105 protein-coding genes, 1 tRNA gene, 5 pseudogenes and 1 other annotated feature (2 of these 112 only partly in view) are annotated in these 115,343 nt (G+C 36.6%); of the genes and pseudogenes, 25 read left to right on the top strand and 86 right to left on the bottom strand.

The genetic code is table 11. The features are described from left to right. Positions 1-32 carry the end of a 2,3,4,5-tetrahydropyridine-2,6-dicarboxylate N-acetyltransferase gene (gene dapD, locus TTE_RS03970; RefSeq protein WP_009609870.1) on the top strand. It extends 694 nt beyond the left edge of the window, so the window shows 32 of its 726 coding nt (coding positions 695-726); its start codon lies off the left edge, out of view; it ends in the stop codon at positions 30-32. Between the two features lie 40 nt (positions 33-72). On the opposite strand, the gene TTE_RS03965 is transcribed toward dapD, so the two are convergent. The 3 genes from TTE_RS03965 to TTE_RS03955 form a co-directional block, all read right to left on the bottom strand. Continuing rightward, entirely contained in the window at positions 73-723 is a 651-nt protein-coding gene (locus TTE_RS03965) for a single-stranded DNA-binding protein (protein ID WP_009609849.1), read from the bottom strand. A gap of 50 nt (positions 724-773) precedes the next feature. After that, the gene (locus TTE_RS03960) at positions 774-1,301 is read right to left on the bottom strand and encodes a hypothetical protein (RefSeq protein ID WP_011025221.1); all 528 of its coding nucleotides are present in this window, start codon (positions 1,299-1,301) and stop codon (positions 774-776) included. An 87-nt stretch (positions 1,302-1,388) separates the two neighbouring features. After that, positions 1,389-1,982, bottom strand: a complete 594-nt coding sequence (locus TTE_RS03955; RefSeq protein ID WP_011025220.1) for a cell wall hydrolase — start codon at positions 1,980-1,982, stop codon at positions 1,389-1,391. A 297-nt stretch (positions 1,983-2,279) separates the two neighbouring features. Here TTE_RS03955 and TTE_RS03950 point away from each other — a divergent pair, with 297 nt between their 5' ends. Then, entirely contained in the window at positions 2,280-2,513 is a 234-nt protein-coding gene (locus tag TTE_RS03950; protein WP_011025219.1) for a YibE/F family protein, read from the top strand. A gap of 74 nt (positions 2,514-2,587) precedes the next feature. Here the strand turns inward: TTE_RS03950 and TTE_RS03945 are convergent, their stop codons facing one another. Beyond that, positions 2,588-3,904 (bottom strand): sigma 54-interacting transcriptional regulator, encoded by a 1,317-nt coding sequence (locus TTE_RS03945; RefSeq protein ID WP_011025218.1) that lies wholly within the window; start codon positions 3,902-3,904, stop codon positions 2,588-2,590. A 341-nt stretch (positions 3,905-4,245) separates the two neighbouring features. Here TTE_RS03945 and TTE_RS03940 point away from each other — a divergent pair, with 341 nt between their 5' ends. The 4 genes and pseudogenes from TTE_RS03940 (at position 4,246) to pdxT (ending at position 8,149) form a co-directional block, all read left to right on the top strand. Then, on the top strand, positions 4,246-5,931 hold the full coding sequence (locus TTE_RS03940) for a S8 family serine peptidase (RefSeq protein WP_011025217.1): 1,686 nt from the start codon (positions 4,246-4,248) through the stop codon (positions 5,929-5,931). Between the two features lie 282 nt (positions 5,932-6,213). Beyond that, positions 6,214-6,336 (top strand): annotated as a pseudogene (locus TTE_RS14175) (IS5/IS1182 family transposase); the annotation flags it as partial. A 363-nt stretch (positions 6,337-6,699) separates the two neighbouring features. Next, positions 6,700-7,578 (top strand): pyridoxal 5'-phosphate synthase lyase subunit PdxS, encoded by an 879-nt coding sequence (gene pdxS / locus TTE_RS03935; protein WP_011025216.1) that lies wholly within the window; start codon positions 6,700-6,702, stop codon positions 7,576-7,578. Between the two features lies 1 nt (position 7,579). After that, positions 7,580-8,149 carry a pyridoxal 5'-phosphate synthase glutaminase subunit PdxT gene (gene pdxT / locus TTE_RS03930; protein WP_011025215.1) on the top strand — a complete coding sequence of 190 codons (570 nt, stop codon included), beginning with the start codon at positions 7,580-7,582 and terminating at the stop codon, positions 8,147-8,149. 403 nt (positions 8,150-8,552) lie between these two features. Here pdxT and TTE_RS03925 read toward each other — a convergent pair whose 3' ends face one another. Continuing rightward, positions 8,553-10,652: a glutamine synthetase III gene (locus TTE_RS03925; RefSeq protein WP_041587122.1), complete on the bottom strand. Its 2,100-nt coding sequence runs from the start codon at positions 10,650-10,652 to the stop codon at positions 8,553-8,555. Between the two features lie 490 nt (positions 10,653-11,142). On the opposite strand from TTE_RS03925, the gene TTE_RS03920 reads away from it, so the two are divergent. The 4 genes from TTE_RS03920 to asnB all read left to right on the top strand — a co-directional run bounded on the left by TTE_RS03920 (position 11,143) and on the right by asnB (position 16,695). Beyond that, a complete protein-coding gene (locus tag TTE_RS03920) occupies positions 11,143-12,267 on the top strand; it encodes a class II glutamine amidotransferase (RefSeq protein WP_011025213.1) in 1,125 nt (374 codons plus the stop codon). Further along, positions 12,264-13,769 carry a glutamate synthase-related protein gene (locus TTE_RS03915; RefSeq protein WP_011025212.1) on the top strand — a complete coding sequence of 502 codons (1,506 nt, stop codon included), beginning with the start codon at positions 12,264-12,266 and terminating at the stop codon, positions 13,767-13,769. The genes TTE_RS03920 and TTE_RS03915 overlap by 4 nt, the downstream gene beginning before the upstream one ends. Positions 13,770-13,780: 11 nt before the next feature. Then, entirely contained in the window at positions 13,781-14,509 is a 729-nt protein-coding gene (locus TTE_RS03910) for a hypothetical protein (protein ID WP_011025211.1), read from the top strand. Between the two features lie 344 nt (positions 14,510-14,853). Beyond that, the gene (asnB, locus tag TTE_RS03905; RefSeq protein ID WP_011025210.1) at positions 14,854-16,695 is read left to right on the top strand and encodes an asparagine synthase (glutamine-hydrolyzing); all 1,842 of its coding nucleotides are present in this window, start codon (positions 14,854-14,856) and stop codon (positions 16,693-16,695) included. A 222-nt stretch (positions 16,696-16,917) separates the two neighbouring features. On the opposite strand, the gene carB is transcribed toward asnB, so the two are convergent. Together carB and carA are read right to left on the bottom strand one after the other, a co-directional pair. Further along, on the bottom strand, positions 16,918-20,136 hold the full coding sequence (carB, locus tag TTE_RS03900) for a carbamoyl-phosphate synthase (glutamine-hydrolyzing) large subunit (RefSeq protein ID WP_011025209.1): 3,219 nt from the start codon (positions 20,134-20,136) through the stop codon (positions 16,918-16,920). Further along, positions 20,123-21,193: a glutamine-hydrolyzing carbamoyl-phosphate synthase small subunit gene (gene carA, locus TTE_RS03895; protein ID WP_011025208.1), complete on the bottom strand. Its 1,071-nt coding sequence runs from the start codon at positions 21,191-21,193 to the stop codon at positions 20,123-20,125. Before carA ends, carB begins: the two co-directional genes overlap by 14 nt. A gap of 705 nt (positions 21,194-21,898) precedes the next feature. On the opposite strand from carA, the pseudogene TTE_RS13745 reads away from it, so the two are divergent. Next, positions 21,899-22,036: pseudogene (locus TTE_RS13745) on the top strand (transposase); the annotation flags it as partial. Between the two features lie 41 nt (positions 22,037-22,077). Here the strand turns inward: TTE_RS13745 and hydF are convergent. The 19 genes and pseudogenes from hydF to TTE_RS03805 form a co-directional block, all read right to left on the bottom strand. After that, on the bottom strand, positions 22,078-23,289 hold the full coding sequence (gene hydF / locus TTE_RS03890; protein ID WP_041587293.1) for a [FeFe] hydrogenase H-cluster maturation GTPase HydF: 1,212 nt from the start codon (positions 23,287-23,289) through the stop codon (positions 22,078-22,080). A 24-nt stretch (positions 23,290-23,313) separates the two neighbouring features. Beyond that, positions 23,314-24,699 carry an aspartate ammonia-lyase gene (locus TTE_RS03885; protein WP_009610167.1) on the bottom strand — a complete coding sequence of 462 codons (1,386 nt, stop codon included), beginning with the start codon at positions 24,697-24,699 and terminating at the stop codon, positions 23,314-23,316. A 75-nt stretch (positions 24,700-24,774) separates the two neighbouring features. Continuing rightward, positions 24,775-26,172: an amidophosphoribosyltransferase gene (gene purF / locus TTE_RS03880; RefSeq protein ID WP_011025206.1), complete on the bottom strand. Its 1,398-nt coding sequence runs from the start codon at positions 26,170-26,172 to the stop codon at positions 24,775-24,777. Continuing rightward, complete coding sequence (gene purL / locus TTE_RS03875; RefSeq protein ID WP_011025205.1) at positions 26,151-28,352, bottom strand: phosphoribosylformylglycinamidine synthase subunit PurL; 2,202 nt, start codon at positions 28,350-28,352, stop codon at positions 26,151-26,153. Before purL ends, purF begins: the two co-directional genes overlap by 22 nt. 2 nt (positions 28,353-28,354) lie before the next feature. Beyond that, the gene (gene purQ / locus TTE_RS03870) at positions 28,355-29,029 is read right to left on the bottom strand and encodes a phosphoribosylformylglycinamidine synthase subunit PurQ (RefSeq protein WP_011025204.1); all 675 of its coding nucleotides are present in this window, start codon (positions 29,027-29,029) and stop codon (positions 28,355-28,357) included. A gap of 2 nt (positions 29,030-29,031) precedes the next feature. Further along, positions 29,032-29,280: a phosphoribosylformylglycinamidine synthase subunit PurS gene (purS, locus tag TTE_RS03865; RefSeq protein WP_011025203.1), complete on the bottom strand. Its 249-nt coding sequence runs from the start codon at positions 29,278-29,280 to the stop codon at positions 29,032-29,034. A gap of 1 nt (position 29,281) precedes the next feature. Further along, positions 29,282-29,462 (bottom strand): annotated as a pseudogene (locus TTE_RS13445) (phosphoribosylaminoimidazolesuccinocarboxamide synthase); the annotation flags it as partial. Positions 29,463-29,740: 278 nt separating this feature from the next. Further along, positions 29,741-32,086: a glycoside hydrolase family 65 protein gene (locus TTE_RS03860; RefSeq protein ID WP_011025201.1), complete on the bottom strand. Its 2,346-nt coding sequence runs from the start codon at positions 32,084-32,086 to the stop codon at positions 29,741-29,743. Between the two features lie 76 nt (positions 32,087-32,162). Beyond that, positions 32,163-33,410 (bottom strand): ABC transporter substrate-binding protein, encoded by a 1,248-nt coding sequence (locus TTE_RS03855; protein ID WP_041587121.1) that lies wholly within the window; start codon positions 33,408-33,410, stop codon positions 32,163-32,165. A 70-nt stretch (positions 33,411-33,480) separates the two neighbouring features. Beyond that, positions 33,481-34,311: a carbohydrate ABC transporter permease gene (locus TTE_RS03850; RefSeq protein WP_011025199.1), complete on the bottom strand. Its 831-nt coding sequence runs from the start codon at positions 34,309-34,311 to the stop codon at positions 33,481-33,483. Further along, positions 34,308-35,168, bottom strand: a complete 861-nt coding sequence (locus TTE_RS03845) for a carbohydrate ABC transporter permease (protein ID WP_011025198.1) — start codon at positions 35,166-35,168, stop codon at positions 34,308-34,310. Before TTE_RS03845 ends, TTE_RS03850 begins: the two co-directional genes overlap by 4 nt. Positions 35,169-35,248: 80 nt before the next feature. Beyond that, a complete protein-coding gene (locus TTE_RS03840; protein WP_011025197.1) occupies positions 35,249-36,262 on the bottom strand; it encodes a LacI family DNA-binding transcriptional regulator in 1,014 nt (337 codons plus the stop codon). Positions 36,263-36,376: 114 nt separating this feature from the next. Next, on the bottom strand, positions 36,377-37,027 hold the full coding sequence (pgmB, locus tag TTE_RS03835; protein ID WP_011025196.1) for a beta-phosphoglucomutase: 651 nt from the start codon (positions 37,025-37,027) through the stop codon (positions 36,377-36,379). A 19-nt stretch (positions 37,028-37,046) separates the two neighbouring features. Continuing rightward, positions 37,047-37,826 carry a carbohydrate ABC transporter permease gene (locus TTE_RS03830; protein WP_407636725.1) on the bottom strand — a complete coding sequence of 260 codons (780 nt, stop codon included), beginning with the start codon at positions 37,824-37,826 and terminating at the stop codon, positions 37,047-37,049. A 43-nt stretch (positions 37,827-37,869) separates the two neighbouring features. After that, complete coding sequence (locus tag TTE_RS03825; RefSeq protein WP_009610160.1) at positions 37,870-38,790, bottom strand: carbohydrate ABC transporter permease; 921 nt, start codon at positions 38,788-38,790, stop codon at positions 37,870-37,872. Between the two features lie 52 nt (positions 38,791-38,842). Next, positions 38,843-40,096, bottom strand: coding sequence for an ABC transporter substrate-binding protein (locus TTE_RS03820; protein ID WP_011025194.1), 1,254 nt, complete (start codon positions 40,094-40,096; stop codon positions 38,843-38,845). A gap of 137 nt (positions 40,097-40,233) precedes the next feature. Next, complete coding sequence (locus tag TTE_RS03815; protein WP_011025193.1) at positions 40,234-42,549, bottom strand: glycoside hydrolase family 65 protein; 2,316 nt, start codon at positions 42,547-42,549, stop codon at positions 40,234-40,236. Between the two features lie 60 nt (positions 42,550-42,609). After that, positions 42,610-43,620: a LacI family DNA-binding transcriptional regulator gene (locus tag TTE_RS03810; RefSeq protein ID WP_011025192.1), complete on the bottom strand. Its 1,011-nt coding sequence runs from the start codon at positions 43,618-43,620 to the stop codon at positions 42,610-42,612. A 59-nt stretch (positions 43,621-43,679) separates the two neighbouring features. Further along, positions 43,680-44,369, bottom strand: coding sequence for a 4Fe-4S double cluster binding domain-containing protein (locus tag TTE_RS03805; RefSeq protein WP_011025191.1), 690 nt, complete (start codon positions 44,367-44,369; stop codon positions 43,680-43,682). A 131-nt stretch (positions 44,370-44,500) separates the two neighbouring features. Here TTE_RS03805 and TTE_RS03800 point away from each other — a divergent pair, with 131 nt between their 5' ends. Together TTE_RS03800 and TTE_RS03795 are read left to right on the top strand one after the other, a co-directional pair. Next, positions 44,501-44,806: an alpha/beta-type small acid-soluble spore protein gene (locus TTE_RS03800; protein WP_011025190.1), complete on the top strand. Its 306-nt coding sequence runs from the start codon at positions 44,501-44,503 to the stop codon at positions 44,804-44,806. A 94-nt stretch (positions 44,807-44,900) separates the two neighbouring features. Next, positions 44,901-45,416: a DUF4364 family protein gene (locus tag TTE_RS03795; RefSeq protein WP_011025189.1), complete on the top strand. Its 516-nt coding sequence runs from the start codon at positions 44,901-44,903 to the stop codon at positions 45,414-45,416. Here the strand turns inward: TTE_RS03795 and TTE_RS03790 are convergent. The 5 genes from TTE_RS03790 to TTE_RS13440 form a co-directional block, all read right to left on the bottom strand. Then, positions 45,403-46,320: a YncE family protein gene (locus tag TTE_RS03790; RefSeq protein WP_041587120.1), complete on the bottom strand. Its 918-nt coding sequence runs from the start codon at positions 46,318-46,320 to the stop codon at positions 45,403-45,405. The genes TTE_RS03795 and TTE_RS03790 overlap by 14 nt on opposite strands. 64 nt (positions 46,321-46,384) lie before the next feature. Then, positions 46,385-47,170 carry an ABC transporter permease gene (locus tag TTE_RS03785; protein ID WP_011025187.1) on the bottom strand — a complete coding sequence of 262 codons (786 nt, stop codon included), beginning with the start codon at positions 47,168-47,170 and terminating at the stop codon, positions 46,385-46,387. Next, positions 47,167-48,132, bottom strand: coding sequence for an ABC transporter ATP-binding protein (locus TTE_RS03780; RefSeq protein WP_011025186.1), 966 nt, complete (start codon positions 48,130-48,132; stop codon positions 47,167-47,169). Before TTE_RS03780 ends, TTE_RS03785 begins: the two co-directional genes overlap by 4 nt. A 536-nt stretch (positions 48,133-48,668) precedes the next feature. Beyond that, entirely contained in the window at positions 48,669-49,208 is a 540-nt protein-coding gene (locus tag TTE_RS03775) for an MFS transporter (protein ID WP_011025184.1), read from the bottom strand. 1 nt (position 49,209) lies between these two features. Next, positions 49,210-49,569, bottom strand: a complete 360-nt coding sequence (locus TTE_RS13440; protein WP_011025183.1) for an SPASM domain-containing protein — start codon at positions 49,567-49,569, stop codon at positions 49,210-49,212. 92 nt (positions 49,570-49,661) lie between these two features. Between TTE_RS13440 and TTE_RS14170 the strand changes: the two are divergent. Further along, positions 49,662-49,861: pseudogene (locus tag TTE_RS14170) on the top strand (hypothetical protein); the annotation flags it as partial. 337 nt (positions 49,862-50,198) lie between these two features. Here TTE_RS14170 and TTE_RS03765 read toward each other — a convergent pair. The 9 genes and pseudogenes from TTE_RS03765 to TTE_RS03730 all read right to left on the bottom strand — a co-directional run bounded on the left by TTE_RS03765 (position 50,199) and on the right by TTE_RS03730 (position 59,991). After that, entirely contained in the window at positions 50,199-51,485 is a 1,287-nt protein-coding gene (locus tag TTE_RS03765) for a tetratricopeptide repeat protein (RefSeq protein ID WP_011025181.1), read from the bottom strand. Positions 51,486-51,595: 110 nt separating this feature from the next. After that, a pseudogene (locus TTE_RS13735) lies at positions 51,596-51,878 on the bottom strand (Mu transposase domain-containing protein); the annotation flags it as partial. 374 nt (positions 51,879-52,252) lie between these two features. Continuing rightward, a tRNA-Pro gene (locus tag TTE_RS03760) sits at positions 52,253-52,327 on the bottom strand. Positions 52,328-52,732: 405 nt separating this feature from the next. After that, a complete protein-coding gene (locus TTE_RS03755; RefSeq protein WP_011025179.1) occupies positions 52,733-52,963 on the bottom strand; it encodes a hypothetical protein in 231 nt (76 codons plus the stop codon). Between the two features lie 48 nt (positions 52,964-53,011). After that, entirely contained in the window at positions 53,012-54,298 is a 1,287-nt protein-coding gene (locus TTE_RS03750; protein WP_041587119.1) for a bifunctional folylpolyglutamate synthase/dihydrofolate synthase, read from the bottom strand. A gap of 23 nt (positions 54,299-54,321) precedes the next feature. Beyond that, positions 54,322-54,867, bottom strand: coding sequence for a GNAT family N-acetyltransferase (locus tag TTE_RS03745; protein WP_011025177.1), 546 nt, complete (start codon positions 54,865-54,867; stop codon positions 54,322-54,324). A 19-nt stretch (positions 54,868-54,886) separates the two neighbouring features. Then, on the bottom strand, positions 54,887-57,526 hold the full coding sequence (locus tag TTE_RS03740) for a valine--tRNA ligase (RefSeq protein WP_011025176.1): 2,640 nt from the start codon (positions 57,524-57,526) through the stop codon (positions 54,887-54,889). 58 nt (positions 57,527-57,584) lie between these two features. Next, positions 57,585-57,788 (bottom strand) — a binding site (T-box leader). 54 nt (positions 57,789-57,842) lie between these two features. Further along, complete coding sequence (locus TTE_RS03735) at positions 57,843-58,373, bottom strand: CDP-alcohol phosphatidyltransferase family protein (protein WP_011025175.1); 531 nt, start codon at positions 58,371-58,373, stop codon at positions 57,843-57,845. 76 nt (positions 58,374-58,449) lie between these two features. Further along, entirely contained in the window at positions 58,450-59,991 is a 1,542-nt protein-coding gene (locus tag TTE_RS03730) for a coenzyme F420-0:L-glutamate ligase (RefSeq protein ID WP_011025174.1), read from the bottom strand. Positions 59,992-60,160: 169 nt separating this feature from the next. Here TTE_RS03730 and TTE_RS03725 point away from each other — a divergent pair, with 169 nt between their 5' ends. Further along, positions 60,161-60,583 carry a bifunctional nuclease family protein gene (locus tag TTE_RS03725; protein WP_011025173.1) on the top strand — a complete coding sequence of 141 codons (423 nt, stop codon included), beginning with the start codon at positions 60,161-60,163 and terminating at the stop codon, positions 60,581-60,583. Positions 60,584-60,711: 128 nt separating this feature from the next. Next, the gene (locus TTE_RS03720; RefSeq protein WP_011025172.1) at positions 60,712-61,260 is read left to right on the top strand and encodes a biotin transporter BioY; all 549 of its coding nucleotides are present in this window, start codon (positions 60,712-60,714) and stop codon (positions 61,258-61,260) included. A 10-nt stretch (positions 61,261-61,270) separates the two neighbouring features. On the opposite strand, the gene TTE_RS03715 is transcribed toward TTE_RS03720, so the two are convergent. Both TTE_RS03715 and TTE_RS03710 read right to left on the bottom strand, forming a co-directional pair. After that, on the bottom strand, positions 61,271-61,792 hold the full coding sequence (locus TTE_RS03715; RefSeq protein WP_011025171.1) for a DUF2680 domain-containing protein: 522 nt from the start codon (positions 61,790-61,792) through the stop codon (positions 61,271-61,273). A gap of 156 nt (positions 61,793-61,948) precedes the next feature. Then, positions 61,949-62,842 (bottom strand): YckD family protein, encoded by an 894-nt coding sequence (locus TTE_RS03710; RefSeq protein ID WP_011025170.1) that lies wholly within the window; start codon positions 62,840-62,842, stop codon positions 61,949-61,951. A gap of 160 nt (positions 62,843-63,002) precedes the next feature. Here TTE_RS03710 and TTE_RS03705 point away from each other — a divergent pair, with 160 nt between their 5' ends. Together TTE_RS03705 and TTE_RS03700 are read left to right on the top strand one after the other, a co-directional pair. After that, complete coding sequence (locus tag TTE_RS03705; protein WP_031314269.1) at positions 63,003-63,674, top strand: response regulator transcription factor; 672 nt, start codon at positions 63,003-63,005, stop codon at positions 63,672-63,674. Position 63,675: 1 nt separating this feature from the next. After that, a complete protein-coding gene (locus tag TTE_RS03700) occupies positions 63,676-65,022 on the top strand; it encodes a sensor histidine kinase (RefSeq protein ID WP_011025168.1) in 1,347 nt (448 codons plus the stop codon). A gap of 8 nt (positions 65,023-65,030) precedes the next feature. Here TTE_RS03700 and TTE_RS14470 read toward each other — a convergent pair whose 3' ends face one another. The 17 genes from TTE_RS14470 to TTE_RS03615 form a co-directional block, all read right to left on the bottom strand. Next, positions 65,031-65,441, bottom strand: coding sequence for a LarC family nickel insertion protein (locus TTE_RS14470; RefSeq protein WP_259082151.1), 411 nt, complete (start codon positions 65,439-65,441; stop codon positions 65,031-65,033). A gap of 26 nt (positions 65,442-65,467) precedes the next feature. Next, entirely contained in the window at positions 65,468-66,205 is a 738-nt protein-coding gene (larC, locus tag TTE_RS14465; protein ID WP_041587117.1) for a nickel pincer cofactor biosynthesis protein LarC, read from the bottom strand. After that, positions 66,202-66,963: a nickel pincer cofactor biosynthesis protein LarB gene (larB, locus tag TTE_RS03685; protein WP_011025167.1), complete on the bottom strand. Its 762-nt coding sequence runs from the start codon at positions 66,961-66,963 to the stop codon at positions 66,202-66,204. The genes larC and larB overlap by 4 nt, the downstream gene beginning before the upstream one ends. Beyond that, entirely contained in the window at positions 66,956-67,780 is an 825-nt protein-coding gene (larE, locus tag TTE_RS03680; protein WP_050724072.1) for an ATP-dependent sacrificial sulfur transferase LarE, read from the bottom strand. Before larE ends, larB begins: the two co-directional genes overlap by 8 nt. Before the next feature lie 86 nt (positions 67,781-67,866). Then, positions 67,867-68,916 carry a bifunctional ADP-heptose synthase gene (locus tag TTE_RS03675; protein ID WP_011025165.1) on the bottom strand — a complete coding sequence of 350 codons (1,050 nt, stop codon included), beginning with the start codon at positions 68,914-68,916 and terminating at the stop codon, positions 67,867-67,869. Then, positions 68,909-69,919, bottom strand: a complete 1,011-nt coding sequence (locus TTE_RS03670; RefSeq protein ID WP_011025164.1) for a hypothetical protein — start codon at positions 69,917-69,919, stop codon at positions 68,909-68,911. Before TTE_RS03670 ends, TTE_RS03675 begins: the two co-directional genes overlap by 8 nt. 55 nt (positions 69,920-69,974) lie before the next feature. Continuing rightward, entirely contained in the window at positions 69,975-70,781 is an 807-nt protein-coding gene (locus TTE_RS03665) for an HAD family hydrolase (RefSeq protein WP_050724071.1), read from the bottom strand. 80 nt (positions 70,782-70,861) lie between these two features. Continuing rightward, entirely contained in the window at positions 70,862-71,881 is a 1,020-nt protein-coding gene (locus tag TTE_RS03660) for an ABC transporter substrate-binding protein (protein ID WP_011025162.1), read from the bottom strand. A gap of 98 nt (positions 71,882-71,979) precedes the next feature. Then, the gene (locus tag TTE_RS03655; RefSeq protein WP_011025161.1) at positions 71,980-72,954 is read right to left on the bottom strand and encodes an ABC transporter permease; all 975 of its coding nucleotides are present in this window, start codon (positions 72,952-72,954) and stop codon (positions 71,980-71,982) included. Between the two features lies 1 nt (position 72,955). Continuing rightward, a complete protein-coding gene (locus TTE_RS03650; protein ID WP_011025160.1) occupies positions 72,956-74,461 on the bottom strand; it encodes a sugar ABC transporter ATP-binding protein in 1,506 nt (501 codons plus the stop codon). Positions 74,462-74,507: 46 nt separating this feature from the next. Further along, a complete protein-coding gene (locus TTE_RS03645) occupies positions 74,508-75,158 on the bottom strand; it encodes a D-sedoheptulose-7-phosphate isomerase (protein WP_011025159.1) in 651 nt (216 codons plus the stop codon). Between the two features lie 8 nt (positions 75,159-75,166). Continuing rightward, positions 75,167-76,177 carry an ROK family protein gene (locus TTE_RS03640; RefSeq protein ID WP_011025158.1) on the bottom strand — a complete coding sequence of 337 codons (1,011 nt, stop codon included), beginning with the start codon at positions 76,175-76,177 and terminating at the stop codon, positions 75,167-75,169. A 52-nt stretch (positions 76,178-76,229) separates the two neighbouring features. Further along, a complete protein-coding gene (locus tag TTE_RS03635; RefSeq protein WP_011025157.1) occupies positions 76,230-77,261 on the bottom strand; it encodes a LacI family DNA-binding transcriptional regulator in 1,032 nt (343 codons plus the stop codon). A gap of 300 nt (positions 77,262-77,561) precedes the next feature. After that, complete coding sequence (locus TTE_RS03630; RefSeq protein WP_011025156.1) at positions 77,562-79,571, bottom strand: methyl-accepting chemotaxis protein; 2,010 nt, start codon at positions 79,569-79,571, stop codon at positions 77,562-77,564. 68 nt (positions 79,572-79,639) lie between these two features. Beyond that, entirely contained in the window at positions 79,640-80,149 is a 510-nt protein-coding gene (gene pgsA, locus TTE_RS03625) for a CDP-diacylglycerol--glycerol-3-phosphate 3-phosphatidyltransferase (RefSeq protein ID WP_041587115.1), read from the bottom strand. 46 nt (positions 80,150-80,195) lie between these two features. Next, the gene (locus TTE_RS03620; RefSeq protein ID WP_011025154.1) at positions 80,196-80,687 is read right to left on the bottom strand and encodes a hypothetical protein; all 492 of its coding nucleotides are present in this window, start codon (positions 80,685-80,687) and stop codon (positions 80,196-80,198) included. A 152-nt stretch (positions 80,688-80,839) separates the two neighbouring features. Continuing rightward, positions 80,840-81,532, bottom strand: a complete 693-nt coding sequence (locus tag TTE_RS03615) for a Yip1 family protein (protein ID WP_011025153.1) — start codon at positions 81,530-81,532, stop codon at positions 80,840-80,842. A 146-nt stretch (positions 81,533-81,678) separates the two neighbouring features. Between TTE_RS03615 and TTE_RS03610 the strand changes: the two genes are divergently transcribed. Then, complete coding sequence (locus TTE_RS03610; protein WP_011025152.1) at positions 81,679-82,545, top strand: phosphatase PAP2 family protein; 867 nt, start codon at positions 81,679-81,681, stop codon at positions 82,543-82,545. A gap of 29 nt (positions 82,546-82,574) precedes the next feature. Here TTE_RS03610 and TTE_RS03605 read toward each other — a convergent pair whose 3' ends face one another. The 4 genes from TTE_RS03605 to TTE_RS03590 form a co-directional block, all read right to left on the bottom strand. Further along, positions 82,575-83,060, bottom strand: coding sequence for a ribonuclease H-like YkuK family protein (locus TTE_RS03605; RefSeq protein ID WP_011025151.1), 486 nt, complete (start codon positions 83,058-83,060; stop codon positions 82,575-82,577). A 191-nt stretch (positions 83,061-83,251) separates the two neighbouring features. Next, positions 83,252-83,590, bottom strand: a complete 339-nt coding sequence (locus tag TTE_RS03600; RefSeq protein WP_011025150.1) for a HepT-like ribonuclease domain-containing protein — start codon at positions 83,588-83,590, stop codon at positions 83,252-83,254. Then, entirely contained in the window at positions 83,587-83,877 is a 291-nt protein-coding gene (locus TTE_RS03595; RefSeq protein ID WP_011025149.1) for a nucleotidyltransferase family protein, read from the bottom strand. The genes TTE_RS03600 and TTE_RS03595 overlap by 4 nt, the downstream gene beginning before the upstream one ends. 53 nt (positions 83,878-83,930) lie before the next feature. Then, complete coding sequence (locus TTE_RS03590; protein ID WP_011025148.1) at positions 83,931-84,740, bottom strand: lipid II flippase Amj family protein; 810 nt, start codon at positions 84,738-84,740, stop codon at positions 83,931-83,933. Positions 84,741-84,859: 119 nt separating this feature from the next. On the opposite strand from TTE_RS03590, the gene TTE_RS03585 reads away from it, so the two are divergent. Both TTE_RS03585 and ndk read left to right on the top strand, forming a co-directional pair. After that, the gene (locus tag TTE_RS03585; protein ID WP_011025147.1) at positions 84,860-86,254 is read left to right on the top strand and encodes an MFS transporter; all 1,395 of its coding nucleotides are present in this window, start codon (positions 84,860-84,862) and stop codon (positions 86,252-86,254) included. 5 nt (positions 86,255-86,259) lie between these two features. Beyond that, positions 86,260-86,670 (top strand): nucleoside-diphosphate kinase, encoded by a 411-nt coding sequence (gene ndk / locus TTE_RS03580; RefSeq protein ID WP_041587114.1) that lies wholly within the window; start codon positions 86,260-86,262, stop codon positions 86,668-86,670. 46 nt (positions 86,671-86,716) lie between these two features. Here ndk and TTE_RS03575 read toward each other — a convergent pair whose 3' ends face one another. From TTE_RS03575 to TTE_RS03545, 7 genes are all read right to left on the bottom strand, one after another. Beyond that, positions 86,717-89,389 carry a calcium-translocating P-type ATPase, SERCA-type gene (locus TTE_RS03575; RefSeq protein ID WP_011025145.1) on the bottom strand — a complete coding sequence of 891 codons (2,673 nt, stop codon included), beginning with the start codon at positions 89,387-89,389 and terminating at the stop codon, positions 86,717-86,719. Between the two features lie 69 nt (positions 89,390-89,458). Then, the gene (locus tag TTE_RS03570; RefSeq protein WP_009611115.1) at positions 89,459-90,121 is read right to left on the bottom strand and encodes a DUF2225 domain-containing protein; all 663 of its coding nucleotides are present in this window, start codon (positions 90,119-90,121) and stop codon (positions 89,459-89,461) included. Positions 90,122-90,282: 161 nt separating this feature from the next. Next, positions 90,283-91,686 (bottom strand): ISLre2-like element ISTte3 family transposase, encoded by a 1,404-nt coding sequence (locus tag TTE_RS03565; RefSeq protein WP_011024560.1) that lies wholly within the window; start codon positions 91,684-91,686, stop codon positions 90,283-90,285. An 83-nt stretch (positions 91,687-91,769) separates the two neighbouring features. Continuing rightward, entirely contained in the window at positions 91,770-92,822 is a 1,053-nt protein-coding gene (locus TTE_RS03560) for a YkvI family membrane protein (protein ID WP_011025143.1), read from the bottom strand. Positions 92,823-93,096: 274 nt separating this feature from the next. Then, a complete protein-coding gene (locus tag TTE_RS03555; protein ID WP_011025142.1) occupies positions 93,097-94,533 on the bottom strand; it encodes an IS200/IS605 family accessory protein TnpB-related protein in 1,437 nt (478 codons plus the stop codon). Beyond that, complete coding sequence (locus TTE_RS03550; protein ID WP_011025141.1) at positions 94,514-95,104, bottom strand: IS607 family transposase; 591 nt, start codon at positions 95,102-95,104, stop codon at positions 94,514-94,516. The genes TTE_RS03555 and TTE_RS03550 overlap by 20 nt, the downstream gene beginning before the upstream one ends. A 44-nt stretch (positions 95,105-95,148) precedes the next feature. Next, on the bottom strand, positions 95,149-96,030 hold the full coding sequence (locus tag TTE_RS03545) for a YveK family protein (RefSeq protein WP_011025140.1): 882 nt from the start codon (positions 96,028-96,030) through the stop codon (positions 95,149-95,151). Positions 96,031-96,207: 177 nt separating this feature from the next. Between TTE_RS03545 and TTE_RS03540 the strand changes: the two genes are divergently transcribed. Then, positions 96,208-96,483, top strand: coding sequence for a hypothetical protein (locus TTE_RS03540; protein ID WP_011025139.1), 276 nt, complete (start codon positions 96,208-96,210; stop codon positions 96,481-96,483). 163 nt (positions 96,484-96,646) lie between these two features. Here the strand turns inward: TTE_RS03540 and TTE_RS03535 are convergent, their stop codons facing one another. After that, positions 96,647-97,690, bottom strand: a complete 1,044-nt coding sequence (locus TTE_RS03535; RefSeq protein WP_011025138.1) for an IS30 family transposase — start codon at positions 97,688-97,690, stop codon at positions 96,647-96,649. A 118-nt stretch (positions 97,691-97,808) separates the two neighbouring features. Here TTE_RS03535 and TTE_RS03530 point away from each other — a divergent pair, with 118 nt between their 5' ends. Next, positions 97,809-98,471: an LCP family protein gene (locus TTE_RS03530; protein ID WP_011025137.1), complete on the top strand. Its 663-nt coding sequence runs from the start codon at positions 97,809-97,811 to the stop codon at positions 98,469-98,471. 10 nt (positions 98,472-98,481) lie between these two features. Here TTE_RS03530 and TTE_RS03525 read toward each other — a convergent pair whose 3' ends face one another. From TTE_RS03525 to loaP, 6 genes are read right to left on the bottom strand one after another with little or no spacing between them, the layout of a single operon-like run. Then, a complete protein-coding gene (locus tag TTE_RS03525) occupies positions 98,482-99,264 on the bottom strand; it encodes a tyrosine-protein phosphatase (protein WP_226990158.1) in 783 nt (260 codons plus the stop codon). Beyond that, positions 99,261-99,971 carry a CpsD/CapB family tyrosine-protein kinase gene (locus tag TTE_RS03520; protein ID WP_011025135.1) on the bottom strand — a complete coding sequence of 237 codons (711 nt, stop codon included), beginning with the start codon at positions 99,969-99,971 and terminating at the stop codon, positions 99,261-99,263. Before TTE_RS03520 ends, TTE_RS03525 begins: the two co-directional genes overlap by 4 nt. Before the next feature lie 13 nt (positions 99,972-99,984). Continuing rightward, positions 99,985-100,668: a YveK family protein gene (locus TTE_RS03515; protein WP_011025134.1), complete on the bottom strand. Its 684-nt coding sequence runs from the start codon at positions 100,666-100,668 to the stop codon at positions 99,985-99,987. A 34-nt stretch (positions 100,669-100,702) separates the two neighbouring features. Beyond that, on the bottom strand, positions 100,703-101,611 hold the full coding sequence (gene galU, locus TTE_RS03510; protein ID WP_011025133.1) for a UTP--glucose-1-phosphate uridylyltransferase GalU: 909 nt from the start codon (positions 101,609-101,611) through the stop codon (positions 100,703-100,705). Positions 101,612-101,629: 18 nt separating this feature from the next. After that, complete coding sequence (glmM, locus tag TTE_RS03505) at positions 101,630-102,997, bottom strand: phosphoglucosamine mutase (protein ID WP_011025132.1); 1,368 nt, start codon at positions 102,995-102,997, stop codon at positions 101,630-101,632. 30 nt (positions 102,998-103,027) lie between these two features. Further along, the gene (gene loaP / locus TTE_RS03500) at positions 103,028-103,543 is read right to left on the bottom strand and encodes an antiterminator LoaP (protein WP_011025131.1); all 516 of its coding nucleotides are present in this window, start codon (positions 103,541-103,543) and stop codon (positions 103,028-103,030) included. Between the two features lie 150 nt (positions 103,544-103,693). On the opposite strand from loaP, the gene TTE_RS03495 reads away from it, so the two are divergent. Both TTE_RS03495 and TTE_RS03490 read left to right on the top strand, forming a co-directional pair. Continuing rightward, positions 103,694-104,569, top strand: coding sequence for a PhzF family phenazine biosynthesis protein (locus TTE_RS03495; protein ID WP_011025130.1), 876 nt, complete (start codon positions 103,694-103,696; stop codon positions 104,567-104,569). A 262-nt stretch (positions 104,570-104,831) separates the two neighbouring features. Further along, positions 104,832-106,211: an amino acid permease gene (locus TTE_RS03490; RefSeq protein WP_011025129.1), complete on the top strand. Its 1,380-nt coding sequence runs from the start codon at positions 104,832-104,834 to the stop codon at positions 106,209-106,211. Positions 106,212-106,231: 20 nt separating this feature from the next. Here TTE_RS03490 and TTE_RS03485 read toward each other — a convergent pair whose 3' ends face one another. The 9 genes in view from TTE_RS03485 to TTE_RS03445 are tightly spaced (at most 37 nt apart) and all read right to left on the bottom strand, a layout consistent with a single transcriptional unit that may run on beyond the window. Beyond that, positions 106,232-107,041 carry an OAM dimerization domain-containing protein gene (locus TTE_RS03485; protein WP_011025128.1) on the bottom strand — a complete coding sequence of 270 codons (810 nt, stop codon included), beginning with the start codon at positions 107,039-107,041 and terminating at the stop codon, positions 106,232-106,234. Continuing rightward, complete coding sequence (locus tag TTE_RS03480; protein ID WP_011025127.1) at positions 107,038-108,600, bottom strand: lysine 5,6-aminomutase subunit alpha; 1,563 nt, start codon at positions 108,598-108,600, stop codon at positions 107,038-107,040. Before TTE_RS03480 ends, TTE_RS03485 begins: the two co-directional genes overlap by 4 nt. Continuing rightward, positions 108,581-110,083 carry a MutS-related protein gene (locus TTE_RS03475; protein WP_011025126.1) on the bottom strand — a complete coding sequence of 501 codons (1,503 nt, stop codon included), beginning with the start codon at positions 110,081-110,083 and terminating at the stop codon, positions 108,581-108,583. Before TTE_RS03475 ends, TTE_RS03480 begins: the two co-directional genes overlap by 20 nt. Then, on the bottom strand, positions 110,073-111,098 hold the full coding sequence (locus tag TTE_RS03470; RefSeq protein WP_011025125.1) for a hypothetical protein: 1,026 nt from the start codon (positions 111,096-111,098) through the stop codon (positions 110,073-110,075). Before TTE_RS03470 ends, TTE_RS03475 begins: the two co-directional genes overlap by 11 nt. After that, a complete protein-coding gene (gene ablA, locus TTE_RS03465) occupies positions 111,088-112,341 on the bottom strand; it encodes a lysine 2,3-aminomutase (RefSeq protein ID WP_009610471.1) in 1,254 nt (417 codons plus the stop codon). Before ablA ends, TTE_RS03470 begins: the two co-directional genes overlap by 11 nt. A gap of 37 nt (positions 112,342-112,378) precedes the next feature. Then, the gene (locus TTE_RS03460; protein ID WP_011025124.1) at positions 112,379-113,419 is read right to left on the bottom strand and encodes a hypothetical protein; all 1,041 of its coding nucleotides are present in this window, start codon (positions 113,417-113,419) and stop codon (positions 112,379-112,381) included. 27 nt (positions 113,420-113,446) lie between these two features. Beyond that, positions 113,447-114,112: a CoA transferase subunit B gene (locus TTE_RS03455; RefSeq protein WP_011025123.1), complete on the bottom strand. Its 666-nt coding sequence runs from the start codon at positions 114,110-114,112 to the stop codon at positions 113,447-113,449. Then, positions 114,102-114,767, bottom strand: coding sequence for a CoA transferase subunit A (locus TTE_RS03450; RefSeq protein ID WP_009610465.1), 666 nt, complete (start codon positions 114,765-114,767; stop codon positions 114,102-114,104). Before TTE_RS03450 ends, TTE_RS03455 begins: the two co-directional genes overlap by 11 nt. Further along, on the bottom strand, positions 114,764-115,343 hold the 3' portion of the coding sequence (locus TTE_RS03445; protein ID WP_011025122.1) for a 3-keto-5-aminohexanoate cleavage protein. Its footprint extends 248 nt past the window's final position; only the last 580 of its 828 coding nucleotides appear in the window; its start codon lies beyond the right edge, outside the window; its stop codon occupies positions 114,764-114,766. The genes TTE_RS03450 and TTE_RS03445 overlap by 4 nt, the downstream gene beginning before the upstream one ends.

The following is a 115,343-nucleotide window of genomic DNA, read 5'->3' as shown; positions in this document are numbered from 1 at the left end:
AAACAAAATTAATGGAAGACTTAAGAGGTTAAAACAAAACACCCGAGTTTTCGGGTGTTTTTTCTGACCTTTTTATTCTGTTTTTTGCAATTCTTTTTCCACTACCTCCATGCGGGTTATAGATACTTCATAAGCAACTTTTGTCACCACTTCGTCTCCCAACTTTTTCTGATATTCTCTGCTCTGCACTCTCCCCCACAACCTTATGCGGTCTCCCACCTCAAGTTTTTCAGAAAACCTAGCATTTCTACCCCACGCAATTACAGGTATGTAATCAGATTTGTTATAAGGCCTGTTTACAGCAATCAATAAATCAGTTATCTCTCTTCCTAAAGGCGTAGTCCTGTACACTGGCTTTTTACATATGAATCCATCCAAAAAAATTTCATTAGGGTTTTTTACAACTTCCTCCTCCGGGACAACAGAGATGTCGCGGGCAAACACAGTGAGAATGAGCTTGTTTTTCCCCTCTTCTGGAGATTTTCTGTTGTAAGACCTCAATTGCCCTTCAATCTTCACCCTTGTCCCCACTTCCAAGTTCATTCCCTCGAAGAGCCGGTTAGAGATAGTTATCGGAAGGTAGTCTTTCGTTTCGCTCAACCTTGGTACCTCTAAAATAAAATTAAAAAATTTTTCTCCGTAAAGTTCATGACTGAATTCAAGGGGTGTAAAAACCTTTCCAACCAGCGTGACGGTATTGTTTTCTAAAAAATTACCTGCCATCCGTTCACTCTCCCCTTCCCCTTATGTGTCCTTTTAAAAATATATTAACCCTACACCCCGATTATGACAGGCGATTCAAAAAATTTTTCTCTTCCTTCTAATAACGTCAACAATGTAACCGCAAACAATGAGTTATATATATTATACTGTTCCGACGTTTTTATTTCAACAGGTATTTCCATAGGCTCAATTAACTGGCCCTTCAAATTATTAAACGCTCTCTGCACACAGTAATTAAACCTGTATCCCCCTTCTTCATAGGAAATAGATGAAGCAGTAGCTGTGCATTTCGGGTTTAACCCAGCTGTAATCAAAGTAAAACTAAAACCCATATCAAAAAGCAAATTTACATCCTTTACATCCCCATTAGCTATTATAACATTTGGAGGAAGAGTATTGATATAATTTTTTAATAAATTCACATGTTTTTCATCAAAAACATCGTAAATCACCAATACATCACAAGGCAAGCTGTAATTCACCTCTTCTACTGAAATACCACGCCCCTTAAAAAAATCCTCCAGAAATTTTTTTAAAGCAATTGCTTTTTTACTTCCAAACACAAAAATCTTTTTCATAAAAATTCACCTCTTGTGTACTTCTAATCCTTATTTTCCTACAAAATCAATGAATTTATTATAAAAAAGCGAGATAGGAAATTACTCCTATCTCGCAAACCAGTGATGACCTATTACTGTAGTAACAGGCCTTGTCCATATCCACCAGGAGGTAGAAGTCGCTGGGTTGAAAAAATACAAAGCTCCTCCTGTTGGGTCCCAACCGGCTAAAGCAGCATCAGCCGCTTTAAAAGCTTCCAGGTCGGGCTCGTGGTTGAAAAATTCTCCATTTAGCACAGATTCAAAAGCATAAGGCTGGTAAATAACTCCTGCTACTGTATTGGGGAAAATTCCGCTTTTTACTCTATTCAAAATCACTGCTCCAACTGCTACCTTCCCTTCAAAACTCTCTCCTCTAGCCTCAGCATATATCATCTTAGCAATTAAATACCTGTCCACCAAGTAATTGTAGTGATCGCTGTCCTCTTTTATAGGAACTAAAAGTTTTTCCCCTGGATATATCAAATTATCCCACTTATTATTTGCCTGCCTTATGCTGTCCAAATCGCTTCCATACCATGTTGCAATCAAATACAGGGATTCTCCCCTTGATACCACGTGCACCTTCGTATAAGCATAAGCCTGAGAGACTACTCCAAAAGCCATCACAAAAGCAAGTATTACTGCTACAACTTTTTTCATAGCCTTCTTCCTCCTTTCTATTGTTGTTTTTCAACAATAGCAGGAGTCAAATTCGTTTACAATTATAGCTCCTTCCTCCTTTCAAGACAACTCTCGTATTTTCTCATTATCCCCAATTAAAGGCTATTATCCTCTGTTATGATATACTATGCTTATATATTCTCATATATACTCATTTATTGAACATTTCCATAAATGTAAAAATATTGATTTAAATTTTGTTGACACTCTTTTAAACAAAATGCTATAATTGTCTCTCATAACCTTTATCAAAAAGAAAGCGAGGTAGCAGGTTTCATGAAAATTTTAAAATACATAGCAATATCCCTCATTCTTCTGTTTTTTCTCACTTCAACTGCATATGCAAAGCAAGAAATGGATACAGCCATAGTTCTAAGCGCAATACCCTTGCTTTTGCTCTTTATGGCTTATCAAACTTCTCTAAGAGAAATAATAAATTTGGACATAATAGCAACTGAAATAGTGCGCTCATTAGCAGCAAGCACGGGATTAGTTGCTGTATACCTCTAACTGCCCTCGCTGCAGGAATTTTAGTAAAAAGGGATAAAAAAACAAAAAGTAAAAGCTTGCTATAAAAGAAGCAGCTATACATCATCTAAGAAGTTACTAACGTAATCAATTATTTTATCTCTAATTGTTTTTTCTTCATAGCCCTTTGATTTTAATTCATGATATTTCCCGGCTATAAACTCGTATAAATCGTATCTGTCAATGCTCCTTTTCCCAAAAGGAGTTATGATAAAAAATTCATCAAACGTTTCTGTATTAATAATTTCTTTTTTATAATATTTGGAAGGCAATAAAGCAGAATCTAATTTTATAAATTTTCTGTTAATCTGAAAATTAGCTAGAAAAGCCTTGGAACAGATGAGCTGTATGAGAGACTTCAACTCCCCAATGTTACCTTCATACTTAAAGAGAGAAAGTAAAGCAAGTAGATGGGAAGAAATAATAATATCCACACCTAATCTCTTGGATTCTTCCCTTAAGAGATAAACAATTATTTCCATCTTCTCTTCGACCGGTCTTTCATCAAATGAAGGAAGTTGAATTATAACAGGTATTCTTCTTATAAAAGTCCTCAAGAGTATCGAATCAATTTTTTCTGTAGTAGCTGCAATAATCATTACATTTACCTTTCTTTCCTCTGTGTCTCCCAGCCTTTTATACATTCCTTTATCTATAAGATAAAAAAGCATTTCTTGACCTTCCGGAGGAAGGCGATGAACCTCATCTAAAAATAGTATCCCATTATTCGCTTTTTCTACCAAACCTATTCTTTCAACAAAAGCTCCTGTATAAGCACCTTTTGCATGACCAAACAGGTGAGAAAGGAGAAGCTGAGGATTGTGGTAATAATCTGCACAGTTTAAAACCTCAAAAGACCCTTTCAATCCTTTTCGACGCCCAAACTTATACATACTTTCCGCCAAATAAGTTTTGCCCGAACCGGGTGGTCCAATAATGAGAGTATGTAATCCGTTAGGCGGATAAACTACCGCGGCTTTTGCCTGCTCTATTTGTTCCTTCAAACTACCGTTATATCCAATGATATTATCAAAACCAAAAGCTTCAACTCCTACCTCTTTAATTTCACTCACAACATTTATCAATTCACTAAAGTTGATTTCATATTTAATTCTTTTCCCAAAAGCTTGAATAAAAATTTCTTTTTCAACGTAATAGACCGGTTTAGAAACTATTTTAATAATTTTTTCTTCTCTTACAAGTTCATTCAAAATAGCTGATACATTAGAACGCGCGAGGTTAAGGATTCTTGCTATCTCATTTGTAGTAGCAGCACCGCTTTTACTTAAAACGAAATCTTCCAATTTGAAGTTTTTACTTTTTTCTACCACAACTTTGTAAACCTTATCCTTATTGCACATACTTATCACCATTTTCACTGCTATACATTCTTTTCCTTCCATATATTTATTATTTAGATATAGACCCAAATTTTCCTTCATTGTCATAAAAAGATTTTTTCAACATAATTCGTCAAAATTTTACATATGGTCACATGTAGGCAAAAAATTCAGGGCTCAGTGTATAAAAATCTGTATAAAAAAATAGACATTTAAAAAATTTCGCTCAGTTTTACTTATACACAATGAACTGGCATAAAAATTGCTTCTCTCTTTTTATAAAAGATATTTTTGAAGGGGGTGATAATCATTAAGTGAAAAATTTTCTTCAATAGAACAAGAGTAAACTTATTTTTAAGGAGGTATGAAGAAAAATGAAAAAACATCAGTTAGCAAAAATTTTACTTTCTCTAGCGCTAATTATAAGTCTAATTTCGCTAAACGAAATACTAGTACAAGCTCAACCTAACCAAATAAACCTGCCTATAGATTCTCCTTCTAAAATTTACCCTTCTTTACCTCAAAAAATTTCAATGCAAGATTCCAATAAAAATAAAATTTTTGACGACTTAGAGCAAAGACTGCTTAATAAACCAGATAGCGAAGAATTCCCTGTTATAATAACCTTTAACAAACCCGTAAGTGATGCAGATATATTCACTATCGCAAAAAACATCGGAAAATTTAATATAAAACATAGATATAAAATTATACCCTCAATTGCTGCCAATCTAACTAAAAGTCAAATTAATGTATTATCTAAATTAGAAATAGTAAAGCAAATTGAGTACGATGAGCCTGTATATGCTACTTTAGATACCGCAACAAAGTGGTTTGGAATCACAAAAGCACGGAGTGATTTTGGAGTCACAGGAAAAAATATAACAATAGCAATTATTGACACAGGTATAGACGGAAATCACGTTGACCTCTCAGGTGGAAAAATAATAGGATGGAAAGACTTTATCAACAACAAAACTACACCATACGACGACAATGGCCATGGAACTCACGTAGCAAGTATTGCTGCAGGTACAGGTGCTGGAAACAGTTTTTACAAAGGCGTTGCTCCTGATGCTTTGTTGGTAGGAATAAAAGTTTTAGATGCAAATGGAAGCGGCAGCATGAGCACTGTAACTGCAGGAATTGACTGGGCTGTTCAAAATAAAGATGTATACGGAATCAAAGTTATAAATTTAAGCCTCGGCACTTCTACAAGTTCTGATGGAACTGACTCTACCTCATTAGCAGTGAATAGAGCAGTAGATAGCGGTATTGTAGTAGTTGTAGCAGCAGGAAACTCTGGCCCTGCAAAATACACCATAGGGTCCCCTGGTGCTGCGGAAAAAGCCATAACAGTCGCAGCAATGGCAGATGTAGGTGAACTTGGCTTTAACCTTGCAAGCTTTTCCAGCCGCGGTCCTACTGCTGACGGAAGAATAAAACCTGACATTGCGGCCCCAGGATATAATATAACTGCCGCAAAGGCGAATTCTGTAAATGGATATGTAACATACAGCGGTACAAGCATGGCAACACCTTTTGTAGCAGGAACTGTTGCTCTTATGCTTAACGCTAATCCAAATCTCACTCCAAATGATGCAAAAAATATAATAATGTCTACTGCAAAAAGCTGGGGGCCTCCAAGCAAAAACGTTGACTATGGTGCAGGAAGATTGGATGGCTATGAAGCTATAAGGGTAGCAGGTAATTTTAGAGGAAATAATATTGATGTACCAAATCATTATTATATTTCAGGTTATCTGCCCGGTTCTCGTTACAGTGATACTTGGACTTTTAACGCAACAAATACAAGTTATCCAATCGCAATAACATTAATAATTCCTGACTGGGCAAATTACAATCCCGATTTTGATATATACCTCTATGATCCAAGCGGCACACTTATCAAAAGCTCTACAGGGACTCAAAGGCAAGAAACAATAACAATACTTCCTTCACAAACTGGTACCTACTATGTTAAAGTTTATTCATATAGAGGTAGTGGCAATTATTTCTTTGATTTAAGCGCTGGAGGTAGTGAACCTGTAAAATATTAAGTAGTAATACCTCTTAAAATAACCCAACCCTGTTGAGCAAGGAATCCCTTGCTCAACAGGGTTAATTAGGACTGAACCATCAAGATACCTTTACTAACTTTTATGCAGGATTTCCTCCCCTCCTTATCTGTTGAATTATTATATATACACCATAAAATACTTATAAAGAGGAAATCCCACGTGTATTAACTTAAATTACTCTTAAATATACCTGAGATCCTTACTCCTCAATCTAAAAATTGATTTCTATTTTTCTATGTTTGAAAATCTTGATTTATCTTCAATATTATTGTTGATGCCACCGCCGGCCTACCTATCGCTGAAACTACCACCCCCGCTAATGTCCCTGATTTTGAAATCGTTTTGTCTCTCTTTAAAAAAACTAATAAGTGGTTTAACCTAAAATCGGCTTAATTTTTCCTTAGATCAGTTCATGCTATTTTTTAGCATTTGCCTTCTACAGAATATTTATGCTCTTTTTTAGCACCTCTTTTCCCTTTCTTTGTCTTTTCCATTCAGCCGAAGTTTTTGATAGTTGTATATTACACATCATACATATCTGGTTTTTGTTTCTGATAGTTTTACTTAATTTTGCATATCCCCTATATTGCTAATGATACTCCATTTGTCTCTCCAATTTCTTCTTTTAATATCACATCTTTAATTTTTTGTATCTATAATGTTCTGATTGACTTGTTATGATTTAAGAGATACAATTGATATTAGGATACATACAAATACCAACACAATTTAAGGAGGAGGAAAACAATGAATGAAAGGTATGAGCTAAATAAAAATTTAGCCCAAATGTTAAAAGGTGGCGTTATCATGGATGTGACAACACCAGAAGAGGCAATTATTGCAGAGAAAGCAGGCGCTGTCGCTGTCATGGCACTTGAAAGAGTTCCAGCCGATATTAGGGCAAGGGGCGGAGTCGCAAGAATGTCAGACCCTAAAATAATAAAAGAGATAAAGGCAGCAGTATCAATCCCTGTTATGGCGAAAGTTAGAATTGGGCATTTTGTGGAAGCACAGATTTTAGAGGCACTTGGGATAGATTTTATTGATGAAAGTGAAGTTTTAACACCTGCAGATGAGATGTACCATATAAACAAATGGGATTTTAAAGTGCCTTTTGTATGTGGTGCAAAAAACCTTGGAGAGGCTTTAAGGCGCATAGCAGAAGGAGCTTCAATGATAAGAACAAAAGGTGAAGCAGGTACTGGAAATGTAGTAGAAGCTGTAAGGCATATGAGGATGATAAATGCCGAAATAAAAAGGCTTACAACTTTGGGAGAAGAGGAGCTTATGGCTGCTGCAAAAGAACTTCAGGCACCCTATGACCTTGTAAAATATGTTGCACAACATGGAAAACTTCCAGTTGTAAATTTCGCAGCAGGAGGCATTGCTACACCGGCAGACGCGGCACTCATGATGCAGCTTGGTGCAGATGGTGTTTTTGTTGGTTCAGGAATATTTAAATCGCAAAACCCTGAAAAAATGGCAGCTGCTATAGTAAAAGCTGTAACATATTACGACAAACCAGAAATATTGGCAGAAGTTTCAGAAGGATTGGGAGAAGCGATGACCGGCATAGACATAAGGCAACTAGAAGAAAAAGATTTATACGCGACAAGGGGATGGTAATTTGCGGGTAGGAGTTTTGGGAGTTCAAGGTTCTGTTAAGGAACATATGGATAAATTAAAGCTTATAAAAGGAATTGAAGCAGTAGAGGCAAAAGATAAAGATACTCTTTTAACTCTCGATGCCCTAATTATTCCAGGTGGTGAAAGTACTGCAATAGGGAAAATACTTGTAGATTTTGGGCTTAAAGATGCCATTTTAAAGTTAAATGAAAGGAAAGTTCCTATATGGGGTACTTGTGCAGGCATGATACTTATGGCAAAACATATAGTTAATGATGAAAGGAGACACCTTGGAATAATGGATATTACTGTTAGACGGAATGCTTACGGAAGTCAGATTAACAGTTTCAAGACACGACTTATAATACCAGCAATATCTGAAAATGAGATAGAAGCGGTGTTTATAAGAGCACCATATATAGAGAGTGTAGGGGATGGTGTTAGGATACTTGCAAAATATGAGGGTAAAATTGTTGCAGCACAGCAGGACAATTTACTTGCTACAGCATTTCATCCAGAACTTACAGATGATTTAAGCTTTTATAGATATTTTTTAAGGCTTAACTCTTAAGCCTTTTTATTTTATAGCTATGGCGGACTTTCACCGCTTAAGCTTTAGCCCATGCCGTGCGCACATAAAAATGAGGCACTTACTTAAGTGCCTCAACAGACTGTTGACAAACTTAAAAAAGTGGCATTTTGTGTGTAAATGCGACTTGTTACAAAGCGGTAACAAAACTTAGCGAGCTTGAGGAGCGAAGGCGGGGCGAGCGAAGCGAGCGGCCACGTTGAGCCGTAAGGCGAATTGGCCGGAACCCCGCCTGAGCCCTCAAGCGAGCTTTTAGTTTTGTCGCTTTGTAACTCCGGAGCATTAACACAAAATGCCACTTAAAGATAGAGACTTTGTCAACAAACTGATGAGGCACTTACTTAAGTGCCTCAAATTCACTATTTTACGGGTTAAGTTAATTTTATCAAATATTAAATAACATGTCAGCATACGTTGGAAGTGGCCATAATTCTGCATCTACGATGGTTTCAAGTTTATCTCCAATTTCTCTTAAAATGCCCATTTTTGTAAATACTACATCTCGGTAATAGCAAGCCTTGCTATAAGAATCACTATTCATATTTGAAGCTTCATTAACTGCATTTTCAAGTTCAGATATGTTTTTCTTAAATTCACTCATTAGTGAAGAAACTTCTGCTAATAATTCAGTTTGGGCGCTTATATCAACATTCAGCCCTGTTGCTCTAACAGAATTTATTGATTCTGCAATTTTTGTAGCGAAATTTACTACTGCCGGCAGTATTTGTCGCTTTGCTATATCCAACATTGTCAATGCCTCAATATTAATTGTTTTTATATAATTTTCGAGTAAAACCTCATAACGTGATTCAAGTTCACGTTTGCTCAATACACCGTGTTTTTCCATCAGCTTGACATTCTTTTCTTTGATTAAGGCAGGAATAGCTTCAACAGTTGACCGGATATTTGGAAGCCCTCTTTTCTCCGCCTCTTTTACCCATTCTTCTGAATACCCATTTCCATTAAATATAATTCTCTTGTGTTTCTTTACAATTTCCTGAAGCAATAGTTGTACTTCTTCATTAAAATCACTAGCTTTTTCTAGTCTATCTGCAATTTCAGATAGACTTTCAGCAACAATAGTATTTAAGATAAAAGTAGCAATTGCAATTGACGAAGAAGAGCCAACCATTCTAAATTCAAATTTATTTCCTGTAAATGCAAAGGGAGATGTTCTATTTCTATCTGTAGAATCCTTCGGTAACGCAGGAAGAGTAGATACCCCTACTTTCAGTACACCACCCACTTTGGAAGTGGTTGCACCACCATTTTCAATTTGTTCAAGAATGTCTGTAAGCTGTTCACCAAGGAAGATTGATACAATTGCAGGCGGTGCTTCATTCGCACCAAGACGGTGGTCATTGCCTGGTGTTGCAGCTGCTACTCTGACCAAATCAGCATATTCATCGATAGCTTTGATTATAGCACATAAGAATACTAAAAATTGTGCATTTTCGTGAGGTGTATGCCCTGGATCTAGAAGATTTTGGCCATCATCAGTGCTCATCGACCAGTTAATGTGTTTACCAGAACCATTGATTCCTGCAAAAGGTTTTTCATGCAAAAGGCACACAAGTCCATGTCTTAAAGCAACTTTTTTCATTAATTCCATTGTTAATTGATTATGATCTGACGCAATATTAGCTGTATTGTATACAGTAGCAAGTTCATACTGACCAGGAGCAACTTCATTATGTTTAGTTTTGGCAGGAACCCCTAATTTCCACAGTTCTTCATCCAAATCTTTCATAAATGCTGATATTCTTTCTTTGATAGAAGCAAAATAATGATCTTCCATTTCCTGACCCTTTGGTGATCGAGCCCCAAACAATGTTCTTCCCGTAAGTATAAGATCTTTACGTTTGTCATACATCTTTTTATCAATTAAAAAATATTCCTGTTCAGGTCCTACAGTAGGAATGACCTTTTTTGCTGTAGTATTACCAAATAATCTTAACACTCGAAGAGCTTGCTTTGATAAAGCTTCCATAGAGCGCAATAAAGGTATTTTTAAATCTAGAGCTTCGCCAGTATACGAACAAAAAGCAGTAGGAATATATAGCGTATTATCCATGATAAAAGCGGGCGATGTACAATCCCATGCTGTATATCCTCTTGCTTCAAAAGTAGTCCTTAACCCACCTGATGGAAATGAAGAAGCATCAGGCTCACCTTTAATCAATTCTTTTCCTGAAAACTCAGTTATTACTTTGCCATCTTGAGTAGGAGAAATAAAAGAATTGCGTTTTTCCGCAGTGATTCCAGTTAATGGTTGGAACCAATGTGCAAAATGAGTTGCTCCTTTCTCAATTGCCCAGTCTTTCATTGCATTTGCCACAACTTCAGCAACTGCTGGTTCTAGTGGAATTCCTTCATCAATTGTTTTCCTTAAAGCTTTGTAAGTTGCCTTTGGAAGACGCTCTCTCATAACTGAATCATTAAAAACATTTGAACCAAAAATCTCACTTAAAGTATGTTGCATCATATAACCTCCTTTTATGTTTTATATACATCAATACATTAATACGTTAATTCGGTAAAGTTAAAAACCACAAACTCCCACATTTTCTTCCTTTTTTACCTTTTTATTCATCATCTCCTCAATTTTTATATGAGTAAAAATATCATATTTTTTTGATATCGTCAATTAATTTTTTGTGAAATTTTTTTTAACATTTTATTAACGTTTTTATTGAAAATCTGTAATATTCTTTATTTTTATTGTTAATGTTCATTTTAAAATTTCACCAAAAAGTAGAAACTATTAAAAACTGTGTCAAAAATAATTTATGAAATTTTATATTGCCCATATTGCAAAATTAAAAAAATGTATTATAATTAACATTAACACTTTTATTTAGTATTCATGAGACTATTACTACAAATCGAGGACAATTTTAATCGGGAAACATTTTCGATTGATGCAACTTTCAAAAAAAATATTGCATATAAAAATTTTTTAAGGGGGTTATAAAATGTTGAAGGAAGGTTATGTAAGAATACCTTCGGGATGTGCTATAAGTGGCATAATTGATCGTACTGGTCGTCTATTCTCTGGGCAATCTATAGCAGATTCCATTGCGACAATGCATGATAGATCAAATGGTCTTGGAGGTGGTTTTGCTGCATATGGCATTTATCCCGATTTCAAAGATTATTTTGCATTTCATGTGTTTTATGATGATTTGATAGCTAAACAGGAAACAGAAAATATTTTGAAAGCAAATTATATAGTGGCTTTAGAAGAAAAAATACCAACACGAAAAACAGCGCATATTAAAAATGCACCATTAATTTACAGATATTTTGCTATACCAAGGCCAGAGAGACTGAAATTATCAGAACTGGATGAAAATGAATTTACAATTAAATTTGTATTTAATATAAATAGTAATATACCAGGCGCATATGTTTTTTCTAGCGGGAAAAACATGGGAGTATTTAAAGCGGTAGGTTATCCAGAAGATGTTGCAAATTTCTACAAATTGGAATCTTATAAAGGGTATATGTGGTTGGCCCATGGTAGATTTCCAACGAATACACCAGGATGGTGGGGTGGTGCACATCCTTTTAATCTATTAAATATCTCTGTTGTTCACAATGGCGAGCTTTCTTCGTACGATACTAATCGCAAATATTTAGAAGAATTTGGATATATTTGTACCTTGCAAACTGATACAGAAGTTGCGGTATATATTTTCGATCTTTTATTAAGAAAACATGGCTTACCAATAGAACTTGCATGCAAAGTAGTTGCATCGCCTTTGTGGAAGCAGGTTGACAGAATGTCACCAAAAGAAAAAATTTTATACACTAACCTGAAAATAATTTATAGGAGAGCTCTTTTAAATGGTCCATTTTCAATGATAATAGCATATGAAGACGGCTTTATAGCAATAAACGATAGGATTAAACTAAGACCACTTACTGCTGCAAAAAAAGGCGATATGATATATGTAGCCAGCGAAGAGGCAGCAATAAGGCAAGTATGCAAAAATCCTGAAAGCGTATGGATGCCTAGAGGTGGAGAACCTGTTATAGCTGAGCTCATACGTGAGAATGAAAAAGAAATGTATTCTACAAAGGAGGTTACTGCATGAGTTTAAGCTACCTTACTCCAGAATTTAAAGTACTTAGAGATTACGATAAATGTATTAACTGTAAGGTTTGTATGAGAGAGTGTTCCTTTGAAGTTCACAGTTATGATGAACATCTAGATAAGATGGTTTCAAATGATATGAATTGTGTAAATTGTCAAAGATGTGTCGTATTGTGTCCAACACAAGCTCTTACAATTATTAAACATCCTCAAACATTTAAAGAACATGCTAATTGGACTTACGATGCTATAAGAGATATATACAGACAGGCAGAAACGGGTGGAGTTCTTCTGTCATCCATGGGAAATGATAGGCCTTATCCTGTATATTGGGATAAAATGGTTATAAATGCAAGTCAGGTTACAAACCCGTCTATAGACCCGTTAAGAGAACCTATAGAGTTAAGGGTATATTTAGGTAGAAAGCCTGATAGGATAGAAATAGACGAAAACCTCAATGTTAAAACAAAAATGCCTCCTCAACTCAAACTTGAGACACCAATAATGTTTTCAGCAATGTCTTATGGTTCAATAAGTTATAATGCTCACGCAGCTTTAGCAAGAGCTGCTGAAGAGCTTGGGATATTTTATAATAGTGGTGAAGGGGGGCTTCATAAGGACTTCCGCAAATATGGCAAAAATACAATTGTACAGGTAGCATCAGGTCGTTTTGGTGTTGATAGAGAATACCTCAATATTGCGGCGGCTATTGAAATAAAAATTGGTCAAGGTGCAAAGCCTGGGATAGGTGGTCATCTACCCGGTGAAAAGGTGAGTGAAGACATCTCGGCTACAAGGATGATACCACCTGGAAGTGATGCTATATCTCCTGCACCGCATCATGATATCTATTCAATTGAAGACCTTGCACAATTAATATATGCATTGAAGGAAGCTACCGATTATCAAAAACCTGTTGGTGTTAAAATTGCAGCAGTCAATAATGTAGCGGCAATAGCTTCGGGGATAGCAAGAGCTGGAGCAGATTATATAGCAATAGACGGATTTAGAGGCGGTACAGGGGCTGCACCAAAGAGAATAAGGGATAACGTAGGAATTCCAATTGAATTTGCAATAGCTGCTGTAGATGCAAGACTTCGCTCCGAAGGTATAAGACATACAATATCTTTAGTTGCAGCAGGTAGTATTAGAAACAGTGCAGACATAGTCAAAGCAATAGCTCTTGGTGCAGATGCTGTTTACATTGGAACAGCCGCTTTGATTGCTCTGGGATGTCACATGTGCCAAAAATGCTATACTGGAAAATGCAACTGGGGAATTGCTACACAAGATCCTAACCTTGCAAAAAGATTAAACCCAGAAATCGGATATAAACGTCTTGTTAACCTTGTACAAGCATGGAGTCATGAAATAAAAGAAATGCTTGGCGGAATGGGTATAAATGATATTGAAAGTCTTAAAGGCAATAGGTTAATGCTTCGTGGGATAGGAATGACACAAAAAGAACTTGATATACTTGGCATTCTTGCTGCCGGCGAATAGGAGGTGGTATAGTGAAAACCATAAATGCGTCAGGAATTCACTATAGAGCCCTTAATGAAATAATTAAAGAACTAGTTCGTTCAGGTGAAGACATAATTAATTTAAAGAACGTTAATGGACAGCGATATATAGGAGTTAATTTATCTGGGATTACTAAAATAAACATCGAGGGTACACCTGGAAATGATATGGCAGCCTTTATGGATGGACTTACAATAGAAGTTTTTGGTAACGGACAGGATGCAATAGGAAATACAATGAACGATGGAAATATTATTATACATGGACATGCAGGTGACGTCATTGGTTACGGGATGAGGGGTGGATCTATCTATATAAAAGATAGTGTTGGCTATAGAGTTGGCATACACATGAAAGAATACAAAGATAAAGTTCCTGTAATAGTCATTGGAGGAAATGCAGGAGATTTCTTGGGTGAATATATGGCAGGGGGATGCATAATTGTACTGAACTTAAAAAATGATGAAGATATAGTTGGAGAGTACTGTGGTACGGGTATGCATGGAGGAGTTATATATTTGAGAGGAGATGTAGAAGATTATAAACTTGGAAAAGAAGTTATTAAAGAAGAGATAGATGACAGGGATTACGTGTTTATACAAAAGTACGTTGAAAATTTTTGTCAATATTTTGATTATGATTTTCAAAAGATTATGGATCATTCTTTTGTCAAATTGTATCCGATAGGCAAAAGACCTTATGGAAATATGTATGCATAAAATGTTAGAAGAAAGTATTATTCTGTTATGTCCTCAAAAACTATATCTTTATCTTTCAAAAATTTTGTGATATAATTATATCGCACTTATTCTGATGCCTCCTTTTGTTGGGTTGTTTTAACCACTTCTATTATAGCAGGCATTCAGAATAAGTGCTCTATTTTTTATGTGAGGATTTTCATCCACCCCAATATTTAATATAGAACTTTTTTGCAACTTGAAAACTTTTCATTCCTGATTGTGCTTGTTTAAGCATGGGTGGTTCGTTAGAAAATTATAACATGTATCAATGGCAAAAAAGGAGAATATATTTAGTTATAGATTCAAATTTTAGGAGGATTTTTATGTGTGGAATAGCGGGCTGGGTTAACTTTAATATGGACTTATCACTCCAAAATGAAGTAATCGAAAAAATGACAGACACTCTTAAAAAAAGAGGACCTGACGGTTCTGGGGTATGGCTATCAAAGCATTGTGTTTTGGGTCACCGCCGTTTAATTGTTATAGATCCACAAGGCGGAATTCAACCAATGATAAAAAAATACGGTGAAAAAAATTTTGTCATCATCCACAATGGAGAACTCTACAATATGGATGAATTAAAAAACGAACTCATATCCTTGGGATATACTTTTAATACCCGTTCAGATACTGAAATTATCTTGACATCTTATATAGAATGGGGTCCTTTATGTGTTAAAAAATTTAATGGAATATTTGCTTTTGCAATATGGGATGAAGTACAAAATAGGCTTTTTATTGCCAGGGACCATCTCGGAATAAAGCCACTATTTTATACCATTAAAAACGGATCTTTGATATTTGGTTCAGAGATCAAAGCAATATTAGCACATCCTCATGTAAAACCAGAGATAGACTCACAAGGTCTTGCAGAAATATTTGTAATGGGACCTTCAAGAACTCCCGGATGTGGTGTCTTTAAAGACATTAAAGAATTAAAAGCCGGACATTACCTCATATTTACCAAAAATGGAGTAAACATAAGCAAATACTGGTCATTACAAAGTCTTCCCCATGAAGATAGCCTTGAGAAAACGGCGGAAAAAATAAGGTATCTCCTTAAAGACTCATCAGTAAGACAACTTGTTTCAGACGTACCTTTATGTTCATTGCTCTCAGGTGGACTTGATTCAACTGCTGTATCTTTCTTCGCAAATGAAGAATTAAAACAAAAAGGTCATAAACTTATAACATATTCTGTAGATTATGTAGGTAATGATAAATATTTTACGCCAAACGAATTTCAACCAAACTCTGACGCAGACTGGGTAAAATTTGTTGCAAATAAACTTGACACAGACCATAACTATGTATTTATAGACAATGAAGAACTCGCACATGCTCTAAAGCCAGCCTTATACGCTCGAGACCTTCCTGGTATGGCAGATATAGACTCATCTTTATATCTATTTTTAAAAGAAGTAAAAAAAGGAGCAACAGTCGCCCTATCAGGAGAAGGTGCTGATGAAGTTTTTGGAGGTTATCCCTGGTTTAGAAATAAGGAATCAATCAGAAGTCACACATTCCCATGGACAAGAATGGTTAATGAACGCATGAAATTGCTTCTGCCAGAAGTTGTTAATTACATAAGGCCTTTAGAATATCTAAATGATAGATATAACGAAGCTTTAAATGAAGTGCCAAAGCTTAATGGAGAAGACCCCTATAATGCTCGAATGAGGGAAATGTTTTACCTTAACATAACAAGATTTATGCCTATGCTTCTTGACAGAATGGATAGAATGAGTATGGCAGTAGGCTTAGAAGCAAGAGTACCTTTTTTAGATTACAGACTTGTAGAATATGTATGGAACATACCGTGGGAAATGAAAAATTTAAACAACAGAGAAAAAGGAATACTTAGGTATGCTCTAAAAGGTTACATCCCAGACGAAGTAATTGAAAGAAAAAAGAGTCCCTACCCTAAAACACACAATCCTGTATTTAAAAACATCGTTAAAAAATGGCTAAAACAAATAATTAACGACAGTACATCCCCACTTTTGCAACTTGTAGATAAAAAAGCAATTGCAGAACTTATAGAAACAGATGCAAAAGCCTATGACCCTGCCTGGTTTTCACAGCTTATGGGTTCCCCACAGCTTTTCGCTTACCTCGTACAAATAAATATGTGGTTGAAAGATTATAAAATTTCTATAGTGTAAATAATATACTAAACAGAAGGATTTTTCTACCGTTTAAACTGATAACAACCCCACTTTTATATATAGAAAACGTGGGGGTTGACCTTATATTTGGATGTATTTGTAATCTGATGAATAAATATTGAACTTGACACCTTTAAGCCAGGGGATGATTCCTGAGGTGTCAAGTCCTCTTTAAATAAGTAAGCACTACTTTTTCACCTTAATACTTTTAAACACTCCTTACAAAACTAAATTTTTGACATTATCTTTTTGTATTTCTTGATATTCGTTCATAGATAAAACGGACAAGCCGTTCACATTTACCTTTGACACAGCATTTAATGCCGCTTTTATAGTATCTATAGATGTAAAAAGAGGAATTCTATATTCTACCGCTGTTCTTCTTAGTTTAAATCCTGCATTATCAGGTTTTTTCCCTTTTGTTGGTGTATTCACTACAGCATCAAAATATCCATTCTTCAGCAATTTTATTGCATGATCAAGAGACATAATATTTGCATGAATCCCCATCAAACTGAAATACTTTCCAGTCCTGTAGGTTGCATATATTTCATACCCCAAGCTCTGCAATTTTTCTACTAAAGATACTGCTTCTTGAAAATCTCTTTCCGCTATTGAAAGAAGGATTTTCCCTTTTTTAGGTATTTTAAGACCTGCTCCTTCTAAAGCTTTGTAAAGTGCTCCTTCATAGCTTAAATCTATACCCATTATTTCTCCAGTTGATTTCATTTCAGGACTTAGTGAAACTTCAACATCTGTCAATTTCTCCATAGAAAACACGGGAGCTTTTACAACCGTATATGGGGTCTGCGGCCATAAACCGCCTTTATAGCCTAACTCTTTTAGCTTTTTGCCTAAGGCCACTTCTACTGCCAGTTTCACCATAGGTACACCTGTTGCTTTGCTCATAATAGGTACCGTACGCGAAGCTCTGGGATTTACTTCTAACACATATACAGTGCCTTCTTTTACTGCAAATTGAATATTTATAAGTCCTTTTACGTTTAAAGCTTTTGAAATCTTTTCTGTGTATTCGATAATAGTGTTTATCTCCCGTTCAGTCAAATTTCTTGCAGGATATATTGAGAAACTATCTCCTGAATGCACCCCGGTTCTTTCTATATGTTCCATTATTCCAGGTATTAATACACATTCGCCATCTGATACTGCGTCAACTTCTACTTCTCTTCCATCTATATACTTATCTATTAAAACAGGTTTGCCTGGAGATACTTCTGTCGCATGTTTCACATAGTCAATCAGTTCTTGGAGTGTGTTAACTTTTTCCATAGACTGACCACCTATAACATACGATGGCCTTACAAGAAGTGGAAATCCAAGCTTTAAGGCTATATCTTTTGCATCTTCTACTGTTAATGCATATCCTCCTTTAGGTTGATTGATATTTAATTCTTTTAAAAGTTTTGAGAATTTTTCTCTGTCCTCACTTATGTCAATACTTTTAAAAGAGGTTCCTAATATTTTCACTTCGTTTTTGACTAGCTCTTCTGTAAGATTAATCGCCGTCTGTCCACCAAACATTACCATTACACCCAGTGGTTTTTCCTTTTCATAGATGTTTAAAACATCCTCCAATGTAATAGGCTCAAAATACAATCTGTCTCCCGTGTCAAAGTCCGTGCTGACAGTTTCAGGATTGTTGTTTATTATGATAGATTTAATCCCAGTTTCTTTCAAAGCCCATAAAGCTTTCACAGAACAATAATCAAATTCAATCCCCTGACCAATTCTTATAGGACCAGAACCTATTACAATTACCTTTGGTATATCATGGGTCTCAACTTCGTCTTCCTCACAATAAGTTGAATATATATATTGTGTAATTGATTCAAACTCTGCTGCACAGGTATCTACCATTTTATAAGAAGGATATATACCATATTTTTTCCTCAATGTTCTCACATCTTCTTCTTTAATTCCCTTTATCGTTGCAATCTCTCTATCTGAAAAGCCCATTCTCTTTGCTTTTTTAAGAATTTCTTTACTTAGCTCATTTTCTTCTATTTCCTTTTCCATATTTACAATATTTGAAAGCTTATTCAAAAACCATTTGTCTATTTTTGTAACGTCGTTAATATAATCAATGTCTATATTGCGACGAAGAGCTTCTGCTATATAAAACAGCCTCATATCATTAGGCACTGAAATGTCCTCCAGTATTTCTTTTGTTCCCATGCCTCTTACACTATCTAACCTAAGACCATAAGCTTTTATCTCTAGTGACCTTACAGCCTTCAAAAGGGAGGCTTCAAAAGACCTTTCTATTGCCATTACTTCTCCTGTTGCCTTCATCTGTGTACCTATTCTTCTATCAGTAGTATAAAATTTGTCAAAAGGCCACCTCGGTATTTTTGTCACAACATAGTCCAATGCAGGTTCAAAAAATGCGGTTGTTTTCCCCGTGACAGGATTTTTTATTTCATCAAGCCTAAGTCCTATCGCAATTTTTGCAGCAATTTTTGCAATAGGATATCCTGTCGCTTTTGATGCCAGTGCACTTGAACGACTAACCCTTGGGTTTACTTCTATAACATAGTATTTGTGGCTTTGGGGATCTAAAGCAAATTGGATATTACATCCACCTTCAATTTTTAAAGCCCTGATTATTTTAATGCTTGCACTTCTTAACATTTGATACTCGTAATCTGACAAAGTCTGCGCTGGCGCTACGACTATACTGTCTCCTGTATGAACTCCTACAGGATCAAAATTTTCCATGCTACAGATGGTAATACAATTATCAGCAGCATCTCTCATTACTTCAAACTCTATTTCTTTCCATCCATACAGAGATTTTTCAACAAGTACTTCTCCAACCATACTCTTTTTAAGACCTAAGTCCACAATCGATATAAGTTCTTCGTCATTGTGAGCTATACCGCCACCTGTACCCCCAAGAGTATATGCAGGCCTTATTATCAAAGGATAACCGTAATTTTTAGCAAATTTAAGTGCATCCTCTACATTTGTGACTGTGACACTTTCAGCAACTGGCTCCCCTATTTCCTGCATTTTTCTTTTAAAAAGTTCTCTATCTTCTGCAGTTTTTATTGACTCAACAGAAGTGCCTAAAAGTTTTACATTGTACTTATCCAAAATTCCTGCTTCTTTGAGTTTAACAGCAAGGTTAAGCCCTGTCTGTCCTCCTAAGGTAGCAAGAATTCCATCGGGCCTTTCTTTTGCTATTATTTTTTCAACTACTTCTACAGTAGGATTTTCAATATAAACAATATCTGCTATATCAGTATCAGTCATTATAGTAGCTGGATTGTTATTTACAAGTACTACTTGTACTCCTTCTTCCTTTAAAGATTTGCAGGCTTGGGTTCCTGAATAATCAAACTCCGCTGCTTGCCCTATTATAATCGGACCCGAACCTATTACCAGAACCTTACTAATATCCTTATACTTCGGCAAAATAAAACCTCCTTTTGTAAACCATGACTATATCCATAAATTTATCAAAAATATCTGTTGAATCACGAGGACCAGGACATGCCTCAGGATGATACTGTACAGAAAAAACTGGCAGAAACTTATGCATAATGCCTTCTACTGTTCCATCGTTTAAGTTTATGTGGGTTACAGTTATCTTGTCTTTATCTATTGACTCCTCTTCAACAGCGTATCCGTGGTTTTGAGAAGTTATATAGTCTTTATTTGTCAGCAAATCTTTAACAGGTTGATTTGCACCTCTGTGGCCAAATTTCATCTTTACTGTATTGCATCCAAGAGCAAGGGCTATTATTTGATGCCCTAAGCATATCCCCAGCACAGGTTTCATACCTATAAAGTGTTTAGTAAGTTCTATTGCATCAACTGCATCTTTAGGGTCTCCTGGTCCATTTGAAAGAAATATTGCATCGGGATTTATTTGCATAACATCATCATAACTTGCATTGTAAGGAAACACATAAATGTCAAATCCAACTGAATTTAGCATTTTTAAAATGCCCTTTTTTGTACCAAGGTCAATAAAAGCAAGTTTTGGACCAATACCTGCTATACGATACGGCTTTTTCGTAGAAACTTCTTCCAAAAGATTTGTCTGGTCAAATTCTATATTGTCCTCAGGATTATAAGTTATAATTCCTCTCATAGTTCCATTTTCTCTAAGCTTTTTTGTCAAAGCCCTTGTATCAATTCCCGATAATACTGGTATGTTGTGGTTATCAAGATAGCTCAAAAGCGACTCCTCACTTTGGAAATTGCTAGGCTTATCGCAATATTCCCGTACCACAAATCCCCTTATATGAGGCTTTTCTGATTGAAAGTCGTATTTGTTAATACCGTAATTCCCTATTAAAGGGTATGTCATGACAACTATTTGGCCTGCATAGGAAGGATCTGTTATGGCTTCTTGATAGCCTGTCATCCCTGTGGTAAAAACAACCTCTCCATATCCTTTTTTGTTTTTGCTTATTAACTCACCTTCAAATATACTTCCATCCTCAAGTTTCAAATAGCCTTTCATACTAACACACCTCTTCACAAAGTATATCCCACAGTATTATTCTCGCTGTATTTATAAAGTTTCTAAATTTTCCTACATTTATTTGCAGTTCTTTTATTAAAGTTCTATGCATATCGTTTCATAAATATATATGCAACTTTTTTTATAATTATACATTCAAGGGTAAAAAAATAATTCTCTTGAGTCGTTAATCTAGTCTATCGTTCTGATTTAACTTTTATTTATTCCAGTTAATCTAGCTAATATTATACCATCTCAAAAAAATTTTTCAAGAGTGTTTCATAAAAAGTAGCCCTAGGTAAACCCATATTCTCCACCAAAATTATCTCTTATAAGTCAGTAAAAAGAGTTTGCTTTTCTGACTTTTTCTTGAAATTCCCCAAGAAAGAACGTTCTGAATAAGAATACATGGAATAAAATTATTAATTTAGATTCTTTTTACTTTTCATATGTGTTTTCCTATTCATCTTTTTCCCATTATAAGGTTTAAAGAAATTCTATCTTTTTACTTGAACTTTTATAATAAATTCTTCTTTTGTTTTATACCGTTCGTCATAAATTTCCAACAAATACTTATTGTCTGTTCTATGTGAATCCTCTAATTATTCCTAGCAGTAAGTTTAATTACTATGTCTATAATATTATACATAAAGTAGAATATACACTCAGTTCGTTTACAACAAGTTAAGTCTATATAACTGTGGAAAAAGGCTTCACACTACAAATATGTTAGAGCGCCTGAATGAAGAAGTTTGTTGTCGTGAAAGAGTTATAAGAATATTCCCGAGTCGAAAACCTGGCATTCATCTAATAGGCGTATTGTTAATGAAACAAGATAATAGAAATTGAACTTTTAATTTGTTTGCTACCTGCTCAATTCAAGTTTAATATTTAAACTCAATTCCAAAAGGCTTTAGTGCCCTTGGCAGGACGCCATGCACATACGCAATCATAATCCCATAGTTTGTAATTGGTACGCCATAGCTCTTTGCAAGCTCTATTCTATAAAGCATTTCACGTCTTGTTATCATGCACCCCCCACAGTGAACAATAAGGGCATATTTTGAAAGGTCTTTCTTATAGCCATAACCCGATACCCATTCAAAGTTTATATCAAAACCTGCAATTTGTCTAATCCAGCGAGGGATTTTCACAGTACCAATATCATCCGATTGTCTGTGATGAGTGCATGCTTCTGCAATCAAAACCGTATCGGAGGGTTTTAGGTTTTTTATCTTCTTTACACCCTCGACAAACTCAAACAGGTCGCCTTTATACCTTGCAAAAAGTATGGAAAATGATGTCATAGGGATATCAGGTGGTGTGTCGGCATCAACCTTCAAAAATGCCTGTGAGTCTGTAACCACAATTGCGGGTTTTTTGCCTAAATTCTCCAAAGTTTCTTTTAGCTCATACTCCTTTGTCACAATTGCAATTGCATCGCTGTCTAATATATCTCGTATGGTCTGTTGCTGAGGCAAAATCAGCCTTCCTTTTGGCGCAGCCTTGTCGATTGGTACGACCAAAACAACGAAGTCACCGGGGTTTATCAAATCCCCCACTATACGTAAATCCTCACCAACATCTGGCACAGACCTTGCAATCTCGTTTTTAAGCTCCTCAATACCTTTTAATGTAGCACATGAAACTGGTAAGAACTTGATACCTAAGGTTGATTGCAGGTAGGAGAGTTTTTCTTTATAGTCTTTGTCTAAGTCTATCTTATTCAAAACCCCAATGCTCGGCACTTTTTTCTCTCTAAAAAGCTTTATAAGCTGCTTTTCAAAATTCAAATCGTCTATTTCAGAGACAACCAAAATGGCAATGTCTGTCCTGTTTAAAACCTCAAGTGTTTTTTCAACTCTGAGTTTTCCAAGCTCCCCCACATCATCAATTCCAGCTGTATCAACCAAAACAACAGGTCCCAATGGTAAAATCTCCATTGATTTGTAAACAGGATCGGTTGTCGTGCCAGGCGTTGGGGATACAATCGCAATAGGTTGATTTGTTATTGCATTAATCAAACTTGATTTTCCAGCATTTCTTTTTCCAAATATTGCTATATGAAGCCTTTCGCTTCGCGGTGTTGTGTTCATCTTTTTCAGCCCTTTCAAAATTTTTTACTCTTTAAACTTTACAAATTCAAAAGGATTTAGTAGTGCTTCAGCCTCATTCTCATTTAAGATCTTCAATTCCTTTACCACCTCAATTATTTCCTTATTCTCGGCAATGGCTTTTTTAGCAATTTCACTTGCCTTGTCATACCCTATTTTATCAATCAATGCAGCGGCAATAGAAGGAGTCTTTTTGGCAAACTCAAGACATCTTTCTTTGTTTGCTGTTATTCCATCAATGCACTGTTTTCTGAATATCCTGATTCCGTTTTTGAGAATTTTGAGGCTTTCAAGCAAATTGTTTGCAATTAAAGGCAAGAATGCATTTAGCTCAAGCTGACCTGCTTGGGCTGCTAAGGTTATTGCAACATCATTTGACATAACCTGGAATGATATGGTGTTTATAAGTTCAGGTATGACAGGATTTACTTTACCAGGCATAATGCTTGAACCTGCTTGTGCAGCAGGTAAGTTTATCTCGTTTAAACCCGTGTTTGGACCAGATGATAAGAGCCTTAAGTCATTTGCAATTTTTGATAGATTCACCGCCAAGGCTTTTAAAAGACCCGAGCATTCCACAAATACATCTGCATTTTGTGTTGCATCCATGAGGTAATCAGACCGAGCCAAGCCTATTTTAGTAAAATCGCGCAAAAGTTCTATCACTTTAAACATATATTTTAAGCTTGCATTCACTCCTGTTCCAACAGCTGTTGCGCCCAAGTTTACCACTCTTAATCTTTCTTCAATTTTATATATTCGCCATCTATCGCGTGATATCGCCTGTGCATACGCCCCAAACTCTTGCCCTAAGGTGATGGGAAGGGCATCTTGAAGTTGAGTGCGCCCAGCCTTAATTACACCTTCAAACTCATGCTCTTTTTTTTGCAAGCTTTTTTGGAGTTCTGCACACTCTTCAGAAAGTTCTCTCACATTCCATATTGTTGCAATCCTCAAAGCGGTTGGGTAGACATCATTTGTCGATTGTGACATATTAACATGGTCTATAGGATGGATGTATTGATACTCTCCTGGTTTTTTGCCAAGATAAATGAGTGCTATGTTGGCAATTACTTCATTTACGTTCATATTTGTAGATGTTCCAGCACCGCCTTGGAATTTGTCTACCACAAATTGCTCGGTGTATTTGCCGGCTAAAATCTCATCACATGCAAAGACAATTGCATCTTTTATTTTTTCATCGAGGTTTCCAACCTCAAAATTTGCAATTGCGCATGCTTTTTTGACCATCACAATTGCTCGTACAAGATCTATATCAATCTTTTGTGAAGATACAGAGAAGTTTTTCAAAGCTCGTTTTGTATGAATTCCATAAAGTTCATTATCTTCAAGTGTTAATTCACCCAAGAAATCTTTTTCAATACGCGGCATATCGTGATTTTCTCCTTTTTCATCAATTCTTGTGAGTATAAGCTTTTAGGTTTAATTAACTTTCTCTCACCCTTTTTATTTTTTCTCAAAAAGATATTTACTTCTTTCTTTTGGAACATACATAGGATAATTGCCATCAAAGCAACCTGTGCAAATAGATTTAAGTCCTACACTTTTTATAAGCCCTTCAATACTTAAAAACTGTAGGCTGTCAGCTCCTATTAATTTGCACATCTCTTCAACTGACATCCTCGCCGCTATCAGTTCTTTTTTTGTCGGAGTATCAATTCCAAAGTAGCAAGAATATTTAACAGGGGGTGAACTTATCCTCACATGGACTTCTTTTGCTCCGCCATTTTTTAGTAGACTCACTAATCTTTTCATAGTTGTGCCTCTAACAATTGAATCATCTATTAAAACTATCCTTTTGCCTTGAACCAATTCTTTTAAGACATTTAGCTTTATCCTCACGCCTGTCTCTCTATCCCTTTGGTCGGGAGCAATAAAAGTCCTTCCAATGTATTTATTTTTTATAAGTCCTTCCCCCATTGGTATCCCTGTTTTGAGAGAATAGCCTCTTGCAGCAGCAATACCTGAATCTGGAACTGGTACTACCAAGTCTGCATCTACAGGTGCTTCTTCAGCTAATCTTTTCCCCATCTCCAATCGTGTAAAATAAACACTTTTTCCATCTATGACACTGTCAGGTCTAGCAAAATAGATGTATTCAAAAACACAAGGCTTCTTTTTTTCTTTTACTTCTAACTTAACAGAATCTATACCTTTTTCATCAATTATAACTATTTCACCTGCTTCCACATCTCGTATCAATTCTGCTCCTATTACGTCAAAAGCACAAGACTCAGAAGATAAGAAATAAGTGTCATCTTTTTTACCTATGCAAAGAGGCCTTATACTGTTTACGTCTCTTATCCCTATTAATTTATTGTCTGTTAAAATCACCAAAGCATATGAACCTTTTATTTGTTTCATTGTTTCTAAAAGAGCTCCGATTAAGTTTTCTTGAAAATTTTTTGCAATTAGATGGAGAATTATTTCACTATCAGTTGTAGTTTGAAATATTCTACCATCCTCCTCCAATAGGCATCTTAACTCTTCTGCGTTTATCAAATTGCCATTATGGGCAAGAGCCATATATTTGTTTTTAAAATTAGCAACGAGGGGTTGAGCATTTATAATGTTATTGCTGCCTGTAGTAGAATACCTTACATGGCCTATCCCCATTTTCCCCTCTAATGTCTTTAAATTCTCCTTATTAAAGACCTCGCTGACAAGTCCCAACCCCTTAATACAATTTATTTTTTCGCCATCATAAATAGCTATACCTGAACTTTCCTGCCCTCTGTGCTGCAAGGCTTGTAAGCCATAATAGATATAAGAAGTAACTGAAGTGGACAAACTAAAGGCACCAAAAACACCACATTCCTCTTTTAATTTCTCTCCATTTCCCATTTTATTCTCCCTCTCCAGCTTTCCTCTAAGACTTCTAAAGGAAGGTCTATTATTCTTTTGCCATTTACATCAATTACAATATCTTTACCCTCTACAACTCCTACTTTTTGCGCTGGAACTTGGTGTTCATAAGCTATTTTTAACACTTCATCTACTTTTTCAGGACTTACAGTAATTAATGCTCTCGATTGAGATTCAGAGAACAACTCTATATCTGCTCTCAGAGAAGTTTGTAGCGAAATTTTTGCACCTTTTTTGCCTGCAATTGCACTTTCAACCAAGGCAGCCGCAAAACCGCCCTCTGATATGTCATGAGAAGAGTTAATTAAGCCTTCATCAATAAGTTTTAGCACCAATTCTTGCAATCTTTTTTCCTTTTCCAAGTCTATTTGAGGTGGTTGCCCTTTTACCATTCCAAAGCAAACTTTAAGATACTCACTTCCTCCAATCTCTCCTTTATTCTCACCTAAAATTATAATTACATCTCTTTCTTTTTTAAAGTCCATTGTACAGATTTTTGATACATCCTCTATAAGGCCTGCCATTCCTATTACAGGAGTAGGATAAATGGCCTCTCCCTCATTTTCATTGTAAAGACTGACATTTCCGCTTACCACAGGGATTTGAAAAGTTTCGCAGGCTTTAGCTATTCCAAATATAGAATTTTTTAACTGCCAATATATTTCTTTCTTTTCTGGATTGCCAAAATTCAAACAATCCGTAACCCCTATAGGCTTAGCACCAACCATACAAAGATTTCGAGCTGCCTCCGCTACAGCAATTTGAGAACCTATATAGGGATCTAAATAACAATACCTACCATTGCAATCCGTTGTTAATGCAATAGCTTTTCTTGTACCTTTTATCCTCACAACAGCCGCATCCATTCCTGGAGTTATTACTGTGTCTGTCCTCACCATGTAATCATATTGACTGTATATCCATTCTTTACTTGCAATATTTAAAGAAGAAATTACATCTTTTAGAACTTTATTCATATCCTCTGGAGGTTTTACTTCATTTATATCCAATTTCTTGACCTCTTCTTGCCATTTAGGCACTTCTTCTTCTCTCACATATTGTGGAGCATCTTCCGTTAAAGACTTGGCTGGAACTTCCGCAACTATTTTTCCATCTTTAATCACTCTTATCATTCCATCATCAGTGATTTTCCCTATTGTGGCGGCATTCAGTCCCCATTTTTTAAATATCTTTTGCACATCTTCTTCCTTGCCTTTCTTTACTACAACCAACATCCTCTCTTGAGATTCAGAAAGCATTATTTCATAAGGTGTCATTCCCTCTTCTCTCAAAGGCACTTTATCAAGGTCAATCTCCATTCCAACTCCACCGCGGGAAGCCATCTCGCAAGAAGAAGAGGTAAGACCTGCCGCTCCCATATCTTGTATAGCAACTACGGCATCTGTTTCAAAAAGTTCTAAACAAGCCTCTAAAAGCAGTTTTTCCATAAATGGGTCACCAACTTGAACAGAAGGCCTTTTTTCTTCTGATTCCTCGCTTAACTCCTGAGAAGCAAAGCTTGCACCTCCGATACCGTCTCTCCCCGTGGTAGCACCTACTACCATAACAGGATTACCTATACCTTTTGCTATCCCTTTTTTTATTTTGTCTTTTTCCACTATTCCTACACACATCGCATTTACTAAAGGATTCCCTTTGTAACTTTCTTCAAAATAGGTATCCCCACCCACTGTAGGAATTCCTATGCAATTTCCATAATCCGCTATACCGGCTACCACGTTTTCAATGAGATATTTAGTCCTTTTATCATCAGGAATTCCAAATCTCAAAGAATCCAAAAGAGCAATCGGCCTTGCCCCCATTGTAAATATATCTCTTATTATTCCTCCAACACCTGTAGCTGCTCCTTGATAGGGTTCAATCGCAGAAGGATGGTTATGGCTTTCTATCTTCATCACAACTGCCAGATTATCTCCAATATCCAATACTCCTGCATTTTCTCCCGGCCCTTGTATTACTCTTTCGCCTTTTGTAGGTAGATATTTTAAAAGAGGTTTAGAGTTTTTATAGGAACAATGTTCAGACCACATAACACTATACATACCTAATTCAGTTATATTAGGTTCTCTTCCTAATATCGAAATAATTTTCTCATACTCCTCATCAGTAAGTCCTAACTCTCTCCATATTTTATTCATCCTTAAACCCCGCCTTTTACAAAATTATCCACTATTGACCCTAAGATATAAAGCCCGTCAGTATTACCCAGCAAGGAGTCATAAGCTCTCTCTGGATGAGGCATCATTCCTAAAACATTTCCTTTTTTATTTATAACTCCGGCTATTCTCTCGACAGAACCGTTGATATTTTCTTTGTACCTAAAAACAATTTGATTGTTTCCTTTTAGTTCTTTTAAAGTTTTGTCATCTACATAATAATTGCCTTCCCCATGAGCAATTGGAAGTAAAATCTCCTGCCCTTTTTTAAGCCTTGTAGTAAAAGGAGTTTTGTCATTTTCAACTATTATACTGACAGTCTTGCAGATAAATTTCAGCCCTTCATTTTTTCTCAAAGCTCCCGGCAAAAGCCCAGCTTCTGTAAGTATCTGAAATCCGTTGCATATGCCTATAATAAATTTTCCTTTTTCTGCTTCTTCTCTGACAGCCTCCATAACAGGCGAAAACCTAGCAATAGCTCCTGCCCTCAAATAATCACCATAAGAAAATCCTCCTGGTAACATTATAACATCGTACTTACTCAAATTTTTTTCTTGATGCCACACATATTCTACTCCTTCCCCAAGCCCATCTTTAACAGCATAATAGCAGTCCACATCGCAATTGGACCCTGGAAAAACTATAACAGCAAATTTCATCTTTATCCCTCCACAATTTCAAAGGTGTAATCTTCAATAATTGGGTTTGTCAGTATCCTTTTGCACATCTCATCTACTTTGTCCTTTAGGAGGGATAAATCGCCATCCTCAAAAGTTAATTCTATATATTTCCCAACCCGCACCTCTTTTACTTCTTCGTATCCTAATGAGTGCAAAGCTCCCTTTACTGCTTTTCCTTGAGGGTCAAGTATTCCTTTCTTTAAAGTTATATAGACTTTCGCAATTAGCACTTTACATACCTCCAAGTCTTTTCAAAATTTCTAAATATGCTTCTTCTACTTTACCCAAATCTTTTCTAAATCTATCTTGATCAAGTTTTTCCATAGTGTTTTTGTCCCAAAATCTGTAAGTATCAGGAGAAATTTCCTCAACTAATAGTATCACCTCGTTTTTCAAACTCTAATTTGAAATCCTATGGACACTTTCACTTATGGCCGAACAACGAAGGTTGGATCATGTTCTCAAGATTAATCATATGACTGTTTTTTCTTCAATTGTATCAACTTTTTTGATATTAGTCAACATTATTTACGAATTTTTTATAAAAAAAACAAATTAATGTTCGGATTTGGCTTTCATTCTATAGACAAACAGTAAAAGCCAAGAAGGTAATTAAAAAATTTTCGAGGCATTTGGAGGGCAAAAAGGTAGCAAACCTGTAAAATATTAACATACTAAAAGGGTATGAGGTCACTTCTCCTCATACCCTTTTAGTATATTTTCTCCTGACTTTATTAACACTCTTCTGTCAAAATAGAAAATTTCTATAGGTTCTCCTTCCAAAAGGGTAAATACTGATTCTTCATGAGTTAATTTTACATTTATCTTCCTCCCTTTGTACTTTACATTAAAAGAGAGCATCTTCCATCCCTCAGGCAGTCTTGGAGTAAAGTGCAGTTCATCTGTATAAACTCTCATTCCTCCAAAACCATTTACAACGGCACTCCAGGACCCTGCCATTGCTGCAGCATGAATTCCATCTTTTACATTGTCATTGTAATCATCCAAGTCCATCCTTGCAGTCATCATAAAGTATTTATATGCTTTGTCAGTATACCCTATTTCATTGGCAAGTATACTAAATATTGCTGGCGACAGGGAAGAGTCGTGAGTAGTAATAGGTTCATAATAATCAAAATTCTTTTTAAGCTGTTCTATAGTAAATTTTTCTCTCTGTAAAAACATCAAAAGCAACACATCAGGCTGTTTGCAGATCTGATACCTGTAAATGTTGAGGTAGTGCCAGTGAAGCAATAACGGAAATTGATCTTCCGGTATTTCATCCACTGTTATCCTTTCTTTATACAAAAAACTGTCATCCTGTGGTATAATATCAAGCTCTTCCGAGTAAGGAAGGTACATATTGTCAGCTGCCCTTTTCCACGAAGCAATCTCTTCATCTTTTAGATTTAGTTTTGAAGCGACCTTTTGATACTTTTCAGGCACTTCCTTTTTCATTTTGTTTGCAATATCATAGGCGTATTCCAAATTCATTTTTGCCATATAATTTGTATATGCGTTATTATCAACCAATGCCGTATACTCATCAGGACCAGTGACAGTGTTTATACAGAATTTATTTCCTTTAAGAGGAATATACGCTCCTAAATCTTCCCAAAACCTTGCAGTTTCAAACACTATTTCACAGCCGTAGTCATAGAGAAAATCCAAATCATTCGTGGCCTCCACATACCTTTTTAAAGCATAAACTATATCAGCATTTATGTGATATTGAGCAGTTCCAGCAGGAAAGTATGCAGAACATTCAGGTCCATCAATTGTCCTCCAGGGGTATAAAGCTCCTTTATGCCCCAACTCTTTAGCCCTATTTCTCGCAGCATCTAAGAGGTTATATCTATACATTATTAAAGCTTTTGCAATTTCTGGCTTCGTGTAAAGGAAAAAAGGCAATATATAAATATCAGAATCCCAAAAGTAATGGCCTTCATACCCTTCCCCAGTAAGTCCCTTTGCTGCAATATTAGTTTTTCCGTCTCTACCGACAGACTGCAAAAGGTGAAACATATTAAATCTTATACCCTGCTGCAGAGCCTTATCTCCTTCTATTACTACATCGGCATCTTCCCAAAAAGATTGCAAAAATTCTTCCTGCTCTTTTTCTATTTTGCAAAATCCATCTTCTTGTGCTCTTCTCACTTCTTCTAAGGCCAATTTCATTGTTTCACTTTTGTCGCAATCTTTTGAGGTATAATAAGATATAAATTTATTCAGAATGTATACCCTGTTCTTCTCAGCTTTAAAAGCTACTGCAACCTCTACCCTATCTTCTTTTACGTTGTTCAAAACCTCGTATTTTTCTGTCCCAATGAGTTCATTTTTCATTGCGCAAGTATATGAAAGGTTGCTTTTTTGTGTTTTTTGAGAAATCCATCCCTCAAAGTCATTTGCTCCTCTTTCAACAGTCTCTAAAACTCTCCCCTTCAGATTTGAACCCACTCTTACATCTTCGCTCTCAGTAATGTTCCTCACATCTCCATCAATAGCAGATACAAATTTTATATTTCCCGTAAAATTAATAGGTTCTACAGAAAAAGAAATTACTGCTAAATGTTGCCTTTGCAATGAAACAATTCTCTTTATTTTTACATTTACAATCTTTCCTGAAGGAGACTCCCACTTTATCTTTCTTTCTACACAACCTTTTTTCATATCAAGTACTCTTTCATAAAAGTGGATTTTACCTTTTAAAAGGTCAAATTTTTCTTCTCCTACGTACAATTCTATTATTTTGCTGTCAGCCACATTTAACATGGTCTGCCCTGTTTTCGCAAAACCGTATCCCCCTTCAGGGTAGATGATATCGTGTATTTCATAAAACCCATTAATATAAGTCCCTTTTAAGGAAGTACCGTCAGGTCCTGAATACCCTTCTTCAAAATTTCCTCTCATTCCCATATATCCATTCGCCTGAGCAAAAATTGTCTCATTTCTATAGTTTGTTTCTATGCTAAACTCTGTCTCCCTTATTGTCCAATCTTCAAAAGGGTAAATGGGCTTCTTCGTCTTTTTCACCATATCCATCCTCCACTCTTACTTTATTCAAAATTTGAGTCGGAAACAAAGCCGTTTCCGACTCAAATTTAAAACATTTTTACTTGCTTTCTGCAGCTTTTTTAGCTTCTTCTATCATGTTGTGATACTTATCAAGGGTTGGTTTTATTGGCTTACCTTCAAATATTATCTCTCTCAATGCTCCGTTTATAGCCTTATCCACATCAGCCCAGTACACAACATTTGGCCTTGGCTCTGCATGTTTTAGTGCTTCATTTATAGCTTCAAAATACGGTTTTTGCCACTCTTCAACCTTACCATAAGCGTCACTTCTCATTGAAGGCCATCCTAATTTGGTCACAAGTTTTTCCTGAACTTCCTTGCTCATGAGGTATTCCATAAATTTTATAGCCATCTCTTTATTAGGTGAACCAGTTGGAATACCTATAACTTCTCCACCTAAAACGTGGGACTCTTTAACTGGTCCTGCCCATCCGTGATATGCTAAAATATTCTTTTTACCGTACTGTTGCACAAGCACATTAGCAGTGTAAGGCCAGTTTTCAACTAAATACACCGAATCTTTTGCAAGATACTCCACAGGTGTATTCCAGTCAGCTTTCTTTGAATCAGGTGAAAGATAAGGCTGTATTTCTTTTAAAAATTCAAATGCCTTTATTGAACCTTCATCATTCAATACCAATGGGTCTCCACCAGCAGACCTTATAAGGTCAAACATCTGAACCGTACTGTCAGGTCCCAAATTTTCCTTAATTATAACTCTGCCTATTCCCTCTTTTTCCTTAAAGGTCTTTGCTACCTGCAAAAGTTCATCCCAATTTTTAGGCAGTGGCAAATTGTACTCTTTAAACTTATCTGCATTGTAGAAAGCTATCTCAACATTGGGCCTATAAGGCATAAAGTAGAGCTTACCGTTAAATTCTCCAACTGGGATGAGGCTTGGTATTACCTCTTTTGGTATCATGTTTCTATACTGTGACAAGTCCTCAACAAGTCCCTTTGCCACTAAAGGTGCAAGCTGCATGTTGTCCTGTGTGATAATGTCTATGTCCATTGCATTTGCTTTATGCATCGCGTCTAACTTTTTGATTAAGTCTCCTGCCTCAATCTGCAGAGGTTCAATTTTTACTCCATATTTTTGCTCAAAAGGCGGGAAGATGTCCTCTTTCATTACTTTCCATTCTACTTCTCCAAGACCCATAGAAACTTTTAGCACTTTCTTTCTGGCTTCTGACTGACTGCTTCCTCCCCCACAGCCAGCAATTAAAGCGCCCACAAGGGACACAACTACCAGCAGTGCTATTAATTTTGTGTAAAATTTTTTCATACCTTCAAAAACCTCCTTAAAGTTTTTAATTTTATATACAGTATCCGAGCAGAACTCGGATACGTATATACTAGCCCTTAACAGCTCCTGCAAGATATCCACTCTTCATGTATTTCTGCAGGAAAAATGTCACAAGCATCACTGGAATCGTCAAAACCGCGGCATAGGTCGCAGAATCAAATATTCCTCCCCTTTGGACATAATAGTAGGTCTGAAGGGGCAAAGTCCTCTGAGAAATACTCAAATAAAGAGCGTAGGTAAATTCATTCCACGAATTCAACCATACAAATATAGCTGTTACAGCAATGCCTGGCAAAGCTATTGGCATTATGATTCTCATCAGTGCCGTCAATTTACTCGTCCCATCAACCAAAGCAGCCTCTTCCAAATCCTTTGGAATAGTCTCAAAAGTACCCACCAGTATCCAAGCTGCAAAAGGAAGATTTACTATTAAGTGAGCCATAACAAGTCCTGTATAAGTATCCATTAAGTTTAGTTTTATAAACTCAACTGCAATTGGAAGGGCTATTCCCACATCAGGAAACATCCTTGTAAAAAACAGCGACAGCACTACTGCGTACTTTACCTTTGAAGGAAGTCTTGCTATCACATAAGCAGCTGGAGCAGCTATTAAAATTGCAATTATTGTAGTCATAGTAGCAACTACAAAGCTTTTCTGAAAAGGCGGCCATATATTTCCTGATGCAAACACGTCTCTCCAGTGTTCTAGAGTAAAGCGGGTGATAAAAAAGTCGGGATGAGGCTTTAGTATATCGCTGGGAACAGCAATGGAAGTTATAAAAAGTATATACACTGGAATGACCATCAGTATTGCTGCAATTACAGCAATGGGGATATACAAAGTATTTGAAATTTTTTCAGTTATGTCTCCTTTTCTCATCTCTGTTCCTCCTTAGTTCCTGCAATCTTCAAATAACTCAATATGAATACCACTATTATCAGAAGCAGTATAGTTGAGGCTGCTGCAGAAGTATGAGCATTGGCATAATTGTTATACTCATCGTAAGCAAAAGTTGAAATAACAGGAGTCGTACGCCCTGCCAGAACAAGTACCAATTCAAATATTCTAAAAGCGTCAATAGCCCTTAAAATCAAGGCCATGGTAATCGATGGTTTCAAAAGAGGTAATGTCACATATCTAAAAGTCTGCCATGCCGTAGCTCCGTCTATATTTGAAGCCTCATACACTTCATCTGGAATGCTCTCCAAACCGGCTGAAAGTAAAAGTATCACAAGCGGAGTAACTTTCCACATATCAGCGACAGACACCATCAAAAGGGTCTTAAATCCACCGCTAGCCCAGTCAACTGGCAGTTCGATTATGTGAAGCTTTTCCAGAAGAGCATTAAAATAACCGTTTAAACCAAAAATGTAGGTCATGGCAACACCTGAAACAAGAGTAGGTACTCCCATTGGCACCAGCATTAAAGAGCGCAAAAGCCCCTTACCCCTAAAATTCCTCCGCAAAATTAAAGCGATCACAAGCCCTGCTGTCATCTCCAGAGTAAGACTTATAAATGTAAGAGCTACTGTGTTAAAAAAAGCCTGCTTAAACTCTGTCTTTCCAATTATCTCTTTATAATTGGCTAAAGTAAAAGCCTTTGTGTACTGGTCCTGAAAACTTAAAGTTATCGTCTCCATTATTGGCAAAATCGTGAAACCAAGAATGTAAAGAATAAGAGGAAGTACCATGGCAATCTCCAATTTGTACTTCTTTACAAATTCAGTCACAGTCATTCATTACTACTCCTTTCCTTCTTAACTCATTTGATATGCTTGATATTGAAAGCGCTTACAGTTTTAAAAATAAAAGAAATTCAACTCCTTAAAGGAATTACAGAATTTCTCAAAACCAATTTGTGTTTCAATATAACTTGAGAACTCTCCAAATTCTCACCATTTATAATTTTTATAAGCATCCTTGCTGCAATAGCTCCTATCTCATACATCGGCTGAGATACAGTCGTAAGCGGAGGCCTTGTAGCTTCCGACAAATCAATATTGTCAAATCCAATTACAGAAACATCCTCCGGGCAGGAAAGCCCTTTATCAAACACAGCATTTATAGCCCCCATAGCCATGATATCGCTTATTGCAAAAATAGCAGTAGGCCTAACATTTCCCTTTAGCATTTCCATAGCAGCGCTATATCCGCCTTTATACTTGAAGTTTGCCTCCTTCACAAGTTCATCATAAATCGGCAAACCGTTGTCGATGAGAGCTTGTTTATAGCCGTTAAGCCTGTCTACACTATCAATAGTTTCCTTCATATCATCTAAAGGTCCGTGAATAATACCTATCCTTTTATGGCCAAGTGAAATTAAGTAATTTACCGCATCATAAGCCGCTTTAAAATTGTCAATTCCAACATAAGGGACATCAAATTTTGTAGTCCTGCCTGCCAAGACCACTTTTAAATTACTGTTTTTAAAAACCTCGTAATGCTCCTCTGAAAAATAATCGCAGTGAAATATTACGCCATCTACCCACCTGTTTTTCAACATATCTATATATTGAAACTCTTTTTCTCTTTTATTATCTGCGTTGCAAAGTATAATGTTATACTTGTAAATATTGCAAACGTCTTCGATACCCCTCACAACCTCTGCATAATAAGGGTTTGATATATCTGGCACAATCAAACCAATAGTATTTGTCTTTTTCATCGCCAGGCTTCTCGCTGGCATGCTGGGCTTATACCCCAGCTCTTCTGCTGCTTTTAAAACTTTTTCCCTAGTTTTTTCACTTACCCAGGGACTGTTGTTGAATACCCTCGATACTGTTGCAATTGAAACCCCTGCTAATTTTGCTACATCATCTATTGTCGCCATCTTAACACCCTTTTCCAGATTTACTGTAACCGCTTACAGTTATATTATATTATCATCTTCACAAAATTTCAAGAGGAATTTATAAAAAATTATTCCCCTTTTTAAAAGGGGAATTTAATCCAGTAGTTCCAATATCTTACCTGCCTCTGTCATATCTTTTAAAATCAAATCCGCCTCTTTTACCGTCTCAGGATTGCCTACTCCAACCGCAAACATCCCTGCCCTTTTTATAGCAGTGATACCTGCTGCAGAGTCTTCTATTCCTATACATTTTTCAGGAGAAATTCCAAGATGTTCTGCTGCATTTAAAAATATCTCCGGATCAGGTTTGCCGCGCTTTATTTCATTGGCATCCACAATATAGTCAAATTTGTCTTTTATCTTCAAATTTTCCACTACAGTAAAGGCATTCTTGCTAACTGATGCAATTGCCGTCTTAATTCCTCTTTTTTTAAGTTCCTCAATAAACTTTTCTACCCCTGGAAGCAAATCCTCTGGAGTAATCTTTTTAATCATCTCTTTGTAGTATTCATTCTTCTTATTTGCAAGATACTCCTTTTCATCTTGGGAATATTGTTTTTGGCTCCTCTCTAGAATTATCTCCAAAGACTCTAACCTGCTTACTCCCTTTAACCTCTCATTTATAACTTCATCAAAATATATCCCCAGCTCATCAGCGAGTTTCTTCCATGCAAGGTAGTGATACCTTGCTGTATCTGTTATCACTCCATCCAGGTCAAAAATAACTGCCTCATATTTTGACATTTTCATCCCCCTCTGTAAATTACTTTAATCCTGTTGTTGCAATACCTCTAACAAAATATCTCTGGAATATGAGGAATATTACTATAGTCGGCAATGTCAAAAGTATTGCTCCTGCCATGACCTGATTCCAAAATTGGTAATATTGACCATAAAATGAATTGAGACCTACAGGTAGTGTATACATGTCGTCACTGGATGTCAAGAGGCTAGGCCACAAAAAACTATTCCAATTGCCAGTAAACATGAAGATAAACTGAGTAGCCAGTGCAGGTTTTGCCAAAGGCAAAACTATTTTAAAGAAAATTCCAAATCTAGACATTCCATCAATGGTAGCAGCTTCTTCCAATTCCCTTGGTATTGTCAGAAAAAATTGTCTCATTAAAAATATTCCAAAATTACTGGTTAAAAAAGGAATTGTAAGTCCCATATAGGTATTTACCCAGCCTAATTTGCTGAGAAGAATGTATGTGGGTACCATCACAACTTGACCTGGTATCATCATAAGAGCTAGAACTAGCAAAAACAAAAAGTTTCTTCCAGGAAAATTTATCCTTGCAAGAGCATATCCAGCCATTGAATTAAAAAGCATATTTCCAAAAGTAACAATTGCTGCAACAATAGCACTGTTTATAAACCATCTCAAAAATGGAAATTTTGTTATTATCATTTTGTAATTGTCCAGAGTCAAGTGCTTTATATTCACAGCAAAAGTGTTCAATTCACTAGTAGGCTTTAGAGAAGTTATTATAGACCATATAAAAGGTCCAAGTGTGATTGCTGCGTATCCTATCAACACCATATAGAATAAAATTTTCAAAATCCTTTGCACTCAAAGCACCTCCTCAATAGGTTTCTTCCTTAAAGAACATTCTTTGAATAAGAGTCAAAATCAGTATTATCACGAATAATACAAAGGCCATAGCAGACGCATATCCCATATTAAAATCTCTAAAACCAGTCCTGTAAATATACAAAACCATTGTCATCGTAGCGTCCAAAGGTCCTCCTGTACCCCTTGATACCACATATGCCTGATCAAAAACTTGAAAAGTTCCTATTAATGAAATTACCAGGTTAAAAAATACCACAGGTCTTAGCATTGGCAGTGTGATATTGAAAAACTTCTGCAGCTTATTAGCCCCATCCACTTCCGCAGCCTCATAAAGCTCAGCTGGTATATCTTGTAGTCCGGCAAGAAAAATTACCATGTAATTTCCAACTGATGACCATACGGCCATCATCATAATTGATGGTAGCGCAAACCTCACATCATTAAACCAGGTTGGACCTTGTATTCCAAATTTAGCTAAAATCATATTAACCAGCCCATCAGTCTTAAACAAATACAAAAATATCACAGAAACTGCCACCATTGAAGTAATTGTGGGTATATAATAAGCCACCCTGAAAAAAGTCTTACCTTTTATGTCGGAATTAACAATTAATGCTAATATTAAGGCTATTATTAATTGCGTAGGAACGACGCCTAATGAATAAAGAGTGGTGTTCAAAAGTGCTTTTTTAAACGTAGGGTCACTGAACAAGTTTATATAATTAGCAAGTCCCACCCATTTGCTGGCAGCAGGGTTTAAAAAAGAAAACTCTTTAAAGCTTATTATAAAAGCGTAAATTAAGGGACCTATTAAGAAAATAGATATGGAAGCAATAAATGGAAGAACAAAGATATATCCTGTCAGTGCCTCGTAAATATACTTTCTTTTTAAGCTAATTCTAGCCTCCACTTTTACACCTTCCTTCCTCATAAAAATCAGAAGCGCAGCACCTTAACTGAGTAAGGTGCTGCTTTTCACAAAATTATTTAGACTGCATGACCTCTTTCTGAGCATTGTCCAGCGCTTCTTGAGCACTGCCTATTTGCTTCATTATCAAAGCCTCACACGCTTTATTAGCAGCATCTACCAATTTTGTACCATACAAACCAAACTGCCATGGCACAGCATAAGAAGCTCCATCGATAAAAGGTGCTCTTTCTGGATATTTTTCTTTAAAATTGGCTTCCATTGACTTCCTTGAAGGCAACGCAAGTCCAGAGTCTACTACAAATTGCTGTCCTTCTTTTCCTGTTAAAAACTCAATTAGTTTGAAGGCTTCATCTTTGTGCTTGCTGTTTTTATTCATCACGTATGCCACAGTGAAAGCCATAGTAGATTTCTTCTTACCTGCCGGAAGCTCTGCTATGCCATAATTCAAATCTGGTGCTTTCTCCTTTAAGAAAGGTATCATCCATCCTCCTTCTATTGCCATTGCAGCCTTCTTAGCGGCAAAAGCATCGCCATTCCATCCTTCTCCCATGTTCTGCGGAGTATCCGCCACTTTGTCCCTTATAATGAGCCCTACGTAAAAGTCAAGCGCTTCTGCATTCTGTGGTAAATTCAAAGTAACTTTCCCGTCTTTGTAAACAGAACCATCATTTTGATTGATAAAAGCGTCAAATCTAGCCAGGTCAGCAGACAAGACAATACCTTTTACTCCATTTTTAGTAAGTTTCTTGGCTGTTTCTCTTAGCTCTTCCCATGTCTTGGGAGGCTCATTTATTCCTGCTTCTTTGAACATATCCTTATTGTAGAAAAGTACCAAAGTGTTATAATCCTTGGGTAATCCATAGGTTTTCCCTTCCCACTGGAAGGCCGAAAGTAAAGCAGGTTCGAAATCATTTACATCCACATTGTATTTTTTAATGTATTCATCTAGTGGCTCTAAAACACCTGAAGACATAAGCTGAGGTGCCGGCATGCTGTCAAGATAGAATATGTCTGGAGCAGTATTTGAGGCAAGTTCTGTCTGCAATTTCTGCATGTAATCTCCCACTATTGTTTCTATCTGCACATCTATATTGGGGTACTTTTCTTTAAACTTTGCTATCTGGTCATCTACAATCTTTTTCTCTGCAGGAGATGAAGACCACATTCCAAGTTTTATTGTCACTGGTTTACTAGTTTCTTGAGTAGGTGTCTGGCTCTCCGGTGTCTTACTTGAAGAACACCCTGCCAAAATAGTAGCCAGCACAAAAACTGTCAACACAAAAATGCTCAAAAATTTTCTACTCATTGCCCTCTTTCCCCTTTCAAAGTTTTGTATTAAAATATTCATTTGAAGGCACTTTAAAATCCACCTTTTTCTCCACTTATCCCCCCTTTAATTTTTATTTTCAAAGGTACAGCAGGAAACAAACTCCTGCTTGTACCTTATAATGCCATTTCTTTCCCTTTTACTTTTATCTTTACAGTTTCTCTGCCTTTCAATTTTTTTACTGAGACTTCTTCTTTAGCAACTGTTACTTCAAGCAAACTGCCTTTCCAGAATATTTTATAAGATAGTTTTTCCCACTTTTCAGGAAGCCACGGATTTATATTTAATACTCCTTCTCTGTCAATCTCTAGGCCCCCAAATCCAAAAACAGCTACCTGCCAGGTGCCACCACAAGAAGCAGCGTGAATACCTTCCACTGCGTTACCTTGGTTATCTGCAAGGTCTACTTTGGCACTTCTTATAAAGGATTGATAGGCGTTTCTATGGTCTCCTACTTTTAATCCCATAATAGCGTACATACTGGGGCTTAAAGAAGATTTGTGCATAGTCCTTTTTTCGTAATACTCGTAATTGATTCTCTTCGTCTCCTCATCAAATTCTTCTGGCATCAAAAGCATCAACATAACAACATCTGCTTGCTTAATAAGCTGTGTATCACCCAGTTTTGTAACATCTACCCCTTCAGGCCATACTGGCATATTATTTTCATCAAACTTTTCAATGACATAGTCCTTTTTCTCAAAATACCCTTCAAACTGCTCAATTAGCTTTTTATCTTTATCGTAAGGTATATATATCTTTTTTTCTACTTCTTTCCACTTTTCTACTTCCTCAGGAGTCAAGGAAATCTTGTGAGTAATGGCATAGTAATAATCAGGATAATTTTCTTTTAGCTCCCCAATTATTTCCAACCCTTTTTTAATATTCCACTTCGCAAAATAATTAGTGTAGGCGTTGTTATTAACGTGTTCGTGAAATTCGTCAGGACCGATTACATTGTTTATCTCATACCTGTCCAATTCCTCTACATATTCACACCGAGAAGCCCAGAATCTAGCCGTTTCAAGAATAATTTCTGCTCCAAAATTCAACATAAAATCAATGTCATTTGTGGCCCTGAAATACTCCCAAACCGCAAAAGCCACGTCAGCAGTTATATGATGCTCCAAATCTCCTGTCCATATCCTCACAGGATTTCCTTTATAATCAAAACCCCATTTAGGAGTTTCCTCCATTCCTGTGTCTGCTGACTCCCACGGATACTGCGCTCCTTTATAGCCATTTAGCGCCGCATTTCTCCTCGCAGCATCAAGCATATTGTATCTGTACATCAAAAGAGTCCTTGCAGCTTCAGGGTATACGTATATGAAAAATGGCAGCATAAATATTTCTGTATCCCAAAAGACATGCCCTTTATAGCCTTCTCCATGAAGCCCCTTTGCACCAATACTTACCCAAGGGTCCTTTTCATTTACAGAGCTCATGAGATGGAAAATATTAAACCTTAATGCTATATCAGCTTCTTCATCCCCTTCAATGGTTATATCTGCGACAGACCAGAGCTTGTCGTACTCTGCAATATGCTTTTCCAACTCTTCATCAAACCCTCTAGATACAAAATCAAACAAGTCATTTTCAACAGCATTTTTCAACAAATCCTTTTCAACATCTCTTGAAGTGTAAGTCACAGCAAACTTGTCTACTACAACTGTTTTCTCTCTTTCTCCTTTAAACTCCAGATACTCCGCACTGTTTTCTCCTAAGGGGATAAATCTTCTAAAGAAAGCAATATTTTCTCTATTTATATCTTCTAAATTATAAATCCTCAAGGTGCTTCCAACTGCTATACGCTTGTTTTCATCAGTAGTAGCAGTTTCAAGGTAAATTCCACTTTTACATATGCTCTCGTTTTTAACTACTTTCAAATGTTTCACTCTGTATTTAGGATGTGTAGCTGAATTTAAGACAGTTCCTTCTATGAGATTTTCTACTCCTATTACACCCTCATAATTCAAAGGAGTTATAAAAAACCTGATAGCTGAACGATGTCTATTGCTTCTGCTTACAAATCTGTACCCCTCAATTTTTGTAACGCGACCTTTATCGTCCTTCACCACTGTTTTCCTAAACAGAACACCTTTTTTCATGTCTAGTATCCTTTGAAATTCTAGCAACTCACACCTATCAAGCCTTATCTCTTCCCCTTCTATATATATTTTCAACCTCATCCAGTTCTGTACATTTACCAGCTCCCTAACTTGCGCTTCTCCTCTGTTAAAAATACCTGCAATAAAACTTCCCGGCCTTTCTCCTTCGCTTCCCTCTTCAAATGTTCCTCTTATTCCCATGTATCCATTTGTAAGAGTAAAAAGCGTCTCATATTTGCCATTGAGTTTGTTATTGTACTCTTCTTGAAAAACAAGCCATTTAGCATCACCCATCAATTCTTCTACTTTTTTTATCACTTGCATACCTCCTGACCTCTGGCAAAGATTTTATCCGAAACGTTTTGGATGACTTTTAAAAAAATATCACAATTTCCTTGCAGAATCTCTAACTACAAGTTTATGGGGAATAACTATATGTTGAGGCTTTTCTCCTCTTATAATTGCAAGCAAATGTTTTGCAGCAGTATATCCCATCTTAAAAGTATCCTGCCTTATAGTCGTCAATGCCGGCGTGATAAGTGATGCAAGTTCTATATCATCAAATCCTACCAAAGAGATATCCTCCGGTATCCTCATTCCCAAATCCTTTGCCGCCCTGTAGGACCCCATTGCCATTAAATCAGAAGCGTGAAAAATTGCAGTTATTTCAGGATGTTCAAAAATCAGAGTTTTAAAAGCATTATAACCGCCTTCTTGTGTGAAATCAGCAAAAATCACATACTCTTCTCTGTAAGGGATATCATTTTTTTCAAGAGCTTTTTTATATCCTTCCAATCTTTCAAAGCTAACAGCCGCATCTTTATGACCGTTTATAAATCCTATGTTTTTGTGTCCTAATTTAATAAGATAACTAGTGGCTTCAAAAGCCGCCTGAACATTATCTGAACTTACATATCCAACTTTATCTGTCAAAATCGGTATGTCAATTAAAACTGTAGGAATTTGTGTCCCCTTTATCTCTTCAATGTAAGGGTCGCTTAATCTCAACCCTTCTACAATTGCCCCTTCCACTTTCCTGTCATTGCAAAGTTTTTCATAAGAAGTGGCATCTTGACTCTCTGGGTCCACAGTAAAAAGTATAAGGTCATATCTGTCCTTTTTTAGCCCTGCTTTTATTCCTGCAAGTACTTCAAGAAAAAATGGATGATATACTCCCGGTTTTATGAGTTCTGATACAACCATACCTATTGTTTGGGTCTTGTTAGTTACAAGCCCTCTTGCAATAGAATTAGGAGTATAATTTAATTCTTCAGCAATTTTTTTTATTTTTGCTCTAGTTTCTTCGCTTACATCCGGGTACCCGTTCAATGCGCGAGAAACAGTGGTTACAGAAACCCCTGCATATTTTGCTATGTCTTTTATTGTAACCGCCATCTCCTTCACCTTTCCCAAAACGTTTTGGTTACTTCATTTTCATTGTATCAAAAACCTTTTCACCTGTCAACAGATTTTTTCCTCTTTCCATAAGGACACACTTCCATGCAAATTCCGCAAACATGCCCTCTACCTATGTGTTTAAAATTTTTCATGTATTCACTGCAAGCTTTAGCATCTACTATCTCTTCTCTTGGAATTCCTTCTTTCCACAAGGTACCGTAAAGAGCCATAGCAGGGCAGGCATCAACACATATCCTGCAGCTACCACACCTGCTCTGTGTTATAGGTGTTCCTGTCCTTAAAGGCATATTTGTTAGAACCGTTCCTAGTCTGACGCGGGGCCCATACTCTTCTGTCACGAGAAGCCCATTTTTACCTATCCATCCTAAGCCTGCACGGGTAGCAGCAGTTTTATGAGGAAAAAGCCCTCTGTACTCTCCCAGATCTGCAATCGACTGAGAAGCAGGTACAGCCAAAGCTTTGTACCCCCATTCCTCAAGTAAAAGCACTGTTCTTAAAGTTATCAGATCAATCAGATTATTTACTGCCCTGTAGTGATGATAATAGGTGTGTGTGGGTTTGTCTGTTATTTCATCTACTATCCTGTCAGACAGTTTAATTACAATACTAATTCCATAGGGAATATCAGAAAGATTCTCAGGTACAATCTCCTCAAGATTCGAAAACCCCACCAGAGAAGCTCCCCACTCTTTTATCTTTTTCTCCAAAATCTCCTGTTTGTCCATAAATTTATCCACCCTTTGCCAAAATTTTTGCTATACAAATATTTTAGCACAACAAAATCTATTTTTTAAAATTTTTTCAAAGTATATTTCTGCAGTATGTACACAAATTAATCATAAAAGGAGGGATTGAAATGGCAAGAGGAAGCTGGAATGACAGGCCAAAAATGGTACCAGAGGCTCATAAAGCTCTTGACAACATGAAATACGAAATCGCCTCAGAATTAGGTTTGCCTGTAAAACAAGGGTCTGAAGATTACTGGGGACATATAAGCAGTAGAGACTGCGGAAAAGTAGGAGGACAAATGTTAAGGCGAATGGTTCATTTCGCAGAATCGGCAATGGCTAGAGGCATCAGCATATATGGTTCTCCCCCTGCACAAGGCGGTCAGCAAGGCCTTGCAGGCAGTGAATCAGAGTATATGCAAAGAAGGTCTTAAAAGAGAGTACTTCCTGTACTCTCTTTCTTTATTGTACATTTTGTGATAGAATTAATTTAAACGTACCACATGTAGTGTAATGTGAGGTGGTAACTTGGCGTACGAAATACAAGAATTGGCAGAAAATAAGCTTATAATCCTGTATATCTTAAACCGGATCAACATGCCTATCACAGACGAACAGCTCAGCAAAATCATTCTGGACAACAAACTTATGAACTATTTTTACTTAAAACAATACGTAGATGAGCTTGTAGAAAGCGGATTCGTAGAAATAGAAGAGGAAAAATACTTCATAACAGAAAAAGGAATAGAAATTCTGAAGTTGTTCTTTACAAGAATCCCCTTCGAAACAAGGCAAAAAATAGATGAATACATTCTTTTAAACAAAGAAAAGATAAAGCAAGAGTCCCAGTATATAGCAACTTATTATAAAAAGGCCGAAAATCAATATATAGCCAATTGCAAAGTTGTAGAAAATGGAATAGTCTTAATTGAGCTGAACATAAACGTGGTCAACAGCGAGCAAGCGAAGCTTATATGTGATAACTGGAAACAAAAATCTCAAGATGTATATGCTTATATAATTAAAGCCCTTACTGGTCAATGATAAGACCGGAGGGTTCTTTTCTTGTTTTTATAACTCCCACCTTTTCCATGTTTGCTACATCAAAAATGTAAATCTTATTATCTCCTAAGGAGGCTACATAAACATATCTGTCATGTAAACAAAAATCTGAGGGTGCCTCTCCACAGTACACCTCTTCTTTATCTTTTGTGACAAGGTGAACTCGGCAAAAAGTGTTTGAATGAGCGTTTAAGATGTACAGAAAATCATTCTCCTTGTAAATTTTTATAGGAACTTTTCCTGCATTTATCTCTTTCACAATTTTAAACTCTCTCAAATCTATTATAGAAATTTTACCATTCTCTCCTGAGTCAAAATAGCTATTTGCTACATAAAGATACTCTTCATCTTCCGAAAAAATTATGTCTGTAGGATTAGGTCCTGTTATTATGAAATCCAAAATTGTATAATTCTCCGGTTCAATTAATAAAATATCTCCTGAATTCATATTGCTTACAAAAAACAGATTATACTTGCTGTTGTAGATTATTTTTTGCGGGTAGTTCCCTACTTTAAACTGCCCTATAACTCTCTTTCCATCTATATCGAAAACAGTAACAGAATTAGAATCTGCATTTACAATAAAGATATTGCCATTATACAAAACTCCATCAGCAGGGTAAAGCCCTACATACCACGATCCTTCAAATTCAAACTTTTCTTTGTCTATTACGCTGATTGAATTATCATAACAGTTTAGAGTGTAAATTTTCTTTCTATTTTCATCTAAAATCAACCTATGAGGTCCACAGAGGTATTTAGAATAGATATTTAATGGAAGATGTTTATTGTTATAAGACTTTATTCTAACAGAATCTCTTGAGTGTTTTTCCAAATCAATCCGATCAACAAGATCTTCTCCCATACTAGCCACATATAAATACAAAAGGCATCCCTCCACATACCAGTATAGTTTCATAATATGCAGAGGAATGCCTTTGGGAAACTTCCTAATACATTCCCAAAATTCCTTTCTTTTTAGCTTTTTTGTCTGCTATATCAAAGATTAAAAGGCCTATCACAAAAAACAGTATAGAGGTTACCACAAGTTTTATAAAATCAGCTTCCATGAGATTTAACGGAACCTTGTCTATATTTAACTTCCTTAGCATCATAACGCTTTGAAATATCGGAAAATATGAAAAACCTTCTCTTACTGCTGGCATTAAAATCTTTTCTGGAATAAGTAGTGGCACTAAAAGGACGTATATCAGTATTGCCAGCCAGTTTTTCGCCTCTTTACTTCTCATCATGAGTACTAAGCCAGCTAAAAAGAAAGCAAAACCATAAAGGCCTGGAAGAAGTATAAGTAAAACCAAAAGGCTGTAGATATTTGTAAAAACTACCACTCTGTGAATTAATCCAACTATCAAAACAAATATCACTATGATTAAAATGGATTCTAAAGCGTGTATTAAAGCTCTTACCAAGAAAATACTCTTTATGTCCACAGAAGAAAGATGAAGATGTTCAAAAGTCCCCTGCATCCTCTCATCTTCCATATTTTGTGCAATAGAAGATATTGAAAACATTGCAAAAAACCATACCACATATCCCAGCATATTTGCAGCTGTAAGAGATCTACTGCTCTCTACATTTCCTATAACTAAAGTAGAAGAAAAATTAATGAGCCAGAAAAGTATGTAGAGGAATATGAGGAAGGGAAGATTAGCAGTAGGCATATTTTTTATAAATTTCACAAACCTTCTCAATTCAGCCTCCCATAAATACTTCATTTGTTTTCTCCTCCTTCCACAAAACTTTTGAATATCTCTTCAAACGGTTCTCCTAAATTGTCTATCTCAACCGGTATTACAGAAAATTTCCTAAAAATATCAAAGACATCGTATATGAGTTCTGGCCTTTCAAATGTAAGCTCCAATATATCTGTATCTATATTCCCTTCATAAAAACTTATTTCAACACCTCTTATACTTTTTAATTCTTCCAAATATTGGCTTTCTTCATTTTTTCTCAAAGTAAATCTATATTTAGCATAAGAAATTTTATGTCTGAGCTCTGAGGCAGTCCCCTCTGCTACTACTTTCCCTTTATTGATTATCAGAATCCTATCAGACACTTTCTCAATAAATCTTAAGTCATGGGAAGAAATGATAAGGGTAGATATTTCTTTTAATTCTTTTACCAGCTTCTCTACTTCAAATCTTGTTATAATATCAAGCCCGAGGAGGAGTTCATCGAGTATTAAAAGTTTTGGCTTTGTAGCAAGTGCACATATGATAGCGGCTTTCTGCTGCATCCCTCTTGAAAGCTTGCCCACTTCTTCTTCCAGTTTGTCCTGTAGCCTCAGCCTCTCTGCCCACATTTCCATGTCATCTTTTACTTCTTTTGCAGACTTTCCTCTCAAATTTGCAAAGTAATAAACGTTTTCTCTGACGGTCATATGCCAGTATAGATTTCTTGAACCTTCAAGTAGCGTCCCTACCTCTTTCATTACCTCTCTTTGAGCTTCAGGCATGTCTTTCCCAAATATTTGTATATTGCCTTTGTCGGGAGAGACAAGGTTTAAAAGCATTTTCACAGTGGTCGTCTTTCCTGCACCATTGGGACCTAAAAGTGCAAAAATCTCCTTCTCTCTTACAGTGAAAGACACTCCATCCACTGCTTTTACTGCCCTCTTGCCCGTCCCAAAAGTTTTTTCCAAATTTTCTGCCTTAAGGACTATTTTGTCATCCATTTTCATAACCCCCCTACTTCTGATATCATATAAATCTTTATAACCTTAGCCTAGTTAAATCCAAAAAATTTAGGTAATACTGCAACTGTGCTATACTTTCACGCAAAGTGAAGTTACAATAAATTATATGACAATCCTCAAACCAGAAAGCACTATTATTGTAAATAAGCTATAACTTTTTCAATTCCATACTAACAAACTTACTTCTCCCAGTAAAATGCCAAAATCTTTGAAGAATCCTCCCAACATTTCGTTTTTGCGAAGTTATCTGTATTTTTCTTTCTTTTTCTCTTTTTTTCATATATCACCAGTGAAAAAATTTAATTTTGTAACTGTAAGTTACAGAGTTTCATCCATGACGTTTGATTATTTGTTTATTAGAGCTGTATTTCGAAAATAATAACCAATTTCTCCTATGGGTATAAATGTAACCAATAAAAGAGCAGAAGCTATTATAAAAGTAAGTTTTGGATTGCTTGAATAAAGTATACTCCCAACTACCGGCCCTAAAATAAACATCATATTCCACACAGCCATCATTCCACTGTAGCAATTGGAATACGCAAGCTGCCAAGGCCTCCCAGAATATATGCTACCACCATTCCTATTGCAGTAAATGGAATAGAGTAAAGGTAAAGCTTACCAAAAGCTTCCCTTGTCCCTTCTTGTCCAACACTATCATAGAGCCATGCTTCCCGTGCACCGCTCGTAAAAGCATAAGAAATTCCCATTAATACAGCAGTAACAAGTGCAGGACCAAAGGCAGAAATCGAGCTGAGCCATAACATTCCTGCACCATAGCAAAACATTGCCAATCCCCAAGAGAGCCTACGGCCCAGCCGGTCTGCAAAAGCTCCAGACAGGTAATCGATAGCAGAGGTCATCGCTGAGGCAAGTGATACAAAAAATCCAAATTGGGTAGGTGTTAACCCGAGTCCCTTTTCTGTAGTCATAAATTGAATATAGTAAGGATCAAGAATTTTAAAAGCAAAAAACTCTATAAGGCATACAGCAATAATATAACGGCGAATGTAGTAGGTATAGAGTATTTTTCCATTAGTTGAATGTTCAGTCATGTCAATATCCTCCTACCTTTTCCTTTGGTAAATTGGATGGAAAAACTCTAACTTGCTCCTCAGTTAAACCCCTGACAAGGGGACACCAAGGATCCGCAGCAAACCAGTCTTCAGTAAGATAGTACGTTCTAGCACGGCACCCCCCGCAGAATTCGCGGTATAAACAAGAACGGCACGGTTCAGCAAGCAGCGATCCGTTACGAACTCCTTCCAGCACAGATGAGTGATAAAGAACGATTAGAGATTGCTCAAAAATATTTCCTAAACACAAATCTCTACTGTATAAACAGGGCAGGACTGAGCCATCGGCAGTAATAGTTAGGTTAGTACGCCCCCAAGGACAAGCTGTGCTCAGATCCAAATAGGGAGAGATGGAATCAGTAAGAGGGTAATACGGGACAATCCCTTTTGCTTGTCCAATTGTGAGAAATACTCATAAGGAGGAAATCTTACATGTACCAGCTTCAATTACTTTTAAATATACCTGAAATCTTTACTTCTCAGTCTAAAATTGATTTCTATTCTTCTATTCTTCTATGTTTAAAAATCTAGACTTGTCTTCAATGCCTGAATTCCCTTCCTCTGATCATGGCCGCAAGGGTTGTTCTCATCGTGCAATGTTTAGAGCTTTTGTTGTTATGAAAGCTGAAAGATAATGATGGGCTAAAGATTAGTCTTTATAATGAGCAAATCAGTAAGGTCAGATTAATAAAGTTAGAAACAACTTAATTTAAAATTATTAAAAGTAGCTCAATTTTAACCCGGTATTGATATTATTAGCTCTTAACCTACCCAAATAGGAGGATTTTCAAGTGGGATTACAATAAAAGTCCCATATACATAGGCAAGAAGCACCAGTGATGTGAGTAGCACCTTAAGTTTCCTCCTCATCCTGTTCCCCCCTCTTAACAGTTTCCTCTTTTTGCCCTTATTATAACATAAAAAAAAAAAATAAAAATGCAATATATTTTTTATTTTTTTATTGCTTTTTTATTCGACAATTGCTCTGGCTTTTTCTAAACAGTATTCGGCATTAATCATATCGTTATTCTCAATATAAAGTAATGTCAATTCTATATAGACCTTTAAAGCTTCTTTTTTATTACCCATATTTTGGAGAATGTTTGCCAGCTTTTTATATGTTTCTATGATAGCCTGTTTGTTTTCTAATTTCTTATATACCTCTACTAAAAGATAACTGCCTTTTACTATATATTCCATATCTTTGTTTCTGTAAGATATTTCAATGCCTTCTTCCAATAAAGAACGTGCTTCTTTGTATAAACCCATTTTTATATAAAGATTTGCTTTTTCAATAAGAGTATGTGATAGTAAATTTTTATCTTCTTTTCGTCTGATTTTTTCGGCTTCATTGAAATATTCCATTGATTTTTCAAAATCATTTTTTTCCATATAAACTTCTCCAATGTTCGTATAAAGAAAACCCAATAAAGGGTTATTATTGTCATTTATTTCTTCGACTAGTCCTCTAAATATTTCTAAAGCCTTATCATATTCTTTCATGTCTCTATAGCAATTTGCTTCTATTGACTTTATATATACATAGTGCTCAAAATCTTTTTCTTTATCTAACACTGATAAACACTTCTGAATATAATCAATTGAAACTGCTGGCTTACTAATACACTTGTAACACAGGGCATTGTTATAACTTGCTTTGATTTTTATTTCAATATCATTCATCTCCTCTGCATGTTCTAAAGCCTTCTGAAAGTACATTATCGCTTCAGAAAACTCCAATAAACCTGCTTTAGAGGCTCCTAACATATTGTAAACATACGGCAGTTGGTCTTTTATATCATTAAGTAATAATATATCCAGTGCTTTGTGATAGTTGATAAAAGCCTCCTGAAAATTCTGATTGTTATACATCACATCACCTATTTTTATATACGCCAGAGCAGTTACTTTTTTTAACTTATATTCATCTGCAATTTTAAATATTCCTTTTAGTTCATCTAAATTTTCTATAGTAGTAATTTGATTCAATTTCCGAATACAATAATACTCTGCTTCTTCTGCAGGAGTCATCAAAAGATAATCACCATCTATATTTAAATCAATACCAAGTTCCTGAGCTCTTTTATTAAATTTCTCTGCAATGATAGAAGCAGTTTCTCTGCTCATAGTAGTTCGGTTGCCTTCAATCATGCTTATAAAACCTCTTGTGATATTCTCAGACTGCAGTTCTCTTTGTTTCATTTTGAGCATCTTTCTTATTTTTTTAACTCTTTCGCCAGGCGTTAGAAATTCCATAAGCTTTAGTACCTCCTATCATGAAATAAAAATATCATTTCTTAATTGCTTTTTTAATTCATTATAATATCTATCTTCACTGATATCAAGCAAAATGTAACAAAACACTCATGTTTGTCATGTACTGTTATCGCCTTGCTATCGTAGAGAATTTCAATTTTGCCATTTTCTCCCTAACAACTGCCTCTTTCCCGCTGTACTGCTATGGTACTCCATACCTTACACCATCACAACTTACGAGATATCTTTATGTACCTTCCTTGGTTCCTCCAGAAATTTTTGATATTTATCCAATGGAGGCAAAGGCTTTAAGTTTTCCCTCTTTAGTCTGTCAATTGGTCTTTCTCCTGTAGTACCATGTACTCTTCTGTTTTTCTTATCACACCACTCTACTTAAGTAGCTTGGGGCTTTTATACTTTAGAAAAGCAATTGCATAGTACAACCTTGGCAGAGAAGAATACAAGGACTCTTTGTCTAAATCCATACATTTATTTGAAATAAACGGTCAGGAAAAATTTATAGAGACAACTATAGAGTCCTGCAGGAAGTTTTATAATCAGGAAGTTTTATAATTTAGAAATTTCTAAGGAAGACAAAATGCTTGTAATAAAAAAATTATAAAAGGCCACCCTCTTGTTAATTTTAACAGTAGGGTGGCCTTATTTTTCTGATATATTGTTGTCATTACCACAATATTTTAATTGCTTTGCAACCACACGTTTTTTTAGCCTGTGGATAAGTCCTGGAACATGCATGATTACTATTATGGTCGGGGCAACAGGATTTGAACCTGCGACCTCACGGTCCCGAACCGCGCGCGCTACCGCTGCGCCATGCCCCGACAGTGTCTATTTTACCATATTCCTTATGTTTTTTCAATAAAGAAAAAGCTTAAAATAATTGCAAAAGTTTTTTCTATTTGGGGTAAAGGTCCAAAAATTACTCCATATTTTGAAATTTTAATTTTCTTACTTGCAATTGACAGATAAATGAATAGAGTGTATAATATAAGTATCAAAAGTATGAGAGGCGATAACTATGACATACTTCGAAATAGCAATGATGCAGGATTTAAAGCCTATAAAATTTAATCTATTTACGATGAAGAAATGTAATGCAATTACATGTATTCATAATTGCAATGGTTTTTGCTGCGCTTATTCGCAAAATTCTAAATGCGATTTCGAAGAGGAAATCAAAGTTCCTGAACAATAACTTAAGCGGTCTTTTGGGACCGCTTTTGTCATTAGTCTACTATTTTTTCCGCCAATTCGCTCATGTTATATTTTAGCTTTTGTTCCCTGGCAATTCTCAAAAGTCTCAAATATTCTTGTCTCGCAAAGTCGTACTTCAGTCGAGCCAATTTTATCTTAAGGTAGTTGTCATTTTCTAACATCTCTAAATTTCTCTCTGCTTCTTTCATTGCCTTTAGTGCTTTATCTATTTCCTGCAGCAATGTGTTACCTGTAATTTCCATAACAACCACCTTCTCTTCACGGGCTCTACACCTTTCATTATATTAAAGTCATTTTTTATTTAGTACTCCTCTTAACAATTTCCTCACATGGCCTATCATGTAAAGAGATCCACAAAAAAGGACCATATCCTCTTCACCTGCCATTTTTAGTGCTTCATTCACTGCCTTGTCAATTTGGTCTACTGCGAACACACTATTTCTAGAAATTTTGCTGGCAAGGTCTTTTGCCCCACAGGCTCTATCGCTTAGCGGAGTAGTAGTTATAATTACATCTGCCACAGGAGTTATGATATTAAGCATTTTATCTACTTCTTTATCTTTAAGCATCCCAATAACCAAAATTAATCTCCTATAATTAAATAATTTCAGGCTTTCTTTCAGTACTGTCATCCCCTGCGGATTGTGTGCACCGTCTATTACTACGTACGGCCTTTTTTTCATGACTTCTAATCTCCCAGGCCACTTCGCATTCATTAAGCCTCTTTTTATTGCCTCTTCGCTTATCTGATATCCATAAATATTCTTAAGTTTTTGAATGACTTCCACCGCAAGAGAAGCATTATAAATCTGATGAGTACCCAGAAGAGTTATCTTCAAATCCTTAAAATTTTTATAATCAAAAACCTGAAAATCTGAATTTTGCTCTTTTATCACTATATTATTTTTATCCAGGATAGTTAAATAGGCTTCTCTTACCTCACAGGCATCACTAATCACTTTTAAGGCCTCTTCTTGCTGGTAAAAACTTACTACAACTCCTTTCTTCTTTATTATCCCTGCTTTTTCATAGGCTATATCGCCTAAGGTATTTCCAAGCTTGTCCATATGGTCATAATCAATAGAAGTTATAACTGAAACGAGTGAAGAAGAAATAGCATTTGTGGCATCAAATCTCCCCCCCAGTCCTACTTCCAGCACCACAAAGTCTACTTCTTCATCGGAAAAGTATTTAAAAGCAATGGCAGTGATGACTTCAAACTCTGTTGGATGATTATATCCTTCCTGTACCATCCTTGCAATTATTGGCTTTATGTACTCTACATAGTAAACGAGCTTTTCCCTGGAAATATTTTCTCCATTTATTTTCATCCTCTCTTCAAACTCTTCCAGGTAAGGGGAAGTATAAAGAGCCACTTTATAGCCAGCTTCTTTTAAAATGCTGCTTATAAAAGAAGAAGTGGACCCTTTTCCATTGGTCCCTGCTACATGGATAATTTTGAGATTTTTTTCAGGATTCCCCATATATCCTAAAAGCCTTTTTATATTTTCAAGTCCTAATTTCATGCCGAACTTGTAAGTACTGTGAATGTACTGGATAGCCTCTTCATATGTCATTTGCCCCATCCCCTATTTTAAGTTTATAAAAATAGTCCCATTAAAACTTCATCTACATATTCATCGCCTATTTTGAACTGCTTTTTTCTCCTCCCCTCTTCTATAAAGCCAAATTTTTTGTAAAGATGTATGGCTACTTCATTTGTGCTAAACACGCTCAGACAAAGTTTCTCATAACCTCTACTCTTTGCCCATTTTATAGCCTCTTCAAAAAGCCTGGTGCCAATTCCTCTATTTCTAAAGCGCGCATCCACACTTATTCCTATTTCTCCAATATGCTGCACTTTTGGAGACCTTCCGCCATAGTAGCGGAAGAGGGTGAGACAGCCTACAATCTCACCCCCATAATCTGCTACGAGAATCAGGTCCTTGGTCCTGTCGAGATTTTTAATAAGCTGCCTCTCCTCTTCTTCCGTCCAGTTGAAGCTCTCCGAGACTATATACACTTTTTCTTTTCCAATGCTATTTAAAAGTTTGACTATGCCCTTGGCATCTTTTACCTTCGCTTCCCTTATTACAATCTCTGGTTCTTTCTTTTGCCTTTTTAAATTTTTGAAAAGAGAAATCATAAAACTCCCCCTGACAGGATTAACTATTTAAAAGGCTCAATCTTTCCTCTATGTTCTTTAACATAGCAGTGTACTTTTCAAGCTTTTCCCTTTCTGCATTTACCACTTTTTCAGGAGCCTTTTTGACAAAATTCTCATTGTTCAAAAGGCTTTGAGCTCTTTCAATTTCCTTCAATACCTTTTCTCTCTCCTCTTCAAGCCTCTTTATCTCCTCTTCAAGGTCTATAAGCTCTTCTAAAGGTACGGCTATCAGCCCTGCGGAAATGGCCGCACTCATAGCTTTTTGAGGTATGTTGTCTCTGTTTCTTTCAATTGCCACTTCACTCGCTCCAGCAAGTTTCATTATATAGTTTTTACCAGACTCAAAAATTTTCTCATGCTCTTCTTTCTCCACAGCTATTATTACTTTTGCCTTCTTAGAAGGAGATACATTGGCTTCCGCCCTTATATTCCTTATAGCGCGTATAGCCTCCATTATAATTTCGGCTTTTTTGGCGTCTTCTTCAAAGTTTAAATCTTCCCTGTATTTTGGCCATTCTGCCACCATTATGCTTTCCCCTTCATGGGGCAAATTCTGCCATATTTCCTCGGTAATAAATGGCATGAAAGGATGCAAAAGCCTCAATGTATTGTCAAGCACATATCTTAATACAGATTTTGTAACTTTCTTGGCTTCCTCATTGTCGCTGTAAAGGACAGGCTTGCTAAGCTCTATATACCAGTCGCAGAACTCGCTCCACACAAAGTCGTAAAGCTTTGAAGCGGCAACTCCCAGCTCAAATTTTTCTAAATTGTCTGTTATTTCTTTTACAATGTTATTGTATCTGGTCAATATCCACTTATCTGCAAGGGCTAGATTGTCAAGGTACAGATTTGTATCATTTTCATCCAGGTTCAAAAGCACATACCTGGATGCATTCCACAGCTTATTCGCAAAATTCCTGCTGTGCTCTACCTTTTCCCAGCTAAATCTCATGTCATTTCCGGGCGCATTTCCTATTACAAGCGTAAAGCGCAGTGTATCAGCTCCATACTTCTCTATAACCTCCAGAGGATCTATTCCATTCCCCAATGATTTGCTCATCTTTCTTCCAAGGGCATCTCTTACAAGTCCGTGAATTAACACATACTTAAATGGTATTTCTTTCATAAATTCAAGGCTCATGAATATCATTCTTGCGACCCAGAAGAATATTATGTCATAACCTGTGACTAATACATCTGTTGGATAGAAGTACTTCAAATCTTCAGTCTCTTCCGGCCAGCCCATAGTGGAAAATGGCCACAACGCAGAGCTAAACCATGTATCCAGCACATTTTCGTCCTGATGTATGTTAGTGCTGCCACAGACCTCACATTTTACAGGATCTTCTCTAGAAACTGTCACATGGCCGCAATCTTCACAGTACCAAGCTGGTATTCTGTGTCCCCACCACAGCTGCCTTGAAATGCACCAATCTTTTATGTTTTCCAGCCAATTTGTGTAGATTTTTTCAAACCTCTCGGGTACAAATTTTATTTTGCCCTCTTTTACTACCTGTAAAGCTGGCTTTGCCAGAGGTTCCATTTTGACAAACCACTGTTCAGAAAGCAAAGGCTCAACAACTGTATCACATCTGTAGCAATGACCTACATTGTGGACATGCTCCTCTACTTTCAAGAGAAGTCCTTGTTCCTCAAGGTCTTTCACTATTTTTTCCCTAGCTTCATACCTGTCAAGGCCTTCGTATTTACCTCCGTTTTCGTTTATTGTCGCATTCTCATTCATTATATTTACAAAAGGCAGGTTATGCCTTACACCTATTTCAAAATCGTTGGGGTCATGAGCTGGAGTCACCTTTACAGCTCCTGTTCCAAAGGAGGGGTCCACATACTCATCCGCAATGACAGGTATCTCTCTTCCTACAAGCGGAAGTATTAAAGTCTTGCCAATTAAGTGCCTGTACCTCTCATCTTCAGGATGCACAGCTACAGCTACATCCCCCAGCATGGTTTCAGGTCTTGTTGTAGCAATTACTACATAGTCCTCTTCCCCTTTTACAGGGTATTTGATGTACCAAAGATGTCCTTTATGCTCCTTGTGCTCCACTTCTGCATCTGACAAGGCAGTATTACAGCTGGGGCACCAGTTTATTATTCTATTTCCTTTGTATATAAGGCCTTTTTCGTATAAGGACACAAAAACTTCTCTTACAGCCTTTGAACGCTTTTCATCCATTGTAAAGGCTGTCCTTGTCCAGTCGCAGGAAGACCCCAGTTTTTTGAGCTGACTTAAGATTCTATTCTCATACTTATCCTTCCATTCCCAGGCTTTTTCCAGAAACTCTTCTCTGGTAAGGTCTTTTTTAGTCTTCCCTGTTTCTTCTCTTATTTTATCCAAAACCTTTATTTCTGTGGCTATGCTCGCGTGGTCTGTGCCAGGAATCCAAAGGGCTGCATAGCCCTGCATCCTTCGCCACCTTATCAGTATATCCTGCAGGGTATTATCCAGAGCATGTCCCATGTGAAGTTCTCCTGTGACATTCGGAGGGGGTATCACAATAGTAAAGGGCTTCTTTTCTGGATCAATCTCTGGAGTAAAAAAGCCTTTTTCCATCCAGAAAGAATATATCCTGTCTTCAAACTCCTTAGGATTATACGTCTTTGCTATATCTTTCATCCCTCACACCCCTTAGACCTTTGTTTTATCTTCCTCTTTAAAAAAACCCTTTCACCCAAGGAAGGGCGAAAGGGCATTCCGCGGTACCACCTTCATTTATCACTCACGCTGTAACGGGCAAAACCCGATCAGGCCTACTCCAATTTCGGCCCGCAGGCTCCAGAACTACCTTCGGTGTACCTTCGGCGGGACTCCTTTCAGCCCATGGGATGTCCCTCTCTGTAGCCAGTGTACACCTACTCCTCTCCTTCACAGCCTAATATTTCATTTTGATATATAATATATCCAAAGTTTCCGGACTTGTCAATAGATCCTTTCAAATTCGCTTTTTTAAATTCCTCATCCCGTTTAAAAAGCCAGGCACTTTTTCCTTCGGAAAGCGCGGCCAAGTTATAGCTATCAGGAAAAGCAGAAAAGCCACTATTAAAAATCCGTAAAATGGGATATGGACAAAGCTTGTGTATATCATAAGAGCATAGGGTATTGCCTGAAGCCCTTCTGCAAGAGTAGTGGATGGGAAATAGTAAAGTAAAATTACAGAGCCAATAAAAATTCCCCATCCCGCATAAACAGGAATGTAATTGCTAGAAGTCAAATAATAAAGCACTCCCGCAGATACCGTCATGTCAGCGTAGAGGTCGTGCTCCCCGATCCAGTCTTTGACTTTTACTTTTGAAGCTCTCGCCAAAAATCCGTCAGCAACATCACTAAACCATGCAGTCATAAAGAGCAAAACCACGGCCTTTAAAGCCTTCCGCCCCTGATAGGCCCCTAATCCCCCAATGATTATGCCTATTACTGCCCTGCCGATAGTTAACACATTGGCAGCAATTTTTAAGGCAGGCATATTATCTCCCCCTTTAAATTTTCAATTACTCTCTAGTAAAACAACTTGCTAAAAAGACATAAATGTCGGGTGAAAATCACCCTCTTTTCATACCTCTTACTATAACAATGGGGGTTCCCTGGTCTGCTGATCCGGCTAAAAGGTCCGCAAGCGTGGCTGCTATGCTCACCAGTCTTCTCGGAGTAGTACCTAAGTCGCTTTGTTCTTCCTGATTTTGACTTAAAATCTCCTCAATCTGGTCTCTGCTGTAGCCTTTGTTGTACAAGGTATCTACTGCAAGTTTTAGTTTCTTTCCTTCCCTTAATTTAAATCCTCTCAGCCGTTCCGATGCACCTAAAGATGGATATGGGTCTGCCAATTCATATATACCAGTATCCGGGTCTTTATAGGCTCCGTCGCCAAAGATTAGCACATCCACATCTTTGCCCGTCTTTTCTAGTATTTTTTCTCTTATCCTCTCCGCTGTGCCATCTGCGTCTTCAGGAAGCAATTTCAATACCCCTTTCTGATAGTCAGAAACATTGGAGCCTATAACTCCCCAAGGAGCAGGGCCTATTTCCTCCAGCGTCTTCACAGGAACCTTTGCTCCAAAAGCCAAGAAAAGGTCTTTCCGGAATTTCCTTGCATGGACCTCTCCCAGAATTATTCCGTCCAAATAGCCCATCTCATATACTTTAAAGGGGTTGTTTGTAAATATTACCTCGCCTTTTGCCCCTGTTTCTTCAATGAGGTCCAAATACAACCTCCTGTAGTCTATCCCTGTTATAGGATGCTTGAACATCTCATTGCCGAGTTCTTCGGAATATATAGCCTCATCATCTGCAAAGGCATCCAATTTATCGGCAAAAGAAATCTGATAAATTGGATTTTCATCTCCAGAAACGTATTTTAAAGCATCAAAGAGAACAAACTCTTTCCTTCCAAGGTCCACACCTGCTGCAAAGGCTTTGCGAGCTTCAGGCATGTCTGCCAAAATCTCTACAGCTTTTTTTGCAGCCTTTTGATGGTCTGTAAAAGTAACTTCTAAAGGAGCAATCAACCCCTCAGGAGTTCTCACAGTTATGTCTGATAGACCTGTTCCTAAAATTTTTCTCATGCCCACAATGCTATATCCCAGAGACTGGAGTATCAAAGCCGTTATCACTTCTCTAATCAGGATATTTAAGTGAGGCGTGCTTCCTCTCGCAGAAGTTAAATGCCTGTATACAGTCTTAAGTCCAAGGCGAATCCTTGCCATTTCAGGGTCTATCACTTGATTGCCCACTTCATCTGACGGAATTGGAAAAGTGACAATCACTCTTCCTCCATCAGTTGCCTTAGCTATGGCCTTCAAAACAAGGGCAAATCGATTTCGACTGGCGATAGGATACACAACTGCCAGTGTGCTTCCTGGGTTTAATTTAAACCCTTCTTTGATCATTTTAGACAGGTCATCACAGGTCACATACCTGTTCTGAGACCTTGCCACAACCGCTTCTGTAACGCAAACTATGTCTCCATCCTCAGCAATTCCTTTAACCGCATCAGAGACAATCTCTGAAATATCATCATTTGGCAAGATAAGTCCTGTCTTTACAGCTAAAGCCTGCGCTACAACCAATTCATTCTTTTCTGACATCTTCCCACCTTCCTTTTTCAGCCCTTCCTTTACTACCTAAAATTTCTATCCCAATTAAAATTATACCTCAAATCCTTTGATTTGACTACATAATTTATCAGGCTAAATTTGCACAAGTATGATATAATGATATTAAGGAAAGTATTGCATTGAAATCGAGGTGTAAAAAATGTTGAGATTTAATGTAAAGGCAATCACCATGGACGTGGAGGGCAATTTTTCCGTACTTTTGACAGATGAAAATGAGAAAAAAGTATTGCCGATAGTGATAGGACCATTAGAGGCTCAAAATATCGCGATACCTCTTCAAGGAATAAAACCTCCAAGACCTCTCACCCCAGACCTTTTAAAATCAGCAATTGAGGAGCTGGGCGGAAAACCAGAAAAAGTGGTTATAACTGACCTTAAAGACGACACCTACTACGCGGAAGTTCATATAAAACAAGGAGATAAACTTATAAAGCTGGATTCGAGACCGAGTGATGCCATAGCTTTAGCGGTTCGCACTGACATGCCAATATACCTAAATGTAAGACTTGCGGAATTTACCTACGACATGGCAGATTTAAAATTCGAAGATAAAAATGAGTAATTCATTGTCCCCCGCAAAGGGGGATTATTTTTTAGAAAAATAGTTAACCAATTTTAAAATATGGTTGACAATTTTCAGCACAGAATTTATAATATAGCCATGAAAATTTCAATTGAGGGGGCAAAAAAATGATAAAAACTAAAGACATGACTATGGCATCCCTATTTGCTGCTATAACTTTTATAATGGGGTTTGTAAAAATACCTCTACCTTTTTCTCCTGTGCCAATAACAGGACAGACATTTGCAGTGATGCTCGCAGGAGGACTTTTAAATCCTGTCGCTGCTTTTTTGAGCCTTTTTGTCTTTGACCTTTTGGGGGCAGTTGGAGTGCCGGTCTTTTCCGGCCTGACTGGTGGAATAAACGTCATCGTAGGACCTACAGGAGGGTACATACTAAGCTGGCCCTTCGCTGCTTTATTCATCTCTTTGACCTTGAGGAACAGAAAGGTAAACTTTTTTAACGTACTTCTTGCATATATTCTATTTGGAATAATACTGGTCTATATCGCAGGAATAACGCAACTATCATTTGTTGCGGGCATATCTTTGAAAAAAGCCATTATGGTAGGAGCTCTTCCTTTCATACCCGGGGATATAATAAAAGCCATTGTGGCATCTTACTTGACTTTAAAACTAAAGCCAGTAATGGAAATATATAATAAAAGGCAGGGGTAATCCCTGCCTTTTATCTACCTCCTCTGTACTGTTCTTTTGCTCCAAAGCCCTGACCAAAACCGCTCATTTTTCCAGCATTATTTTTGCCATAGCCCATTCCAAGCCCTAATCCAGAACCTTTGCCGTATTGACATGTTCCATCCCAAGAGCTTATTCTCTGCTCAATATTTTGCTTCATGGCGGAAGCTCTATCTTGTGTTATTTTGCCTTCTTTTACTAGCTGGTCTATATAAGCTTCTTTTTGCTCAATTAACGCTTTCTTCAGGCTGTCAAGTGTTATCCCATTTTCCTCTGCAATTTGGACCATTGTCTTTCCTGCCTTTAACTCATTTAAGATTTCGTCTGCGCTTTTTCCAGTCAATTTAGCTAGAAAATCTGCATTCCTGCTCATGCCATACCTTGGAGCTTCACTTGAATACTGCTTTGTTTGTGGAATATTCACCGTGCTGCCATTTGTTGCAGCATAACCTGCCACTCCACTTAAAAGCATTCCTCCTGTAAGTACTACTGCTAGAGTCTTTTTAAAATTCATCTTAACACCACTCCTTTTTTTATTTTTTGCTGTTACATTTATATAATACCCCTTTAGTTTGAGTAACCAATAATGAAATTGTGAAAAGGCTGTGAGCATTTTCACATAATAATGTGAAGTTTAAAAGAAATAAATAAAAAGGTGGCAGAAGCCACCCTATATTGAATTTCCACTTCCCTGAGGTGTCACTGTAGAATCGCTATTTTTCTCAAACCATTTGCCTTTAAATCTATTTTCAAAACTTCTTTTTCCTTCAAAATGCTTGAAAAAGCCCTGAGGCAATCCATTTTGCTCTATATTCTTTACCATCTCATCAATTCTATTTTTGATTGTATTTCCTTGATCTTGTGTGATTGTTCCAAAGCTTACAAGTTTGTCAACTAGCTGTTTTTGAAGCTGTGCCATTTGTTTGAAATAATTGATAAGCTCATTTTTCTGCTGTTCTGTTAACTTCGATGGGTCAATTCCCTTTAAAATAAACCCAAGCCCGTCTTTTCCACCAAACATAGCGTATAAATTTTTGTCAGCGTTAGCTACTGCATTATCTATAGCATTTATAATTTTATTTGCCTGGTCCTGAGTAAGAACCCCTTCAGATACCAGTTTATTTACCAAATTTTTCTGAAGTTCAGCCATTTGTTTGTATATATCTTCTAAAGCCTTTTTCTGTTCATCTGTGAACTTAGAGGTGTCTATTCTGCCTATTCCAAAAAATCCTCTGTCAAATCCCTTTCCGCCCATGAAGAAAGGAACGTTGTTTTCATTTGCCTTAGAAACTCTTTCATCAATGTTTTTAATTATATTGTCTGCCTGCTGCCTTGTTATAAGCCCTGCATCCACAAGCTTGTTTACAAACTCCTTTTCAAGGTCTGCAATTTTCTCGTTGTAATCAGAAATCATCTGTTTTTGCTGAGGTGTCAATTTAGATGTGTCAATCCCAAAAAAGCTCTTAATTTTTGCTCCAGCCTCAGGATTTGCAGCAAAAACTGTAAGAGGAATTGCCAAAGCAAGTATTACCGCTAATGCGATTAACCATTTGTTTCTCTTCAAGTTAAAGTACCTCCTTTCAATAATTTTATTTTCATTATTTATGATATCCCTAAAGTGTGACACATTTTTTTAAAATCTGTGAGGAAAGTGTGAAAGTTTAATTTAAAATATTGTAAACTTGCCGAAAAAAAAGTAAACTAAAGTTGGGAGGTGTTTTTTGATGCACAAAGTTCTGGTAATTGAAGATGAAGAAGGAATGAGAGATATATTGAAAACTTATTTAGAAAATAATGGATATCAAGTATTAACAGCAGAAAATGGAAAAGAAGGCCTTGACCTCTTCAACGAAAACAAAGATATAAAGATAATCCTCTTGGATATAATGCTCCCTGATATAAGCGGATGGAGCCTTTTAAAAACAATAAGGGAAACATCAAAAGTTCCTGTGATGATGATAACAGCAAGAGGAGAAGAATACGACAAACTTTTAGGCTTTGAATTGGGGGCAGATGATTATGTAGTAAAGCCCTTTAGTCCCAGAGAAGTAGTGGCCCGTGTAAAAGCAATTTTATCAAGGACATATGGCTCTCAAGATGATGGAAAAACAGAATATCAAGGGATTGTCATGGATGTTCATTCGAGGGAAGTCACTGTTGATGGCAAAAAAATTGAGCTCACTCCAAAAGAATTTGACCTTTTAAAGCTTTTACTGGATAACAAGGGAAAAGTTGTATCCCGCGAAAAATGTCTCAATGAAGTCTGGGGCTACGATTTTTACGGAGATTTGAGGACAGTCGACACTCACATAAAACAGCTGAGAGAAAAATTGGGTGAGAAAAGAAATCTTATAAAAACTGTGTGGGGAATAGGTTATAAACTGGAAGGTGACTGATTTGAAGGGAATAAGGAAAAAACTTTTTATATCATACCTTTCCATAGGAATGGTAGTACTTTTGCTTTTCTGGCTGACACAGGTAGTCTTCATAAACAGAATATACGAGTATTACAAGATAAATCAATTAAAAAGCTACAGCGAGCAGATAGTGCAGGCCATAAACAATAACAATGAAATGCTAATAAGCGAACTCATAGACAAGTCAAATGCAAGAGTAATAGCAATCACAGAAAACGACATAGTAATAGCTGGAAACAATAGAGGGCATGGAATGAGAGGACTTGGAATCCCTGAAATACTCTTAAGGCCTACTAACACCACAAAAGTCGTAAAATACGAACACCCTTTTCTCCACATAGAATACCTCTCAATTGTGAGGCCTTTTTTGTACAACGGCAAACCCGCTATCTTAATTATGAGTTTACCTGAGGCTTCTATAAACGACTCTGTCAATCTCTTTAAAGAGGTCTTCTGGTGGATCTTTGCACTCACCATAGTTTCTACTCTTGTTGTGTCCAGCTATATGTCCAAAAAATTCACTCGCCCAATACAGATCCTAAAAAATGCGGCCCATGAAATCGCCTCAGGAAATTTGAACGTAAAAATAAATTACAAAGAGGAAGATGAACTGGGAGATCTGGCAAAGTCCATGAACACAATGGTAAAGCAGCTTTCTATAACAGACAAGTTTAGAAAAGATTTAATTGCAAATATAAGCCATGACTTAAAAACACCTTTAGGCCTCATAAGAGGATATTCAGAAATGCTTTTAGATTATTACGGAGAAGACAAAGAAAAAAGAGAAAAATATTTAAACACAGTAATCAAAGAAACAGAGAGGATGTCAAAACTGGTAGACGATGTTCTGCAGCTTTCTAAACTTCAATCAGGAATGATAGAGGTAAAGGAAGAAACAATTGACTTAGAAAAATTAATATTTGAGATACTTGATATATTTGAAATCCAAATTTTAGAAAAGAACATTGAAGTAAAACTTGAAAACTTGAAAGTTAAAGTCGTAGCAGATAGAGAGATGATAAAAAGGGCAATAATAAACATAATAAGCAATGCCATAGCAAGCATGGAAAATGGAGGAACGCTTTCTATCACCGCAGAACTTCAGGATAAAAACGTCCTCATTAAAATATCAGATACCGGATGTGGAATACCGGAAAAAGACCTTGAACATATATTTGATAGATTCTACAAAGGGAATAAATCTGGAACAGGACTTGGCCTTGCAATAGTGAAAGAAATACTTACCCTACATCAAAGCGATTTCGGAATAAGGAGCAAAGAAGGAGAAGGGACAACTTTTTATTTTACTTTAAAAGCGGGGAAATAGCCCCGCTTTTAAGATTTAAAAAACTTATCTTCTATTTCCTTCATGATAGCCCTGTAAACGTCATTTATCCCTTCACCTGTCTTCTTTGAAACAGCTTTTACATCCTCATACTCGGGATAGGCTTTAATGAGCTTTCCATTAAAATACCCTTTTTTGACTCTTATATTCCCATAAGGCGTAGTAATCTCTTCAATTTCTCTGTCCAGCTTGTGTCTTAACACTTCATAATACCTTATTCCAAAAGTAGTAGTCTCTTTGAAAATTACCTCTTTTAGCCTTAAAGCCTTCTCCTCTTCACATATAACTGTAATAAGCGCACCTGGCCTCTGTTTTTTCATGATTACAGGTGTTAAAAAAACATCCAGAGCTCCATTCTCAAAAAGCTTATCAAACAAATATTGATAAAATTCAGGATTCATATCGTCTATATTTGTCTCCAAAACCATCAATGTTTCAGGTTTTTTTTAACTTCCTCTTCTCCTACGTAAGTCCTCAATAAATTGGGTATCTCAAGGTCCCTCATACCTGCACCGTATCCGACAGAATGTATCACCATATCTGGAATACCACCAAACTCGCCCGCCAGAGTCTTTATAATCACGGCTCCTGTCGGAGTTACAAGCTCTCCCTCTATATCTATGCTTCTCACCGGGATTCCTTTTAAAAGCTCAACCGTGGCAGGGGCAGGAACAGGCATAAGTCCGTGCTGCGTGTGTACAAATCCCGACGTTACAGGAAGAGGGGATGATACAATTTTATCCGGCTTTATCATGTCAATTAATATAGCAGTCCCTATCATATCCACAATAGAATCCACAGCTCCTACCTCGTGAAAATGAACTTCTTCCACGCTTCTGCCGTGAATTTTCGCTTCCGCTTCAGCCAGCCTCTCAAACATTTCAACGCTCAATTTTTTTACTTTCTCAGAAAGCTCACTTCTTTCTACAATCTCTTTTACATCCTTTAAATGCCTGTGATGATGCTTCTCCTCCTGATAGATTACCTTGAAAGTTTTCGCGCTTATAGTATTTTTGCGCGTTGTATTGATCTCAATATCAAAATCTTTCAGTGCGATCTTCTTTATTTCTTTTTTAAACTCCTCTTCATCCACATGATTGAGCAAAGAGGCTATGGTCATATCTCCGGAAATCCCTGCAAAGCAGTCAAAATAAAGTACTTTCATTTTTCTTCCTCCCCTATCCTATTTATCAGAGTGGCTGCGTAAGCTGCACCAAAGCCGTTGTCAATGTTAACAACTGTGACTCCGCTAGCACAGGAATTTAACATGGCCAAAAGCGCTGAAAGCCCTCTGAAATTCGCACCGTATCCGACACTCGTCGGCACGGCAATCACAGGAGCACTCACCAGCCCACCCAGCACTGTGGGAAGAGCCCCTTCCATCCCTGCCACTGCAATTAATACCCTGCACTTTCTTATTTCATCTAGCTTGTGAAGCAGTCTATGTAGTCCTGCAACTCCCACATCGTAAAATCTCTTTACAGTATTTCCCATAAGCTCAGCAGTGACAGCCGCTTCCTCTGCAACAGGTAAATCAGAAGTACCAGCTGCAACTACCCCTATAACTCCTTTTGTCTTTTTTAACGGGGTATTCTTCACAGAAATTATTCTGGCCTCTTCATAATAGATAGCCTTATCTATAACCTCTTTTACTGCTTCAAAATGCTCTCTTGATGCCCTTGTACCAAGGACATCCACCTCTTTTCTATGCATAGCCAAGGCTATTTCTCTAACCTGATAGGGAGTCTTTCCCTCACAAAAAATGACCTCAGGAAAGCCTTTCCTCAGCTCTCTGTGATAATCAATCTTGGCAAATCCAAGGTCTTCGTATGGCAGATTCTGAAGTATATTTAAAGCTTCCTCCTGTGATATTCTGCCTTGTTTGAACTTCTCCAAAACTTCAAGTATCTTTTCCCTATACATCCTCTACTCCTCTCCTCTTAGGATTAAGACTGCCAGTCCTGTAACCTTCAAGGTCTAAAGCCACATATTTAAACCCTGCTTCCTTAACACCTTCCACTATTTTCTTCCTAATATCCTCTTCAAAAACTCTTTCCATATCTTCTTTCCTTAACTCTATCCTAGCCACATCCCCGTGATATCTCACTCTAAATCCATCAAAACCTAAACTCTTTAGACTTTCCTCTGCCTTTTCAACCATAGAGAGCTTCTCATAAGTTATTTCTTCTCCATAAGGAATCCTAGAAGCAAGACAGGCATAAGAAGGTTTATTCCATGTCGTAAGGTCCATCTCTTTTGAAAAAAGCCTTATTTCTTCTTTGGTTATCCCGCAGTCCAAAAGAGGGCTCAGTATGCCCAATTCTTTTAATGCTTTTCTCCCAGGCCTAAAATCATTGACATCATCCGCATTAGTCCCTTCGACAATGTAATAAAATCCTCTTTCCTCCGCAATATCCTTAAGCTTTGAAAACAGGTTTTTCTTACAAACATAGCACCTATTCAAAGGATTAGACTTAAATTCCTCTATCTCAAGTACCTCCTCATATCTAACCACCAAATGGGGAAAACCCAAAACCTTCGCTAATTTTTTACTTTCTTCTATCTCCCTTTTAGGATGCAGGGGTGTTGAAATAGTGACGGCCAGCATATCCTCTCCAAGCTCTTCATATGCCACTTTTGCCAAAAAAGTACTGTCTACCCCTCCAGAAAAAGCTACTAACACCCTCTTTAAATTCTTTACATAGTCTCTTAACTTCTCCAGCTTCTTTATATACTCTATACTAACACCCCCCTATGGTATACCCATATGCTGCGTATAATTATTTTAACACAAGAATGAAAAGAAACAAAATGAAAAATAAAGGGCTAACTGGTTGCCCAATGTTTTTTATAATTGTCCATAATTTCTTCAACTGTTGCAACTCCAGTAGTACCAATCTTTTTAACAACAACACTAGCTGCTAAGTTTCCCATGAAAACTGCTTCAACTTTCTTGCCACCCGTACCTAAAACAAGTGAAAATATGGACAAAAAAGTGTCCCCTGCACCACAAACATCCAAGGGGGGTGTCAAGTTAACAGTAGGAACGTAATATTTTTTACTAGTGTCTTTTTCTACGTAAATAGCCCCACGAGCTCCTAATGTAACACATACATCACTTCTTTTTTGTATAGAAAATTTTTCTGCAAATTCCAACAATTCTTCGATAGATAATTTTTGGGGATCTTTTTCTATACCCATAGCCTTAAACATTTCTATATCATTTGGCTTTAAAATTACATCAGTAAAATAACCTATTCTTTCCCTACTGTCCACTATTACTGTTAACCCTTCTCTTGAAAAATTTTCTATTTTTTCTCTAACTCTAGGAGTGATACACCCAAAACGCATCTGATCGACTACGCAAAGCACATCTATTTCTTTAGCTACTTTTTCTAATAATTTTATTAATTCATCCTCTTCCTTCTGAGTAATAAGTCTAAAATTTTCAAAATCTATTCTAGGATCTTCATACTCTACATCCGAAAATCCTCGTTTTAATGGTTTACAATATGCATTTGTAACCCTTTCATCACTTCTGATTAGAAAATCAGTAATTATACCTCTTTTCTCTACTTCCTTTATAAATAAATCTCCTCTCCAATCTTTACCAATAATACTCAGCAAGAAAAGTTTTTCTGGTTTTAAAGCCGCTATATTAGTAGCAACATTACCTGCAGCACCTGGTGACATCCACTCTTCTACTATAGGGAGAGGAAAATGGGGAGTTTCTCTAGAAAGCTCACTTTTTCTCATATCTGCTCTCCAATATATATCTAATGCTACATCTCCTATTACTGCTATTTTACCTTTTCTTAATCGATGAAGAAGTTCCGTTACTCTCTCCTCTCCGATATCTTTTACAACTTCATACATTGTCCTCAATCCCCTTTTCTACATAAGGCATCTTTTCGATTAATTTCTTATATATATTTGGTATAGTAATTTTGTGATCCCCGCAAAAGTGCCATCCTTTACCTCCTCGACTAGTAGGTCTGTTTACTATATTTTTTCTTGGCCTGTAATAATAGTGGGGATTATCATATCCAATCCTCTTTTTATAATCCCCCAAATCAATAAGATCAAAATTAGCGGTAGTAATGTTATAAGTTTGATATCCAAGGTTCCTTGAAATAGAAAAAGCCTTTAAAAATACCTCCGGCCCTATCACAGCTGAACCAAAATTTAAAAAAACACCTCTATCTAAACGAGATATGGAGTAACAAAACTTTTGAAAATCAATTCCACTTGTTTTCCCTATAGCAGCAAAATCAACAATCGGATGCTGATTAAAAATATCTGTACCTATTGCCACGTGGTAAGTAGCAGGAATTCCATTTTTATAGGCTTGATAGAGAACACAATATTCTTTATAAGGAAATTTTTCCGAATGCCTTTCAATATATTTAGCTAGGCTTTCTCCAAATCCCCAATCATTTCTAGCACCTTCTTGAATTGCCTCATTCATCCATCTACCAGTTTCTTCCCACATTCCAAATGTACCATCTTCTATAGCTGTAGGCACATCTTCCGAGGTGCCACCATTAAAAGCCAATTCAAAATCATGAATGCTAGTAGCTCCATTACCTGCTATATGCGTAATATATCCTCTTTCAATAAGCTCAATTATATACTTAGATAAACCATTCTTTATCACATGAGCTCCCATAAACCAAACCACAGGTCTTTTATTTTTCCTAGCTGTTATTATCCTTTCAATCAGTTCTTCTAACTCTTCTCCTCCCCAGTCAGGTACTTCAGCTTTTTTCGGATCTATAATATTTTTAATTTTTACTAAATCTTTTCTCCCCTTTACTGAATAAGTTTTTATATTTTTAAAACTTAATCTACCCGGTTTTATTACATTTGGATCACCCATCTTGTCCCCCTCCTTAAAAAAATTATTTACACTGGTTTTTAAGTCAAAATAATCCCTATATAATTCCTATCCATTTTAAAACTTGTTCTTTTTCTAAAAAATCTCCTATTATCGCATGTGCGCCTGCTTTTATAAGCCTTTCTCGTTTTATAAAATCTATCCCACCCAATTCATCTTCCCTACTCGCTACTCCAATAGTAAGAGCACCAATTTTTCGCCCTAACTCAATTTCTACTTTTCCATCTCCGAATATTACTATGTTCCTGGCATCTAAATGTTTCTCATTCAATAATTTGTTAATTAATATATCTTTAGAAGACATCATTTTATTGGGTGGTGCTCCCACGATTTCATCGAAAAAATCATACACTCCTAAAATTTTAGTTTCTTCAATCACGTCTTGAAAGTCAGTACCACTTGCCAAATAAATTTGTAAGTTTAATTTTTTTAGGTAATTTAAGAAGTCCTTGCTTCCTTTTACCATATAATCTTCAGGTCTTTTATCTTTTTTTAAAATGCTTTCAATTCTTCTATTTACAACCGCTTTTAATCTTCTATTATACTCATCTTTATACTCCCATGGATTTACCATTTCTTTAGGTGCCGTTTCTATTTGTCTTACTCTCTCTGCCAGCCATTGCATTTGAAAAATAGTTTGTATACCTGTAGAATAGTTGATATATTCTTCAACTTCTTTAGCAACCTCTTCAAAAGGTAAGCCTTTATTCATAAGCACTTCTATCATAAAGTTTTTCATTATTTGCTCCCATCCACTTCTTAGAGTGGAAATAGTCCCATCAAAATCAAAAACAGCTGCCTTTATAGAAATTTTTTTGGAATCTACAGGAATTAATATTTCCATCTCCACACCCTTTCATTGTTAAATTTAAGAGGTAAAAATCGCATAAAGCGATTTTTACCTCGTTCTTTTACATAGTCTCTCTACTTGGATTGCCCTTTATAGTACTCTTTAACTACTTCATCTACATTGTCCTTTGTCATAACTGTAACACCTGTGTCAACTCTTTTTGGTACTTCCTTACCCTGCAATTTATCTACAGCTATCTCTACTCCTTTATATCCCATCATATACGGATTCTGAACCATGGAGGCCTGGATATAATTTTCTTTAATTGCGTTAATTGTAGCTTGTGAAATATCAAATCCAACGACTTTTACTTTTCCTGCCAAGTCTTTTTGTTTTATAGCCATAGCTATACCAATAGTAGACCCCTCATTAGTGCCATAAAATCCAGCAAGGTCTGGATGAGCAGTTAGTATATCTAAAGCCTGGTTTAATGCTCTATTTTTGTCTCCCATAGAATACTGTGTGGTAATTATCTGTATATCAGGATATTTCTCTTTTAATCTGTCTTTAAATCCATTTTCCCTCATAATTGTGGTTCCTGAACCAGGTTGTGCACTTATTATAGCAATTTTCCCTTTACCGCCTAACAACTCACCTAGCTTGTCAGCAGCCATTTCAGCAGCTTTTATGTTATCTGTTGCAACAAAGCTAACATACTTGTCAGTTTTAACTGGTGAATCTATAAGTATCACTGGAATACCAGCATCAAAAGCTTTTTCTACTACTGGAGTTAAAGCTGTTTGATCCGTTGGGGCAATTAAGATAGCATCTGCCTTTTGATTTATAGCATCTTCCATCATTCTTACCTGTTCGTTTGGATCAGCTTTTTCTGCTGGAGCTCTAAAAGTTAATTGAACATTTCCTAATTCTTTTGCTTTAGCCTCTGCTCCTGCTTTAACTGCAAGCCAGTGTTCATCCATTGAATCCATCGTAATCAATACTATATTGTACTTTTTCTCTGAAGAAGCAGTTTGGGAAGATTCTTGAGTCGAAGATGATGAAGGAGTCTGTTGTTTGGAACTACAGCCTGAAAAAACTAAGGAAATAGCCAACACCAATACCAAAATTGTCAAGAAAATTGAACTTCTTTTCATACCTTCCTTCCCCCTTATTTTAATTTTATTTGATGATTTTGAAATACGGGACTTTTTTAATTTTCTACCCCATCACCCCCCTCAAAAACGTGTTTGTTCTAACGCCTTCTTATAGTATCTAAGAACACTGCTCCGATAATTACAGCTCCAATTATGATTTGCTGCCAAAAAGCAGACACATTTAACAAGTTTAAACCATTTCTTAACACACCCATTACAAAAGCACCTGCAATTGTTCCTAAAATAGTTCCTTCACCACCAAAAAGACTTGCCCCACCTATAACTGAAGCAGCTACAGCATCTAATTCATAGCCCATTCCAGCTGCCGGTTGACCTGAAATTATCCTACCAGCTACAATTATTCCAGCCCATACTGCTAAAAATCCACTTATTGCATATACTGCAATTAAAACTGTAGGAATATTTATTCCTGCTAATCGAGCTGCTTCTCTATTGCTTCCCACTGCATAAATGTATCTACCTAATTTAGTTTTTGCGAGGATAAAACCAAAAATTGCAATCAAGATGACCATTATTATAACAGGCACTGGTATTCTGAGTATTCTCCCCATCCCAAAAGCAGAAAATTCTAGTGGCACGTTTGTTATTGGAATACCACCTGTTAACACATATGCCGTCCCTCTAATTATACTCATTGCTCCCAAAGTTACTATGAAAGGAGGAATCTTACCGTATGCAATCAATGTACCATTTAACGTTCCTACAAATAGTCCTACCAATAATGCTATCACTATAGAAACAGGAATAGAAAATCCATTAGCCATTAAAAGCGCTGCTACCACACCACCTAACGCTATATTGGAACCAATAGAAAGATCTATACCACCAGTAATAATTACATAAGTTTGGCCCATTGCTATTATTGCTATTATAGAGGTTTGCAAAGCTACTGTTAACAAATTATCTACTGTTAAAAACTTGTCAGAAGTAATACTGAAAAATACTACCAAAATAGCAAGCGCTCCCCACGTAGAAAATAATTGTAATCTAGTAGAAAATTTTCTTTTGTTATTTGGTTCCGAAGTTACTACTTTTTTATCCAAATTTTGCATCTTAATTACTCCTTTCTTTTTTATATAGTGTCGCATAATACATTATTTCCTCTTGTGTAGTTTTACTAGTTTCAAGAATTGCAGTTATTCTTCCCTCGCACATTACTACTACCCTATCTGTAATTCCCATTATTTCTGGTAATTCGGAAGATATAACTATAATTCCTTTTCCTTCTTGCTTTAAATTATTCAAAATATTATAAATTTCAATCTTTGCACCTACATCAATCCCCCTCGTTGGCTCATCAAAAATGTAGATTTGCGGTTCTCTTAACAACCATCTACCAACAATAACCTTTTGTTGGTTCCCTCCACTTAAATTTTGAACTCTTTGAAAAAGAGACGGTGTTTTTATTTTTAAATCGCGTATTATTTTTTCTCCTATCTTTCTTTCTTTAACAGAATTTATCACGCTAAGCATATTTACTACATTATCCATGGTAGCTAAGGTAATATTAGCTAATACAGAAAGATTCAAAGCAAGTCCTGTCAACTTTCTATCTTCTGGAACATAGGCTAATCCGTTTTTTATTGCATCTATAGGTGAATTAATCTCTACTTTTTTGCCATTAATTAATATCTCACCTTTATCAAATTTATCAGCTCCAAAAATTGCCCTAGCCACCTCTGTTCTTCCTGCTCCCACCAACCCAGCAAACCCCAAAATTTCTCCTTCATATAAATCAAAAGAAATATCTTTTAATCGAGTCCCCTGTGATAGGCCATGAACCTCTAGTATTTTTTTACCTCGATTTACATATACTCTAGGATATTTTTCTTCTAGTTTTCTTCCTACCATATAGCGTATAATATCATCTATCGTTAAATCCCGGAAATTAGCTGTTATTATATGTTCGCCATCTCGCAGAACTGTAACTCTATCTACAATCCTATTGAGCTCCTCAAGGCGATGAGAAATATATATTATAGATTTCCCTTGCTTTTTCAGTTCTCCAATCACTTTAAATAGTTCTTCAGTTTCTTTTTCTGAAATAGCAGATGTCGGTTCATCCATTATAATAACTTTTGCTTCCATAGAAATTGCTTTGGCTATTTCTACCATTTGTTGTCGCGAAACGGAAAGATTTTTTACATACTCAGCTGGATCTATATTTACATTTAATTTTTCCAATATTTTTTTTGCCTCTTCATTTTGCTTTTTTTCATCTATTACACCATTTTTTACGAACTCCCTTCCCAAGAATATATTCTGGGCTACTGTTAAATGTAAACACAAATTTAACTCTTGGTGAATCACACTGATACCTAGTTGCTGCGCTTCTTTTGGGGAATTGATTTCAACCTCTCGTCCATCAAAATATATCTTACCAGAATCTTTTGAATAAACACCTGACAAAATTTTAATTAAAGTTGATTTACCGGCGCCATTTTCTCCTACTAAAGCATGTACTTCTCCTTTTTTAATTTCAAAATTTACATTTTTTAATGCTTTAACGCCTGGAAATTCTTTGCTTATATTTTCCATCCTAATCAATACTTCTCCCATTTTTTATCTCCTCGCTTACATTGAAATAGACTTTTCAAATTTACAATTATTCTTCAAAGAAATATTCTTCTATAATTCCACATAGGGCGTGATAAATAGGTAAATGATACTCTTGAACCTTATGAGTAACGTTTGCAGGAACATTCAATAATACATCACATATCTCTTTTGCTTTTCCTCCACTTTCCCCAGTAAAGCATATACTTGTCATTTCTAAAGCTTTCGCTGTATAAAGGGCATACAAAATGTTTTTAGAATTGCCAGAAGTAGTTAGTGCTATCAAAACATCTTCCTTCTTCCCTAATGCCAAAACTTGCTGGGCAAAAACTAAATCCGGATCTACATCATTCATAAAAGCAGTCAAAAAAGCTGTGTGAGCGGTAAGAGAAATAGCTGGTAGTCCACCCTGTAACTTTTCAGCAAGGATATTTCCCCATGGAAAGTCAAACTTCTTTAGCTTGTTTATAGTCTCCACATTTAGCAGCCTTTTCTTCATGAAGCCTTTTAAAAGCTCCCCTACTATATGTTCCGAATCAGCTGCACTTCCACCATTACCACATACAAGTAGCTTTCCACCTTTTTCATATGACTCTATAATAACCTCTGCAGCTGTTTTAATAGAGCTCTCCAGATATTTAAGTTCCGGAAATCTACTTACTAACTCATCAAGCATCCCCCAGTTTAAGCTTTTTTTCATTATCTACCTCACTCCATCCCTATTCTTAATGCTACAGACAAAGCAGCATAATCTCCTATTTTATTCCCAAGTTTAGAAGGTTCTATTTTACATACACCTGCAGAAATTTCTAATGCCTCTCTTTTTATGACTTCTTCTACTATTTTTCTAAACAAACTTTCATTTTTTGTAAAAATAGTTCCCAAAATAATCTTTTCTGGATTTAGTATGTCAATCAAAATTGAAAGAGCTAAACCTAAATATTCAGCGCTTATCTTAATAATTTCTAAAGCAACTTTATCCCCTTTTTGTGCTGCAACAGCCACATCTTCGGCAGTAATTTTTGAAAGCATATCAAACGAAGGACAAAATTCTACTGATTCACCATTAGCCAATCTTTTCGAAATTTCTATTTGAGCTAGACGCGCAATTCCTCCTCCACTGCAAAATCCTTCAAAGGAACCTTTCTTGCCATAACCGACAGGACCATCTTTTGCTAATCTTATATGTCCTACCTCTCCAGCCATCCCATTGGTGCCTCTGTACAATTTACCATCAAGAATAAGACCCGCTCCCATGCCAGTCCCAAATGTTAAGAAAATTAAATTTTTACACCCCACCCCTGAACCAAAATTCCATTCAGCAACAGCGCCAGCATTTGCATCGTTTTCCAAATATACAGGAACATTAAATTCATTGGATAATATATCAACAATCGGAATCTCGTCCCATCCTGGAAGGTTAGGCGGCGATAATATAATGCCTTTTTCTAGGTCCAAAGGTCCTCCTGAACTAATTCCTATACTTTTTACTTCTTCAAGTGTTATGTTATGGTTTTGCAGTACATCTTTAATTGTTTGAATCATTTTGTTTATCATTTTCATTGGTTGTTTGTCAAATTCTTTGGTAGAATATTCAATTCTATCTATAATGTTAACTTCGGTATCTCCCAAAATAACTGCTGTTTTTGTACCCCCTATATCAATTCCTACTATATATTTTGACTTTTGGTCATTTTTTTCTAAATTATGATTTTTCATTTGCAACTCCTCCTGTAGGTCTCATTATATTTTGTTGATACGTAATGATAATTCAAGATACCACTTTATTACTTACATACAAACAACCACATGACTCCCTAAACTTTAATTCCACAGGAATAATAATTTCTTTTTCTTTAATAAACTCATTTTTAGTAATCTGTTTAAATAAAAGCTCGGCAGCATATTCTCCCATTTTATATGGATCCTGTGCAACAGCAGTCAAGTATGGCCTTAAAACATCTCCACTTTCGAAATCATCAAATCCTACAACCGCAATATCCCTTGGAACCTCCAAAGAATATTTTTTAGTAGCTTTAATAGCACCTAAAGTCATTACGTGGTTACATCCAAAAATAGCTTGAGGCTTATTAGAAAAGAGAACTTTTTCAATAGCTTTACACCCGTCTTCAATTGTCCTATTTCCTTCAATTACCCGTACTTTCAAATTTGCCTCTTCCATTGCTTTTTTATAGCCTTCAAACCTCTCTCCTACAGGGTCAATGTCTAACTCTGTAGCTAAAAACACTATACTCCTATATCCATGAACTTCAATTAAATGTTTTGTCAATAAATAAGCTCCTTCTTCGTTGTTTACTTTTACTACAATACCGTCCCAGTCCTTTGGCTTTCTATCTACAAACACCATGGGAATTAACCCAGCATGTTTTTTCAAATAGCTTTGCGAACCCGGAGCAGGAATAATAATTATACCTTCCACTTGTTTTTCAATAAAAAATTGATAATACATCTTTTCTTTTTCAATATTTTCATCAGAATTAGCAAAGATTATATTATAATGATTTTTAATAGCCACATTTTCTATGCCTTTCATTACATTGCCAAAAAAGCTATTTGCAATATCTGAAATTATGACTCCAATAGTATAAGTCCTTTTTATACGCAAGCTTTTTGCCAGAGCATTAGGCCTATAACCTAATTTCTCGATAGCATCTAAAACTTTCTTTTTGGTTGTTTCCGTCACTTCAGAAGAATCATTTATCACTCGTGATACAGTTTTTATGGAAACACCTGCATATTCTGCAACATCTTTAATAGTAGGAGAAGATTTTTGTTTTTTCATACCGTCACCCTATTTCAGCTGTAATATTAGGTAAAACGTTAGACAAATTTAGTCTCGATATTTATAGAAAATAATTGAATTAATTACTTTTTATTCTATGCATTTAGTGAAATTTCACAATTTTACATAGGCTTTTTTATGTATTTACTTTCTTGTAAGGACTTTTTGAACATATATTTTTACCATCGTTGTCATTTGTCTTAATAAATAATATTCTCCATAAAATAAAAAAATCCTTCTTTTTATAATAAATTTTTTATGAAAATTTAATGAAAACCGCTTGAAATTTTTTCAAGCGGTTTAAATCTTAAACACCTTCACAGCTTCTTCTAGTTCTAATGCCACCTCTTCTAAGTTTTTCGCAGCGCTCTTTAAGTCTTCTACTGCTGAGAGCTGTTCTTCAGTGGAGGCGCTCACTTCCTCTGTCGCAGCAGCTGTTTCTTCTGAAATCGCGGAAATGTTCTCCATTGAAGCGACTATTTCGTCTTTCTTTTCCTGCATTAGGTTCATGAGAGAATTTATTTCATCTATCCTTTTAGTCACATTGTTTATGAAATCTTCAAATTCTGCAAAAGCAGTTTGAGTCCCTTTTACCGCTTCGTTTTGTCTTACAATGCTTTGATCTGCGTTTTGCATAGCTTCTACAGCGAGATTTATTGCACTATGCATTTCCTCAATTATTTCTTTTATTCGGCTCGTAGATTCAGCCGACTGCTGGGCTAATTTTTTTACCTCTTCTGCTACAACAGCAAATCCTCTGCCTGCTTCACCTGCTCTGGCTGCTTCTATTGCTGCATTCAATGAAAGAAGATTTGTCTTATCAGCAATTTCTTCTATTACAGAAGTGATGGCAGTAATTTCTCTAGAACTTTCTTTGATTTTTCTGACTGTTTCAAACACATAAATTGCTGCTTTATTCATCTCTTCTGAACTTTCTCTCAAAGCCTCCAGTTTTTCCAATCCCTTTGACTTAACGTCATCAGCTTTTTCTGAATACAGCCTAACCTCTTGTGTAGTTTTTAAAACCTTATCTATATCCTGTCCAAATTCAGAAACCTTTTGCACACTAGCTGATATTTCTTGAGCTTGGTCATTTGCTCCTTTTGCTATGTCTTCCACAGCTTTCGCTACGTCTTCAACAGCACTGACAGTATTATCACTTATCTCTTTAAAATTCTTTGAAGCCTCTATCAAATAGCTGCTCGACTCTTTAACCCTTTTGGCAATCGCCTTTAACTTACTTACTGTCTCGTTGTACTCCTGCTCCAGGATTCCAAATTCATCGTTTCTCTTCACATTCACAGACGAAGTTAAATCCCCTTCTCTAAGCTTTGACATCGCTCCCATGACTTCATAAATAGGCCGCGTAAAACTTTTTGCGAAAAGATATGCTGCCAAAAGCGCAACAACGGAAAACACTATAATTATACCTACAAAACTTCTGTTAATCTTTGAAACAGCAGAAAGATAATCAGATTTATTCACAACTCCTACTATTTTCCATCCGGTTATAGGGTTTGTGTCAAAAATTATTACGCTATCTGCACCCTCGAATTTAGACTCTAAATTCCCTTCTTTACTCTTCATAATTTGCTGCCCTATGGCTTGTTTACTTAAATCCGCTCCCATCAACTTTTTACTAGAATCCACAAACACTATCCCATTTTTGTCCACTAAAAAAATCATGCCTTTTTGACCAATTTTTACATTCTTCAAAAGATTCTCTATCCCGTACAAATTTAAATCCATCCCCACAACTCCTACTGCTTCATTTGTAAGGGGGTTTATAACAGCTTGGGACACAGAAATGGCATAATTCCCTGTAACTTCATCTTTATATGCATCAGTCCAAAAGGGATTCCCCTTTGCCTCAACAGCGCCTTTATACCATGGTCTGGAAGTGGGGTCAAAATCAGGGTTTAAGTCCACATGAGGAAAAGTGTAAATTTTTTTATCCGCCGTTCCGTAATACACCAAAGAAGCATTAGGAGTCATGTTCTTTAAATTGATCAATATACTATTTACTTTGTCACTGTTATCCTCTTGAGACGTTCCAGCTGACAACAGGTTGTAATCACTTTTCGCAAAGTAACTTAGCTTGCTAGCAGTATTATCAAGATAAAGAGTTATTTCCTGATTTACAGCAGACACACTATTTAATAAATTATTCAAAGTTAAATTAGTAATCTCCTGAGAAGAAAACCTGTAGGATATATACCCGCTCAAAACCAGAGAAATAATCACAATTAAGACAATAACTAAACTGAGCTTTGTCTGTACCCTGTAAAATCCAATTGCTTTCTTCGTCAACTTTTATTACCTCCTGCAATTTTAATCTACGTCTTTTATATCGTCCTTTTTTGCGAAAAAGTTTAATTTTAGATAGTTTTTTTAAAAAATTCAAAGGCATAGACAAAAAAGGCAATAAGAGCTAAACCAAGAGCTAAAATCATTAAAAAAAGGTTGTAGGGCCATCTAAAAAGAGAAAAAATTATGGCAACGTAAAACAAAAAGGTTGCTGCCTTTCCATAAGCATTAGCCGGTATGGCAATTTTTTGCTTGCGGTAGAGAAAAGCTGCTCCTACTATCATGGCAAGTTCCTTTACTGCTAGAACTCCTATTATGAAAAAAGGAATAAAACCTTTAAGCCATAGACTCGTCAAAACAGTGAGCACCATAAGCTTGTCCGCAAGGGGATCTAACAAAGTCCCAAGCTTAGTCACCTGATTAAAATGCCTGGCAATGTATCCATCCAAAACATCTGTAATGCCGGAGAGTATAAAAATAATTGCTGCATACACATTTCCTTCTGTCATGTAAAAAAAAGCATATACAAAACCGGGTATTAACAAAAATCTTACTAAAGTTAAAATATTTGGTATATTCATCAAGACACCCCTTGCAAATTAAAACTTTTACAAAAGTAAAAGACCCTTATCGGGCCGCATTGAGACTTAACGTATTATTATCAAGAGCCACCTTAAAGCTATATCCATCTTCCTCTTTCTTAAAATCCTCAACCTTGTTAAAGCATTTTGCAAAGATGATATTCTTTGTGTGAACTTCAATATCTTTTAAATTGTACTTCAAAGCCGTCCTTTTAAGAAGCAGGTCTACTATTTCTTGAGCAGTATCCATTTCTATATTTTCCTTCTTTTCAATGTAAATATACATGCTACTTCTTTTCTGCTGCCAGTCGATATCGTAAAGAACGCAGAAGCCTAATTTTTCACCTCCTTCTGTCTCCAAAACAAACATCTTGCGGTTTTTTCCAAAAGGTATATTCAAGACATTGTCTTTCTTTCTCGATATTTTAAACAAATCAATTAAAAATTTAACAACATTGACATCCTGCAACCAAAGTGAAAAAGCTTTTTTATCTTTCTTTTCTAAATCTTTTATCAGCACTTTTCCATTTTCTCTCATATCCACACCACCTATCTATATTTTTATATATTCTTTATAAACTTCAAAAATCCTGCTAAAGGATAGAAAATAATTTTCGACAAATAATAAAAACAAAAAAGAGGGCTAGAACCCTCTTATCTGTCAAAAACTAAATAAATTTTCTCCTAGAATTACTGTATTGGCGGCATACTTCTCATCATTTCAGAAAAAACTCCTGCAAATACGCTTCCCAAGAATATGGCCATAAGTATTGCAATCACTATCCCGACTATCACAGGCATAAAAAAGACCAAGGCAGCATTTCCAGTGCTCAACTTATAGTTCTCCTTCATTGCTAAAATGTTCAAAAAGGCAATCCATATGAAAATTCCCAAAGATACAGTTATTCCAAGAAGTACTCCTCCAATTCCCCCCATAAACTTCATCAAAAACGGGGAAATCAGTGCAGAAAAGATGCTCGGAAGCACTGCAAAACATACTGCCGAATAAAGTCCCTTAGCAGTACCTAAAACCACTGCTTCTCCTTCTTCCTTCTCCTCCCTCCAGTACATTTCTCCACCTAAGACCTCAGCCAAAAAATGATATATTGCTGCGTAGATAAAATACAGTATCGGGTTTAGAAAAATGCTACCAAACACTATAAAGCCAAAAAACAAATTATTAAGCCTTGGAGCATGAGAGAATCCAGGCCCTGGTTGAATCGGCTGACCAGATATACCCACCTTAAAAGCCAGCACTGAGGACAAGAGGCTTACAATTATTAAGACTATTATCCCCTCCCACACAGGCTTCTTTCTCACTATATCCGCCATTGTCTCCCTTGGTTGAAAAAATACGCCATAAATTCTTTCAAAGAAATTCACTGTACGTAACCCCCTATCCTAAATTTGTTAAATTTAAACTCCATTATCTACATTTTACCACAAGTTTTATTAAATTTGTGTTAAAATTTTTTTAAACTGAAGGAAATTAGGTTTTTCTGGTGAATTATATATATTGAGGTGATAAGATGCAAGCAGAAATATTAAAAGCCATACAGACTATATCAAATCCCTTTTTAGACTATTTTTTTATAATACTTACAATGCTTGGAAGCTCCGGCTTTTACTTTATCTTTATTCCCATTTTCTACTGGTGCATTGACAAAAGGTTGGGATTAAAACTTGGACTTATTTTAATAGCCTCTATCTACATAAACACTGTCATAAAAGAAGTGACAAAAATTTCCCGCCCCATAGGATATCCCGGGATACGATCAATATTCACTCAATCTGCCGGAGGTTATTCTTTCCCGAGCGGCCACGCACAGGGTTCTGCTACTTTCTGGGGGACTTTAATGGTTCACTATAACAAAAAATGGCTATGGTATTTGGGAAGTCTTGTGGTAATCCTAGTATCTTTTTCGAGAATGTATTTAGGAGTGCACTGGCCTATAGACATAGCTGGAGGTATTTTGATAGCCTTCTTGATAGTAGTATTGGGTGAATTAATTTATAGCATTCTAAGAGAGAACCCTTTGAAATTTCCACTTTATTTGAAAATACTGCTTTCAATTGTAGTCCCTGTTATATTTGTATGTATTTTCCCGCATAAGGATATATATGAGCACATGGGACTTATAGCTGGAGTTTTGACAGGTTACTTTGTAGACAAAGAAAAATTTGATTTTACTACTCATGGAACTTTTTCTAAACAGGTAACAAAATTTTTAATAGGAGTTGCCGTATTTTTTGCTTTAAAAGAGGGGTTAAAATTTATTATGCCTTATGAAAATGCGTTTAACTTTTTAAGGTATAGCCTTTGTGGAGTTTGGCTTTCTCTAGGAGCGCCTTATACATTTTTCCTCCTTAAGCTAAACGACAAAAAAATCGCATAAAATTAAAAGCCTCCACCAAAAGTGGAGGCTTAACCAATTTTAGCCATACTCTTTGTGTGTTTGTCTGCAACCTTAGAGGCGCCACAGGAAGCTGGTTTTACCTGTGCCTCAAATCCGCATCCCAACACCATATTTACAACCTCTTTTATTATGTCCCTAGTCTTCCCATTTTCACCTACGTCCAAGTGAATCTGTATATTTATGTTCTTGTCAGCTTCGACAAGCTTCTCAAAGAGGTAATTAGCCACTTCAATGCTGTAGGTTGCTTCCATGAAAATCCTCTGTTTTAAAGTCAAGGATTTTTTATTATAAAATTTCCTGTAATAGTACCGCGCACCTTTACCCACTCTGTATATGATGACAGCCGTCACAAAGCAGATGGAATTGCCCGGCTGTGAGTCAGTTCCTACCATCAACCGGTAATCCGCTTGCCGGTCTCCTTCGACAAAATCCATGATGTCTTCAAACATTTGATCTATATGCATTTTTCCTTTGGTTGGACTAATGAAATACAACTGCCCCATCTCCTTTAATTGCAGATTTGCTATCAAAATTTGCAATATTTAATTTTAATTATACACTATTTTTGTTAAAATGCTATTAAGGAAACGTAAAATTTTTTCGCATTTTAAAGTTTTTTATTAAATCTCAGAAATAGCTTTTATAATCTTTACCAACTTTGCAATTTTTAAGATTTCTTATGAAATCACTTCTCTTTCTGCAGAATTTCTTTAACCTGCTTTTCTAGCTCAGGAATTTCCTTTAGAATAGTTTCCCAGATGATCCTATAGTTCACGCCAAAATATTCGTGGATGAGTTTATCCCTCATACCCGCTATTTCCTTCCATGGCACTTTAGAATGTTTTTCTCTAAATTCCTTTGGCAAATTTTTAACTGCTTCGCCTATTATCTCAAGGCTTCTTACAAAAGCTCTTGTAAGAACAGGGTCTTTAACAAAGTCTTCAAAGCTTATTCCTTTGACCCTTTCTATAAGAAATTCACATTCCTGTAAAATATGTTCAAGATATGGTCTTGGTGTTTTCATACAATCACAACCTCTTTTATATACTGTTTTATAAATGGACTTATGCTTTCCTCAGTAAGAAGATCCACCCTTACACCTAAGAATTTTTCCAATTCCTCCTGAATTTTTATGAATTCAATAAAAGTAGGAATCTCTTCAAAATCCACTATTATGTCTATGTCGCTTGTCTCTTTTTGCTCTCCTCTCACATACGAACCAAAAACTCTTATTTGTTTAATTTTGTGCCTTTCTTTTAGCTCTTCCTTGTGTTCTTTTAGAACTTTAATTATTTCAGTTAAAGTCTTCACTTTTATCACCCATTCTTTTCTTAATGCTTAAGGAAGTAATATATTAAATCTCGTTAAACAATCAATTTCGTCACAAAAAGCACCAACTCCGCTGCAGGCAGGAAAATGAGCTGTGCAATCAATGTGCCTAAAATTTTGCCAAAAACGAGCAGGACAACCATGCTGTCCACATCTTTCAATGTCTTTTTCCCATTCATAGCTAAGTCAGTAATCAAAGCTGCTACCGGGTCTACAACTACAGTAAACAAAATTGTTGCAAAACCGTTTATAATGCCAGAGAGCTGACTTGCCGTAATCCTGTACTCTGGAATTATAGCTCCAGCGTAAAGGGAAGAAATTACTCCTGTTGTGTATATAGATGTGATTATCACGTTGTATATTAAAAAAGTTTTTGGTATGTCTGCTTTAAAAACACCTTTTAACATAGAAAGCCTTGGAATCACAATTTTTTTCTTAATTTTTTTGAGGTTGCTCCACCTGAAACCCCGCAATATTAACCTTGGAACCGTACCTGCTCCTTCCATTCCGTTTATTGCAACGGTAAATATGGAAACAAAAGTCGGCATTAAAGGAGCTGCCATCAGAGCACCCAATGTTGCAGAAAAAAGCACCACTCTCATGTCATTTTGCAAAAGGTCAACCTTTTCCATCTTTATCGCCATGTCCACAATGCTTCCAAGAAAAGGTGCCTGAATCATGTTAGAAAGCCTAGATATCACAGCCATTATATTAAAAAGCGATAAAGCAACTGCAAGCTTTTTTGTCCTGACACCTGAGGGCCTGATAGAATAAGAAAGGGTGTCAATAAAATGAATTATCATCGTAAAAAAAGCAACTATCAAAAGCCTTTTTATATCTATCATCTATCCCCATCCATTCCCTCTTTAAATTCCCCTATAATTATAGTTTACAATGCCTTTTTTTTCAACATTTATCTTTTGCCAAACTTTGTGATATAATTTATTTCGATGGAGGGGTACAAATGGCACAAAAACAATACAACAAATGGATTATACTATCTGCAGTAGTCATAGGAAGCATAATGGGCCCAATTGATGGAAGTGTTGTAAATCTTGCAATGCCCGAATTCACAAAAATTTTTCACACAAACATAACTACAGTAAGCTGGGTTTCCATGATATATCTCCTTGTTGTAAGCAGTTTAATGATGACATTTGGAAGGCTTGGAGACATACTAGGTTACAAAAAATTATATGAATATGGCCTTTTGACATTTTCTATCTCTTCTTTAATACTGAGTCTTTCTGCAAACATATATATGCTGATAATAATGAGAGCTATTCAAGCAGTAGGCGCAGCTATGCTCATGTCAATGTCTTCTGCAATAATCACCTCTGTATTTCCACCAAATGAAAGGGGTAAGGCATTAGGCATTAACGCCATGGCAATTTCAATAGGCCTTGCAATTGGACCTACTCTGGGAGGTTTTCTCTTAAAATATTTGGGTTGGCCTTCTATATTTTACATAAACGTACCTATTGGTGTAATTGGCTACATTTGGGCCCATACAGTTGTACCTGAAAACAAAGGAGTGCCAGAAAAATTTGACCCATATGGTTCCACCTACTTTTTTATGTTTTTAGCAAGCCTTTTGCTTTTTATATCAGAAGGTGGAACATGGGGCTGGTATTCAGTGCCAAGCATTTTTTCTTTCGCAGCTTTTTTAGTATTTCTCATACTCTTCATCCGTACAGAAAACAAGGTTGAATTCCCTATGTTTGATTTCTCACTTTTTAAAATAAGGTCTTTCACCTTTGGAATCACAAGTACCCTTTTAAACTTTATGGCCCAGTACACGATGACCTTTTTAACCCCTTTTCTTCTGAAACATCTGGGCTACTCTACTGAAAAAGCAGGCATAATTATGACCTCCTTCCCTGCAATGATGTTTATTGTAGCTCCTTTAAGCGGAATTCTAGCCGATATGTATGGAGCCCAAATCCTCTCAACTATCGGCGCATTAATTTCGGCTCTGGCTCTCTTTTTAATGGCTACTCTCACAGAAAAATCGTCCATGTTTGATATCATGTGGCGTCTTGCTATATTTGGAATAGGAAATGCCATTTTCCAAACTCCTAACAACAGCGCGGTAATGGGAAGCACTCCTAAAAATAGACTAGGTATAGCTTCTGCCTCCCTTGCCACGATGAGAAATGTAGGAATGGTAATTGGAATCGCTGTAGCCGGTGCAATTTTCACCAACAGGTTAAAAGCCTATCAAGCTTTTAACTTGCCCTATAACATTTCATTTATGAGGGCAATTAAAGAAGCATACATAGTTGCAGGAATTTTTTCTGTAATCTGCGCCTTTACTTCTCTTGTCAGAGACAATATCAAAATACAAAGAAAGGATTGATTTTTATGGAAGTGACTTTGGCTATTGTAAAGCCGGATGGAGTAAAGAGGGGTCTTATAGGGGAAATACTGAAAAGATATGAAAACAAGGGGTTAAGGCTTAAAGCCGCAAAAGTAGTCACACCTTCAATTGAACTTCTGGAAAAACACTATGAGGAGCACAAAGGAAAGCCTTTTTTTAAGCCTTTGATAGAGTACATGTCTTCAGGTCCCGTTTTTGCAATGGTCCTTGAAGGAGAGAACGCTGTAAAACTGGTGAGAATGATAAACGGAGCGACAAAAGTGGAAGATGCTCTCCCTGGCACTATACGAGGAGACTTTGCTTCCAGCACCACTTACAATGTGGTGCACGGTTCAGACAGTGTGGAATCTGCAAAAAGAGAAATAGCATTATGGTTTCCTGAACTCATCCTTTAAAATTAAAAGCTGTGGCAAATTTTTTCTTCCTGCCACAGCTTTTAATTTACTCTTCTTTTCTCAAATGAGGGATTATGTAGGCTGTGTAAAGATTGTTGAAGACAAATTCTATAGATGAGAAAAATACCACGACCAGCCAATCATAAGCATCAAGAGGCACTGTTTTGAAAATCACACCCAGAGGCTTTATGTAAACCGTGGATAAAAAAATCAAGAAAGAGCTTAACACTGCCAGCACCAGATAGGGATTGGTGAAAAAACCTAGTTCAAAAATCAAATGTCTTTCAGACCTACATTCAAAAGCGTGTATCATCTCAACAGTAACCAGTGTAGCAAAAGCAATAGTCCTGGCTTTTTCAAGGCCAGCGTATCCCAGTGCAAACACATATGCCCCTACAGTGCTTATTCCTATTAAAACCCCAACTATGAATATCCTCAATCCCAATCCCCTTGAAAAAACGCTCTCATTTGCATCTCTTGGCTTCATCCTCATTATGTCCTTTTCAGGCGGGTCAAGACCTAAAGCCAGAGCAGGGAGCCCATCTGTAACAAGATTTACCATCAATATCTGTATGGGTACAAGAGGCAGTTTCAAAGACATAAGGGCTGCAAAAAACATTGTCAAAACTTCTCCGAAATTGCATGAAAGCAAAAAGCGTATAAATTTCTTTATATTGTCATAAATTATTCTTCCTTCTTCAACAGCTGCAACAATAGTGGCAAAATTATCATCCAATAAAATCATAGAAGAAGCTTCCTTTGCAACCTCTGTCCCTCCTTTGCCCATAGCAATTCCAATATCCGCCTCTTTCAGAGCCGGAGCGTCATTGACCCCATCTCCTGTCATAGCAACAGTAAACCCTCTATTTTTAAGAGCCCTTACAATTCTGTACTTATGCTTAGGAGTCACCCTAGCATAAACACTTACATTTGTGCAGGTTTTCTCTAACTCCTTGTCAGTCATCTCATCTAAATCTTTGCCTGTAATAACTCTTTCCCCTTCTCCCAGTATGTTAAGTTCTTTCGCTATAGCAGTCGCTGTAACTTTATGGTCTCCCGTTATCATGACAGGTTTTATCCCTGCCATCTTGCACTTTAAAACCGCATCGTATACCTCTTTTCTTGGAGGGTCTATCATACCTTCTAGCCCTACAAAAACCAGATTCCTTTCTACAAATTCAGCAATAATCGGAGATTTAGGAGGAAGTTTCTTATAGGCAAAAGCTAAAACTCTCAAAGCCTCTTTCCCAAAAGATTCATTAACATCCAGCACCCTCTTTTTGTCAAAAGGCGTCAAAGGAACTTCCTTTCCGTTTACATATTTGAAACTACAAAGTTCCAATATGACATCTGGAGCCCCTTTTGTATAAGCGTATTTCTCCCCATCTATTTCCACAATTACAGTCATTCTCTTTCTCTCCGAATCAAAAGGAATTTCCTCAATTCTCTTTATCTTATTCAAAAAATCCTGTGAAATGCCTGATTTTAACGAAAAAGAAAAAATAGCAGCCTCAGTAGGGTCTCCTATGTACTTATCCTCTTCTAACACTTCTCTTCCTATCTTTATGCTTTCTTTTTTGATCTTTACATTGTTGCACAAAGCTCCTATTTCTAACATCTTTCTTAAAGCACTTCTAGATATATTTTTCTTTTTAATTAACTCCTCATTTTCTTTCCCTCTCACATCAAAAACTTCTTCATCGCAAAACACCTTTGTAACAGTCATTTTATTCTCTGTCAAAGTGCCGGTTTTATCTGTGCAAATCACATTTGTGCAACCCAGAGTTTCCACCGCTGGCAGTTTTCTTATCAAAGCATTTCTCTTAAGCATCCTCTGCACGCCAATCGCTAGAGAAATTGTAACAACAGCAGGAAGCCCTTCCGGTATTGCCGCTACCGCAAGGCTCACTCCTGACAAAAACATGTAGTAAATAGGTTCCCCTCTTATTATCCCCATCACCGTGACAACGCCGCATATAAAAAGCGCTAAAACTACCAACACTTTTCCTAGCTTGTTAAGCCTTTTTTGTAAAGGAGTTTCTTCCCCTTCAATCTCCTTCATCATCCCAGCGATTTTACCCATCTCTGTCTGCATGCCAGTTGCAGTGACAACTGCTTTCCCCTTGCCTTTTGTCACCACTGTACCCATATATACCATGTTGCGGCTTTCAACTACTGTCCTATTCAGATTCAAAGGTGCTTCTTTATGGACAGGCACTGATTCCCCTGTCAGAATTGATTCATCAACTTCTAAATTATGAGCTTCTATTAAAAGAGCATCGGCCGGAACCTTATCTCCTGCTCCCAGAAGTATTACATCGTCTATGACAATCTGTGAAGCTTCTACCTCTTTCTCCTCCCCATCTCTTAAAACTTTTGCTGAAGGAGCAGCAAGTTTTTTTAGGGCTTCTAGCGACTTTTCTGTCTTATACTCCTGAACAAAACCCAAAATCGCATTCAAGATGACAATTACAGTTATAGTCAAGGCATCTGCCAGCTCTCCCATAAGGGTCGAAATCAAAGTGGCAGCCAAAAGCACCATCACCATAAAGTCCTGAAACTGGTTTAAAAAAATTTGAATAGGACTTATTCTGCCACCTTCCTCTAAAACATTTGGACCGTACTTTAAAAGCCTTTTCTGCGCTTCTTGAGAAGTCAGCCCTTTAAAATTTATCTTGTCTAAATAATAGATTGTCTGTTGCGAAGTACCTTTTGCCATCCCAATCCCCCTTCTTCAAAACTTCTCATTCCTTAAATAAAATATGAGGGCAAGTTAAAAAACATGCCCTCATTCTTCCTTCAAGCTGTGCCATCCATCCCGCGCAAGCTCCACTATCATGGTATGCCTTGACCTTTCAGGGTGATGTATAACCTTATTATACCATTTCAAGGCTTCTTCCTTGTTCCCTAACATCCTGTTAAGCTCGCCAATCATGTATATTAGAAGTATTTCTTCCTCATATACATCTGAACCGCTGTAGGCTTTTACATAGGAATCCAGTGCGTGTTTCAAATACTTTTCCTCATTAGCCTTATCCCCTAAAATTCTATATATCCACGCAATTCTAAGACACGTCTTTGCAAATACTATGGGCTTGTCCTCTTTTATTTGAGAACAATACAAGGACAATAGGTAAGCCTCTAAAGCTTTCTGTGGAGTTCTTTCTCCCGAAAATTCTCTTTTCACCCATTTTTCACTAACTAAAGATAAAATTTTTTCTCTCTTGTCATTAGTTATTTTTTCAAACTCCGACTCCAAAGCAGCATAGCCGCAATTTGGACATACAATTACTTCATAGAAAAAAGGATTGATGTCATCTTTATACTTTGTGTAAAAATCCCTCCCTCTTTCTTCCACTTTTAGCTGAGAAGTTCTCACCCTGGTATATGTAAATTCCTGCTTGCAGACTGGGCACACCGTTTTTTTGTCGTATAAATATTTATTAGCCAATTTCACCCCTCCGCTCTTTTTTCTCTCAACAAATATTTTAGCACAATTGTCTACATTTTTCGACAGTTATTTATCTTACAGATAGTGTCAAGATACTGTAGGATTTTTTTAAGACAACCCCTGAAACTTAATTAATTCAGGGCTTCGTTTTATCATGTTCTTTATATAACTTGTGCATATTTTAATGCTCTTAAAACCCTATATATTGGCGTTACTTTCCCTATATTCAAAACCGTAATATTGTTTATTTTTTCATTTGTAGACGTTTTAACTCTCCTTACTGCCTCTTTTATTTGCTTCTCTGTTAATTTGTAACTTCCTGCATTTATATTCTTTTTCTTGCCCCACTCTACTTCTCTTAAGTCTCCTCCATTCTTGCTAAATACCCTTAATTTCGCCATTAACTTTAATCCTTCTCTGCTCCACCCTAATGGATTCCTGCTAAGTCTTGCAGAAAATACATGGCTTATATGCCCTTCTGCACTGCACCCTATTACATCTTCGTCTTCACTGTATATCTTTATCCCTTCCCAATTGTTTAGTATGTATCTCTTCGCTTCCTTTATCTTTTCTTTTTCTTTCTCTTCTTTTGCTATCTTTATTAACTCACCAAATATTTTCTTCACTCCTTCTTTATCCCCTTCATTTATTGCTCTCCATATCTTATCCCTATACTTTGGCTCTTTTGATGTTGCTTTTAATACGTATTTGTTTAAATGATATCTGTCTAACACAAACCTTGATTTTACTATCCATTCTAATCCCTCTTTTATCCATGGTGCTCCATCTCCTGCTATGTATATCTTCTCTATCTTCTCTTCCTTGTAATTTTCTTCTATGTAATTCGCTACATCTATCCATATGTCTTCTGCTTTCTCTCCTACGTATGCCTTGTAATACACATTCTTCAGTACGTTCCTTCCGTTTTTCTCTTCCCTACCTTCATGTATGTATATCAATCGCGGTGTTTCACTGCTGCCATCTTGTAAAGGTACATGGTCTTCATCTGCTTCTATGTATAAAACCCTTACTTCCTTCTTCTCTTTTATTTCTCTCTTCACCTCTACTTCTCCTATTTCCCTTATTGCGTTTAATACCGTCTGTTTACTTATTTTCTCTGGACATGCTTTCTCGCTACTTTTCTCGTATGATTCTTCTATCGCATTTTCTACTAACTTTATTTTTACTCCCTTTTCTATCCTCTCGTGCCGTCCTATCTCTAATGCATCATCCACTAAATATGTATATCTACCATCCTCCCTTGATTTGTAATATGTCCTCTCATATTCAATATCCCCAAGGACTGTCGTTAATCTCTTTTTATCTTTCCTCTCTACTACCCATTTTTCTTTCCTTCTCTTGTCTTCTTTTATTATCCTATCTAACTCCTCAATAATTGCTTCTATTGCCTCTCTACCTAGTTTGTCCGTAAGTTCTTTTATCCTTGCTACAAGCTCTGTAATATTCATTCCATTCTTTAATAAATCCTCAAAAACATTCATCATTTCCCTAGTGAAATTTAGAGCATTTTGTAGTATAATATCCTCAAAAATATGTTTTTTCACAAGAGACACCCCTTTCGTGTTTTTTGTTTTCCACAATCTATTTTATCACAGGGGTTGTCTCTTGTTTTTTCACTTTAAAAATCCTACGATAATTTTACACTATGTATCTTACACGTTATGCTCAAAAGCAGTATAATTCCCCCGTACCCAGCGATAGGATAAAGATAGTGAACAAGATTGGCAAAGCCAACTCTACTTGAAATCAGTGCAATTCCCCCTGCAATTATTGTAAAAGTATGAAATCTTTTTGAATCCGATGTTACAAATCTTACAACAAAGCCATAAAGATTCCCAACAGCTGTTGTATATATTTCTCCAATCAAAATTAAAGTGTACACAAACTTAAAAAAAGGTGAAATTCTGCTGGCTATGTAAAGCATAGGTACTTCGAAGAAAAAAGAAACAGGGACTTTTATGAGAGCAAAAAACATCAAAAAGCTCATCATGCCAAGTCCTATCCCGCCTAATAAAGCCCCTTTTCTAATGCCTTCGATATTTTCTACTTCACTACCAAGAGGGATAAGCACGGCTGCTGCCGTAAGGAGATTATAGGAAGCGTATAAAATTGCAGACAAAATAAAATTTTTTACAGGTGGCTTAATTTCTGGAGTAAAGAAATTTTCATAAATTTCTCCTGGAAGATAAAATATTGCTAAAATACTTAAAACAATGACTGCTGTCAAAAGCAAGGGCACAACAGAAGAAACCGCAGAAATCACACCTTCCATTCCCCTTATAACTGTAAGAACAGCCAGTACTGCCATTATCAAACTCCCAAGAAAATAAGGAAGGCAGTATTGCTCCTTAAATATCGCTCCAGCCCCCGCTATCATTGCAGACAAGGCCCCAAAAAGGAAAAAAGCTATGACAATGTCAATAACTTTTCCAATGATAGGCCCTGCAATTTCAAAAACTACTCTTTTGTAAGAAGAAGCTCTAAAGCAATTCCCCAAAAACAAAATAGCATTGCCATAAAATACAAAAAGGAGAGTAACAATCAAAAGTCCCAATATTCCCTTTTTGCCGTGATACACAAAAAACTGCAGTATCTCCTGTCCTGATGCAAACCCTGCTCCCACAACTGTCCCTATGTAAGTGGCAGCAATTTTATAAGAAGATATGCTATTTTTTCTCAAAAAAATCCCGCCTTTCCTTTATTAATATATAGGCGGGCAAAAGAAATTATTCTTCACTTTTCGCAAAATGCTTCTCAGTAGGTTCTGTCTTCTCCCAATACTCCATAAAAAATGCAACAAATACTCCAATCATTCCTGGTTACCCAAACTGTACAAAACTGTACAGTTTAGATAGCTGGGTTATTTGTAGTCCGCCTTTCAGGCTTTCCCAGCCCCAGCAGGCGGTATTTGGGAAAGCCATAGCCCCTGCCCCAAGAAGCAGGAACTCACGCCATTACGGGTCTCCCCACTTACCCTGAATTAATAATTCCTTCAGGGTAGAGAAGTCTCTTGGTACCTTCTCAGGAGAGAGTGGCGTTACCACCGCTACCTTGAGAACTCGCCAGAAATCATAGGTACTAAAACTTGTTCCATACAGAGGTTTTAGCACCCTTTCTGGCTCACTCTCAAGGCTTTGCAAAAATTTTATCGCTTTATTTATTTCCCTTAAATGCTTTTTCTTTAAATGCTTATTTCTAACTGTTTTCTTTACATGTTCTTTTAATTCTTCTAATTCTTCTACAGTCAATGCGTTGAGAAACTTCATATAATTATCTGGTATCTCTTCCTGCAGTCCCAACCCTCTTCTTGCTATTACATAGGCTGCTGATATGTCTTTTGTTATCATATACTGCGGTGCATATTTCAACATCCCTATTATTGAGGTGTAAGAAGGATTGACTTCTATTACTTCTATCCCTTCTCTTTTTGCTAGTGTTTTTATTTTTGAAAGAAGTGATTTATAGCTAAAACTATGCCTTATTCTCCTTGATTTTCTCCCTGAAAAGTCTCCTCTTTTTCCTTTGTCTTTTATTTCTAATTCTTCAATTACTATTGCTTTATTTTTCTTTTTTGCTATTTCTATTATTTCATGAGCATATTGCCATCTGAAGTATTCTCTTTTGTCTTTACTGCCACTTGCAAGCTCTGGCATTGGCATATTCCCATAGCTTATTAGATTCCCTTTTTCATCTACTTCTGTCCATGATATGTTGCCCGGATGTGCGTTTATGTCTATTCCTATAACTCCTTTTTCTTTTGTTATTTTTATTTCTGGATATTCTTCTTCAATAGCAAAATAGGCGTATATATTGCCATTTTTGAGTTTTAATTCTACAGAGTAGGGTATGTTTGATTCTGCAATCTCCTGCAGAAGTTCTTCTCTTCTCTTATTCTTTTTGTAGCCTGCTTCTATTCTGGCATACACATATTTTCTTTCCCCTACATTTATCCTTAAGAAAGTGCCATTTTTTCTTACTTCTATTCTTGTGTTGAGATTTCCTTTTTTGCTTTTATCTCCTCTTGAATAGAGATTTCCTTTTCTCTTCTCCTGCCACCTAATTTTTAATTTTTCATATGCCTTCCCATTTATATGTCGCTTTTGAAGTTTTCCAAACAAGTCTCTTCCTCCAAAAATGACTTTCTTTGGACTCTTACCTAATTCTCTAGCAGATTCTAGTGTGCTTCTTGCTTTCATTATTGCATCATCTACATATCTTGAGTTTAAGTCAAACATCCCCTGAAGGTCTCTTTTTAATGTTTTTCTATCATAACCTTCTAGAAGCCTTTTGTATGCAAATTTCATACATGATGACCATCTTCTCATTAAGTCTAATACTATTTGTTTGTCTTCTTGATTTAGAAAAATAAGTTTAGCCTGTATTACTATCATGCTTTTTGCTCCTTTGTCCGTAAATTCTTGCTGCGAAAGATGTTACTATTGCTATTAAGTCCTCTGCTAGTTCTTTATTTGCATCTTCTTCGTTTTCTTTCCCGTTTAAAACTATAAGCTCCACCCCAAAGCTTTCCATGAAAAATTTGAGATATTCAAAGCCAAATCTCGCTAGTCTATCAGGATATTCTATTACAACTTTTTCAACTTCTCCTCTTTTTATCTTGTTCAAAAGCTTTAATAAACCTCTCCTGTTTTCATTTACCCCACTTGCTATCTCATGTATGACTTCATACTGCCATCCTTGGGAATTAGCGTATTCTTCAAGCCTTCTAATTTGATTCTTAAGATATTCTTCTTGTTTCTTTGTGGACACTCTTGCATACAAAACTACTTTAGGTTTTGGTTTTTCTTCCAGCATACCTAATAACTTCTCTATATCTTCTTTTTTGTATCTTCTTCTTCCTTTTGGTGTTCTAACTGGGGTTATTAATCCTTCCTTTTCCCAGTTTATTAATGTAATTCTGCTTATATCATACAGCTCTTTAACCTTCTTTATAGTTAATAACATTCATCATCACCTAATTAAAATTATATCATTTTTTACTACTAATTTCAACTGTTTTGACCTCCCAATATAAAGGCAATCAATACGTTCAGCATTTTTTTAGGAGCCACAGGTTTTTCAGGAACTAAAGCTTTGCTGGTAATAAGAATGCTTTGCTTACCAAGGTCTGACTCTTTGACTAGTTCAAGCATATTGTACTTTTCAAGCATTATATCCCTTGTATTCTTTAAAAGAGATAGTTCTTTTTGTTTTTGCTCAATCTCTAATTTGTTTGAAGCATTATTTAAAAAATTAACAAGGTCTTCTTGTGCTTTTCTAATCTTCTCATTTTGAAGGTCTATAAGCTTAAGCAAAGTCTGCATTAATTTATCAGTCTGTTTAGTATTTCTCTCAATTACATAGTTCCGGAAATTTTGCGCTATACTATTAGCAATTTCTGCCGCAAGTTGAGGATCATTTTCTTTTACTGTAACTTGTATAAGATTGGTATTGTTTAGCACAGAAACAGAAATTTGTTTTTTAAAATTATCCAAAGTATATCTCTTGGGATCTAATTTCAACTGCTTTATAGTATTTGTAAGCACAACCGGATTTGTAACTTCTTCTTTAAAAGCATCTACTGACATATCAGGATATCTTAAAAGAGAAGAAAGCAATAAAGAAATATCCTTTTCTATCGTATCACTCTGAAAAATCGGAATTCCTGAATCTTTGTCAGAAAAAATGACTGTAGTGTTTGAACCAAAAAAACCTGTGGCAGGCGTCACATCAGTAACCGCTATAGTTGTACTAGCTTCATATGTAGGCTTAACAATAAAAAAGCTAAAAACAGCTGCCACTAAAGTTATGGAAACAGTAATAATAAAAATAAGCCACTTTCTTTTTAACAGTACTTCAATCAATTCCCTCAGCGTGATTTCTTCTTCCATTTTTATCCTCCTTCGCTTGCTATGTCTTTTTACTGTTTTAGTTTCCATATAGTATATCGGCTTTTATCCATAAAAATAAATTGCCCCCCTTTTTAACTTATTTGCTTTTTTTGTCAGAACATATTAAAATGTGATAGAGAGAACTTTTCCACAGCAAAAGGGGGAAAAGTATAATATATGAAAAAGAAATTTCTACTACTCTTTCTGCTTCTTTTTATTCTAGTAGCAGTTATTGGATACCAAAAATACACAAACATCACTCGGCACCCCGAAAATCTTTTTATTAAAGACAATTCTTCTGAAACTGAAAATACATCGATAAAGCCTTCTTCTCCAGACAAAACCTATATTGCTTTCTTAGGCTTAGATAAAACTGATGAAAGGGTACATACTTTAGGAAGCTTTAGAACAGATACTATAATTATAAATTGCAATATTAAATGCAACACCTAATGAAAATCATGTAGATATAGGATTTGGAACAAATCATATATAACCTTAAGCCCATCTTAGTTAACAAATTGAGCGAAGGTCGTGATTTGTCAAGGGTTAAAGTCAGTCGAAGCCTGCCCCTTGACAAATCACGAACGAGCTCTAAACTTTATAAGGGATGGGCTTAACAGATTTTTGCCAGCTCTTCATAAAAGTATTCCTTAGGCGTTTTGTAATTTAACAATTTTCGTGGAAGGTTATTAAGCCAGTTTTCTACTCTCTTTATCGTATCTATAGATAAATCTTTAATACTTTTACCTTTAGGGATGAAACGTCGTATAAGACCGTTATGTCGTTCATTTGTAGCTCTTTCCCAAGATGAATATGGATGTGTATAATATACTTCTACGCCATATTCTAAAAGAGCACTTTCTAAATCACTAAACTCTGTACCATTATCAGATGTTATGGTTTTAAAGACCTTGCTTAAATTGTCACCAAACATATCTTTTAATTTTGATAATGCATCTTTAACAGATTTATTGTCTTTTGCATCTAATAAGAATATTATTTCATGGCGAGTCTTACGCTCTATTAATGTTAAAAGGACCTTGTCATTAGATTTCTTGCCAATTAACGTATCTATTTCCCAATGCCCAAAAACTTCACGGCTTTCAACTTCTTTAGGCCTAAAATCAATACTTTTACCCATAATACGTTTATTTTTACGGTTTTGTTTCTTCCTTGGTTTTAAGCGTAGTTTTAAAGGTAAATCAATGTTTTTAACTTTTAATAATCCTCTATCTATATAGTTGTACAGTGTTTTAGTACAAACAATAGTTTTATTATTCCAGCTTGGGTCCTTTTTACAATAACCTACAACTGCATCTGGTGACCATTTTTCATTTAATATTTTATTTTCAGCATATTTCAAGAAATCTTCTGCTTTAGCTACTTTAAATTTAGCTCCGCAATTTGAGCGATTTTTTTCGTAGATAGCTTGACCGGTTTCAGGAAAATAGCTTGTATAAGAAGATAAATCACTTCTAAGTTGTGTAGTAGTTCCACGTTTAATTTCACGGCTTATAGTGCTTGGAGATCGATTAAGTTTTTTAGCAATATACCGAATACTTCTTCCTTCTTTGAGTAATGCATAGATCTCTCCTCGTTCGTAGCTACTTAAGTGTTTAAAAGAACGCTTTTTTGTGGTATCATTATTATGAACCATAGTGAAAATCCTCCTTGTATGATGTTTAGTTGACACCTATATCATACACGATTTTCACTATGGTTTCTATTCTTTTATCTGTTGCATTTAATTATACAACTAACCAACAGATACTATAATGATATTTTGTGTTGACTTGGATGATAAAATAATAAAAGTACTTTCCATACCGAGAGATACTTACGTGGATATTCCTGGTTTTGGAAAAGACAAAATTAATGCTGCATATGTATATGGTGGAATGGGAGAAAAAGGATACGCCCTCAGTTTGAAAACTATAAGCGAATTTTTAGGAATTAATGTGCCTTATTACATTTCCATGGATATGCAAACAATACCTGAAATTGTAGACGCAATTGGTGGGATACCTTTAGATGTAGAAATAAATATGCATACTCACGGAGCAAATCTAGATAAAGGATATCAAATTTTAGATGGCCAAAAAGCTTATCAATATGTGCGATGGCGATATGACCCCATGGGGGATATAAACCGCGTTAAAAGACAACAAAAGTTCATAATCGCTTTTGCTAATCAATTAAAAAATAAAACTAGAAGTTTATCTGACTACTTAGACCTTTATAATGCTTTTAAGGGCAAGCTTTATACCAATCTTAATTACGAACAGATACTAGCTTTAATTTATGTCGTAAAGGATATATCGCCAGATTCCATTGAAAAATTCATGGTTCCAGGAGAATTTTACAATTTAAATGGCATTAGCTATTGGAAACCTGATATGCGAAAACTAGATGAAGTACTTAAAAATTTTACAAACTAAAAAGACGCTGTCAAAAGCGTCTTTTTAGTCTGTAAAACCATTTCACTTTTTTCTTTATGGGATCCAATATTTCAATCTCTTCCCCCCGAACAACTTTTTGACTGTTAATAAGTATATAATCTATATATGACTCATCGACTCTTTCTTTTCTTAAAATTTCCAATGCCTCTGATATTTTAGGCACTCTACCTCTCGTCGTGTGTGCATCAGAGGCTATAAAATGTACTAATCTGTGCTTTATTAAATCTATTGATTTATTTTTCACTTCTTTTCCAAATAATCCCATCACGCTCGTCGAATTTACCTGGATAAGAGCTCCTTTATTAATTAATCGAAATACTAATTCAAAATCATCTTTCACATAGAAATACCTCTCGATATGAGCAATGATGGGAGTTATACCCATCACTTTAAATTCAAAAATTATGTCCTCGGTATATTCTGGATAAGCAGCTACTGGTAATTCTATTAAAATGTACTTTCTTCCATCATTCAGCGAGATGATTTTTCCTTTTTTATAACTTTCTACTATAGTGGGAGAAATAAAGACTTCTGCCCCTGGCAATATTTTTAACTCTATACCTTTTTGAATTAGAAATTGATTTAGTTCTTGACAATTTTTCAAAATGGCTTCTCGCGGTATTTCATGCTCATATTCTATATAATGAGGAGTTGCAATAATAAATTTTATTCCATCTTCCAAAGCAATACGTGCCATTTCAATAGAAGTCTCCATCGAGCTAGAACCATCATCAATATTTGGCAATATATGACAATGTATGTCTATCATCATCTCTTCCTTCTTTTCTTACTTTGTGATTTGTGGTCGCCATAATAGTAATAATAGTAATAATACCCATTTCGACTCTCCTTTACTCTATTTAACACCACTCCAAGAATGTTAGCTTTTACACTTTCTAAAATCTCTTTTGCCCGACTAGCTGCCTCAATTTCAGTTTTGCCAGCATGTACTACGAGGATTACTCCATCAACCACTGGTGCTAATACTACAGCATCTGTGACAGTCACAACAGGTGGACTATCTATAAAAAGGTAATCATAATTCTCTCTGATAAGGCTAATCAACTTCTTCATTTTATTAGACCCTAATAATTCTGTTGGATTTGGAGGAAGAGGTCCGGAAGTTAATATATGTAAGTTATCATAACTATTATCTACATTCAAATAAGCCTCATAATCTCCTTCATCTATAAGTAAATTCGTCAAACCCCTGTTATTGGGCAAATTAAAACTTTTATGAACTGTAGGGTTTCTCAAATCCCCATCTATTACCACAACCTTATTCCCAGTTAACGCTACAGAATAAGCCAAATTTTTGACAACAGTGCTTTTCCCTTCGTTAGGCAGAGAACTAGTAATTAATATGCTTTTTACTTTTTTATCTATACCAGTAAATTGCAAATTTGTCCTCAAAGCGCGAAAAGCTTCAGCGAAAGGCGATTTAGGATCCGATAAAATTAAATTCCTTGCCATTACCATATTCCCACATCCCTCATTTGTTTTTCACTTCGGGAATAATCCCTAATACAGGCAGGTTTAAATATTTCTTTATATCATCAGGAGTCTTTACTGTCCTATCCATGTATTCTAGCAAAAATACCAGGAAAATGCTTATCATCAATCCTAACACACCAGCAATTACTACGTTTAGTGACGTTTTAGGGCTTACTTTTGAAGTAGGAGGAACTGCTCTATCAATCACTTGGACATTATCAATTTTCATTATTTTTACAATATTATCCATAAAAGAGCTAGCAATAGCATTGGCTATTTCGGCTGCTCTTTCAGGATTATTATCTCTAACACTTATTTCAATAATCTCCGTATTATCCTTAGAAGTTACATCTATTTTCCCTTTTAGATCCTCCACACTCATCGGCAGATTAAGCTTGGTAACTACGGGTTGCAAAACTCTTCTGCTTTTAACGATCTCACTATAAGTAGCAGCCAACATTCTACTTGTTTGTATATCTTGAAGTTGTATCTGATCATTAATTGTAATATTTTGAGTCCTGCTAATTATCAAAGAAGTGCTTGCTTTGTATACAGGCGAGAGAACATAATAAGAAATCAATCCACTTACCAACATCGCCAAAACAGTAATCAACAGTATAATCTTTATTCTTTTTCTAAGAATCAAAAAAACTTCTCTGAGGTCAAGTTCCTCTTCCATCATACCCTTATTCCCCTCTCCACCCTACTCTACATTATTACACATCTCTTTCAGTCACTGCGGCTTCTTCCATACCAAGTAAATCCTGGACAATTGTTATCAAATACCTTTTAAAAGGCTCTCTCAAATCTTCCCTTTTCAAAGCATATTCCACAGTCGCCATGAGATAGCCCAGTTTATCCCCCACATCATACCTTTTGCCTATAAAATTATAGGCGTAAATGGCCTCATAATTTAAAAGAGTTTTTAAAGCGTCTGTCAATTGTATTTCTCCTCCTCTTCCAGGAGGCGTATGTTCCAAAATCTCAAATATTCGCGGTGTAATTATATACCTTCCCAAAATAGCTATATTAGAAGGTGCTTCCTCTCTCCTTGGCTTTTCTATCAAATCATTGACTTTATATAGCCTATCCTCAATAAAAGTACCGCTTACAATTCCATATTTATGTACATCCTCTTCAGGCACTTCCTGCACTCCAATTATGGTGCAATTATACCTCTCAAACTGCTCTATCATCTGCTTTAAAACAGGTACTTCAGCATCCACCACGTCATCTCCTAAAAGCACTGCGAAAGGCTCATTGCCAACAAAAGATTTAGCACAGTAAATGGCATGCCCCAAGCCTTTAGGTTCTTTTTGTCTTATATAGTGAATATTTACCATATTGCTAATATCTTCTACAAGGCTTAGTAAACTTTCCTGATTCTTTTTCTTTAATTCTAGCTCCAATTCTACAGATTTGTCAAAATGATCTTCTATGGCTCTTTTGTTCCTTCCAGTTATTATAAGAATATCCTCTATTCCTGACTGTACCGCTTCTTCCACTATGTACTGTATAGTAGGCTTGTCTACAATTGGAAGCATTTCCTTAGGCTGAGCCTTGGTAGCAGGTAAAAACCTGGTACCAAGGCCCGCTGCTGGAATTATCGCTTTCTTTATTTTCATTAACTTTCCCCTCTTCCGTTATTCAAACTTCACGCCAAACTTGGCTAAAGCCTCTGAAAGTTCTTTTTTAATTTCCTCAAGCTTTTCTGAAGTTCTAGCTTCACATCTCACAATAAGCTCTGGCCCAGTATTAGAAGCTCTGACCAATCCCCATCCTCCATCAAAGAGCACTCTCGCTCCATCAACATCAATTATGTTATAACCTTTTTCTCTAAAGTACTCCGTCACCCCTTTTACTACATCAAATTTCCTCTCATCACTGCACTCAAGCCTTATCTCAGGAGTTGATGGATATTTTGGAACATCAGCTAAAAGCTCAGATAGACTTTTATCCGTATTAGAAAGTATTCTCAAAAGCCTTGCAGCCGCATATGCTGCATCGTCAAACCCATAGTACTCATCTGCAAAGAACATGTGTCCTGACATCTCTCCTGTGAAGACCGCATTCATTTCTTTCATCTTAGCTTTTATGAGGGAATGACCTGTTTTGTAAAATACAGGTTTTCCACCCAGTTTCTCAATTTCTTCAACCAAAGCCTGAGAACACTTCACTTCCACAATTGCTTCAGCGCCTGGGTGTTTCTTCATTATTTCTCTCCAGTAGAGAATCATCAACATGTCTCCCCAGATTATATTGCCCTTTTCATCCACCACTCCAATCCTGTCTCCATCTCCATCAAAAGCTATCCCCAAATCTGCCTTTACTCTCTTTACTTCCTCTATCAAATCCTTCAAATTCTCTTCTTTTACAGGGTCAGGGAAATGATTGGGAAAAGTTGGGTCTGATTCGCAGTAGAGGGGATATACCTCACAGCCCAAATTGTATATGACATCTGGATAGAAAAGCGAAGCAGTGCCATTCCCACAGTCCACAACAACTTTTAATTTTCTATCTCCCAGTTTAACTTTTTCCTTTATCATATTGATGTAAGAATTTATCGGATAAGCGTATTTTACCTCTCCAGAGCCTTTTTCAAATTCCCCCTTTTCTGCTATGTAATAAATTTTCTTAAGCTCTTCACCATAGATGGTAGAAGGTCCCACCATAACTTTAAAGCCGTTAAACTGCGGCGGGTTGTGGCTTGCTGTTATCATCATACCTGCCTGGGAATTGTATAAAATATTGGAATAATAAAAGGCTGGAGTCGTTAAAACCCCTACATCCAAAACGTCACAACCAGTAGAAGTAAGTCCTTTTATTAGAGCATCTCTTATGGGCTTTGAAGAAATCCTGTTGTCTCTACCAACCAGCACACTATTAATTCCCTTTTGTTTTACATAAGTTCCAAAAGCTTTACCTATGACCTCTGCAGTCTCTTCAGTCAGGTCTTCTCCCCATATGCCTCTTATGTCGTACATTCTAAACATGTTCTCATTTAATCTCATTTGGCACCCCTCCTTTGTTTATTGTTATTTTCAAACTAAAACTATTTTCTCAACAATTTCAAGCCCCAAGTCTACGCTCTTCACTTCTCCTGCTACTTTAAATATAACTTTAGCTCTTTTCTTCCTCTTGTCAACCTTCTGTATAAAACCCTCATATCCTAACAGAGGCCCCTCAATTATCTTTACTCTATCGCCTTCTTTTACTCCCCTTGAAACATCTATAAGGTCAGAATCTCCAGTGAGGTTCAAAATAACTCTCATTTCCTCTTCTTTTACAGAAGCAGGCATTTTGTCTTCCTTCAGAAAAACTCCTTGCTTTAATACAGAAGTAATCTCGTGATACTTGGCTTCTGTCATTTCAGTCTTTACAAAAACGTATCCCGGAAACAAAAGTTTGATTTTTTCCCTTTCTTCTCCTTTTATTCTTTCTATTATCTTCCTCCGGGGAATAAGAACCTCTATCTCGTTTTCCCATATTTTCTTAATGATTTTCCCTACTTTTTCCTCACAACCACTTTTAGTAAACAGCACATACCACTTTTTCATACTTCTGCCCCCACATATAAATTGTACCTTCTATTCTGACAAATTTCAACATATCTTTAACAACACTGGGGGCAAAAATGTAGTTTTTGAAAAAACAGCTAATGTGTTATATTAAAAGTAAAAACAAATTCAAAAGGGGGAGAAAAAGGGATGAAAATATTTATTGTGGATGCCTTTACTGAGAAACCTTTTTCAGGCAATCCAGCAGGTGTAGTTGTCCTTGAAAATGGCGAAAAAATAGATGAAACTTTTATGCAAAACTTGGCAGCAGAGCTCAAACATTCAGAGACAGCATTTATAGAAGTAGTAGGTGAAAAAGACTTCAAAGTGCGCTTTTTCACTCCAACTTCTGAGGTAGACCTGTGCGGTCATGCCACAATTGCTTCCTTCACTGTTTTAAAAAGACTGGGCTTTGTAAAAGCCGGTGATGTTGTAACAATGCATTCACTAGCTGGAAAACTTCCAATTTATATAGAAGAGGATAAAATAATGATGGAGCAGGCTGCTCCGCAGGCGGGAGAAAAATTAAATGAAGATGACCTTTCAAAACTTGCGAAAGCTCTAAACATCTCCGTTGAAGAAATTGGTGATAAAAATTATGACCTCGTACCTCAACTGGTATCCACAGGATTATGGGATATTCTTGTACCCGTCAAATCAAGAGAAACCCTTTTTAGCATAAACCCGGATTACCAGGCAATATCTCAGATTACAAAAGAAAAAAATGCTGTAAGTCTTCACGTATTCACATTGGAGGAAAAGAAAGCTATCGCTAATTGCAGAGATTTCGCTCCATTATACGGGATAAATGAGGAAGCTGCAACAGGAACGGCAAATGGCGCTTTAACATATTATCTTTACTTAAATAAGGTAATCGATTTAGAAAAAACATATCTAATTCATCAAGGAGAAAGTATGAAAAGACCTTCTAAAATATACGTGAAACTTCCAAAAAAAGAAGAAGGAATAAGGGTTTTGGTAGGAGGTCCCGCACGTATTCTAATTAGTGGAAATTGGTCAGACTGAATTATGAATCTTGTATAATTTTTTATAAAAAATTTGTAGGAGTTACACAAAATCATTCTTGCAAATGTCTTCAAAAAGTATTATAATTTAGGCATACTAGATAATTGTATACCTTTTCTTTTTTATGGGGAAGAATTTTTAAGTGTATTTTAATTCATTTTCCTTTTAAAAGAAAGAGAAAGGGGGTAGACAAGGGAGAAATTTTTTGATAAAATATTCGCTTGTGTGAATAAAAAATCAATATTATAGGGGGATCAAGAGAATGAATTTATTTCGAAAAAAATCTGTAGATCAACTTCTGGAAGCAGCTGAAAAAACAGGACTTAATAAAAAATTAACCGCAATAGACCTGGCAGCTTTAGCAATAGGCTCTGTCGTTGGAACGGGAATTTTTGTGTCAACAGGTGAAGGAGCATTAAGAGCAGGGCCTGGAGTAATTATTTCTTACATCATTGGAGGTATAACTGCTGCTCTAGCTGCTTTCATATTTGCAGAGCTTGTGACAATGTTTCCCGTCGCCGGAAGTACCTACACCTACTCTTATGTAGCTTTTGGAGAATTAATAGCCTGGATAATTGGCTGGGACTTGCTTTTAGAGTACCTTGTTTCAGCAAGCGCCGTTGCATCTGGATGGTCAGGAACTTTTGTAGGACTGCTCAAATCTTTCGGCATAACTTTGCCAGAAGCCATAACTAAACCTCCTATATCGGGAGGAATAATGGATTTACCAGCCATTTTAATTACCGCTTTTGTGGCGTGGATTTTGTACATTGGTGTAAGGGAAAGCGCAACCACAAACAATATAATAGTTCTCGTAAAAATAGGAGTCATCTTGCTTTTCCTGTTCCTCGGTTTCAGCCACGTAAAACTTTCAAACCTTACTCCCTTCGCCCCCTATGGTTGGAAAGGAATAATGTCTGCTGCTGCAATAATCTTCTTTGCATATATAGGATTTGACGCAGTGTCAACGGCAGCAGAAGAAACTAAAAACCCTACGAGGGATGTGCCTTTAGGCCTTGTAATGGCAATGGTAGTGATACTTGCCCTTTACATTTCTGTGGCAGTTGTATTGGTCGGGATGGTGCCTTATAAAACCATAATTCCTGACAATGCTCTCCCTGGAGCCTTAATGAGCATAGGAATCAACTGGGGTTCTGCTTTAGTTGCAACAGGCGCTGCTGTCGGTATGATTTCAACTTTATTGATAACACTCTACGGCCAGATACGAATTTTCATGGTTATGGCAAGAGATGGACTTTTGCCTGAGGTGTTTTCCCACATTCATCCAAAATACAGGACACCCCATATAAATACCGTAATAACGAGTTTGGTAGCAGCTATAATTGCTGGCTTCCTGCCTTTAGACATCATAATTGAGCTCTGCAACATAGGAACTCTATCTGTCTTTGTAATTGTCTCAATAGGAATACTTGTCCTAAGGGTTAAAATGCCTAATGTAGAGAGAAAGTTCAGAGTCCCTGCAGTATGGTTAGTCGCACCTCTTACAGCAGCTTTTAGCCTCTATTTAATGGCAAGCCTTCCATGGGTGACATGGCTAAGATTTGGCATATGGATGCTGGTCGGCCTTATCATTTACTTTGCTTACGGAAGGTATCATAGCGTTTTAAATGTGCAAAAATAAAGGGAGCTAATCGGCTCCCTTTATTTTTTATACCCTTTAAGCCCGGGGATTTTTCTTTTTACCATTTCTGTGACTATAAAAGTCGCTACATGGTCTGCAAATGTGCCAGGGCCAAATCCCGCATCATATCCTAATTCTTTTGCGAGCTCATGCGTGATCCTCGGTCCACCGCATATCAAAAGCACTTTATCTCTTATGCCTTCAGCCTCTAAAAGCTCTACTAAATGGGTAAGATTTTTTATATGTGCATCTTTCTGAGTCACCGTCTGCGACACCAAAAGGGCATCTGCTCCAACCTCTATTGCCTTCTTAACAAATTCTTCATTTGGCACCTGACTTCCCAAATTGTACGCCTCTATCATCTCATACCTCTCCAACCCGTAGTGCCCGGCATACCCTTTCATGTTCATTATAGCATCCAAGCCCACTGTATGAGCGTCTGTTCCAGTGGTTGCTCCCACTACTACGACTTTTCTGCCGATATGTTTTTTAATGTACTCATTAGTCTCTTCCATACTCATGGCCTTTATTTCTAGTTCCTGTACCTGTATGGAGGTATAATCCACAGTGTGAATCAAACTTCCATATATTATGAAGAAAGTAAAGTTCTTATCCAAAGGAGCATGGTAGACGACCATTGGATTCTCCAGCCCCATCTTTTTTGCCAGCTGTTTTGCTGCCTCTACAGCCTTTGCTCCATCCGGCACAGGCAGGGTAAAGCTAAGCTGCACCTTACCGTCATTCATCGTATCCCCGTATGGCTTGACTCTGGTCAAATCCAGGGTGGTATCGTACTGCTTTTTCTCTGTAGAGTAAAGGCCGCTGCTCATCCTCTATCACCTCTTAGCATAAGGTCAATGAAAGGATTGAAATAATTGGGGTCTTTCTCCACTACGCCTTCTAATCCCTTCCCTCCGTCTATCGGCCTCTTTATATCCGCAAATTTACCCTGCTCTAATGCTTTAAATAAACCCTCTTGCTCAATTTCTTTCAAAAGCTCATACGCCTTTTTCAAAACTTCGTTAGCTCTCCTTTGAATTATTCCGCCTTCTTTAAAGTAAATTTCATCAGCTATATCTGCCATATTGTTGAAGATATATTTGGCGCTTTCAATAGACAACGCTCTATCTGACATAAAAGGCGTATGAATAGCTTCTGTCAGCATTCCCAAAAGATGTATCCTTTGCTTTGTCATTATAGTCACAACGTTAAACATAGCATCCTGTACATGCCCTTTGAATATATTTCCTGTCATGTACTTTGTAGGAGGCATGTACTTAAGAGGCGCTTTGGGGAATATCTCCCTTACCATTTGAGCCTGAGCAAGCTCATATAAGAAGCCATTCCTTAAGTCAGGGTTCATTTCAAAAGCATGTCCTAATCCCATCTGTTCCTCGGGTATTCCTGCAATTAGTGCAAACTGTTCATTTATCAATTGAGATGCCAATACAGTATGGGCTTTTTCATAAGCATCTGCTGTGGTCAAGTAATTGTCTTCCCCTGTGTTTATAATAATTCCTGCAAATCCATTTATTACCCTTGAGAAGAACTGGTCTACCATCGTTCTCTTCATGTTTATATCTCTAAACAAAATCCCGTAAAGAGCATCATTTAGCATCACATCAAGCCTCTCCAGTGCGCCCATAGCAGCAATCTCAGGCATACAAAGCCCAGATGCATAGTTGCAAAGCCTTATATACCTTCCCAGCTCTTCAGATACCTCATCTAAAGCTTTTCTCATTATCCGGAAATTCTCCTGCGTAGCATAAGTACCACCAAACCCCTCGGTAGTAGGTCCATAAGGAACGTAGTCTAAAAGGCTTTGAGCTGTAGCCCTAATCACTGCAATGACATCAGCTCCCTGCCTTGCAGCAGCCTGCGCCTGAACCACATCTTCGTATATGTTTCCTGTCGCAACTATAACATAAAGAAGTGGCCCTTCCTTATCCCCGTATTTCTTTAAAAACTCCTCTCTTTTTCTCCTGTTCTCTCTTATCTTTTCAACAGTCTTTATTGCTATATCTTGAACAGCCAATTTTATCTCAAAAAGGTCTGCCATAGGAATCGAAGTCAAATCTAGTTCACCTTTTGCTACTCTTTCGGCAATTTCTTGAGGGCTAAGCCCTGTGTAAATCATGGCATTGCCGATATAAGTTGCAGCCCCCAAAGAAAGATTTCCCTTGCTTTTTATATGGTCAACCACTACATTGGGAAGTGGAACTCCCAAGTCATTTACGCCATCTATGCCTAAAAGTCTGCACACCGTCCTTTCAACTGACACAGTCGTATGGGCATCTATAAATTTCTGCGTATCTTTAACAATGTTTCTCGCAGCTTCTCTGGCTTTATCCACTAATTCCCAATCAAGATTAAGCTTGCTCTCTCTCATACCTTCTCCTCCTCTTATAATAGGTCTCAGCCAGCTCTATAACTTCTCTTTCAAGTCCAAATATTCTGCATATGTTAAGGGCATCTTTTGGAACCTCACAATTAGGGTCTACTCTTTCTAATCGATAATCCATGTGTTCCTGGAGAATTTTTACCGAGTTTTCTTCGTCTATAACGATTTTTTGCCTTAACTCTTCAAAATTTACATTTTTAAGCCCTACGACCTGATAGTGCACCATGTCATCCTCTATCACCCCTTCATAATGGGTAGCTAATACAGTCATAGAAGAAAAACCGTTCAAATATTTTGAGATAGCTTTCACAATATAAAGTCCCTCTTCAGGATTTGTGCCCCTTGCTATTTCGTCTAATGCCACAAATCCTGTCCCTTTTTTTACATCTTCTATTACTTCTTTTAACTTCATAACTTCTGCACCAAAACTGCTCAGACCTCTTGAAATTGATTGCAGGTCTTCTGAGATAAAATGAATAAAATCCAGCATAGGAAAAGATACTTTTTTAGCAAAAGGGAAAAATCCCATCATAGAAAGAAGAAGATTTAGCGCAAAAGTCCTAAGTGCTACAGTTTTTCCACCCATATTGGCTCCTGTGATAACAGTTGTCCCGCTCTTTAATTCAATAGTTAGAGGGGTAAACTCTTTTTCTTGGGTTTTTAAAATATCTGCAACTTGAGGATTTATAACATCTTCAAAAAGTATTTTTATCTCGTCATTTATCGTGGGTTTCACTCCATTGTACTCGATTGCCAGTTTAGCCTTTGCCATCAAAAAATCGAACCTTCCTATAGCTTTTATATTTTTTTCAATAAGGTCTACATATTTGCGTAACTTTTCAGATAGACTCTTTTTTACCTCAAGTTCCTCTCTTTGTTCCAATGCGACTATATCAAGCCTTTTCTCCCTTAATTTTTCAATTTTTTCTCTGTCAGTTTCTGCAAATATCTGCCTCTCAATTTCCCTTTTCTTTTCTCTTATCTCTTTCAAATTACTAGAATATTCATCGTAAACATAAAAAGTAGCAATTCTCTTTTTCTGAGGGTCCAAAAGATCCAATACAGGAGTTAAAGAAACAAGCTTTATATCTTCAATATCTAAATTCAACCTTCCAATCAAAAGCCTTAACTCTTCGCTCAGTAGAGCGAAAATTTTTATCTCATAAAATTCCACCTCATCTAACACTTTCCCTTCTATGCACCTTTTAAGGCTGTTTCTTATATCTTTTATCTTGAATAGCGGTTTTAAAATCTTAAAAAATATTTCCTTATCCTTCTCTAAACTTTCCTTCAAAAGGTCGATGTACTCATATTCCCTTTCAAGTTTTTCTCTTTCTTCTCTCTTATAAGGCCTTGCATTTTTTAGCTCTTCTCTTCCATATGGAGTTATAACTTGAAGCTTTGAAATAACATAGTTAAATCCTACTTGTTCTCTTTCTTTTTCAGTTAAGAATTTAATATCAATCACCACCCATCACATCAAAGACAGGAAGATCTAATTTCTCTCTCAATCTATTTAAAAATTCTTTTCCATTATATCTGTAACCTGTAGGAGATATAGGATTTACAGTGACACAGATCAAATTTATAGGAAATACTACCCTAAAAATACCGCCCGCCTTTTGAAATTTCACGAAGGTCTCTTCTTCTATGAAAAGCTTCGTAGCATCCTCTGCCAAAAAGACTACTCCTTTATACTTATCAGTGGAAGTCATTACATCATTGATCAACTTATCTGTAATCACTCCTCTTATTACCACATACTTTGCTCCATTTAAATTCTCTACAATCTCTTTTGATGCATCAATAGCAGTTAATACCTCCACAGTTTTGTACTCTCCGCCTTCATAAATAAACCCCAAATTTGAATTTTCAAGGATTTTACTAGCTTTTACAATTATCTCTCTATCGCTTTCTTTCTGCACTGTCAGAAGTTTTACTGTAAACACCGTTTCATCTATTGTCTTTTCCATATCAGGAGATAAAACAGCTCCTGTTGACAGAATAGTAGCCTCAGATACAGCTGGAGAAGCCTGGGTCTTTCTGTTTAAAGCCCCGTCTATAAAAACTTTATCTGCACCTATTGAGATCAAAAACTCGCTTATCCTCTTGAGGTCTTTAGTAATGGAAGGACCGGCAAGGTCCACATAGCCATCACTTAAAGCCCTCGCTACAATTATCTCTCCCATCGGAGTATATATACCTGTAGTTCCCACTATCTCCTTTGTTATATCGCTTCGGAAAAGTGCTTCTTTTGCTGTGGCAACTAAAGTGCCCTCTTCTACATAGATCCGCGGCTTTGGGAAAAAGGAAACCTGGTCATATTCCTCTCCATCTCTTCCTATAGAGGTAAGACCAAGGGTATAAATACCCCTGGCCTTACTGATAAGATAATTTAATACAGTTGTTTTTCCTACATTTTTTGCCATTCCTATTATAGAGATAGTCCTGTAATTTTTTATAAGGTCAAGAATATCACTTCTCATCTTTTCTCCTTCTCTTTTTCCTTTCTAAATTCTCTGGCTCTAATACTCCAATAGTATCCTTTTGCATAAGGCCTGCAACACCTTCAGATTTTGGAACTTCTTCATCGCATACACAAGGACCTGGAGTGTAATCTTTTGGCTCAACATACGTCACAATGACGCCTTCATAATTTCTCAAAACTATTTTATCATGGGACTGAGAAATTACGTAGTTTGGTCCAACAGGAATCTTTCCTCCTCCTCCCGGTGCATCAACTACAAATGTAGGTACGCAGTAACCAGAAGTGTGCCCTCTTAAACCTTCTATAATTTCAATACCTTTGGAAACGGGAGTTCTAAAATGAGAAAGCCCAAATGACAAATCGCACTGATAGATGTAGTAAGGTCTTACCCTTATTTTTACCAATTCATGCACCAGCTTTTTCATAACATGGACACAGTCATTTACTCCCCTTAGAAGTACTGTCTGGTTTCCTAATGGTATTCCAGCATCTGCTAGCATTTCACATGCTCTCTTTGAATCCTCTGTTATCTCATGCGGATGGTTGAAGTGGGTGTTGAGCCATATTGGATGATATTTTTTAAGCATATTGACAAGCTCCGGAGTTATTCTCATAGGCAGCACTACAGGTACTGATGAACCAATTCTTATTATCTCCACATGAGGAATTTCTCTTAATCTCTTTATAATTTCTTCAAGCCGTGAATCAGATAAAGTGAGAGGATCTCCACCTGAGATCAGCACATCTCTTATCTGTGGGGTATTCCTTATATACTCAATCTGCTTTTCTATTTTATCCATCGGCATGGGAGCATCAGTTTCTCCAGCAAACCTTCTCCTTGTGCAGTGTCTGCAGTACATGGAGCACTGGTCTGTAACAAGCATCAATACCCTGTCAGGATACCTGTGGGTAAGTCCAGGTACAGGTGAATCCACATCCTCATAAAGCGGGTCCACTAAGTCCTCCGGTGCCTGATAAAGCTCATGGATTGTCGGCACTGCTCTTTTTCTTATCGGGTCATTAGGGTCATTGGGGTCTATCAAAGAAAGGTAATAGGGCGTAATTGCCATTCTCAACTTCTGCAATGCCTTAGAAATAGCTTCTTCCTCTTCTTCCGACAATGGAAGGTATTTTTTCAACTCTTCCACTGTCTCTATTCTATTTGCAATCTGCCACTTCCAGTTGTACCAATCGCTGTCTGGTACATGCCCAAAAAGTTCATGTCTTCTGTTAACTCTCATTTTATACATCTCCCCCTTAAATTCATTACAGCTGTCCTCATTTAGCATACATTTCTTCAAAAACTTTTCTCAATTTTTCATTTTCCCTGAGCTCCTGCAGCGTAATTTCTGCGTGGTCTTTTGTATATCCGTTTCCTATGATCATTGTTATATCCTTCCCAACCCCTTCTGCTCCTAAGGCTGCTTTTGTGAAGCTTGTCGCCATGGAGAAGAAGTAGGCAATTCCTTCATCTCTCACAGGTAAAATTGTGGACATTTCTGTGTTAGGCGTATTTACACAGTTTATAGCGATATCTACTTCTTTTCCTCCGTTGGCCTTTAGAACTTTATCCAAAACTTCCAAAGGCTTTTGAGCATCCGCTATAACTACCTCGTGGCATATATCCAGTTCTTCCACCTTTTTCTTTGCTTCTTCCCTTCTCACCACACCTATAACCTTTCCAGTAGGACCTACTCTCTTCTTAGCTTCATAGCAACATAGCATACCGGATTTCCCATTTGCTCCTAACACCATGACACTCTGACCGGGCTTTACCAATTTAGCAGTCTGAGCAGGAGCTCCAGCAACGTCTAAAGCTGCTAAAGCCAAGGTCTCTTCCATATCCTCAGGAAGCTTCGCATAAATCCCGCTCTCAAAAAGTATTGCCTTACCCTTTATTTCAACTCTTTCTATATCCATCTTTATATCCAAAATCTCATCTATTCTAAGAGGTGTAAGAGTTAATGAAACGAGCGTCGCAATCTTATCTCCTACTTTGAGGTCCCTTTTCCCGACCAGAGCTTCTCCTATTTTTTCTACTCTGCCTATCAGCATTCCCCCAGAACCTGTGACAGGGTTTTGCATTTTCCCTCTCTCATTTACTATCTCGAGGATCTTCTTCTTTATCTTCTCAGGATCTCCCCCTGCCTCCTCTTTTAACTGGGTAAAGCTTGCAGAATCTATGTTCAAAGCTATAACATCAATCAATATCTCATTATCATAAAGCACACTCATATCATTAGAAATTTTATAAGCGGCTTGAGGTAAAACCCCTTTTGGCTCAATCACTCTATGAGAACCGTATTTGCATCCCATCATAAGCATATCCTCCTCCTTCTTCGAATTTTACACATCCATATATTTTACATCATCTGGAATAATTAAATTTGCCTCTGTCAAAGACTTGACCTCTTCAATAGATGTATCCCTGTGAATTTCTTTGAGAAGCAGTCCCTCTTTTGTCACTTCTATCACTGCAAGCTCTGTAACTATAAGACTCACTTTGCCTTTGGCCGTGAGAGGAAGGCGGCATTTTTTCAAAATCTTTGGCTGCCCTTTAGCAGTATGCTGCATAGCCACAATTACTCTTTTGGCTCCTGTAGCAAGGTCCATTGCTCCGCCCATGCCAGGAACTAACTTTCCAGGTATTATCCAGTTAGCTAAATTTCCCTCTTCATCTACCTCCAATGCCCCCAGCACGGTAACGTCCACATGTCCTCCTCTTATAAGTGCAAAGGAAAATGCGCTGTCAAAAAACGCTGCGCCAGGCATAACTGTCACATACTGCCCGCCGGCATTAATTATATTTACATCCTCTTTTCCGGGCTCTGGCATAGGTCCCATACCTGTAATTCCATTCTCTGATTGGAATATGACGTGCACCCCTTCGGGAATGTAATTGGCTACTAGAGTGGGAAGACCAATTCCCAAATTCACCAGCTCTCCATGTTTGAGCTCTTTTGCAATTCTTTTTGCTATTATCTGCTTTGCCAGTTCCTGATCAGTTATCATCGCCTTCCCCTCCTTTTACGATATAATCCACTAATACTCCTGGCGTCATGACATCTTCTGGCTTTATTTCTCCTACTTTGACTATTTTTTCTGCCTCAACGATAACTGTTTTAGCTGCAAGAGCCATTATAGGATTGAAATTTCTCGTCGTACCTTTGTAATAGATATTTCCAAACTCATCTACAATACTTCCTCTAATAAGCGCTATATCTGCTCCCAGTGGAAGTTCAAGGAGATACTCTTTTCCATTCACAGTTATTTTTTGTTTCCCTTCTTCTACCATTGTGCCGACTCCTGTAGGAGTCAAGATACCTCCCAAACCTGCTCCATAAGCTCTTATCCTTTCTGCAAGTGTCCCCTGTGGAACGAGCTCTACTTCAATTTTTCCTTCATTCATCAATTTTCCTGTAACAGGGTTAGTACCTATATGAGAAGTTATAACTTTCTTCACAAGGCCGGCCACAACCAAACGCCCTATACCCCTGTCTGGAAAACTGGTATCATTGGCAATTATAGTAAGGTCTTTAACGTTTAATTCTATGAGAAGGTCAATTAATTTCTCAGGTGTGCCATTTGCAAGAAATCCACCGATCATCAAGGTCATTCCATCTTTAAATAAAGGCTTCAACTCTTCAAAAGTAACAACCTTCCTCATGGCTTCACCTCTAACCCTAATATTTTTCTGGCCTCATCAGGGGTTGCAATTTCTCTACCTAACTCTCTAGCAATTCTCACTACTTTTTCTACAAGCTCACCATTGGACTTTGCCAGAACGCCTTTTTCGAGGTATACGTTATCCTCAAAGCCAACTCTCACATGACCTCCTGCAAGTATAGACATAGTAGCTACAGGGAATTCATAGCGTCCTATTCCTGTAGCAGTAAATGTGCTTCCTGGAGGAATGCTTTCTTTAAGAAATACAAAGTCCCTCATCTCAGCTGAAATTCCGCCATTTACTCCCATCACAAAATTGAAGTGCATCGGAGCCTTTATATACCCTTTTTTGTGAAGCCTTATCGCTGTATCTATCATTCCTTTGTCAAATACTTCAAGTTCCGGCTTCACTCCCAGTTCATTCATCTTGGTGGCAAATTCTATTATCATGTTTTCTGTATTTACAAATATTTCATCTCCGCCAAAATTCATTGTGCCACAGTCTAGTGATGCCATCTCTGGCTTTAAGTAAACCGGCTGTAACCTTTCTTCTGCAGTCATGCCAACAGCTCCACCA

Origin of the sequence: Caldanaerobacter subterraneus subsp. tengcongensis MB4 (assembly GCF_000007085.1) — a bacterium.
GTDB classification, from domain to species: Bacteria; Bacillota; Thermoanaerobacteria; order Thermoanaerobacterales; family Thermoanaerobacteraceae; genus Thermoanaerobacter; species Thermoanaerobacter subterraneus.
Note: the sequence above shows the minus strand (reverse complement) of the source record. Positions and strands in the feature narration are given on the sequence as shown.

Coding starts and splice junctions, on each gene's coding strand:
- TTE_RS03965 (WP_009609849.1), bottom strand. CDS start 723: ATGGCAGGTAATTTTTTAGAAAACAATACCGTCACGCTGGTTGGAAAG.
- TTE_RS03960 (WP_011025221.1), bottom strand. CDS start 1,301: ATGAAAAAGATTTTTGTGTTTGGAAGTAAAAAAGCAATTGCTTTAAAA.
- TTE_RS03955 (WP_011025220.1), bottom strand. CDS start 1,982: ATGAAAAAAGTTGTAGCAGTAATACTTGCTTTTGTGATGGCTTTTGGA.
- TTE_RS03950 (WP_011025219.1), top strand. CDS start 2,280: ATGAAAATTTTAAAATACATAGCAATATCCCTCATTCTTCTGTTTTTT.
- TTE_RS03945 (WP_011025218.1), bottom strand. CDS start 3,904: ATGGTGATAAGTATGTGCAATAAGGATAAGGTTTACAAAGTTGTGGTA.
- TTE_RS03940 (WP_011025217.1), top strand. CDS start 4,246: ATGAAAAAACATCAGTTAGCAAAAATTTTACTTTCTCTAGCGCTAATT.
- pdxS (WP_011025216.1), top strand. CDS start 6,700: ATGAATGAAAGGTATGAGCTAAATAAAAATTTAGCCCAAATGTTAAAA.
- TTE_RS03925 (WP_041587122.1), bottom strand. CDS start 10,652: ATGATGCAACATACTTTAAGTGAGATTTTTGGTTCAAATGTTTTTAAT.
- TTE_RS03920 (WP_011025213.1), top strand. CDS start 11,143: ATGTTGAAGGAAGGTTATGTAAGAATACCTTCGGGATGTGCTATAAGT.
- TTE_RS03915 (WP_011025212.1), top strand. CDS start 12,264: ATGAGTTTAAGCTACCTTACTCCAGAATTTAAAGTACTTAGAGATTAC.
- asnB (WP_011025210.1), top strand. CDS start 14,854: ATGTGTGGAATAGCGGGCTGGGTTAACTTTAATATGGACTTATCACTC.
- carA (WP_011025208.1), bottom strand. CDS start 21,193: ATGAAAGGCTATTTGAAACTTGAGGATGGAAGTATATTTGAAGGTGAG.
- hydF (WP_041587293.1), bottom strand. CDS start 23,289: ATGAACACAACACCGCGAAGCGAAAGGCTTCATATAGCAATATTTGGA.
- TTE_RS03885 (WP_009610167.1), bottom strand. CDS start 24,699: ATGCCGCGTATTGAAAAAGATTTCTTGGGTGAATTAACACTTGAAGAT.
- purF (WP_011025206.1), bottom strand. CDS start 26,172: ATGGGAAATGGAGAGAAATTAAAAGAGGAATGTGGTGTTTTTGGTGCC.
- purL (WP_011025205.1), bottom strand. CDS start 28,352: ATGAATAAAATATGGAGAGAGTTAGGACTTACTGATGAGGAGTATGAG.
- purQ (WP_011025204.1), bottom strand. CDS start 29,029: ATGAAATTTGCTGTTATAGTTTTTCCAGGGTCCAATTGCGATGTGGAC.
- TTE_RS03860 (WP_011025201.1), bottom strand. CDS start 32,086: ATGGTGAAAAAGACGAAGAAGCCCATTTACCCTTTTGAAGATTGGACA.
- TTE_RS03855 (WP_041587121.1), bottom strand. CDS start 33,410: ATGAAAAAATTTTACACAAAATTAATAGCACTGCTGGTAGTTGTGTCC.
- TTE_RS03850 (WP_011025199.1), bottom strand. CDS start 34,311: ATGAGAAAAGGAGACATAACTGAAAAAATTTCAAATACTTTGTATATC.
- TTE_RS03845 (WP_011025198.1), bottom strand. CDS start 35,168: ATGACTGTGACTGAATTTGTAAAGAAGTACAAATTGGAGATTGCCATG.
- TTE_RS03840 (WP_011025197.1), bottom strand. CDS start 36,262: ATGGCGACAATAGATGATGTAGCAAAATTAGCAGGGGTTTCAATTGCA.
- pgmB (WP_011025196.1), bottom strand. CDS start 37,027: ATGTCAAAATATGAGGCAGTTATTTTTGACCTGGATGGAGTGATAACA.
- TTE_RS03830 (WP_407636725.1), bottom strand. CDS start 37,826: ATGGTGTTGATAGGATACGCAGCAATCACACTTGGACCTTTTATATGG.
- TTE_RS03825 (WP_009610160.1), bottom strand. CDS start 38,790: ATGAGGAAGGAAGGTGTAAAAGTGGAGGCTAGAATTAGCTTAAAAAGA.
- TTE_RS03820 (WP_011025194.1), bottom strand. CDS start 40,096: ATGAGTAGAAAATTTTTGAGCATTTTTGTGTTGACAGTTTTTGTGCTG.
- TTE_RS03815 (WP_011025193.1), bottom strand. CDS start 42,549: ATGCAAGTGATAAAAAAAGTAGAAGAATTGATGGGTGATGCTAAATGG.
- TTE_RS03810 (WP_011025192.1), bottom strand. CDS start 43,620: ATGGCGGTTACAATAAAAGACATAGCAAAATATGCAGGGGTTTCTGTA.
- TTE_RS03805 (WP_011025191.1), bottom strand. CDS start 44,369: ATGGACAAACAGGAGATTTTGGAGAAAAAGATAAAAGAGTGGGGAGCT.
- TTE_RS03800 (WP_011025190.1), top strand. CDS start 44,501: ATGGCAAGAGGAAGCTGGAATGACAGGCCAAAAATGGTACCAGAGGCT.
- TTE_RS03785 (WP_011025187.1), bottom strand. CDS start 47,170: ATGAAGTATTTATGGGAGGCTGAATTGAGAAGGTTTGTGAAATTTATA.
- TTE_RS03780 (WP_011025186.1), bottom strand. CDS start 48,132: ATGGATGACAAAATAGTCCTTAAGGCAGAAAATTTGGAAAAAACTTTT.
- TTE_RS03775 (WP_011025184.1), bottom strand. CDS start 49,208: ATGACTGAACATTCAACTAATGGAAAAATACTCTATACCTACTACATT.
- TTE_RS03765 (WP_011025181.1), bottom strand. CDS start 51,485: ATGGAATTTCTAACGCCTGGCGAAAGAGTTAAAAAAATAAGAAAGATG.
- TTE_RS03755 (WP_011025179.1), bottom strand. CDS start 52,963: ATGGAAATTACAGGTAACACATTGCTGCAGGAAATAGATAAAGCACTA.
- TTE_RS03750 (WP_041587119.1), bottom strand. CDS start 54,298: ATGACATATGAAGAGGCTATCCAGTACATTCACAGTACTTACAAGTTC.
- TTE_RS03745 (WP_011025177.1), bottom strand. CDS start 54,867: ATGATTTCTCTTTTCAAAAATTTAAAAAGGCAAAAGAAAGAACCAGAG.
- TTE_RS03740 (WP_011025176.1), bottom strand. CDS start 57,526: ATGAAAGATATAGCAAAGACGTATAATCCTAAGGAGTTTGAAGACAGG.
- TTE_RS03735 (WP_011025175.1), bottom strand. CDS start 58,373: ATGCCTGCCTTAAAAATTGCTGCCAATGTGTTAACTATCGGCAGGGCA.
- TTE_RS03730 (WP_011025174.1), bottom strand. CDS start 59,991: ATGTCAGAAAAGAATGAATTGGTTGTAGCGCAGGCTTTAGCTGTAAAG.
- TTE_RS03725 (WP_011025173.1), top strand. CDS start 60,161: ATGTTGAGATTTAATGTAAAGGCAATCACCATGGACGTGGAGGGCAAT.
- TTE_RS03720 (WP_011025172.1), top strand. CDS start 60,712: ATGATAAAAACTAAAGACATGACTATGGCATCCCTATTTGCTGCTATA.
- TTE_RS03715 (WP_011025171.1), bottom strand. CDS start 61,792: ATGAATTTTAAAAAGACTCTAGCAGTAGTACTTACAGGAGGAATGCTT.
- TTE_RS03705 (WP_031314269.1), top strand. CDS start 63,003: ATGCACAAAGTTCTGGTAATTGAAGATGAAGAAGGAATGAGAGATATA.
- TTE_RS14470 (WP_259082151.1), bottom strand. CDS start 65,441: ATGAATCCTGAATTTTATCAATATTTGTTTGATAAGCTTTTTGAGAAT.
- larC (WP_041587117.1), bottom strand. CDS start 66,205: ATGAAAGTACTTTATTTTGACTGCTTTGCAGGGATTTCCGGAGATATG.
- larB (WP_011025167.1), bottom strand. CDS start 66,963: ATGTATAGGGAAAAGATACTTGAAGTTTTGGAGAAGTTCAAACAAGGC.
- TTE_RS03675 (WP_011025165.1), bottom strand. CDS start 68,916: ATGTATGAAGTTGTAAAAGATATCGGAGAGGAGAGAGTAACGGAACTT.
- TTE_RS03670 (WP_011025164.1), bottom strand. CDS start 69,919: ATGGGTGATCCAAATGTAATAAAACCGGGTAGATTAAGTTTTAAAAAT.
- TTE_RS03665 (WP_050724071.1), bottom strand. CDS start 70,781: ATGGAAATATTAATTCCTGTAGATTCCAAAAAAATTTCTATAAAGGCA.
- TTE_RS03660 (WP_011025162.1), bottom strand. CDS start 71,881: ATGAAAAGAAGTTCAATTTTCTTGACAATTTTGGTATTGGTGTTGGCT.
- TTE_RS03655 (WP_011025161.1), bottom strand. CDS start 72,954: ATGCAAAATTTGGATAAAAAAGTAGTAACTTCGGAACCAAATAACAAA.
- TTE_RS03650 (WP_011025160.1), bottom strand. CDS start 74,461: ATGGGAGAAGTATTGATTAGGATGGAAAATATAAGCAAAGAATTTCCA.
- TTE_RS03645 (WP_011025159.1), bottom strand. CDS start 75,158: ATGAAAAAAAGCTTAAACTGGGGGATGCTTGATGAGTTAGTAAGTAGA.
- TTE_RS03640 (WP_011025158.1), bottom strand. CDS start 76,177: ATGAAAAATCATAATTTAGAAAAAAATGACCAAAAGTCAAAATATATA.
- TTE_RS03635 (WP_011025157.1), bottom strand. CDS start 77,261: ATGAAAAAACAAAAATCTTCTCCTACTATTAAAGATGTTGCAGAATAT.
- pgsA (WP_041587115.1), bottom strand. CDS start 80,149: ATGAATATACCAAATATTTTAACTTTAGTAAGATTTTTGTTAATACCC.
- TTE_RS03620 (WP_011025154.1), bottom strand. CDS start 80,687: ATGAGAGAAAATGGAAAAGTGCTGATAAAAGATTTAGAAAAGAAAGAT.
- TTE_RS03610 (WP_011025152.1), top strand. CDS start 81,679: ATGCAAGCAGAAATATTAAAAGCCATACAGACTATATCAAATCCCTTT.
- TTE_RS03600 (WP_011025150.1), bottom strand. CDS start 83,590: ATGAAAACACCAAGACCATATCTTGAACATATTTTACAGGAATGTGAA.
- TTE_RS03590 (WP_011025148.1), bottom strand. CDS start 84,740: ATGATAGATATAAAAAGGCTTTTGATAGTTGCTTTTTTTACGATGATA.
- TTE_RS03585 (WP_011025147.1), top strand. CDS start 84,860: ATGGCACAAAAACAATACAACAAATGGATTATACTATCTGCAGTAGTC.
- ndk (WP_041587114.1), top strand. CDS start 86,260: ATGGAAGTGACTTTGGCTATTGTAAAGCCGGATGGAGTAAAGAGGGGT.
- TTE_RS03575 (WP_011025145.1), bottom strand. CDS start 89,389: ATGGCAAAAGGTACTTCGCAACAGACAATCTATTATTTAGACAAGATA.
- TTE_RS03555 (WP_011025142.1), bottom strand. CDS start 94,533: ATGATAGTAATACAGGCTAAACTTATTTTTCTAAATCAAGAAGACAAA.
- TTE_RS03550 (WP_011025141.1), bottom strand. CDS start 95,104: ATGTTATTAACTATAAAGAAGGTTAAAGAGCTGTATGATATAAGCAGA.
- TTE_RS03545 (WP_011025140.1), bottom strand. CDS start 96,030: ATGGAAGAAGAAATCACGCTGAGGGAATTGATTGAAGTACTGTTAAAA.
- TTE_RS03540 (WP_011025139.1), top strand. CDS start 96,208: ATGAAAAAGAAATTTCTACTACTCTTTCTGCTTCTTTTTATTCTAGTA.
- TTE_RS03535 (WP_011025138.1), bottom strand. CDS start 97,690: ATGGTTCATAATAATGATACCACAAAAAAGCGTTCTTTTAAACACTTA.
- TTE_RS03530 (WP_011025137.1), top strand. CDS start 97,809: ATGATATTTTGTGTTGACTTGGATGATAAAATAATAAAAGTACTTTCC.
- TTE_RS03525 (WP_226990158.1), bottom strand. CDS start 99,264: ATGATGATAGACATACATTGTCATATATTGCCAAATATTGATGATGGT.
- TTE_RS03520 (WP_011025135.1), bottom strand. CDS start 99,971: ATGGTAATGGCAAGGAATTTAATTTTATCGGATCCTAAATCGCCTTTC.
- TTE_RS03515 (WP_011025134.1), bottom strand. CDS start 100,668: ATGATGGAAGAGGAACTTGACCTCAGAGAAGTTTTTTTGATTCTTAGA.
- galU (WP_011025133.1), bottom strand. CDS start 101,611: ATGAAAATAAAGAAAGCGATAATTCCAGCAGCGGGCCTTGGTACCAGG.
- glmM (WP_011025132.1), bottom strand. CDS start 102,997: ATGAGATTAAATGAGAACATGTTTAGAATGTACGACATAAGAGGCATA.
- loaP (WP_011025131.1), bottom strand. CDS start 103,543: ATGAAAAAGTGGTATGTGCTGTTTACTAAAAGTGGTTGTGAGGAAAAA.
- TTE_RS03495 (WP_011025130.1), top strand. CDS start 103,694: ATGAAAATATTTATTGTGGATGCCTTTACTGAGAAACCTTTTTCAGGC.
- TTE_RS03490 (WP_011025129.1), top strand. CDS start 104,832: ATGAATTTATTTCGAAAAAAATCTGTAGATCAACTTCTGGAAGCAGCT.
- TTE_RS03485 (WP_011025128.1), bottom strand. CDS start 107,041: ATGAGCAGCGGCCTTTACTCTACAGAGAAAAAGCAGTACGATACCACC.
- TTE_RS03480 (WP_011025127.1), bottom strand. CDS start 108,600: ATGAGAGAGAGCAAGCTTAATCTTGATTGGGAATTAGTGGATAAAGCC.
- TTE_RS03470 (WP_011025125.1), bottom strand. CDS start 111,098: ATGAGAAGTGATATTCTTGACCTTATAAAAAATTACAGGACTATCTCT.
- ablA (WP_009610471.1), bottom strand. CDS start 112,341: ATGAGAGTTAACAGAAGACATGAACTTTTTGGGCATGTACCAGACAGC.
- TTE_RS03460 (WP_011025124.1), bottom strand. CDS start 113,419: ATGATGGGATGCAAATACGGTTCTCATAGAGTGATTGAGCCAAAAGGG.
- TTE_RS03455 (WP_011025123.1), bottom strand. CDS start 114,112: ATGATAACTGATCAGGAACTGGCAAAGCAGATAATAGCAAAAAGAATT.
- TTE_RS03450 (WP_009610465.1), bottom strand. CDS start 114,767: ATGAGGAAGGTTGTTACTTTTGAAGAGTTGAAGCCTTTATTTAAAGAT.